Origin of the sequence: Caulobacter endophyticus (assembly GCF_029543245.1) — a bacterium.
Taxonomy (GTDB): domain Bacteria; phylum Pseudomonadota; class Alphaproteobacteria; order Caulobacterales; family Caulobacteraceae; genus Caulobacter; species Caulobacter endophyticus_A.
In genome coordinates, this window is sequence record NZ_JARQWV010000023.1 from 1 (window position 1) to 91074 (window position 91074).

Sequence of the window (91074 nt, forward strand, 5' to 3'; positions counted from 1 at the left end):
TTGGCGCCGATGCGGCCCACCGCGGCGGCGTCCTCCATGTGGGCGATGCCGGCCACCAGGGTGGTGAACACCAGCGGCGCGATGATCATCTTGATCAGGCGCAGGAAGATGTCGGTGATCAGAGAAAGACCCGAGGCGGCCGACTTGGCGCCCTCGGCGTCCAGGAACTGGTTGCAACCCCAGCCGACGAGGATCCCCAGCACCATCGCGCCGACGATCAGATAGGCGAAGCGTTTGTTCATAGGGTCTTCCGTTCCCCCCCGACCGCATGGCGACCGGGCCTGCTGAAGCGCCCTCCCAGCAGGCGCATTCGTTTCGTGGACGCCCCGAGAGGGGGCATGTGGCGCCCCTTTTGGCCGAGCAGGGCGGCTTCGTCCATGCCTGCGGCGTCACAAAGGCGCAGGCTGGCGGGTCTATGCTCGCCCCAGCGCCGGGCCGCGCCCCGGTCTGGTCAGGCTGCGGCAAGGCTGATATAGGACGCCATGTCTAACCAAGAAAAAGCGATCGCCGTCGTCGAACGGCTCAACTCCGAATACGAACGCGCCGTCGAGGCGCTGCGCACCGCCCTCCGGGCCTATCTCGAAAATGGAACCCGACCCGACCCGCAGATGCGGTTCGACGGCTCGTTCACCTATCCCGAGCTGCGCCTCACCTACGATCCCGAAGCCCTGCCGCCGAAGCTGGCGCGCGCCTTCGCCCGGGTCAGCCGTCCCGGCGTCTACTCGACCACGGTCACCAAGCCGGCCCAGTTCAAGGACTATCTGGTCGAGCAGCTGACCCTCTTGATGGACGACTTCGACGTCGAGATCGAGATCGCCCGGTCGAACCAGGAAATCCCCTATCCCTACGTGCTGGACGCCAGCATCGACCTGAACCAGGCCGATGTGCGCAGCGAGGATATCGCCCGCTTCTTCCCGACCACGGACCTGGCCTTCATCGGCGACGAGATCGCCGACGGCGTCTGGAGCCCGGTGCTGGAAGACACCCGGCCGCTGGCCCTGTTCGACGGCCTGCGCACCGACTTCTCGCTGGCCCGCCTGCGCCACTACACCGGCGCCCCGGCCGAGCACGTGCAGCCGTTCATCCTGTTCACCAACTACCACCGCTACGTGGACGAGTTCGTCCGCTGGGGCGTGGAGCAGCTGAAGAAGCCCGACAGCCCCTACACGGCGCTGTCATGCTCGGGCGGCGTGGTGGTCACGGCCGACACGCCCAACGCCGAGCAGGCCATTTCCGACGGCGCCTGGCGCAAGCACCAGATGCCGGCCTACCACCTGATCGCCCCGAACGGTCAGGGCGTCAGCCTGGTCAATATCGGCGTCGGCCCGTCCAACGCCAAGACCATCTGCGACCACCTGGCGGTGCTGCGTCCGCAGGCCTGGCTGATGATCGGCCACTGCGGCGGCCTGCGCGACACCCAGACCATCGGCGACTACGTGCTGGCCCACGCCTATCTGCGCGACGACCACGTGCTGGACGTGGTGCTGCCGCCGGAGATCCCGGTGCCGTCGATCGCCGAGGTGCAGCGCGCCCTCTACGACGCGGCCAAGGCGATCAGCGGCGACACCGGCCAGGAGCTGAAGAAGCGCCTGCGCACCGGCACCGTGGTCACCACCGACGACCGCAACTGGGAACTGCGCCACAGCCTGTCGGCCCTGCGCTTCAACCAGAGCCGTGCGGTCGCCATCGACATGGAAAGCGCCACCATCGCCGCCCAGGGCTACCGCTTCCGGGTGCCGTACGGGACGCTGCTGTGCGTGTCGGACAAGCCGCTGCACGGCGAGATCAAGCTGCCGGGCCAGGCCAACGCCTTCTACGAGCGGGCGATCAGCCAGCACCTGCAGATCGGCATTCTCACCTGCAAGCTGCTGCACGAGGAAGGTCCCAACCTGCACTCGCGCAAGCTGCGCGCCTTCGACGAGCCGCCTTTCCGCTAAGGAATTGGCCGCTGAGGATTGGCGTCAGTCTGAAAACGACGAAGGGGCGGTGGTCATCCACCGCCCCTTTTTCCTGGACTCCGTTCCGGCTTAGCGCGGCGGCTGGAAGTTGATGGGGATGTTGACCCAGCCGTTTCCGGCCGGCTTGCCGTCGGGCAGGGTGGGGTCCATTCGGAAATGCTGGCTCAGTTGCAGGGCCGCTTCGCCGAAGCCCGCGCCCGCCGGCAGCTCGCTTGCGACCTTGCAGCGGTGCAGTTCGCCTTGGGGCGTCACGTCGCAGCCGATCACCGCGCGGCCCGCCAGCTTCTCCGCCTTGGCCTGGGCCGGGTAGTAGCGGTCGAGGTCGGCGATATCGGGCTTCTGCACCCAGACCGGCCGCGAAACGATCGGCTTGGGGGTGACCTCGGGATTGGCGGCCCAGACCGCGCCGGCGGCCGTGGAGGCCAGCAGGGCGACGAGGGCCAGGCCGGCCTTGCGGCGCAGCGGGGTGAGGGAGGCGGCGTTCAGCATGGTCAGTCTCTCCTTCAGGGGATGGGGCCCCGCCGCCGGCCAATGGCAGCCGAGCGGGGCGGTCTTGGCCGTCAGCACGGTGCTGAGCAGCGTTTGCGCGTAGAGGCGGCGGGCGTCTGGATGGCGCGCGATCACCGCCGCGTCGCAGGCGATCTCCTGGTCGACGCGCATGGCGCGGGCGGCCAGATGGACCAGCGGGTTGAACCAGCACAGGCATTGCAGCGCCACGACCAGGCCGTTGATGGTCGCGTCGCCCCGGCGCAGGTGGACGTCCTCGTGCGCCAGCACCAGGGCGCGGGCCTGGCCCTGGAAGCGGGTCTCGAAATCGGCGGGTACGACGATGCGCGGACGCAGGGCGCCCAGCACCAGCGGGCCGGCGTCGACATGCTCGCCGCGCAGCACGCCGGGGGCGCCGTCCAGCGGCGTCAGCCGGCCGGCGGCGCGCACGAAGCGAAGCTGACGCAAGACGAAGAGGCCGACGGCCAGCGCCGCGCCGATCGCCCAGGAGAGAACAAGGCCGTCGGCGAGATCGAACGGGCGGCTGGAGGCGGCCGCCGCGGCCGCTAGGCCCCTGGGCGAGATCTCGATCGTCTGGTGAAAGGTCATGGCGGTCGGCGCGCGGACCGGGATCAGGCTGACCAGGGCGCACAGCGGCGCGGCCAGCCACAGGGCGTAGGCGGCCAGCGGGCCGAACCGGAGTCGCACCGGCTTGCGCAGCAGCATCACGGCGACGATGGCGGCGGCCAGGGCCAGGTTGGCGCGGACCAGCGCCTCGACGAGATCCCCGCTCATTTGGAGATCCTCTCGACCAGGGCCTTCAGCTCGGCGATGTCCTGGTCGCTCAGCTTGCCGGCGTCGGAGAACTGGGTGACCAGCGGCGCCAGGCGGCCGTCGAACAGGCGGTCGAGCAGGCCCTGGCTCTCGGCGGCCACATAGTCGCCCCGGGCGACCAGCGGGGCGTACTGGTAGCGGCGGCCATCGGGCGTGGCGCCCACGGCCTTCTTCTTCACCAGCCGGCTGAGCAACTGCTTGACCGTGCCCTCGGTCCAGCCGTTGGGCTCGCCGACCTCGGCGATGATCGCCTCGGAGGTCAGGGGCTGCTTCCGCCACAGCGCCTCCATGATGACACTCTCGGCCGAACTGATCTTCATGGCGTCGCCTCCATCGATGACGTTTGTCAACGATGTGAGCGTTGACATCTGTCATCGACGACGTCAACCGGCGTTATGCGATAAGGTCTGAACTATCCGGCGGCGGGATCAGGGCGCGGCGGCGCCCGAAGGCTGGTGGGTGCGCCAGAAGTCCCAGGCGCGGATCACCTCGGCCAGGAAGACGCCGACGGCCTGGGCCTCGTCGCCGGTCCGGACCAGTTCGTCGCCCTGGCCGCGTTCGCAGTAGGAGACGGTCCAGGCCTCGCCTTCACGGGCGATGCGGATGGTGTCGTGCCCGCAGGCGCCGCCCACCTGGTAAAAGCGCTCGGCAACGCCGTCGGCGGCGAGCTTTGCGAGGGCCTGGTCCAAGGTCATCACTTCACCTCCCGCAGATAGCCCTGGTCCAGCAACTGCCGGACGGTGAGCTCTGTCTTGTACTGGGTAGCACCCCCCGGCTCGCCGAACCAGGGAAGCGCCTCGCCCGACTGCACCGGCAGGGGCTTGACCACCTCGTAGCGGGCATAGGGGGTCTGGGCCGGGTCGTTGGGCAGGGCGCGGGTCTCGAACGGCGCGCCTTCGGGCGAGAAGAAGCGGCCGCGCTCGCCGCCATAGCGGTCGATCACCGTGCCGACATCCAGGGTCCTGGCCACGGGCGGGGAAGCGAAGCCGTCGGGCAGAGTGCCTGGGTGGGTCCCGTCGGGCCAGGACAGCTTGCCGTCCTCGCCGAACCAGCGGGCGTCGATGTCCTGCCGCTGCCAGGCCTCGCGGATCGGCTCGGCGGCCGTGGCCGAGCGCGGCGTCGGGCCGATCTCGGCCAGGCGATCGACCGTGCGGGCCGCGTCGGCCAGGTCGCCGGCGGCGTCGACGCCCCGGGCCGTCTCAGCCGCCTTGCCGACGGTCCCGATCTTGGTGGCGGGGATCAGCAGGCTGGCCACCTCGGTGATCCCGCGGGTGACGGCCTCGACCTTGTCGCCGCGCTCCCAGGCCTCGGTGACCGGGGCTGCCACGGCGCCGGGCACGGCCTTGATCGTTTCCCAGGCCTTGCCGGCCACCTCGCCTGGCGTGGTGCGGCCCTCGGCCAGGGCCGCGCCGGTCTCCGCCAGGCCCACGGTCGAGCGCGCGGCTAGGCCCGGCAGCGAGACGACGCCCACGCCGATGTCCTTGACGAAGCCCAGCACGCCGCGACCGACACTGGCCGCCTGGCTGAGCCCGGGGATGTCGGTGCGCAGGCCGCCGATCTTGTCGGTCGCCCAGGCGTTGGCGCGGTCGATGAAGTCCGAGCCGTCGTGGGCGTCGACCCATTCGCCGACCGTGCCGAGTTGCTCGGACACCGCCGGCTGGGGCTCGGCGGTGATGACGATGGGGTCGAGGACCGTGGGAACCTCGAACAGGGTGGCCGGGCTGACCTTGGCCAGTTCGCTGTAGAGGGCGTCGGCCAGGTGCGGGTTCTGGCCGACGAAGGCGGTGATCTCGGCGACGTCGGCCCGTGCGGCCATCGCCTGAAGACTTTGGGACGCCGAGGCGTTGGCGGCAGACGCCAGGGAAGCGCCGCCACCCGCGCCCACCGAAGAGGTCGTGTCGGTCATGTCCGCGGCTCCCGTGCGATCGAGGATCGACAGACTGCGGATCCACGCCATGGGCGCCAGTTGGGGAAAACCCTAGCGGCCGTTCAGCGCGAGACGCGATCAAGGAAGCCGACGATGCCGGCCGCCAGGCTCGGCTCCATCACCGCGCTCATGTGGTCTCCGGGCACGCGCTGGGCGCGGCCGTTCGGGAGCATGCCGGCCAGGGCCTCGGCCGAGCCGTTGTCGTCGTCGCGCTGGCCGGCGATGACCAGGGTCGGGACGTCGATACGGGCGATGTCTTCCGCCGAGGTCGGGACGAAGGCGTTGAGCACGCCCAGCATGGCCTCGGGCTTGAGGTCGCCGGCGGCCATCATCGCCCGCACCCGGCGGCCGGCGCGGGGGTCCTTGGCCTGGTCGCCGTTGCGGATGGCGTCCTCGAACATCGCCGCCCGCTCGCCCGCGCCCATCAGGCCGGAGGCGCCCATGCCGGCCAGCACCAGCCGCTCGGGCCGCGCGCCGCGCACCATCATCCGCACCGCCGTGCGCGCGCCCAGCGAATAGCCGACGAGGTCATAGTCGGTGAGATGCAGGTGGGCGACCAGGGCCTGCTGGTCCATGGCCAGCACGTCGGCGGGCCAGGCGGCCGGATCGGTGGGGGCGTCCGAGCGACCATGTCCACGCAGGTCGGGGGCGATCACCTTGCGGCCGGCGCTCGCCAGGGCGTCGGCGATCCCCGGCAGGAACCAGTTGCTCTCGGCGCTGGCCAGGAAGCCGTGCAGCAGCAGGGTCGGCCAGCCCTCGCCCAGGGTGCGGTAGGCGATGGAGACGCCGTCGAAGCTCTGGAATCGCTGGACCGGAAGCATGGCGACACAATCCGCGCGGACGCACCATTCGTCCAGACTCTCGATTTCGTCGCTCGGTGCGACTACATCGGCGCCATGACCCGTCACATCCCCCTGCAAGGCGTCGAGAACTTCCGCGATTACGGCGACTACGCCGCCGGGGCGGGCCGGTTGAAGCGAGGTTTGCTGTTCCGCGCCGCCCACCAGGCCGACGCCACGGATGCCGACCTCGAAGCCATGGGGGCCTTGGGTCTCGTCACCATCGTCGACCTGCGCCGCGCGCCCGAGCGTGCGCGCGAGCCGTCGCGCCGCTGGACCGGCTTTTCGGCCCAGGTGATCGACAACGACCTGGGCGGCGAGGGCGATGATCCCTGGCAGACCTTCCTGCGCGGCTGGGACCATTCGGAAGCTCCGCTGCGCGGCTACATGGTCGAGTCCTATCGCAGGAAGCCGTTCACCCCGCGTCACGTCGACCTCTTCAAGCGCTACTTCGCGACGCTGGCGGAGGCGAAGGGGCCGGTGCTGATCCACTGCGCCGCCGGCAAGGACCGCACGGGCCTGCTGGCCGCCCTGACCCACCACCTGGCCGGCGTGTCGCGCGACGACCTGGTCGAGGACTACCTGGCCACCAACGATCCCGAGCGCTACGCCCGCATCGGCGAGCGGATCGGCCGCTACCTGGCCGACTACACCGGCTCGGTCCCGCCCGAGGCGGCGATCCGCGCGGCCCTGGCGGTGGAGGCCGAATACATCCTGGCCTCGATCGAGGCCATCGAGGCCGCCCACGGCACCGTCGACGCCTATCTGGAGGCGGTGCTGGGCGTCGATGGCAAGGCGCGCGAAGCGATCCTGGCGCATATCCTGGCCTGACGGGGCAATTCCCCAAGCTTCCTCCCATCCGTCATCCCGGAAAGCCCGCAGGGCTTATCCGGGACCCAGGGGACTGGGCTCCGAAGTTGGATCAGCCGCCCAGCAGAGGCCAGCGCATTGCGGTCGCCCCTGGGTCCCGGGTCTGCGGCCCGCTTCGCGGTCCTTCGCCCGGGATGACGACTGAAGGGGTGGCGGAGCGCATCGCTACGCTTCCCTGGCGATTTTCCCGTCTTGGTGAAGAAGGCGTGACAAACCGGCGTTCGCGGGCGAGGCTCCGCTTCAGGGCTGCGTCAGACGGCCCGCAGCAGGGCGGATATCATGAGCGAGGTCTTGGACGGCGCGCCCGCGCGCCTGGGCGTCGAACAGGCGGCTGCGCGAAAGCCGCTGACCCGGGGCGGCTGGTCCTGGGTGCTGCACCAGGGCTCGCGCGACGTCTATGTGGTGCTGGTCACCATCTACATCTTCGCTCCCTATTTCTCGGGCGTGCTGGTCGGCGACCCGGTGCGGGGCCAGGCCATGATGGCCCAGATCGCCACCACCTACGGCCTGATCGTCGCCCTGACCGCCCCGATCCTGGGCGCGGCGGTCGAGAAGTACGGGCCGCGCAAGCCGCTGGCCGCCACCTTGCTGACCCTCATGCTGCCCGCGCTGATCGTGCTGTGGTGGGCGACGCCGGTCGGCGGCCTGCCGCTGGCGGCGACGGCGGGAGCGCTGATCGTGCTGGGCGTAGCCTATAACTGGGGCGACGTGGCCGCCAATTCCCTGCTGCCGCGCGCCGCCGCCGAGCCCGGCCAGGCCTCTCTGCTGTCGGGCCTGGGCTATGTGTTCTCCAACGGCCTGTCGGTGCTGATGCTGATCCTGATGCTGTGGGGCTTCGTGCTGCCGGGCCAGGTCGATTGGCCGGGGATCCCCAAGACGCCCTTGCTGGGCCTGTCGACCGGCCATCATGAGCCCAGCCGCCTGTCGGGACCGCTGTCGGCCCTGATCATGGCGCTGGGCGCGATCCCGTTCCTGCTGTGGACGCCCGATGCGCCGCGCACCGGCCTTGGTATCGGCGGAGCGCTGAAGGCGGGCCTGGCCCTGCTGCGCGACACCTTCGCCAACCTGCGCGGCCACCGCGACGTCGCCACCTTCCTGGCCGCGCGGATGCTTTATTGCGACGGCATGACCGCGCTCCTGGTGTTCGGCGGGCTGTTCGCGGCCGGGGTGATGGGCTGGGGCGCGCTGGAGATGCTGGTCTATGGCGTGTCGCTGAGCCTGGTCGGCGCCCTGGGCGGCTTCCTGGCCCCCAAGCTCGACCGCGTGCTGGGTCCCAAGCGGGCCGTGCAGATCGAGATCGCCGGCTGCCTGGCCGCCCTGATCTGTCTTCTGGGCATGCGGCCCGACCGCATTCTCTACGTCTTCGCCTACGACCCGGCCGGACCGGCGGCGTGGGACGGGCCGATCTATCGCACCCTGCCCGAGCTCTTCTATGTGGGCCTGGGCCTGGTCATCGCCATCTGCGTCACCGCCCAGTACGCCTCGAGCCGCACTCTGCTGGTGCGTCTGGCGCCGGCCGACCGCACGGCGGCGTTCTTCGGCCTCTACGCCCTTTCGGGCACGGCGACGGTGTGGCTGGGCTCGGCCCTGGTGGCGGCGGCCACGACCCTGTTCCACAGCCAGGTGGCCGGCTTCGTGCCGATCGTCGCCCTGATGGCCCTGGGGGCGCTGGGCCTGTTCGCCGTGCGCGGCGGCGGGCGCGAGGCTTGAGGCGGTAGCCGTCGGCTGCGAGCGGCGCTATCACCCGCCGATGCGCGACGTCGCCCTCATCGCCGCTCCATGGCGGGACCCCCTCTGGGCCGCGGCTCCCTTCAGGGACGAGCCTTTCGCCTGCGCCCTGCTGTCGGGCGGTCCGGGCGAGCGGTGGTCGTACCTGCTGCGCGCGCCCGACCAGACCCTGATCCTCGAACCCGAAGATCGCCGCGACCCGTTCGCGGCCCTGGCGTCCATGGTTGGCCCGGCCCTGCCCAGCGATCCCGAAGGCCCGCCGTTCCAGGGCGGGGTCGTGGGCCTGGCCGCCTACGAGCTGGGCGATCGCATCGAGGCCCTGCACCTGGCGCGCGGCGGCTGGCCCGACCTGGTCTGCGCCCGCTATCCGGCCCTGCTGGCTTTCGACCACCTGCAGCGCACGGTCGTCGCCGTCGGGCGCGGCGAGGGGCGTGCGCAGGCGGAAAGCCGCGCCCGCGCCGCCCTGGCCTGGCTGGACGCCCCGGCTCGCGACCCCTTCGAGGGCCGGCTTTGCGAGGCGCTGGAGGCCGAGCCGCCCGAGGCCTACGAGGCCGCCGTCGCCGACGTGGTCGAGCGCATCCTCTCGGGCGAGATCTTCCAGGCCAATATCGCCCGTGCGTGGCGGGGGCGGCTGGCGCCGGGCGCGGATCCCTTCGACCTTTTCACCCGCCTGCGCGGCGCCAGCCCCGCGCCGTTCGCCGCCTGGCTGCGGCTGGAGGGGCGGGCGATGGTGTCCAACTCGCCCGAGCGGTTCCTCAAGGTGCGCGGCGGCGAGATCGAGACCCGGCCGATCAAGGGCACGCGTCCGCGCGGCGCCGATCCCGCCAGCGACCGCGCCCTGGCCTTCGAGCTGTCGGCCAGCGCCAAGGATCGGGCCGAGAACCTGATGATCGTCGACCTGATGCGCAACGACCTGGCCCGGGTCAGCCCGCCGGGCGGCGTGCGCACGCCCGAGCTCTTCAAGGTCGAGACCTTCGCCAACGTCCATCACCTGGTCTCGACGGTCGAGGGGCGGCTGCGGCCGGGCCTCGGGGTCGCCGACCTGCTGCGCGCCACCTTCCCGCCGGGCTCGATCACCGGCGCGCCCAAGGTGCAGGCCATGAAGGTGATTGCCGGCCTCGAAGGGCCGCGTGGACCCTACTGCGGCTCGCTTTTCTGGGCCGGCTTCGACGGGGCCTTCGAGTCCAGCGTGCTGATCCGCACCGTCGGCCTCGTCGAGGACGCGGACGGCTGGGCGCTGGAGGCCAAGGCCGGGGCGGGCATCGTCGCCGACAGCGATCCCTTGTCCGAGCGGCTGGAAACCGAGGCCAAGATCGACGCCCTGCGCCGGGCGCTGACCGGAGAGGGGGCATGATCCCGCCCAATGATCGCGGCCTGCTGCTGGGCGACGGTTTGTTCGAGACCCTGCTGGCGCTCGACGGCCAGGTCCGTCACGTCGAGGCCCACCTCGACCGCATGGCGGCAGGTTGCCTGGCGCTGGGCCTGCCGCCGCTGGATCGCGAGCGGGCGCGCGGCTTGATCCTGGCCGCACCCGGCGAGGCGGGGCTGACGTCCGGCCGCGCCGCCGTGCGCCTGACCCTGACCGCCGGTTCGGGCGGGCGGGGCCTGGATCGGCCGGAGGCGCCGGTTCCCGTGCTGCTGGCCTCCTGCGCCGCCGCTCCGCCGGCCGGGGCGCCGGCGACGGCGGTGGTCGCGACGGTTCGCCGCAACGAAGGCTCGCCCGCCTCGCGGCTGAAGACCCTGGCCTATCTCGACAACGTGCTGGCCCGCGCGGAGGCCCGGGCGGCCGGGGCCGACGAGGCGCTGATGCTGAACAATCGCGGCCACCTGGCCTGCGCCTCGGCCGGCAATCTGTTCTGGCTGGAGGGCGACGTGCTGGCGACGCCAGCGCTGGGCTGCGGCGTGCTGGCCGGGCTGGCGCGGGGACGGATCATGGCGGCGGCCGGGGGGCTGGGCCTGACCGTGCGCGAGGTCCATGCCGGGCCCGAGGCGCTGCCGGCAGCCTCGGCGGCGTTCCTGACCAACAGCCTGACCGGCGTTCGGCCCCTGGTGTCTCTGGATGGCCGGATCCTGGGCGCGGACCCGCGCGTGGCGGCCCTGGCCGCCGTGGCCGGCTAGGCTACTTCGGCCACTCGACGGTCTCGGTGCGGCGCGGGCGCAGGTAGTAGGTGCGCTTGAAGTTGAAGGCGGCCTTCTTGACGCTGATCGTGGGCGTGTAGTCGTAGCTGGTCGTGCTGATGATCACGCTGCTGCTGGCCGGGAGCACGCTGTCGGGGACGTCGGTCCTGACGGTGTTGGCGGCCGGGCAGTTGACCGGGCTGTTCTTGGGCGCCGACCAGGCCACGGTGTCCTTGCCGGTGGCGTCGGACACCACGCTGTATAGGCACAGGCGCAGCGGCGCCGAGGGGAACGGCTTCATCACCGCCTCGGCGATGCCGTAGATGGCGTCGACGCGGGCCTGGTCGATCTGACCGCTCTGGGCGGCCATGTCGCCGATCAGCGAAGTGGTGTGGAACAGGCGGCGCTGGGCCATCATGGCCTGGGTCAGCTCGGCCAGGCCGAAATAGAAAAGCAGCAGCAGCGGCGCCAGCAGGGCGAACTCGACGGCCACGGCGCCGGCGGCGTCGCGCAGGAAGCGGCGGGGCTGGGGGTGGCGCTGGCTCATTCGGGGCACGTCACGCTCTTGGCGGCGTCGGTGTTGTAGGGTTCGTTGGCGAAGGCGGTGGTGAAGGTCAGGGTGCGCTTGCCGTTGGCGGTCTGCATCACCGCCTGCAGCAGCGGGGTGATCAGCGGCCAGTCATAGTAGGCGCGGACCAGCACCAGCGACTCCGCGCCGCCCGGATCCCAGCAGGGCGACTTCGGCGTGGCCAGGCCGCTGCTCGCGTTGAAGGTGGCGACCGTGCGCACGTCGACGCGCAGCGCCGCGGGGCAGCCGCTTTCCAGCCAGTTCATGCGTGAACAGACCGAGGTCTTGAAGCTGCCGGCGTCGCCGCCGCCGGTCTGGACCTGGCCGGTGCGGATCTCGCGTCCGGCGTCGACGACGGCGTTTTCCAGGGTCATCGAGGCGAAATAGACCAGAGCCAGCTCGATGATGCCGAAGAACAGCAGCAGGAACGGCAGCAGCACCAGGCCGAACTCCACGGCGGTCGCGCCGCCCTCGGCGCGCGCGAAGCGGTCCAGCCGGCGGCGCGCCGCCAGTTTCATGCGGGCTGTGAGCAGGAGGGACGGCGTCCGCATGCGAAGGTCCGTGGATTGCGACGGTGGCGACCATAAGGGCCGCTCCCTAACCGCGCCCTAATCGGCCTCGCGGGCGCGCGCCCGGAAGATCAGGGCTGGCCGGCGACGGACGGCTGGTTGGACGCCGGCTCGACCGGGGTCAGGGCGGTGCAGCGGCCGTCGCAGGCGTAGGCCGAGGCGCTGGCGCCGCGCTGAACCGTCACGGTGTCGGCGGCGACGTCGGTCACCAGCACCTGGCCGCCCGCCAGGGGGCGGCCCTGGGCGTCGAAGGCGAACACGGTGGTCACGCCCACGCGCTTGCCCAGGATCACCAGGGTGCGGTCGTTGACGACGCTGACGTCGGCGATCTGCGGGTCGCCGACGACGATCTCGCGGGCCGAGCCGCCCAGGGGAAGAGTGGTCGCCTGGCCGGCCGCCACGCTCATGGTGCGCGGGGCGGGGGCGGTCGGGACGGCCGCCTGGGCCGCCACGGCGGCGCCGCAGAGGCTGAAAAAGGCGATGATGGCGAGCGAGAGGCGGCGCATGGCGGTCCTGTCGGAGCGAAATCTGTGACCTCACCCTGACGAAGAATGGTCAATAAAAACCTAAGGCATGCCCAGCTGCGACAAGCTGTACAATCTCAAATCCCTTGAGAAATAACGGAATTTCGCTCTCAAATTACCGCTTGGTTAAGCGTTGATAATGGTAAATCCAAATAAACCAAAAGAAAAATCTCACATAAGTTCCGATGTTTACTGGCGATTAATCGAGGTGGGCGAAATTGATCGTGTTTTCGGGGGTGAACAAGTCGCCATGGCTTGCCGGCCCAGCCAAGTTTTTCTCAGCAGGAGATCAAGTCATGTCGAAGTTTGTCACGCGCTTCCTGAAGGACGAGTCGGGCGCCACGGCCATCGAGTACGGCCTCATCATCGCCCTGATCGCCGTCGTCATCGTCGCTGCTTTCGCCACCCTGAAGCCCGCCCTGAGCGGCGCCTTCGGCAAGGCCACCACCTCGCTGCAAGACGCGGTGAAGTAAGAAGCGGAAGCTGAAGGAGCCCTCCAGATGGCGATGTTCCTCGAACGTTTCCTGAAGGACGAAAGCGGAGCTTCCGCGATCGAGTACGGCCTCATCGCCGCACTGATCAGCGTGGTGGTTCTGGGCTCCGTACAGCTTCTGGGCCCGGCCATCGCCGGGGCCTTCGGCAAGGCCGAAGCGCAGCTAGTCACGGTCGCCAAGTAAAGGCGTCCTGACGGATCAAGAGTTGGGGTCGCGACCTGCCGGTCGCGGCCCTTTCTTTTTGTCCGCTGCTGAACACCCGGCGGCGAGATCATGCTCGTGCTCGGAAACCATTGCTTCACGGGCCCGGGTGTAGATTGCTGCATCCGAGCCGCGAGAGTCCCGATGCAAACGCTGCAGATCCTTCCCCTGATCGTCTTCGCCGGCCTCGTCGTCGTCGGCGGGCTGAAGGACGCCACCAGCTACACCATCCCCAACTGGATCTCGCTGGCGCTGATCGCCGCCTTCCCGGTAGCCGCCGTCGTCGGCGGCGTCGGCTGGGCCGGGGCCGGGCTTTCGCTTCTGGTGGGCGTGGGCCTGCTGGTGGTGGGCATGGCGATGTTCGCCCTGCGCTGGGTCGGGGGCGGCGACGCCAAGCTGCTGGCCGCCTGCGCGCTGTGGATGGGCGTTCCGGGGATCGCGCCGTTCCTGCTGGCGACCGCCCTGGCCGGCGGCGCCCTGACCCTGGGCCTGATGAGCTTCCGCTCGGGCTGGCTGGCCCCGATGATCGCCGGCGGTCCCGCCTGGGTGCGCCGCCTGGGCGACAAGAAGGGCGACATCCCCTACGGCGTGGCTATCGCCGCCGGGGCCCTGGCCGCCTTGCCCCAGAGCATCATCGGCCAGGCCCTGCTCAACTGATCCGTCGCACTCCCCATTTTGGGGAGTCCGCGTCAGGCTGTCGCGGCCTTAAGGCCCCGGAAACGCTGCTTCCTTTAGCGGCTGTTAACCATGGGCGCCGCAGTCTGCGATGCGGCCAGAACGGCTGTTCGATCCCTGCGTCCGGCCGAGTGAAGCTCTCCAGGCGCGCCGAACCCGTCCTGCCGACGTCAGAGCCCCGCCGCGCATGAATCCTGTCAGAGTCATCATCGTCCTGGTCGCCGCCGTTTCGGCGATCGGCCTGGCCGTGCTGATGCAGAAAGCCATGGGCGGCAAGTCCGCCAAGTCGGAGGCCGTCGCCGTCGCGCCCAGCGCGCCGTCCCTGGACGCCAAGCCGATGACCCTGGTGCTCGTCGCTCGTCGCGACCTGGCGATCGGCACGCGCCTGACCAAGGACGACGTCGAGTGGAAGGCCTGGCCTGCCGACGCCGTCAGCCCCGTCTATCTCACCAACGGCGCAGCCCCGGTCGAGCCCTCGAACGGCGCCGCCAAGGCGGTCAAGACCGTCGGCGAGGCGACCGGCGTCCTGGGCGGCGCGCCGCCCGAAGCCAGTGTCGAGGGCGCGATCGTCCGCGACCCGCTGCTGGCCGGCGAACCCATCGTGGCCCGCAAGATCGTGCGCGGCGGCGAAGGCGGCTACCTGTCCGTCGTACTGTCGCCCGGCGCCCGCGCCATGGCCGTGCCCGTGACCTCCGAGACCGCCGCCGGCGGCTTCATCCTGCCCGGCGACCGTGTCGACGTGCTGATGAGCCGCGACGAGCCCGGCAGCGACGCCAACGGCGCCAGCGGCGGCAAGCGGGTGATCGCCGAGACCGTGCTGCAGAACATCCGCGTCCTCGCCCTCGATCAGGCCACCGCCGCCGAGAAGGACGCCAAGACCATCGTCGCGGCCACCGCCACCCTCGAGGTGCGCCCGGCCGAGGCAGAGGCCCTGACCCGCGCCAAGGCGTCGGGCCCCGTCACCCTGGCGCTGCGCGCCTATACCGACCTGGGCGGCCCGTCCGGCGTCGCCGCCCCGACCCAGGACTCCACGGTCATCCGCATCAATCGCGGCGGGCAGACCTCCAGCATCGCGGTGCGCCAATGATCCGCCGGTTCGCCAGCCTTTCCCTTTCGGCCTCCATCGCGGCCCTGACCGCCCTGGCTCCGACCGCCTCGGCCCTGGCCGACGGCTATGCGGGCGACCGGGTCTATCGTCCCGCCCGCGCCGCGACGCGCGCGCCGGCGCCTGCGCCGATCGTCACCTATGCGCCGCCGCCGGTCGCCGACCAGGTGCTGCGCGTCGACCTGACCGCCGGTCCCGACGCCCGGACGCTGAACCTGCCGCGCGGCAAGTCGGCGATCATCGAACTGCCCGTCGACGTGCGCGACATGCTGGTGACCAATCCGAAGGTGGCCGACGCCGTGCTGCGCAATCCGCGCCGCATCTACGTGCTGGGCGTGGGCAAGGGGTCGACCGACGCGGTGTTCTTCGACGCTGCGGGCCGTCGCCTTCTGTCGCTGGCCATCCGGGTCGAAGAGGACTCGGACATGCTGCAGGACACCCTGCGCAAGGTGCTGCCCGACTCCCGCATCGAGGTTCAGCCGGTGCGCGACAGCGTGATCCTGACCGGCACGGTCGCCAACGCGTCCGATTCCAGCAAGGCGGCCCTGGTCGCGGCCCAGTTCGTCGCCAAGCCCGAGCAGGTGGTCAACATGCTGACCATCGCCGGCAAGGACCAGGTGATGCTCAAGGTGCGGATCGTCGAGGTCCAGCGCAACATCATCAAGCAACTGGGCGTCTCGACCAGCAACCTGCTCAACGACGGCTTCAAGACCTACAGCCTGGGCCGCGAGAACACCTTCGCGGTGAACGGCGGCATGCTGGGCGGGGCGAGCGCCTGCTACGGCCGCAACAACGTGCGCACGACGAACTACACGAACGGCGCCTCGATCAACAATCAGGGCGTCGTCACGACGGGGGATTCCAACGCCGGGTCGACGACGATCCAGCGCGTGGAAACCAACGGCAACGTGACCACGACCACCACGACCACCAACGGGGCGGATTCCGGCAGCGTCACCAACACGCTGACGGGCGTGCTCTCCAGCGCGGCCAGCACCGCCTACAGCATGGCCACCGGCAACAACCTCAACGCCTGTCTTCAGGCTTTCGAGCGCGTGGGCCTGATCCGCACCCTGGCCGAACCGAACCTGACCGTCGTGTCGGGCGAGGCGGGCAAGTTCCTGGCCGGCGGCGAGTTCCCGGTCCCCACCGGTTCCGACGAGGACGGCCGGGTGACCATCGAGTTCAAGCCCTACGGCGTGGGCCTGGGCTACACCCCGGTGGTGATGTCTGGCGGCCGCATCTCGCTGAAACTGTCGACCGAGGTGTCGGAGCTGTCGAGCCTGGGCGCCTTCACGGTCGGTTCCGGCACCAGCTCGACCCTGGTCATTCCGGGCCTGTCGGTGCGCCGGGCCGAGACCACGGTGGAACTGCCCTCGGGCGGCGCCCTGATGATCGCGGGCCTGCTGCACCAGCAGACCAAGGAAAATATCGACTCCCTGCCGGGCATGACCTCGCTGCCGATCCTGGGCTCGCTGTTCCGCTCGCGCGACTACCTGAACGGCGAGACCGAACTGGTGGTGATCATCACCCCCTACATCGTCGACCCCAGCCGCCCGCAGGACATGCAGACCCCGGCCGACGGCCTGCAGATCGCCGGCGACATGAGCACCGTGCTGCTGGGCCGCCTGAACAAGGTGGTCAAGGCCCCGGCGGGCGCCAACACCGAGCGGACCTACCAGGGTCCGGTCGGCTACGTGATCGAATGAGGACGCGGACCATGACGCGAGCCAAGACCTTCCGCGCGATCCTCGCCGGCGCCGGCCTTCTGGCCCTGGCCGCCTGCGCCTCGACCCCTCTCGTCCAGGCGGGTTCGGGCGCCCCGGCCATCACCCCTACCGAGCAATGGACCGACAAGGTCCGGGTCAGCAACGCGCCCGACGAGGTGCTGCTGGCGGTTCACGCCGAGGGGCTGTCGCCCCGCCAGATCGACGCCCTCAACGGCCTGCTGGCCCGGTTCACCGAGGCCGAGGCCAAGGAACTGGTGGTGCTGGCCCCGGTCGGCGGGCCCGAGGCGACGGCCGCCGGCCGCATGGCCGCCGCCGCCCGCGCCTATCTGATCGACGCCGGCGCGCCGCGCTTTTCCGTCCGCATCGACTCCTACCCGGCCGACGGCGACAAGGCCCCGCCGCTGCGGGTGGGCTACCTGCGCCACGAGGTCGAGGTTCCGCGCTGCGGTTCCTGGGGCAACCTGACCGCCACGGGCAACAACGACGCCTACGGCAACTTCGGCTGCGCGGTGACCGCCAACATCGCCTCGCAGGTGGCCAACCCCGCTGACCTGCAAGGGCCGCGCCGGGAAGATCCGGCCGACGCCATGCGCCGCGGCGTGGTGATGGGCAAGTACCGCGCTGGCGAGCCGACCGCGTCGCAGAAGGACGCGCAGTCCGACGGCGCCGTTTCTCGGGTGGTGAAATGACGACCTTCCGGACGACCGATTCCGATCCTTTCGACCTGGGCTTCGAGGCCGACGACGAGTTCGCCGCCCCGTCCGGCGCCGATCCCTGGCGCACGGCGCCGGCGCCTGCCCCAGCCCCCTCGGCTGCCGGCGACCCCTTTGCCGACTTCCCGCCCGCCCGGCCTCGGCCGGAGGCTCGACCCGACCCCGCGCCGGGCTTGGCCAGTCTGGCCTCCAACCCGTTCGCCGAGCTGGTCGCGCCGGTGCTCGATGCGCCGCGCGCTGCGCCGGCGGCCGCGCTTGCCGCGCCCGAGCCTGCGCCTCCCGCCATGGACTGGGGCGTGTCGGCCCATGACGACGTCCTGCCGGGCGTCGACGCCGGGGTCGGCGAGGCCAGCGTGCCGCGCATCGCCATCCACGCCTTCGGCGTCCACGCCGAGACCCTGGCGGTCATCGAGGCCGCGGCGGCCGACCGCCGCATGGCCCGCGCCTCGGTCATCACCCGTCACGGCGGGCTGGAGGCGGCCGTCGACTTCTACCAGAACCAGCCGACTCCCTCGCTGGTGCTGGTCGAGACCATGGACTCGGCCCAGCGCATGCTGGCCATGCTGGACGGCCTGGCCCAGGTCTGCGACCCCGGCACCAAGGTCGTGGTCATCGGCCAGACCAACGACATCGCCCTCTATCGCGAGCTGATGCGCCGCGGGGTCAGCGAATATCTGACCCAGCCCAAGAGCCCGTTGCAGGTGATCCGCGCGGTCACCGCGCTCTATTCGGATCCGTCGGCGCCCTTCGTCGGCCGCCAGGTCGCCTTTGTCGGCGCCAAGGGCGGCGTCGGCGCCTCGACCCTGGCCCACAACTTCGCCTGGTCGATGGCCGAGCGGATGGAGGCGGCCACCGTCATCGTCGACCTCGATCTGCCGTTCGGCACGGCCGGCCTCGACTTCAACCAGGATCCGCTGCAAGGCGTGCTCGACGCGCTGAGCCAGCCCGAGCGCCTGGACCCGGTGCTGATGGACCGCATGATGGTCCGCTGCGGCGACCGCCTGTCGCTGCTGGCCGCGCCGGCCACGCTGGAGCAGGACTACGACATCGGCGCCGACGCCTACGAGGAGGTGACGCAGAAGATGCGCGGCGCCGCCCCGTTCGTGGTGCTGGACCTGCCGCATAGCTGGGCGTCGTGGACCCGCCGGGTGCTGATCGGCAGCGACGAGCTGGTGATCGTCGCCACGCCGGACCTGGCCTCGCTGCGCAACGCCAAGAACATCGTCGACCTGGTGCGCCAGGCGCGTCCCAACGACGTGCCGCCGCGCCTGGTCCTGAACCAGGTGGGCGTGCCCGGTCGTCCCGAGATCCCGGTCAAGGACTTCGGCGAGGCCCTGGGCGTGGCGCCGTCCCTGGTGCTGCCGTTCGATCCCAAGCTGTTCGGCCAGGCCGCCAACAACGGCCAGATGGTCGCCGAGGTGGCTCCGAAGTCGAAGGCGGCCGAGGGCATCGATCACCTGGCGCGGCTGATCAGCCGCCGCGAGGCGCCGTCGGCGGCCAAGTCGGCCTCGATCCTGTCGGGCCTGTTCAAGAAGAAGTAGGGGCGAATGTTCGGCAAGCGCGATCAGGCCACCGTCACCGAGCGTCAGGCGCCGCCGCCCGCCCCCACGGGCGGGACGGCCATCGCCACGCGCCCGCAGCGCGTCGATCCCGCCGCCGCGCCGCCGGCCGCTCCGGCCAAGCCGGCGGCCGCGCCCAAGGCCACGCAGGGGCTCGAGCAGCTGCGCGCGGCCCAGGGCCAGCCGCAGACCGCCACGATCGTCCGTGAACAGAGCGACTACTATCACGCCACGAAGACGACGATCTTCAACGCCCTGCTCAACACCATCGACCTGTCGCAGCTGGCCCAGCTGGACCAGAAGGCCGCCGCCGAGGAAATCCGCGACATCGTCGCCGAGCTGGTGGCGATCAAGAACGTCTCGATGTCGGTGGCCGAGCAGGAGCACCTGGTCCAGGACATCATCAACGACGTCCTCGGCTACGGCCCGCTGGAGCCGCTGCTGGCCCGCGACGATATCGCCGACATCATGGTCAACGGCGCGCACCGGGTGTTCATCGAAGTCGCCGGCAAGGTGCAGCTGACCAACGTCCGCTTCCGCGACAATCTCCAGCTGATGAACATCTGCCAGCGGATCGTCAGCCAGGTCGGCCGCCGGGTCGATGAAAGCTCGCCGATCTGCGACGCCCGCCTTCCCGACGGCAGCCGCGTCAACGTCATCGCGCCCCCCTTGGCGCTGGATGGTCCCACCCTGACCATCCGGAAGTTCAAGAAGGACAAGCTGACGATGAAGAACCTGGTGGAGTACCTCTCCATCAGCCCCGAGGGCGCGCGCGTTCTCGGCGTCATCGGCGCCTGCCGCTGCAACGTCATCATCTCGGGCGGCACGGGCTCGGGCAAGACCACCCTGCTCAACACCATGACCGCCTTCATCGACCCCACCGAGCGGGTCGTGACCTGCGAGGACGCGGCCGAACTGCAACTGCAGCAGCCGCACGTGGTGCGCCTGGAAACCCGTCCGCCCAACCTGGAAGGCCAGGGCGCAGTGTCGATGCGCGACCTCGTCAAGAACTGCCTGCGGATGCGTCCCGAGCGGATCATCGTCGGCGAAGTCCGCGGCCCTGAAGCCTTCGACCTGCTCCAGGCCATGAACACCGGCCACGACGGCTCGATGGGCACGCTGCACGCCAACAGCCCGCGCGAGGCCATCAGCCGCGTCGAGAGCATGATCACCATGGGCGGCTACGGCCTGCCCTCCAAGACCATCAAGGAAATGATCGTCGGCTCGGTCGACGTCATCATCCAGGCTGCGCGCCTGCGCGACGGCAGCCGCCGCATCACCCACGTCACCGAGGTGGTCGGCCTGGAAGGCGACGTGATCGTCACCCAGGACCTGTTCGTCTACGAAATCACCGGCGAGGACGAGAACGGCAAGGTGCTGGGCAAGCACCGCTCGACCGGCATCGCCCGTCCCCGGTTCTGGGATCGCGCCCGCTACTACGGCCTCGAGCGCGAGCTGGCCGAGGCGCTGGACGCGGCGGAATAGGCCCGGCCATGTTCATCCTGATCGCGGTCCTCGGCTTCATCACCATCGCCGGCCTCGGCTTCGTCCTGACGGGCGGCGGCGAGAGCGCGGGCGCCAAGGCGACCAAGCGCGCCCAGGTGATCGTCGGCGGCGGCGAGCGCCAGGCCGCCGCGCGGGCCAAGGTCGCGGCCAATTCGCCCGACGCCCGCCGCAAGCAGATCCTCAAGACGCTCAAGGAACAGGACCGCAAGCAGAAGAAGGCCACCCTGACGGTCGCCGCCCGCCTGCGCGCCGCGGGCCTGGGCGAGAATGTCCGGATGTTCTGGATCATCAGCGGCGTGCTCGGCGTGCTGGTCACCCTGATCCTGCTGGTCGTGCAGCAGATCCCGCTGGTGGCGCTGGGCGGCGGCTTCGCGGCCGGCTTCGGCGTGCCCCGCTGGGTGGTCGGCTTCATGGCCAAGCAGCGCACCAAGAAGTTCATCGACGCCTTCGCCGACGCCATCGACATCATCGTGCGCGGCATCAAGTCGGGCCTGCCGGTGCACGACTGCCTGAAGATCATCGGCAAGGAGAGCCCCGAGCCCCTGGCCGGCGAGTTCCGCACCCTGACCGAGAACATCGCCATGGGCATGCCCATCGACGCGGCGCTGGAGCGCCTCTACGAGCGCATGCCGACCTCCGAGGTTCGGTTCTTCTCGATCGTGCTGAACATCCAGCAGAAGACCGGCGGCAACCTGGCCGAGGCGCTGGGCAACCTGTCGACCGTGCTGCGCTCGCGCAAGCTGATGGCCGAGAAGATCAAGGCCCTGTCGGCCGAAGCCGTGGCCTCGGCCTTTATCATCGGCTGCCTGCCGCCCGGCGTGATGATCCTGATCACCGTCATCGCCCCCGACTACATGATGACCCTGTTCACCGACCTGCGCGGCCGGCTGATGCTGCTGGTGGCGGCGTTCTGGATGGCCACGGGCATCTTCATCATGCGCCGCATGATCAACTTCAAGTTCTAGGGGGAGGCGCGCATGGTCCAGATGCTGACGGATCCCTCGAACCTGCTGACCGGCTTCGTCGCGCTGGTGGTGTTCGCCACCATCATCACCCTGGCCGCGCCGGTGATGAACAGCAACGGGCTGGAAAGCCGCCTGAAGTCGGTGGCCAACCGCCGCGAGGAACTGCGCCGACGCTCGCGCGCGGCCCTGGCCCAGAAGGGCGGCTCGGGCTCCAGCCTGCGCCACACCGACGAGGGCATGTACAAGACCATCGTCGACCGCCTGCAGCTGTCGCGGCTGCTGGAAGACCCCAAGGTCGTCGACAAGCTGGCCCAGGCCGGCTTCCGCGGCCCCAAGCCGGTGTCGACCTTCTATTTCTTCCGCTTCGTGATGCCCTTCGCCTTCGCCGTGCTGGCGGGGCTCTATCTGTTCGGCATCAACGGTTTCGGCCTGCAGATGACCCAGAAGCTGGCGATCTGCGTCGGCGCCCTGACCGTCGGCTACTACGCGCCCAACCTCTACATCCAGAACGCCGCCCAGAAGCGCCGCGAGTCGATCGTCGCGGCCTTCCCCGACGCGCTCGACCTGCTGCTGATCTGCGTCGAGAGCGGCATGTCGATCGAGGCGGCCATCCAGAAGGTCAGCAACGAGGTCGGCGCCAGCTCGATGGAGCTGGCCGAGGAGCTTTCCCTGCTCACCGCCGAGCTGTCCTACCTGCCCGACCGGCGCCTGGCCTATGAGGGCCTTGCCCGCCGCACCAACCATCCGGGCATCAAGTCGGTGGCCACGGCCATGATCCAGGCCGAACGCTACGGTACGCCCCTGGGCGCGGCCCTGCGGGTGATGGCCAAGGAAAACCGCGAGCTGCGCCTGTCGGCCGCCGAGAAGAAGGCCGCCAGCCTGCCGCCCAAGCTGACCGTGCCGATGATCGTGTTCTTCCTGCCGGTGCTGTTCATCGTCATCCTGGGCCCGGCGATCATCAAGATCGTCGACATGATGGGCAAGAAGCCGGTCGACTGAGGCGTCCCGAAAAGTCGACCCCCGCCGGCGCAGGTTCCGGCGAGGGTCAGTCAGGGGAAGGGGTCAGCCCGCCAGGCGCGCCTCCGGGCGGCCGAGGAAGGCCGCGTGGCTGGGCAGGGAGGCGGCCGTGCGGGCGGCGATGCGGGCCAGGTCGTCCAGCCAGCCGTCGACCTGATCGTCGGCGACTACGGCGGTCATCGGGTGGGCGGCGCGCGGGATCACGCCCTGGCCCAGCAGCACCTGCACCCAGCTGCTTTCCTTGAAGAGGTCCTCGTCGGGGCTGAAGACCCGGCCGGTGGCGGCGAACAGCGCGATGCGCGCGGCCAGGGTTTCGGGAACCTCCATCGCCTTGCGGCTGGCCCAGAACGGCGTGTCCTCCCGCTGCGTGGCCTTGTAGTGCAGCACCAGAAAGTCGCGGATGCGGACGTATTCCTCTTCGGTCTGGCGATTGAACTCGTCGGCCAGGACGGGATCGAAGCCCTTGTCGGGAAACAGCGCCAAGAGGCGCGCCAGGCCCGACTGCACCAGGTGGATGCTGGTCGACTCCAGCGGCTCCATGAAGCCGGAAGCCAGGCCCAGGGCGACGACGTTGCGGTTCCAGCTCTTCCGGCGGCGGCCGGTGACGAAGGTCAGCAGGCGCGGCTCGGCAAGGGCCTCGCCCTCCAGGTTGGCCATCAGGGTGCGGACGGCGGCGTCCTTGTCGGTCCAGGCGCTTGAGAACACATGGCCGTTGCCGGTGCGGTGCTGCAGCGGGATGCGCCACTGCCAGCCGGCGTCGCGGGCCCAGGCGCGGGTGTAGGGAACCGGCGCGGCGGCGTCGCGGCTGGGCACGGCCCAGGCGCTGTCCATCGGCAGCCATTTGCGCCAGTCCTCGTAGCCGCTCTTCAGCGCCTCCTCGATCAGCAGGCCCCTGAAGCCCGAGCAATCGATGAAGAGATCGCCTTCGACCCGGCGGTCGCCCTCGAGGGTCACGGCGCGCAGGAAGCCCGTCTCGCCGTTCTGGTCGACGCCGACGATGCGGCCCTCGACGCGGGCGACGCCCCGCGCCTGCGCATAGGTCCGCAGGTGGCGGGCATAGAGGGCGGCGTCGAAGTGGAAGGCCCAGGTCAGGGGCTCGGCGACGCCGCCTTGGGCCTGCGGGGGCGGCGTGCGGCCGAAGCGGCCGGCGCGAGCGGCCAGGGCGTTGGCCGACCAGGCCCAGAAGTCCTCGCTCGCCGTGCCGCGCCGGCGGGCGTCCAGCCAGTAGTGGTGGAAGGCGGTGGTGCCCAGCGGCCGGCCCACGGGGCCGAAGGCGTGCATGTAGCGGTGGCCGGGAGCCAGCCAGTCGACGAACTCGATGCCCAGCTTGATCGTGCCCTCGGTGGCGCGGAGGAAGGCGTCCTCGTCCAGGCCCAGGAAGGCGTTGAAGTTGCGCAGCTGCGGGATCGAGGCCTCGCCGACCCCCACCGTGCCGATCGCCTCGGACTCCACCAGGCTGATCGCGGCGGCGGGGCCGAGGGCCCGGGCCAGCAGCGCCGCGCTCATCCAGCCGGCCGTGCCGCCGCCGACGATGATGATCCGTTCGATGCGGTTGTCTGTCATGGTCGCCTCCGCGACTCCGGTCTCCCACAGAAAGCAAGAAGCCCCGCCGGCGGACCGGCGGGGCTTTTCGAAGCGGGCCTTAGAACTTGTAGGCCAGGCCGACCATGTAGGTGGTGCCGTACTTCTGGTAGTCGATGGTCCGGCGGGGGTCGCCGTTTTCGTAGGTCTTGAACGGCTCGTCGGTGATGTTGTTGGCCTGCAGCATCAGCGACAGCCCCTCGAAGCGGCCCTCGCGGAACTCGTAGCCGATCTGGGCGTCGAGCACCGACTCGGCGTCCACCGTGCGGTAGATGCGCGAGGCCGACAGGCCCGAGACCTCACCCAGGAACTTGCCGCGGTAGCGGTTGCTGATCCGGGCGTTGAAGCCGTTGTTCTCGTAGTAGAACGTGGTGTTGACCACCTTCTTCGACAGGCCGGGCATGTCGATCGGATCCTGGCCGTCCTCGAGCTTCACTTCGCTGTCGGTCAGCGAGGCGCTGAACTGCAGGCCGAAGTGGCGCAGGGGCTCCCAGATGATGTCGCCCTGGATCGAGGTCGAGAACTCGACGCCGCGGATGTAGCCGCCCTTGCCGTTGTCGGGACCGGTGACCAGGCCGACGGTGGTGCCCAGCTGCTGCTGCTGGGTGGGGGTCAGCAGATAGGTGAAGGCCGCGAAGTCCTTGTAGCTCGAGGAGTTCGAGTTCACGTAGTTCGACAGCTTCTTGTAGTAGGCGGCCACCGAGACGTAGGCCGATCGGCCGAAGTACTTCTCCAGCGACACGTCCACGCCGTCGGCGATGTAGGGACGCAGCTTGGGATTGCCGCCGTTGGCGCTGAAGTACGACTGGTTGGGGTTGGTCGAGGTCAGGTAGGCCGGGTTGGTGGTGAACGACTGGCTGGCGCGCAGCTCGTCCATCCGGGCCCGGGCCAGGGTGCGGGCCGCGCCGACCCGCAGCAGGGTCTCGTTGCTGAGGTCGAAGGTCAGGTTGATGCTGGGCAGGACGTAGGTGAACTTGTCGCCGTCGTCGGTCGACATCGGGTTGGCCACGTCGTTCGGATTGACGGCCACGCCGGTCGAGAACTGGTCGGTGTGGACGACCTGAACGCCGGCGTTGCCCTTGACCGGGATCGAGCCGACCGTGCTGTCGATGCCGAACTTCACATAGCCCAGGTGCACCTCTTCGCGGACCGACCAGTTGCGGGTCTGCACCGCCGGGTTCTGGTCGGCGATCAGGGTGTAGACGCCGTTGTTCAGCAGGTAGGTGGGATCGTAGGCCAGCATGCCCTCGATGCCGATCAGGCCCAGGCTGACGTCGCCGATCAGGGCCGCGCTCGGGATGGCGCGGCTGGTCGGGGCGCCCTGGGCGATGCGGCCGCCGAAGGTCAGGAAGCTTTCATGCACTTCCTTTTCCTTCTCGCGCAGGCTGCCGTTGTAGGCGAACTCGACGCTGTCGATCGGGCCCCAGGACAGGTCGCGCTTGGCTGAAAGCTTGATGGCCTTCAGCTCGTCCTCGATGCGGGGCGTGTTGTAGAAGCCGGCCTGGGTCAGGCCGCCGCCGGCCGCGCCCGCGCCCCAGCCTTGCGGGTCGGTCAGCACGATCTGGGCGGGGTTGGTGTAGTCGAGCGTCGAGCGGAACAGCGTGCCGCCGCCGGGCGTGGTGGTGAAGCCCATGGTGTCGGTGGCGCCGACGCCCTGCGGGCCGGTGCCCGAATAGGACTCGAAGATCACGTCCTTGCGCTTGGCGTGCGAATACGAGAGGTCGGCGGCGACCGACCAGCCGTTGTCGAAGTCGTAGCTGGTGTTCCAGCCTACCGAGGCCAGCTTGGCGTTGCGGGTGTTGAGGTCGTTGCGCATCACACCCTTCACGTTGCTGTACGTGCCGCTGGTGATGATGCCGTCGGTGACCTTGTAGTCCGTGCCCAGCACGGCCCCGCCCCAGAACAGCGGGATCTCGATGCCGCGCAGGATCTGCTTCTCCTTGAAGTCGGAGTAGTAGAGGTCGAGCGCGGTGTGGAACTTGTCGGTCGGCTTGTACTCGAGCACGCCGATCACGCCGGTGCGCTTGAGGTTGTTGGACTGGTTGTAGGGCTTGGCGCCGCCGATGATCAGAGCGCCGTCGGCGGCGGCGTAGGCCGGGTTGCCGGCATAGGGCGCGGCGTCGGCGTCAAAGGTGGCGTAGCCCCAGGCGTTGAAGCGGCGGCTCTGGGTCGGCGAGGAGATGTGCGAGACCGACAGCGCCACGCCGACGGTGTCGTTAGCGAACTGGTCGACGAAGGTGGCGCTGATCCGGCGGCCGGTGTCCTTAGCGTCGGGGTTCAGCTTCTTCTCGCCGTTCATCTCGTAGCGGGCGTTGGCCGAGATGACCGTCTTGCCGTAGTCGAGCGGGCGGATGGTGCGCAGGTCGACCGTGGCGGCCAGGCCCTGGCCCACCAGGCTGGCGTCGGGGGTCTTGTAGACCACCACGCCGCTGAGGATTTCAGACGGATACTGGTCGAACTCGACGCCGCGGTTGTCGCTGGTCGAGACCTGCTCGCGGCCGTTCAGCAGCACGGTGTTGAAGTCGGGGCCCAGGCCGCGGACCGAGATCGACTGGGCGCGGCCGTCGAGGCGCTGGGCGGTCAGGCCGGGCAGGCGGGCCAGGGATTCGGCGATCGAGGTGTCGGGCAGCTTGCCGATGTCTTCGGCCGAGACCGTCTCGACGATCGAGCTGGAGGCCTTCTTCAGGGCGATCGAGTTCTCGATCGAGGCCCGGATGCCCGTGACGGTGATTTCCTCGACGGCGTTGTCTTCGGTGGTCTGGCCGGCGGCCGGGGTCTGCGCCTGGGCCGCTCCGGCGGCGAGCAGCAGCGCCAGGCCAGTGGCGGCCCCGCCCATCAGCGCCGCGCGACGCGGCTTGAATCGGATGTCCATGTGTTCCCTCCCGCAAGTTGGTCCGCGCGGTTCTCCCGCGCCGTGTTGCGCAAATTACTGCAAATGACCGGCGGTATTTGCAACCGAAAAATGGACGGATTGTCATCTTCCGTGACGTCAGTCCGCCGCGAGGCCGTGATTCATTGGGTTTTTGCGGCTTTCTCGCCACAGTGCGGCAAGGCTGCTGGGTCTGATCGCGGGGTGAATGGATTGACAGCCTGCAAACGGCTTTGCAAATCTATGCAAAATTGACCTGAGCGAAGCATCGTTCAGGATCGCGACGCTAGGGATGGAGGGGCAGGGGATGAACACCCGCAATCGGTGGGGGCGGCTGGCGGCCGCGCTCGGCTGCGCCGGCATGACCCTGACCGCCGTTCCGGCCTTGTCGGCCCCGGCTCCGGAAGCGTTCCGCGCGCGGCCCGCGCAGGACGAGGTGATCTATTTCGTCCTGGCCGACCGCTTCGCCAACGGCGACCCGTCCAATGATCGCGGCGGCCTGAAGGGCGACCGCCTGGCCACGGGCTATGATCCCACCGACAAGGGCTTCTTCCACGGCGGCGACTTCAAGGGTCTGGCCGGAAAGCTCGACTACATCCAGGGCCTGGGCGCGACGGCGATCTGGCTGGCGCCGATCTTCGTCAACAAGCCGGTGCAGGGCCCCAAGGGCCAGGAAAGCGCCGCCTATCACGGCTACTGGATCACCGACTTCACCGACGTCGACCCGCATCTGGGAACCAAGGCCGATTTCAAGGCCCTGGTCGACGCCGCGCATGCGCGGGGGATGAAGGTCTATCTCGACATCGTCATCAACCACACGGCCGACGTCATCAAGCTGAAGGAATGCGAGGGCCGCCGCTGCGAGTACCGCAGCAAGGCCGACTATCCGGTCAGCCGCCGCGGCGGGGTTGCGGGGGCTGCGATCAACGCCGGTTTCGCCGGCGACGCCGACGGCTCGGCCGAAAACTTTGCAAAGCTGACCCGGCCCGACTTCGCCTATACGCCTTACGTCCCGGCGGCCGAGGCCAGGGTCAAGAAGCCCGACTGGCTGAACGACCCGATCTGGTACCATAACCGCGGCGAAAGCGACTTCGTCGGCGAGAGCTCGCTCTATGGCGATTTCGCGGGGCTCGACGATCTCTACACCGAGAACCCGCGGGTCGTGGCCGGCTTCATCGAGATCTACGGCCAGTGGATCGACGAGTTCGGCATCGACGGCTTCCGCGTCGACACCGCCCGGCACGTCAATCCGCAGTTCTGGCAGGCCTTCGTGCCGGCCATGCAGGACCGGGCGGCCAGGCGCGGCATCCCCAACTTCCACATCTTCGCCGAGGTGGCCGACCCCGATCCGGTGGCCCTGGCCCGCTCGACCGTGGTCGACGGCTTTCCGGCCCCGCTGGACTTCGCCTTCCAGAAGGCCGCCGCCGAGACGGTCTCGGGCAAGGCCGGAACCGAGGCGCTGGCCAAGGTCTACGTCGCCGACGCCCTCTATCGCGGCGGCGAGGCGGCGGGGCCGCAGATCCCCACCTTCCTGGGCAATCACGACATGGGGCGCTTTGGCCGCCGGCTGCTGAAGGACAATCCGGACGCGCCCGACGCCGAGCTGGTGCAGCGCGCGACGCTGGCCCACGCCATGCTGATGTTCCTGCGCGGCGCTCCGACCCTCTATTACGGCGACGAGCAGGGCTTCACCGGCGACGGCGACGACAAGGACGCCCGCGAAGACATGTTCGCCAGCCAGGTCGCCGTCTACAACGACAACCGCCTGATCGGCGGCAAGGGCGGCTCGGCCGATCGCTACGACGCGACCGCGCCGCTCTATCGCGCCATCTCCGGCATGGCCAAGGTCCGCGCCGCCGAGCCCGCCCTGCGTTCCGGCCGGCAGGTGATCCGCGCGGCCGGCGACAAGCCCGGCCTGTTGGCCGTCTCCCGCATCCTCCAGGGCCGCGAGGTCCTGGTCCTGTTCAACACCGGCGCGGCGCCGGTGGACGCCCATGTCGAGGTCGAGACGACCTCGGCGGCCTGGCGCTCGGCGGTCGGGGCCTGCGCCCCGGCGGCCGCCGCGCCCGGCAGCTATCGCGTGACCATCGCGCCGCTCGACTACAAGATCTGCGTCTCGGAGGGCGCGCACCAGTGACCATCGACAGTCTGGCCAAGTCCGCGTTCCCCGTTTCCACCCCGGCCGCCGAATGGTGGCGCGGCGCCGTGATCTATCAGGTCTATCCGCGCAGCTACGCCGACTCCAACGACGACGGGGTGGGCGACCTGCCGGGGATCACCGCGCGTCTGGAGCACATCGCCTCGCTGGGCGTGCAGGCGATCTGGCTGTCGCCGTTCTTCGCCTCGCCGATGAAGGACTTCGGCTACGACGTTTCCGACTACCGCGACGTCGACCCGATCTTCGGAACCCTGGCCGACTTCGACGCCCTGATCGAAAAGGCCCATCGCCTGGGCGTGAAGATCATCATCGATCTCGTCTTCTCGCACACCAGCGACGAGCACGCCTGGTTCGCCCAGAGCCGCGAAAGCCGAGATAATCCGTATACGGATTGGTACGTCTGGGCCGACGCCAAGGCCGACGGCTCGCCGCCGTCCAACTGGCAGTCGGTGTTCGGCGGTCCCGCCTGGACCTGGGACGCCCGGCGCGGCCAGTACTACATGCACAACTTCCTGGCCTCGCAGCCGCAGCTGAACCTGCACAATCCGAAAGTGCAGGAGGCCCTGCTCGACATCACCCGCTTCTGGCTGGAGCGCGGGGTCGACGGTTTCCGCTTCGACGCCATCAATTTCTCGATGCACGACCCGGCCTTGCGGGACAATCCGCCCCTGCCGCCGGGCGGCAAGCGCACGCGGCCGTTCGACTTCCAGGACAAGGTCTTCAACCAGGGCCACCCGGACATCCCGAAGTTCCTGTCCCGCCTGCGGGCCCTGACCGACCAGTACCAGGGCCGCTTCTCGGTGGCCGAGATCGGCGGTGATAGGGCCGACGAGGAGATGAAGCTGTTCACGGCCGGCGAGGACCGGCTGAACAGCGCCTACAGCTTCCTCTACCTCTATGCCGACGAGCTGAAGGACGAGCTGGTGCGTTTCGGCGCGACCTCGTGGCCGGGCGCGGCCGGCGAGGGCTGGCCGTCCTGGACCTTCTCCAACCACGACGCCCCGCGCGCGGTGTCGCGCTGGGCCCGCGGCCGCGACCGCAAGGCCTTCGCCGAGATGGGCCTGCTGCTGCTGATGACCCTGCGCGGCAACGTCTTCGTCTATCAGGGCGAGGAGCTGGGCCTGCCCCAGGCCCATGTGCCGTTCGAGCGGCTTGTCGATCCCGAGGCCATCGCCAACTGGCCCCAGACCCTGGGCCGCGACGGCGCCCGCACGCCGATGCCGTGGACGGCCGGGGCGGTGAACGCCGGCTTCTCCACCGTCGAGCCCTGGCTGCCGGTCGATCCGGCGCACCTACCCCTGTCGGTGGACGCCCAGGAAGCCGACCCCGCCGCCACCCTGCATGTCGCCCGCCGCCTGATCGGCCTGCGCGCGCAATGGCCGGCGCTGCGGATCGGCGGCATGCACCTCGTCGACACCAACACCCCGCTGCTGGTGTTCGAGCGCGGCGAGGGCGAGGCGGCGATGCTGTGCGTGTTCAACCTCGGCTTCGAGGCCGTGGCCTGGGACCTGCCGCAGGGCTGGAGCGTGGTCGACAGCGTCAATCTCGACGCGCCGGGCACGGTGCCGCCGCTGGGCGGTCTGTTGGCGAAGCGGGGGTGAGTGTTCCCTGCAAAGCCCTCCCCCTTGATGGGGGAGGGTTGGGTGGGGGTGGCCTGCCGCCTTGCCGGCTGAACCGCCGCGTCACCCCCATCCCCGACCCTTCCCCCATCAAGGGGGAAGGGGGATTTCTACCCCCCGCAGCTCTCGCGGATGATCAGATCCGTCGGCACCCGCTCGCTGCGGCTCGAGCCCTGGCCGCTGGCGTCCAGCAGCTTGGACACCATCAGCCGGCCCGCCTTGGCGGTGTCCTGCGAGATCGTCGACAGGGCCGGGCTGGAATAACGGGCGAAGGGCACGTCGTCGTAGCCGATCACCGAGACGTCGCCGGGCACGGAAAGTCCCGCGTGCTGCAAGGCGCGGATGGCGCCCAGGGCGATCAGGTCGGAGGCGGCCACCACCCCGTCGAACTTCACCCCGCGCTGGATCAAGGAGTCGATGCTGGCCTCGGCCGACTCGACCTCGAAGTGGGCCGGCACGATCAGGTCGGGATCCACGCCCAGGCCGAACTGCTCGACCGCGTCGAGATAGCCGCGGTGGCGCTGCATGGCCTCGGGGGCCTCGGTGTCGCCCAGGAAGACGATGCGTTTGCGGCCCAGACGCGCCAGATGCAGTGTCGCGCGCCGGGCGCCCAGTGGGTTGTCGGACCCCACCGAGCAATAGGCCTGGTCGGGCAGTTGCGCGCCCCAGACCACGAAGCGGGCCTCGGTCTCGGCCAGACGGTTGAAGGCGGTGTGCAGCCAGGATTGGCCCAGGAAGATCACCCCGTCGGCGCGGCTGGTGGTCATGGCCGCCGACAGGTCTTCGAAGCTGCCCGGGGCCACGTGGCTGACCAGGATATCGCAGCCGCGCTCGCGGGCGGCCTCGCCGACGCCGGCGAACAGCTCGAGGAAGAACGGGTCCGAGAGGCGCCCCTCGCGGTGCTGCGGACGCGGCACGACGATGGCGATCGTGCCCTCGGCGCCGATGGGGCCGGCGGGCATGTAGCGGCGGAACGGATAGTCCATCTCGCGCGCCAGCTTCCAGATCAGCTGCTTGGTGCGCTGGTTGACGGCGGGGCTGTCGTTCAGCGCCCGCGAGGCGGTGGAGATCGAGACGCCGGCCATCCTGGCCAGGTCTTCCAGACGCGTCGCCCCCTTGCTCACCGTATCCCGTCCCCGTCGTCCGTAGCGGCTGCAAAACTTGCCGCAAAATTTTTCAATGACCTGTTTAACGCATCGCCCGCCGTGCTTGGCAAGTGCGGCGAGGCGGAGAATTAGGGAGTAGAAGCATGATCCTGCGCCTTCTGGCTGCGGCCGTAATGGCCCTGGCGGCGTCGCCTTCGCTGGCGGCGGTGACCGCCACCGCGACCTCGCCCGACAAGGTGCTGAGCGTGACGGTGACCACCGACAACGACGGCCAGCCGACCTATTCGGTCAGCCGCCTGGGCCGGCCGGTGGTGGCGCCGTCGAAACTGGGCTTCATCCTGGTCGACGCGCCCAAGTTGCAACGCAATTTCGAGGTGGCCGACCAGCAGACCCGCAGCGTCGACGAGACCTGGGACCTGCCCTGGGGCGAGCGCAAGAGCGTGCGCAATCGCTTCAACGAGCTGCGCGTGACCCTGGTCGAGAAGACGCCGCTGCACCGGCGCCTGGACGTGGTGTTCCGCCTCTATGACGACGGCCTGGGCTTCCGCTACGAGTTTCCCGAGCAACCCAACCTGAAGACCGCCCGCATCGGAGAGGAGCTGACCGAGTTCAGCCTGGTCGACGAGGCCACCGCCTGGTGGATCCCGGCCTATGAGTGGAACCGCGAGGAATATCTCTACAACACCACGCCGGTCGAAGAGGTCAGCGTCGCCCAGACGCCGATGACCCTGCGCACCAAGGATGGTTTGCACGTCTCGATCCACGAGGCCTCGCTCGTGGACTATGCCGGCATGAACCTGGCCCGCGCCCAGGATCGTCGCTTCCGCGCCAGCCTGACGCCGGGCGTCAGCGAGGCCAAGGTCGAGCGCGCCCTGCCGTTCCCTACGCCCTGGCGCACCCTGCAGATCGCCGACAGCGCCGGCGGCCTCGTCACCTCCAGCCTGATCCTGAACCTCAACGACCCCAACAAGCTGGGCGACGTCTCGTGGATCAAGCCGATGAAATATGTCGGCGTCTGGTGGGAGATGCACCTCGACCACAAGACCTGGGGCTCGGGCCCCAAGCACGGCGCCACCAATGAGAACGTGATGCGCCACATCGATTTCGCGGCGAAGCACGGCCTGGGCGGCGTGCTGGTCGAGGGCTGGAACAAGGGCTGGGACGGCGCCTGGTTCGCCGACGGTTCGGAGTTCAGCTTCACCGAATCCTATCCCGACTTCGACCTGAAGAAGCTGACCGACTACGCCCGCAAGAAGGGCGTGGTGCTGATCGGCCACCACGAGACGGCCGGCAACACCGTCGTCTACGAGCGCCAGATGGACGCCGCCTTCGACCTCTATAAATCGGTGGGCGTACCGGCCGTGAAGACCGGCTATGTCGCCGACGCCGGCGGCGCCCAGGTGAGCGGGCCGGACGGCAAGACCCACTTCGCCTGGCATGAAAGCCAGCCGATGGCGCAGCACCACGTGCGCGTGCTGGAGGCCGCCGCCAAGCGCCAGATCGCCATCAACGCCCACGAGCCGATCAAGGACACCGGCCTTCGCCGCACCTATCCCAACTGGATCAGCCGCGAGGGCGCGCGGGGCATGGAGTTCAGCGCCTGGGGCCAGCCGGGCAACCCGCCCGAACACGAGGCCAACCTCGTCTTCACCCGCCTGCTGGCCGGGCCGATGGACTACACGCCGGGCATCTTCGGCATGAAGACCAAGGCCCCCGACGGCGTCGCCACCACCTGGGCCAAGCAGCTGGCGCTGTATGTCGTGATCTACAGCCCGATCCAGATGGCCGCCGACCTGCTCGAGAACTACGAGGCCAATCCGAAACCCTTCAAGTTCATCGAGGACGTGCCGGTCGACTGGGCCGACACCAGGGTGATCAACGGCGAGATCGGCGACTTCGTCACCATCGCCCGCAAGGACCGCAAGAGCGATGACTGGTACCTGGGCGCGATCAGCGACGAGCAGGGCCGGGTGCTTTCCGCGCCGCTGTCGTTCCTGGATCCGGGCCGCAAGTATCGCGCCGAGATTTATCGCGACGGCGAGAAGGCCGATTGGAAGGCCGCCCCGCAGGACATCGTCATCGAGACCCGCGAGGTGACGGCGGCCGACGTCCTGGAGCTGAAGCTGGCCCCCGGCGGCGGTCAGGCGATCCGGTTCGTGGCGCTGAAGCGGTAGGTCCGCCCCTTTAATCCGAGCATCCCCGCGAAGGCGGGGATCCAAGCGGCGGCGGGTTCCCGCCGCCGCTGACCGTTCTGGGACTCAGCTTGGACCCCCGCCTTCGCGGGGGACTTTCGGCTGAGTGAGACAAGCCCTACCCGAACACCAGCGACCGGTGCGCGCCCACCCCGGCCAGAACGCCGTCGGCCGAGGCCAGGGTGGCGTTGTGGTTGGCCCTCGCCGCGTCGCCGGCGGCGAAGACGCCCGGCACGCTGGTGGCTTTCCAGTCGTCGACGCGGATCAGCGGCCCCAGCGGGCCGTCATCCAGCGTGCAGCCAAGACGCTGCGCCAACGGGCTGGCCATGCGCACGGTCGGCGAGGCGAAGATTGCCTCGATGGCGACGATGCGGCCGTCGGCCAGGCGCGCGCCGGACAGCGCCGGCTCGTCGCCCAGCAGCTCGACCACCGGAGCCTCCTCGATCGCCACGCCGCGCGCGGCGAGTTGCTCGCGGGTCGCCGCGTCGATCGGCAGGCCCTGGCTGAATAGCGTGGTGGGACCCCAGTCGGGGATCATCTGGGCCTTGTGCAGGTCCATCGGGCCGCTGGCCAGCACGCCCAGCCTGCGGTCGCGCGCCTCATAGCCGTGGCAGTAGGGGCAGTGCAGCACGGTGGCGCCCCAGCGGGGCTTGAGGCCCGGAATGTCGGGCAGCTGGTCGGCGACGCCGGTGGCCAGCAGCAGGCGCTTGCCGCGCACGGTGCGGCCGTCGTTCAGCGCCAGCGCAAAGCCGCCTTCCTCCATCGCCGCGTCGCGGGCCTCCGCGGCAGCGAACCGCACGGTGGGATAGGCTGCGAGCTGGCAGCGGGCCTCGCGCAGGATGTCGAACGGCGCCTTGCCGTCCTGGCCGAGGAAGCCGTGCGAGGCGTCGGCGAAGCGGTTGCGCGGCAGGCCGGCGTCGACGACCAGCACGTCGCGGCGGGCGCGGGCCAGCTGCATGGCGGCGGACAGGCCGGCGAAGCTGCCGCCGACGACGATGACGTCATGACTCATGATGAGGACCCTTGCAGCCCGCCGCCGCCAGCACGACGCGGCGCGGGCCGATCTGGGCGGCCAGGTCCGCCAGGGTGATCCTGGAAAGCCGCTCGTCCAGCAGGCGGCGGGCTTCGGCTACGGCTTCGTCCAGCGCGGCGTTGACCGCCTGCTCGACCAGGCAGCCGGGGCTTTCCTCGGCCTTGCCCAGCGCCAGCAGCGGCTCGTCCAGCGCCGCCTGGATGTCGGCCAGGGTCACGGCGTCCAGCGGCTTCAGCAGCGTCCAGCCGCCGCCATGGCCCTTGGCCGAGCCGACGATGCCGGCGTCGCGCAGCCCCGCGAAGGTGCGGCGGATGACCACCGGATTGGTCGCGGCCCACGAGGCCAGGACGTCCGAGGTCAGGGCCTTGTCGGCCTGTTCGGCCATGTGCAGCAGCACGTGCAGGGCGACGGAGAGGCGGCTGTTCCGTTTCATGTAATTATATATGTTACGTGATGGGGCGGGGCGCAAGGGGGGCGATTGTTCCCTCCAAGGCTCTCTTGATCGCCTTCCTGGGCCTTGTGCCCAGGATCCATCGCGCCGCCGCTCAGTTCGCGGGTTGCCTGCCTGGATCTTTGCGGCTGAACCATGGGCCCTGGGCACGAGGCTCAGGGAAGCGTTTTGGTGATGCAAATTTATGAGAATTATTGCTGATGCCTGAGATGTGGGGCAGGGGGCATTTTCGGAGAAGGGATCGAGGGACGTCCGATCTGTCGTCCATTTCATCGATAATGCCTGACAAAAACCCACTTCCTCATTGCATCCCTGCGCACCCCATGCGCAAATGCGCGCCGCAAAGCGCATTGCAAATATTTGCGCAAACGGCCGGGTCAACCGGCGGCGTCAAGGCGGGGAAGCGATGACCAAGGCCAGGCTGAGCCTCTTCCAGATCTGGAACATGTGCTTCGGGTTCTTCGGGATCCAGATCGGCTTTGGCCTGCAGAACGCCAATACCAGCCGCATCTTCCAGACCCTCGGCGTCGAGATCGACCACCTGGCCATCCTGTGGATCGCCGCGCCGGCCACGGGCCTCCTGGTGCAGCCGATCATCGGCCACCTGTCCGACAAGACCTGGGGCAAGCTGGGGCGCCGGCGGCCCTACTTCTTCTGGGGCGCGATCCTGACCACGGCCGCCCTGGTCCTGATGCCCAACTCGCCCACGCTCTGGATCGCGGCCTCGGCGCTGTGGATCATGGACGCCTCGATCAACATCACCATGGAGCCGTTCCGGGCCTTCGTCGGCGACAACCTGCCCGACGAGCAGTGCTCGACCGGCTACGCCATGCAGAGCTTCTTCATCGGGATCGGCGCGGTGCTGGCCTCGTGCCTGCCGTGGATCCTGACCAACTGGCTGGACGTGGCCAACACCGCCCCGGCCGGCCAGATCCCGCCGTCGGTGCGCATCGCCTTCTATGTCGGCGGGGCGGCGCTGCTGGCTTCGGTGCTGTGGACGGTGTTTTCCACCCGCGAATACTCGCCCGAGCAGATGGCCGCCTTCGAGGCCGCCGAAGCCGCCGCCAAGGGCGAGGCGGTCACGGCCGAAGCCGGTTTGGGCCGCGCCGTTTCCGCCTTCCTGACCGGTGGCGCGATCTGGACGATCGCCGGCCTGGCGGTCGCGGCGGGCGTCTATGCCGCCAGGCTGGAGAAAGAGCTCTACGTCCTGGCCGCCCTGATCGGCGGCTTCGGCCTGGCGCAGCTGGTCGCCGGCCAGCTGAAGCGGGCAGGGCGCACGGCCAACGGCTTCTCCGAAGTGGTCGAGGACCTCTTCGCCATGCCCGCCACCATGAAGCAACTGGCGGTGGTGCAGTTCTTCTCGTGGTTTGGCCTCTTCGCCATGTGGATCTACACGACCCCTGCGGTGGCCGCCTTCCACTACGGCGCGTCCGACGCGACCTCGGCCGCCTACAACGCCGGGGCCGACTGGGTGGGGGTGCTGTTCGGCGTCTACAACGGCGTGGCGGCCCTGGCGGCCCTGCTGATCCCCGTGATCGCGCGCCTCTTCAGCCGCCGCGTCGCCCACGCCCTGTGCCTGGTGCTGGGCGGGCTTGGCCTCTTGTCGTTCCTCGTGATCCGTGACCCGAAGCTCCTGGTGATCGGCATGGTCGGGGTGGGCTTCGCCTGGAGCTCGATCCTGTCGTCGCCCTATTCGATCCTGTCGGGCTCGGTGCCGGGGCGGAAGATGGGCGTCTACATGGGCATCTTCAATTTCTTCATCGTCATCCCGCAGCTGCTGGCCGCCACGGTGCTGGGCCTGCTGCTCAAGACCTTCTTCGGCGGCCAGGCGATCTACGCTCTGGTCCTGGGCGCGGCCTCGTTCCTGATCGCCGCCGTCTCCGTCTTCGCCGTCAACGACCCGGGCGAGCCCAAGCGGCTGGCCAAGTCTCTTTCGTGAGGCCCCTCATGCGTACCCTCAAGACACTGATCCTGGCCGCCTCGGCCCTCACTGTCGCCGGCGCCGCCCAGGCCGCCGAACCGGCCACCACCTGGGCCTATTCGGCCAAGACCGCCGTCGGCGCCTCGTACGAGGCCTATGTCGACGGCGCCTACAAGGACGGCGGCCCCACCGGCGCGGTGTCGAAGGTGTGGTTCTCGGTCGCCGACGGCGTGCTGACCGAAACCATGTACGGCCTGATCCACGAGGCCCAGATCAAGCAGATGCGGATCGCCGTGAAGACCGCCGACGGCGTCGCCGTCGAGGGTCGCGACACGACCGCCAGGACAGAATATCTGTATACGGATAAAAAGGGCCGCCCGCTGTCGCCGGCCTACAAGATCACCACCACCGACAAGGCCGGCCGCTTCGTCATCGAGAAGCGGATCTTCACCGATCCCGACCGCAACGCCCTGTTCCTGCGGGTGACGGTCAAGGCGCTGAAGGGTTCGGTGACGCCGTTCCTGGTGCTGGAGCCGCACATGGCCAACACCGGCGGCAATGACGTCGGCTCGGCCGGCGCCCAGGCCCTGACGGCCGGCGAGGGCAAGGTCTATCTGACCCTGCGCGGCGATCGCCCCTTCGCCAAGGCCGCCGCCGCCAAGCTCGAAGGCAATGACGCCCTGAAGATCCTCGGCGACGACGGCGTGCTGGCCGGCGGCTCGGAGGCCAAGGGGGCGATCGTGCTGGCCGCCCAGCTGCCGACCCAGGCCTCGGGCTCTGCGACCTACGACTTCGCCATCGGCTTCGGCGCCGATCCTGGGGGCTCGGCCCAGACGGCCATGGCCAGCCTGAAGACCGGCTATGACGAGGTGCTGGCCCGCTACAACGGCGAGGGCGCCCATGTGGGCTGGAGCGACTATATCGCCTCGCTGACCGAGCTGCCGCGCGTGGCCAAGGAAAGCGCCGACGGCGGCAAGCTGGCCTATGCCAGCGCCCTGATGTTGAAGGTGCAGGAAGACCGCACCTATGCCGGCGCCCTGATCGCCTCGCTGTCCAACCCCTGGGGCGACACGGTGGACGCTTCCAAGCCCTCGACCGGCTACAAGGCCGTCTGGCCGCGCGACTTCTACCAGTGCGCCATGGCCCTGGCGGCCCTGGGCGACAAGGAGACGCCCCTGGCCGCTTTCCACTACCTGCCCACCGTGCAGGTCGGCGAGAAGACCCCTGGCAACAAGGACGCCGGCGGCTGGTTCCTGCAGAAGACCGAGGTCGACGGCACGCCCGAATGGGTCGGCGTCCAGCTGGACCAGACGGCCATGCCGATCATGCTGGGCTGGAAGCTGTGGAAGCTGGGCTGGCTGTCGGAGCCCGACCTTGCGGCCTATTACGCCCGCATGATCAAGCCGGCCGCCGACTTCCTGGTCGACGGCGGCAAGGTCGGCATCGGCTGGAACAAGGCTACGATCGTCCCGCCCTACAGCCAGCAGGAGCGCTGGGAGGAGCAGGACGGCCACTCGCCCTCGACCACGGCCGCGGTGATCGCCGGCCTCGTGACCGCCGGCGAGATCGCCGACCTGGCCGGCGACGCCAAGTCGGGCGACCGCTATCGCGAAACCGCCGACGCCTACTCGGCCAAGGTCGAGGCGCGGATGTTCACCACCAGCGGCAAGTTCGGCGACGGCAGCTACTTCATGCGCCTGAACAAGAACGAGGACCCCAACGACAAGGCCCCGATCGGCGCGGCCAACGGCCAGATCGCCCCGCCCGAGGACGAGGTGGTCGACGGCGGGTTCCTGGAACTCGTCCGCTACGGCGTGCGCCGGGCCGACGACAGCCACATCGTCGGCAGCCTGCCCGAGCTGGACGACACGGCCCGCGAGGACATGTACCGCGTGCGCTACGACTTCAGCTTCCCGGGCGTGAAAGGCGAGTTCCCGGGCTGGCGGCGCTATGACGTCGACGGCTATGGCGAGGACGCCAAGACCGGCGGCAACTATGGTGAGGGCGGGGAGATGAGCCTGGGCCAGCGCGGCCGCGTGTGGCCGATCTTCACCGGTGAGCGGGGCCATTACGAGCTGGCCCTTGCGGCCGAGAAGGGCAAGCCGAGCAAGGCCCAGATCGCCGCCATCCGCGCCCGCTATGTGAAAGGCATCGAGCTCTTCGCCAATGACGGCCTGCTGATCCCCGAGCAGGTGTGGGACGGCGTCGGCGCCAAGACCCGCCATCCGTACGTGACCGGCGAGGGCACGGATTCGGCCACGCCCCTGGCCTGGTCGCACGCCGAGTATCTCAAGCTGCTGCGCTCGCTGGCCGACGGCCAGGTCTGGGACCGCTACGAGCCGGTGGCGGCGCGGTACGCGAAGTAGGGGGGCGAGGAACCCGCCCGGGATCCGGGGCGTACTCCCTGCCGAGCGCAAGGAGCACCGCCATGCCCCGGTTCCGATCCCGGACCCTTTCTCTCCTCGGCCTGGCCGCCCTGGCGACGCTGGCCCTTGGCGCCTGTTCGGATCCCAAGGGCAAGAACGCCTCGCCGCAGGCCGCCTCCGCGCCGTCGCCCGATGCGCCCACCACCCTGACCCCGCCGCCCGAGGTCGGCCCGCCGGTCGAGCCGCACACGGTGGGCGGCGATGGTTCTGAGATCCGGCTTTCGCCCCTGTCGGAGGGTGACCTGAAGGCCCAGGCTCTGGCGGGCGAACTGGCTTGCGCGTTCTCGGCCGAGCAGGGCTCGCTGCTGCTGGCCAAGGGAAACGTCGGCTCGCGCGATCCTGCCCAGGGCCTGGTCAAGGTCGGCGACTATGTGGAGCGGATCGGCGCGCCGGGCGGCTTCGACGGCATGGCCGGGGGCGCGACCTTCAGCGGCCAGGGCAAGACCATCCGCATCGCCCTGACCGGCCCCGCCATCGGCGGCGGAGAGTCTCCGCCGCGCCCGGCGACCCTGACCTATCTGCGCGCCGACGGGGCCAGCCTGACCCTGCCGGGCCGCTGGAGCTGCGGGCCGTAGGCGTCTTGCCGGATGTTTCGCCAGGGCGCGAGGTCGGCTACGACTTCGTGCCGGGAGGGGCGCCATGACCGGTCAGCCGATCACGCTGAGGCTGCGTATCCAGGACCCGGTTCCTGGCGCCGCCTACAGCCTGCAGGACAAGAAGAACCACCCCGTGGGGCCGGTGGTCGCCGGCGACGCCTCCCTGGCCTTTGACGTTTCAGTGCGCGTCGCGCCGGGGCCGCGGTTCCTGGGCGAGTTCGTGCGCAGCGAGGGGCCCGTCCGGCGCTTCGTCTATATCGCCATCGGAACCTCGGCCGGCCAGCACGGCTCGCTCTGGAGCCGTCGCGCCAAAATCGACATCCACACGATCCCGGCCGACCTGCTGGCCAAGGCTCTGGACGGTGCGGTGCTCGAGGTCCTGCTGCCCGGCCGCGCCAAGGATGGCGGCCCGGCCTGCGCCACCGTGGTTCCGCTGGAGGCCTGGCGCGTCGCGGACTGACGCGGCGGCGCGGCCCGCCTTCCTCTGGCCGTCGACTCCGGCTAAGAACGGAGCATGAACGACGCCGTCGACCCCTACCTGATCCTCGCCCTCGTGTTCCTGCTCGCCGCCGCCGGCGCGGTGGTGTGGGCGATCATGGCCCAGCGCAAGGCGGCCGGCGCCGAGCAGGAGGTCTGGCGGCTCTCGGCCCAGCTGGAGCAGGCGCTGGAAAAGCACCGACACCTGGAAGACCAGTCGGCGACCCAGATCGAGCTGATCCGCGCCCAGGCCGAGAAGAGCGCCCACGCCGTGGCCGAGCAACTGATCAAGCGGGCCGACGAGAACGCCAAGAGCCGCGACCAGCTGACCCACGCCCGCCTGGAGGCCCAGCTCAAGCCGGTGGCCGAGACCCTGGCCAAGTTCGAGGCCCAGGTCACCGCCGTCGAGAAGACCCGCGCCGAGGAGACCGGCGGCCTGAAAGCCCAGATCGCCGCCCTGATGGAGGCCTCGACCGCCACCCAGGCCGAGGCCCGCAAGCTGTCGGCCGCCCTGCGCCGCGGCGCCGGCGTGCAGGGCCGCTGGGGCGAGCAGATGCTGCGCAACGTGCTGGAGATGGCCGGCCTGAAGCACGGCGTCGACTTCACCGAGCAGGTCCAACTGGACGGCGGCCGCGTCCGCCCCGACGTGGTGGTGCGCATGCCGCGCAACGCCGCCTTCGTCATCGACGCCAAGTGCTCGCTGACCGCCTATCTGGAAGCCCAGGACGCGCCCGACGACGTCACCCGCGAGGCCGCCTATCTGCGCCACGCCGCATCTTTGCGCGCCCACATCCAGTCGCTGTCGGCCAAGGCCTATTGGGACGCCCTGGAGGTCTCGCCCGACTTCGTGGCCATGTTCGTGCCCGGCGACGGCATTCTGGCCGCCGCCCTGGAACGCGCGCCCGAGCTGATGACCGAGGCGATGGAAAAGCGGGTGATCATCGCCACGCCCTCGACCCTGTTCGCCCTGTGCAAGGCGGTGTCCTACGGCTGGCGGGTCGAGGAGCAGGCCAAGAACGCCGTCGAGGTCGCCGCCCTGGGCCGCGAGCTCTACAAGCGCGTCGCCGACATGGGCGGCCACGTGGCCGGCATGGGCCGCTCGCTGTCGGCCGCCGTCGACAAGTACAACGCCTTCGTCGGCTCGCTGGAGAGCCGGGTGCTGCCCAAGGCCCGCGAGTTCGAGAAGCTGAAGGTCGAGCACGGAGGCAAGGGCATCGAGGAACTGGCGGGCGTCGACACCGCCGTGCGGCCGGTCACCAAGCTGGAAATTACGGCTCCCGGGGCGCAAACTGATGGCGAGGTGGGACAAAACCCCGCCTTGACCCTCGGAAACGGGACGCCTACCTGAGTTTCGTTATGGCCATCCGTCGCATCCTCACCATCGATAACGCCGCCGACCTGGCGACGCTGAAGAAGATCTCCACGCCCGTCGAGGCCGTCACCGACGAGGTGCGCGCCCTGATGGACGACATGCTGGAGACCATGTACGACGCGCCCGGCATTGGCCTGGCCGCCGTGCAGATCGGCGAGCCCGTGCGCATCATCGTCATGGACCTGGCCCGCGAGGGCGAGGAGCCGGCCCCGCGCTACTTCGTCAATCCCGAGCTGTTCGACCCGTCCGAAGAGCTGTTCGTCTACGAGGAAGGCTGCCTGTCGGTGCCGGAATATTTCGACGCCGTCGAGCGTCCGGCCCGCATCAAGGTGCGCTACCTGAACTACCAGGGCGAGCCCGTCGTCGAGGAGGCCGAGGGCCTGTTCGCCGTCTGCATCCAGCACGAGATGGACCACCTGGAAGGCGTGCTGTTCATCGACCACCTGTCGCGCCTGCGCCGCGACCGGGCGATGGCCAAGGCCAAGAAGGTCCGCCGCGTGGCGTGATCGCCTCCACATCGTGTTTCAGAAGAGCCCCGGCCCGAAAGGCCGGGGCTTTTTCTTTATCCCTCTCCCCTTGCGGGAGAGGGTGGCCTCCCTGAGGGAGGTCGGGTGAGGGGTCTCTCAGAACTTAAAGCCTCGCGTGGCGGTCAGGCAGGGTGGGGCGTCTCAAATCTGAGAGACCCCTCATCCGTCGGCTTCGCCGCCACCTTCTCCCGCAAGGGGAGAAGGATCGGGGTTTCACAATGCGCCGCGCCGCGCTAACCCGCATCCCGATGCCCCAGTCCGTAAGCACCGCCTATCGTGAGCGCCTCGCCGCCGGCGAGATCCGCCCCGACGTCGCCCAGGCCGCCGCCATCGACGCCCTGGCCCGCCTGGAGTCCGACCTCGACAGCGCCGGCGAGCCCAGCTTCTCGTTCTTCGGCCGCAAGCCCAAGAGCCAGCGCGGGCTCTACATCTGGGGACCGGTGGGGCGCGGCAAGTCGATGGTCATGGACCTGTTCTTCGACAGCGCCCCGGTGCACCGCAAGCGCCGCGTCCACTTCCACGTCTTCATGGCCGAGGTGCACGCTCACATCGACGCCTGGCGCAAGGGCGACGCCGCCGAGCGGAAAGCTCGCTTTGGCCGCCACAAGGGCGACGACCCGATCGCGCCGACCGCCGAGCTGATCGCCGGCGAGGCGAGGCTGCTGTGCTTCGACGAGCTGCAGGTCACCGACATCGCCGACGCCATGATCCTGGGGCGGCTGTTCGAGGCGCTGTTCGCAGAAGGGGTCACGCTGGTGGCCACCTCCAACCGTCCGCCCGACGACCTCTACAAGGACGGCCTCAACCGCCAGCTCTTCACCCCCTTCATCGCCATGCTGAAGGAGAAGATGGAGGTGGTGGCCGTGCGCGGGCCGGTCGACTTCCGCCTCGACCGCCTGCGGGCCGGCCGCACCTGGCTGTCGCCGGTCGACAAGACCACCGAGGCCGAGTTCGACAAGCTCTGGCTCGACATGCTGGACGGCGCCGAGGAAACCGGCGCGACGCTGGAGGTGATGGGCCGCAAGCTGCGCCTGCCGCGCGCCGCCGGCGGCCTGGTGCGCAGCTCGTTCGCCAGCCTGTGCCAGCAGGCGCTGGGCCCGCAGGACTACCTGGCCCTGGCCGAGCGCTTCCACACCATCTTCCTGGAAGACATTCCACTGCTGGTCCCCGAGAAGCGCGACGCGGCCAAGCGCTTCAACACCCTGATCGACGCTCTCTACGAGGCCGACGCCAAGCTGGTGGCCCTGGCCGCCGGCGAGCCCGAGGCGCTGTACCCGGCCGGCGACGGCGCGTTCGAGTTCGAGCGCACGGTGTCGCGCCTGCAGGAAATGCGCTCGGCGGACTATGTGGGCCGGGTGCGGGACTAGACCCGGCGGGGGGCTCGACCGCATGTTCCGTCCGCGCCAAGATCGTGGCGACATGGAGGGGGCAATGCGGGTTTCGGCAATCGCGGGGGCGGTCGCTGCGCTGATCGCGATGGGGTCTACGGGGGCGACGGCGGCGACGCCGCGCGCGTCGGGCTACGGCCTCGTCTACGACCGTTGCGTCGCGTCCGAGGCGGCCCAGGGCTCCGACGCCGCGCTGGGGGCATGCCTAGTAGCGGAGGGGCGTCGCCAGGACGCCCGCCTCAACGAGGCCTATCGCGCGACCATGGCCAGACTGGATTTCCCACGACAGAAGGACGCGCTGCGCAAAGCCCAGAGGGCCTGGCTGACCTTTCGCGACGCCAGCTGCGCCAGCGTGGCGGACGCCGACTGGGGCCGCGCCTCCAATCTCGACGCCGAGCGTTGTCGGCTGAGGCGCACGGCGGAGCGCGCCGACGAGTTGGAAAACCACCCCTACGCGGAAAGCCGGCCTAGAAAACTCTATCCATCGACACCGTGAACCGGCAGATCAGCCCGCCCTGCGCGTAGTCGATCGCCACCTGCCCGCGCAGTTCGGCGCCGATGCTGCGTTCGATCAGGCGCGAGCCGAAGCCGTGGCGGGTCGGGGCCGTCACCGGCGGACCGCCTTCCTCGCGCCATTCGAAGCCGAGGGCGTCGTTCACGACCGACCAAGTCAGGCGCAACCGGCCCGCCTCGGTGCTCAGCGCCCCGTACTTGGCGGCGTTGGTGGCCAGTTCGTGGAACACCATGCCCAGCGACAGGGCGATCCGGGCGGGCAGGTTGACGTCCGGTCCTTCCATGGCGATGCGGGCCGGATCATAGGGCGCCAGTTCCTGGGACAGGATCTGGCGCAGGCCCGCGCCGGCCCACTGGCTGTCGGTCAGGGCGTTGTGGGTCTGGGACAGGGCCAGCAGCCGCGCCTCGAAGGCGCGGGCGAAGGCCTCCGGCGTCAGGGCGCCGCGCAGGGTCTGGCGGGCGATGGCCTGCACCGTGGCCAGGGTGTTCTTGACGCGATGGTTCAACTCGTCGAGCAGCAGCCGCTGCTGCTCGCCGGCCAGAACCTTGTCCGTGACGTCCGATCCCTCGACCAGCACGCCCGAGACCGAGCCGTCCGGCTCGATGATCGGCTGGTAGATGAAGTCGAGGAAGCGGTCCTCCAGCGGCCCGTCGGGCGTGCGCTGCAACGCGACCTTGATCTCGCGGCCGATGAAGGCCTCGGCCGTGGCGGTCACCCGGTCGAGCAGGGTCACGAAGCCCTGTTCCACTACCTCCGGCAGGGCCTCGCGCAGCGGCAGGCCGACCACGTCGCGCCAGCCGATCAGCTGGGTGTAGGCGTTGTTGACCAGGTCGAAGCGGTGCTCGGGCCCGCGCAGCACGGCCATGAAGCTGGGGGCCTGCATGAACAGGCGCCGCAGGTCGTCGTTCTGGGCGCCCGCCGCCCCGGCCCGCAGCAGCACGTCGTCCTGCAGCATGGCCATCTCGCCCCGTCCGAAGGCGACCTCCTTCAGGCGCTGGATGGCGGTGACGTCCTGGGTGTGCTGGACGATGTAGGCGGTCCTGCCGTCGGGACCGGGGATCGGGGTGTGGGTGGCGCTCCAGATCCGGTCCTCGAAGCCGCCGCCCAGATGGGCCGGGCGCTCGATGGCGTAGGGAATCAGCGGCAGGTGATCGACCTTGCCGCTGTCGCGCGCCCGCAGCAGCGAGCTTTCCAGTCGCTCGCGCGACTCGCCATCGCTGGGAAAGGCCTCGAACAGGAAGGCGCCGTCGAGCTCGGCCCAGGTGCGGCCCAGGGTGTCGAGATAGGCCTGGTTGGCGGCCACGTACCGCAGGTCGCGGTCCAGCATCATGTACGGGGTGGGCAGACGATCGAACACCGCCGCGAAGTCGATCGGTCCGGTCATCGTCGCGGTATCATCCCCCCACCACTGGCCAGCGATAACGCAAGCTTGGCTTGAGAGGTTCCGCCTTTCTCCCGACGGCTGAATTGCGAACGTATCTCAAGTAATGGCCGTTTCGTTGACACCCCGGCGCTCGCGCTTAAAAGCGTCCCGCAACGCACAAATCCACAGGTTGGACGTAAAAATGACCGAGACGAGCCGGGGGCTCCCTGAGCGTCCGCTGTCGCCGCACCTCCAGGTCTGGCGGCCGCACCTCACCATGATCTGCTCGATCACGCACCGCTTCAGCCTGTTCGGGCTGTATCTGGGCGTGCTGCTGCTGGCGGGCTGGGGCGTGGCGCTGGCTTCGGGCCCGGATCATTTCGCCTGCTACCAGAGCGCGCTCGGCTCGCTGCTCGGCAAGATCGCCCTGTTCGGCGTCACCTGCGCGATCTTTTACAACGTCGCCTACATCATCCGGCAGACCTTCTGGGACCTGGGCAAGGGCTTTGCGCCCAAGACCGCCGACCTGACGGCCGTCGTCGTCTTCGCCTTCACGATCGTCGCCAGCGTGGTCACCTGGGCCATCGCCGCCGCCACGGGGGTGTTCTGATCATGAGCAGCAAGACCAACAGCTTCCGCACGCCGCTGTCGCGGGCGCGCGGCCTGGGCGCGGCCCACCACGGCGTCAGCCACTTCATAGCCGAGCGCGTCTCGGGCCTGGCGCTCGTGCCGCTGCTCCTGTGGGGCGTGTTCGCCGCCATCCGCCTGGCCGGCGCCGACTTCGACACCGTCGTCGTCTGGGTGGCGCTCCCGATGAACGCCGTCCTGCTGTCGCTGCTCTTCATCGCCCTGCTGGTGCACCTGAAGAACGCCATCCAGGTGGTCATCGAGGACTATGTCGAGGCGTTCGCCCCGAAGGCCGCCCTCATCATCGGCAACCTGTTTCTCTGCATGCTCGCCGGCGTCGCCGGGATCGTCTCGATCCTGAAGATCGCCTTCACCGGAGCCCTTTGATGTCGGCCTATACGTTCATCGACCACAAGTTCGACGTCGTCGTCGTGGGCGCCGGCGGCTCGGGCCTCCGCGCCGCGCTCGGCGCCGCGCAAGCCGGCCTCAAGACCGCCTGCATCACCAAGGTGTTCCCGACCCGCAGCCACACCGTGGCGGCCCAGGGCGGCATCTCGGCCAGCCTCGGCAACATGGGCCAGGACGACTGGCGCTGGCACATGTTCGACACCGTCAAGGGTTCGGACTGGCTGGGCGACCAGGACGCCATCGAGTACCTGACCCGCAACGCTCCGGCGGCGGTCTATGAGCTCGAGCACTGGGGCGTGCCGTTCTCGCGCACGGCCGAGGGCAAGATCTACCAGCGCGCCTTCGGCGGCATGACCAAGAACTTCGGCGAAGGCCCGATCCAGCGCACCTGCGCGGCGGCCGACCGCACCGGTCACGCCATGCTGCACACGATGTACGGCCAGTCGCTGGCCCACGACACCGAGTTCTTCATCGAGTACTTCGCCCTCGACCTGATCATGGAAGACGGCGCCTGCCGCGGCGTGACCGCGTGGAAGCTCGACGACGGCACCCTGCACCGCTTCCAGGCCCAGACGGTGATCCTGGCCACCGGCGGCTACGGTCGGGCCTACTTCTCGGCCACCTCGGCCCACACCTGCACGGGCGACGGCAACGCCATGGCGCTGCGCGCCGGCCTGCCGCTGCAGGACATGGAATTCGTGCAGTTCCACCCCACCGGCATCTACGGCGCCGGCTGCCTGATCACCGAAGGCGCCCGCGGCGAAGGCGGCTACCTGACCAACTCGGAAGGCGAGCGCTTCATGGAGCGCTACGCCCCGTCGGTTAAGGACCTGGCGCCCCGCGACATGGTCAGCCGCGCGATGACCATCGAGATCCGCGAAGGCCGCGGCGTGGGCCCCAACAAGGACCACATCTTCCTGCACCTCGACCACCTGGATCCGAAGATCCTGGCCGAGCGCCTGCCGGGCATCTCGGAAACGGCGAAGGTGTTCGCCGGCGTCGACGTGACCAAGGCCCCGATCCCGGTGCTGCCGACCGTCCACTACAACATGGGCGGCATCCCGACGAACTATCACGGCGAAGTCGTCACCAAGTCGGGCGACAACCCCGACCAGGTGATCCCCGGCCTGATGGCCGTGGGCGAAGCCGCCTGCGTGTCGGTGCACGGCGCCAACCGCCTGGGCTCGAACTCGCTGATCGACCTGGTGGTGTTCGGCCGCGCGGCCGGCCTGCGCTGCGCCGAGGTCCTGACCCCCGGCGCCAAGCAGCCGGAACTGAAGGCCAGCCAGACCGAAGCCCACATCGAGCGCTTCGACCGCATGCGCAACGCCAATGGCTCGACCCCGACCGCCGAACTGCGCCTCGAAATGCAGAAGGCGATGCAGGAAGACGCCGCCGTGTTCCGCACCGGCGAGAGCCTGGACAGCGGCGTGGCCCGCCTCCAGGCCGTCTGGGACAAGAAGGGCGACGTGAAGGTCTCCGACCGCGGTCTGGTGTGGAACACCGACCTGATGGAGACCCTCGAGTTCGACAACCTCATCGGCCAGGCGGTCGTGACGGTGAACGGCGCGGCCAACCGCACCGAGAGCCGCGGCGCCCACGCCCGCGAGGACTTCTCCGAGCGTAACGACACCGAGTGGATGAAGCACACCCTGGCCTGGCTCGACAACGAGACCGGCAAGGTCAGCATCGATTTCCGTCCGGTGCACAACTACACGATGTCGACCGACATCGACTACATCCCGCCGAAGCAACGGGTTTACTAGGGGAACGCAGATGGTCCAGCTCTCTCTTCCCAAGAACTCCCGCGTTCAGAGCGGCAAGCACTGGCCCGCTCCGGCCGGCGCCAAGAACGTGCGCTCGTTCAAGATCTACCGCTACGATCCCGAAACCGGGATGAACCCGCGGTGGGACACCTATGACGTCGACGTCGACGCCTGCGGTCCCATGGTCCTGGACGCGCTGCTCTACATCAAGAACACCATCGACCCGACCCTGGCCTTCCGCCGGTCGTGCCGCGAAGGTGTCTGCGGCTCCTGCGCGATGAACATCGGCGGCCGCAACACCCTGGCCTGCACGCACGGCCACGGCGAGGTGCCCGGCAAGGCGGTCACGATCAGCCCGCTGCCGCACGCGCCGGTGGTCAAGGACCTGATCCCCGACCTGACGCTGTTCTACGCCCAGTACGCCTCGATCGAGCCGTGGCTGCACACCACGACCCCCGAGCCGCAGAAGGAATGGCGCCAGGCCCCGGAAGACCGCGAGAAGCTCGATGGTCTCTACGAGTGCATCCTGTGCGCCTGCTGCTCGACCTCGTGCCCCAGCTACTGGTGGAACGGCGACAAGTACCTGGGCCCGGCGGCCCTGCTGCACGCCTACCGCTGGCTGATCGACAGCCGCGACGAAGCCACGGGCGACCGCCTCGACGACCTCGAGGACCCGTTCAAGCTCTATCGCTGCCACACGATCATGAACTGCGCCCAGGTCTGCCCGAAGGGTCTGAACCCGGCCAAGGCCATCGCCTCGATCAAGAAGATGCTGGTGGAGCGGGTGGTCTGACGACTGCTCGCGCCTTCGGTCTCGCCGCATTCCTGTGGGGCGCGGCCGAGGGCTTCCTGTTCTTCGTCGTTCCGGACGTGCTCATAAGCCTCGTCGCTCTGCGGCGAGGCTTTCGCATGGGGGCCTTGACGAGCCTGCTGGCCGCCCTGGGGGCGATGGTCGGCGGGGCGGCCATGTGGCTGTGGAGCGCCAATGCGCCGGATGCAGCGCTGAAGGCGGTGGCGGCGGTGCCGTCGGTCTCCGACGCCATGATCGACAAGGCCCGGGACGACATGGCTCGCGAGGGCTGGATCCTGGCCAGCCTGAAGGGGCCGCTGACCTCGACGCCCTACAAGGTCTATGCGGCCCTGGCCCCGCAGGCGGGCGCGGGCCTGCCGGTCTTCGCCGCCGCGGCCCTGCCTGTTCGCCTGCCGCGCTTTCTGCTCGTGGCGGCGGCGTTTTCGCTGATCGGCGCCATCATGCGTGGACGGGTCGGGCCAAGGACGCTGCTGGCCGTCTTCACGGCGGGATGGGTGTTGTTCTATGGCTGGTTCTGGATGACCCGTCCCGGCTAGCGTCGACTTGCAAAAGATGACGGGGTCGTCAATTTTGTTTCGTGCGGGAGGCAAGCGCGTTGAGTGAAGCGGTCGTGAGCGATCCGAAGGCCAAGGTGGTGATCGTCGGTGCGGGCCATGCGGGCGGCTCGGCCGCCGCCTTCCTGCGCCAGTACGGCCACGAGGGCCCGATCGTGCTGATCGGCGAAGAGCCGCTGCTGCCCTACCAGCGCCCGCCGCTCAGCAAGGCCTGGCTGAAGGGCGAGGCCGACGCCGAGAGCCTCGCTCTCAAGCCGCAGGACTGGTACGCCGAGGCCAATGTCGCCCTGCGCCTGCAGGGCGTGGCGACCAGCCTCAACCGCGGCGACCGCACCGTCAGCCTCGCCTCGGGCGAGGTGATCACCTACGACTTTCTCATCCTGGCCACCGGCGCCCGCGCCCGCGAACTGCCGATCCCCGGCGCGGATCTGGCCGGCGTGCTGGCCCTGCGCACGGCGGCCGACGCCGAGGCCCTGAAGGCCGCGCTGGGCGAGGGCAAGCGCCTGGCCGTGGTCGGCGGCGGCTATGTCGGCCTGGAAGCGGCCGCCTCGGCCCGCGCCCTGGGCGCGGAGGCCACCGTCATCGAGCGCGAGAGCCGGGTGCTGGCCCGCGTCGCCTGCGAGACCCTGTCGACCTTCTTCCAGGACTATCACGGCGCGCGCGGCGTGACGTTCGAGCTGAACGCCAATGTCGAGGCCTTCGAGGGCGAGAACGGCCACGTCACCGGCGTGCGCCTGAAGGGCGGCGAGGTCGTGCCTTGCGACGCGGCCCTGGTGGGCGTCGGCGCCCATCCCAATGTCGAGCTGGCCCAGGACGCGGGCCTGGAGTGCACGGGCGGCATCGTCGTCGATCTGGAAGCCCGCACCAGCGATCCGCGCGTCTTCGCCATCGGCGACGTCGCCCACCGGCCGCTGCCGCTGTACGAGCGCCAGTTCCGTCTCGAAAGCGTGCCCAACGCCCTGGAGCAGGCCAAGCAGGCCGCCGCCGCCATCGTCGGCCGCGCCGGGCCCTCGCCGGAAGTGCCGTGGTTCTGGTCGGATCAGTACGACCTGAAGCTCCAGATCGCCGGCCTGCCGTTCGACGCCGACAGCACCATCGTGCGCGGCGACGTGGCCGCCGCCAAGTTCGCCGTCTTCCACCTCAAGGGCGACCTCGTCCAGGCTGTGGAAGCCGTCAACGCGCCGCCCGAGTTCATGGCCGGCAAACAATTGATCGCCAAGCGGACGCCCGTGTCTAAGACAAGGCTGGCGGATCCGGCGATATCCATGAAGGAAGTGGCGGCTTAGATCCGCCCCAAAGAGCTACGCAGGGGAACCATGGCCAAGATCACCTACATCGAATTCGACGGGACCGAGCACGTCCTCGACGTCAAGCCGGGCCTGACGGTCATGGAAGGCGCCGTGAAGAACAACGTCCCGGGCATCGACGCCGACTGCGGCGGCGCCTGCGCCTGCGCGACCTGCCACGTCTATGTGGACGACGCCTGGACCGATAAGACCGGCGACAAGTCGGCCATGGAGGAGTCGATGCTCGACTTCGCCGAGAACGTCGAGCCCAACAGCCGCCTGTCGTGCCAGATCAAGGTCAGCGACGCCTTGGACGGCCTGGTCGTGCGCCTGCCGGAAAGCCAGCACTGACCTTGCAGGCGAGGGGGTTTCAGCGGCTCGGGACGAGGCGCCGGATCCCCTCCTGCATTTCCACAAGCGCCTCCAGGATGTGCTCGTCGCGGACCGTCGCGCGGGCGTAGGCCTCCACGCGCGGCAGCGCCTCGATCGGATCGATCCCGAGGCGGCGGCCCGTGATCCGGGCGGCCAGCAGCACCGGCGCGATCGCGCAGTCGGCATGCGACAGGGATCCGCCGACGGCGTAGGGGCCGTCTTCCAAGAGGTCGCCGAGCACGGCCAGGGCGTCGGCCAGCTGCTCGAACAGCCGGCGGTTCTCGGCCGGGTCATGGGGCGTAGCCAGGGCGACCATCGGCGGCATCAGGTAGAGATCGGCCACGCGCACCAGCTGCCGCGCCCGCGCGCGTTCCAGAACGCCGGCGGGGGAAGAGCTCCTCCAGCAGCTCCAGGATGACAGCCGACTCCCACACCGCCTCGCCGTCGTCGAGGATCAGCACCGGCACGCGGCCTGTCGGGCTGATGTCGCGAAAGCCCCGATCGTTCGGCCAGCCTGACGGCGGCGGGACGATCTCGACGTCCAGGCCCTTGGCCCGCAGCGCGATCCTGACCCGGGTCGCGAACGGCGAGGCCGGAAGGCTGATCAGCTGCATGGAAGGCCCCCTCTTAAGCGAGGGCGCGACCTTCGCGCGGGCCGGTGCGGCTTGCAATCGAGGCGATCAGGCGCCCTTGGCGCTTGCCGCCGCGGGGGCTGCGGCGATCGGGCCCTGGCTCAGGGTCGGATCCTGGGCGATGACCCGCCTGGCCAGGATCTCCGAGCCGCTGCCGGTCAGGTGGCCGTAGTCGAACTGCACCGGATAGCCCTTGGGATCGATCTCCAGGCAATGGCCGCCGGGGCACATGGCCGAAGCCAGCGACACGTAGCGGGCGCCCTTCCTGCGGGCCAGCTTGCCGATCTCGCGGTCGACGCCGCTGACGTCGATGCGCTGCCCGTCGACGAAGTCGGGATCATGCAGGCGGTCGGAGACGGCCAGCAGGCGGGGCAGGGGCGAGCGGTACTCGATGATCGGGCCGAACACGATGACGTCCAGCCCCTGGCCGCGCAGCTTGGTCAGGGTGGACTCCAGGCGGGGCAGGTCGTCGCGCTTCCAGCGGGCGGCCAGCACCACGGTGTCGACCTTGTGGGCCGGCAGGTAGTCGTCGAACATCCGGTCCATCAGCGCCACGCAGCGCTCCTCGGCCGAGCCGGGATGGGTCAGGGTCGGCTTGCAGCCCGAGGCGGTGGCCTGCATCACGTTTACCGTCGGCATGGCCTTGGCCAGGCCGTACCACAGGTGGGCGGCGTGGCTGTCGCCGATCAGCAGGTAGTCGCGGCGCCTGGGGTCCTGGCGCACGCAGGCCATGTCGAAGTCGTCGACGGTCGAGCCTGACGGCAGGAAGCAGGTGCCCTCGCGCATCTGGCGGTGGCTCTTGTCGGTCAGGAGGTCGGCGATCTGCTGGACGCGCGGCGAGTAGCGGTAGGACAGGCCGTGGTCGACCTGGCCGGCCACGCCGACGGCCACCAGCACGGCCGCCGCCACGCCGGCCAGCTGGAACAGCGGCTTGCGCGGCAGCTTCAGCGGACCGACCCGGAACGGCCGCTCGATCAGCCACCACGAGATCGTCGCCAGGACCAGCGAGACCAGCACGGTGCCGACCTTGATCGCCATGGCCGGGGCGCCGCCGAACAGGAAGCTGTTCATCTGGGCCCCGACCATCACCGGCCAGTGCCACAGGTACAGCGAGTAGGAGATCAGGCCGATGAACACGACCGGCCGCCACGACAGCAGACGGCCCATCAGCGTCGGCCCCGTCTCGCCGGCGGCGATGACCAAGGCCGCGCCCAGGCAGGGCAGGATGGCGGCGGCGCCGGGGAACGGCATCTGCTCGCGATACAGCAGCACCGCCGCCCCGATCATGGCCAGGCCCGCAACCGCGGCCGCCTCGCGCAGCCAGGCGCTGCGGATCTTGGGAACCATGCCCAGGGCCAGCACCGAGCCGACCATCAGCTCCCAGGCGCGGTTGTGCGGCAGGTAGAAGGCCGCGCTGGGGGCCAGGGCCACGCTGGCCACGGCGCCGGCGAACGAGGCGGCCATCAGGCCCCAGACGATCGGCTTCAGCCGCGTGGGAAAAACCCGCAGCAGGAACGACAGCAACAGCGGGAAGACGATGTAGAACTGCTCCTCCACCGACAGCGACCAGGTGTGCAGCAGGAGCTTGGTCGAGGAGTCGGAGTCGAAATAGCCGGCCTGGGTCCAGAAGAAGATGTTCGAGGCCGAGAACACCGCCGCGATCAGGCTGCGGGCGTATTCCAGCATCTCGCCGGGCAGCAGGGTGAAATAGGCCAGGGCCGTGGTCACCGCCAGAACCGCCAGCAGCGCCGGCCCGATCCGCCGCACCCGCCGCTCATAGAACCGCAGCAGCGAGAACTCGCCCTTGTTCAGCTCGGCGAAGATGTTGGCGGTGATCAGGTAGCCGGAGATGACGAAGAACACGTCCACCCCGACGAAGCCGCCGGGCAGCTGGTTGAAGCCGGCGTGGAAGGCCACCACCGGCAGCACGGCCACGGCGCGCAGGCCGTCGATGTCCTTGCGGTACTGCATCTCTATCCCCGAAGTCGGACCTAGCCGATCGCGCGCGCCCCGCCCCGGCGCGTCAACGTCAACCCTGGAAGGGGACCGATAGGGAGGGCTTGTGACCGTTGCGTGTTCGTCTTCGCATCAAATGTGCGAAAAGGTTGCGCAGGAAAGCTTGACTATTAGGGGTGGCAATTGTCGCGTGTGCAAGCGTGCATGACGCCCGCCATGCGGTTGTGAAGACGCGCGCCCGTGCGGCCAGGCGCGCAACGAGTTCACGGCCTGGCCTTCCCGATCAGGTCGCCTGGCGGCGGGGCCATGGCCGCCTCAGCCCTCGGGCGTCACCACGCGCGTCGCCTTGCCGTTCTCGTCCTTGAAGGTGATGCGCGCGCCGCCGTCAGCCGCCACGCTCAACACCAGGCGCGCCCGGCCCGCGCCGTCGCGCAGAACCAGTTCGGACGCGCCCGAACCCTGACGGCCCAGGAAGGCGCGGGGCTGACCATCCATGTTGGCCGCCAGCATCGCCGCCTGCTGTTGCTCCGGAGTCATGCCCGCGAGCCGCGTCAGCACGTCATAGTCGATCGACTCCTCGGGCCGGTCGTTGACGAAGACGCCCGAAACCCGTCGCTTACCGTGTTGGAAGCCCATGATCTGAACCGTCTGATCCTGCTCGTACCCGTCGAAGGTCAGGCTGCCGCCCGAAGTCTTGACGCCGTCGGCGTTCTTGCCGCCGAACACCAGGCCGCCGACCTCGGTGCCTTCCTCGTTCATGAACAGCAGGCCCGCGGAATCACGGCCGGGATGGGGAACTTCGCGGCCGCGATAGGGGATTTCCGGAAAGGCGGTCTGGTTCGAGATCACCATCCGCAGGGCGCCGTCCGGCTCGCGCACATTGATGCGGTGGACGTCGATCTCGGTGAAACTGGCCGGGCCTACGGCTTTCGCCGCGCCTGACACCATCACCCCCACGAAGACGGCGGTCAGAACGCCAGCATAGGCGATAAGCGCCTTTTGCGCGTCGAACTTCATGATGATCATCCCCATTTGAACCGAGCCCGGCCGTCGATCAGGCCGACGCCACCCCGTGCTCAGTTGCTGCAAGCGCGTTGTTGCGAAGGCCGGTGAATAGCGCGGACCTTGTCGCCCTAAAGGTCGTGCGGCTTGGCCGGATGCAACTTGCGGAAGGGGGTGTAGCGCGGACCCTCCGGCTCTTCAATCGCCGTGCCCGCAGAGACTGGATGCGGTTTGCAGGTGCCTAGCATGTGCTTAGCGGGCTGACGGAGAACGCCGCAACTTAGCGCCCGCCTTGAGTAGGATGCCGGACGGACGTCATGCCGAGCCCGGCGGGGCTTAAGGCCTTCCCGAAGCCCCGAAATCGTTGTCCTGCTGGAAGTGGTGGTGCCGCCTAGGTGACTCGAACACCTGACCTACGCATTACGAATCCGTGCACTATGTATACGGTCGACTACGGTGGAAGTCGATAGAGATCTGAAATGGTTATGGAAAGTGGTTTTCTTTCTACGGTGACCTACGGTCTCGGCGCGGCTTTTTCGATTTCCTATGCTTCCATCTTGCTTCCACGACGGCTTCGCTGTACCTCGCGCTCCGTTTTCCTGGGGGCAGCATGCCAAAGAAATCGAGTGTGAGGCTGACGAAGCGGCTGGTCGAAAAGGTCCAGCCCGGCGAAACCGTGTTCGACGCGGAAGTTCCTGGTTTCGGCCTGCGCTGCACGCCGGCGGGGACAAAGTCCTTCATCGTCCAGTTCCGCATGCCGCACGGAAAGCAAGGGAAGGTGACCTTGGGCGGCTTCCCGACGCTGACGGTCGACCAAGCGCGGGAAAGGGCTCGTGAGGTACTGGCCAAGGTCAGGGCCGGCGTCAATCCGAGCGCTGACCGTGCGCGCGAGCGGGGCGTAGAGACCTTTGCCGATCGTGCCGCCCATTACTGCGAGGTCTACGGGGCTCAGCTAAAGGGGCGGACGGTCAAGGACGCCAAGTATCTGTTGGACAAGTACGCGATCCCGGTCTGGGCAGGTCACAAGATGGCCGATGTCACGCAGGACGACGTTCTCAAGTTAATCACCGGTGTGCGCGAGAAGGCCGGGCCGTTCCAGGCAAACCGGCTCAGGGCGACGCTCAGCAAGATCTTCAACCTCGCCATGGGAGCGCGTCTATGCACGAGCAATCCGTGTCTGGGGGTGAAGAAGTACCCGGAGGACCCACGGACACGCTTCTACTCGAACGATGAACTCGCGGCGATCCTGTCGGCCTGTGACAGCTACCCGCTGCAGAACCCGGCCTGCGCAGTGCGTCTTCTCGTGTTCACGGGGGCGCGCCTCCAGGAGGTCCTGCGTGCCGAGTGGGAGCAGTTCGACCTTCAGCAAGGGAAGTGGCGGAAGCCGTCGTCCCATACGAAGGCCAAGCGCTTGCACAATCTTGGCCTGCCGACACGCGCGGTCGTGATGCTGCGTGAAATGCGGGCCCTGGATCCCGACGGGAAGTACGTGTTCCCCGGACGTGATGCGAAATTCGATCCTCAGCATCCTGACCAGGATCTGCGCCGCCCCCGGACGCACCTGGACAACATCTGGAAGTGGATCGAGGAGCAGACCGGGATCGTTGACGCCAATCGCCACGACTTCCGCCGGACCAAGGCGACGGCCATGCTGGAAGACGCCCAGCCCCTGCCGATCATCGCCAGCGCGCTCGGACACTCGACGCTGCAGACGACTATGAAGTACACGCAGCTCGACACCACCACGCAGCAATCCGCGTCTAACCGCGCCGTGGACCGGATGCTCATCAAGGTCGGTCAGAAGGTGGTTGAGAGCGAGAAGTCCTAGACGGGGGAGGTCTATATTGACCCGGGTCGGCTGCGTCAGGCCCCTCCGGAATCCTGTTCCCTTATGGGTAAGGTCAACGACCTGGATCCGGAAATCCGCGCGCGCACCAACCTGACGCTTCTGTGCGCGTGGCGGGCGTTTTCACTTTCCTTATGCCCTGTGCGGCCGAAAACGCCTTTAGGCACAGGGCGTTCGAGCATTCGGGCAGCGATCGCGGACCTGACATTGGTCGCCCTTCCCCGAAATGGCTCAGGGCGAATGCCTTTAGAGGAGGGCTAGCTCGTCCCCGTCGGCGGCGGCAAGCCGGGCTTGGTAGCTGGCCCGCTGATGCTCGATCTTGGAATTGCGGGCGGCGAGAAACCTGCGAGTGGGGTCCCTCGCTGCTGAGCGAGCGGGCTTCAGCCTTGCAAATTTCCGAAGCCGGTCGGCCAAGAGGATGGCTTCGTGACCGATTTCCACTGCCGCATCTGAGGCGATCGGGCCCATGGATGGGCCGCTGTTGCCATACCAGTCGCCGTTCAGGCTCTCGGCATACTGATCGCGCCTGGCTCGGAACTCCTGCGCTTCCTCATATGCGTCGATCTTCAGGTTCTTGACCGCGGCGTCGGGAAACTCGGCCAGATGGGGGATGTGGGTCACGAAGTTGTCGTAGGCCTTCCGGTCATAAGCCTCGTCGTTGTGGCTGCAGACGGCCGCGCACTGACTTGCGAATTCCTCGACCAAGTGAGCGAGCTGGAGGGCGGCCCGGCGTGCTTCTAGTCGCTTCGTCCGGTGTTCGCGCCACCAGGGGGTTCCCTGCGCGATAACCCCGCTGACGACAGCTGAGGCCAGAGATGACCCTACGACGCTTGCTATAACGGTCTGTAGGTCCATGGCGTCCCTGGCGGTTGAGGTCCGCATAATCTGGTCGAGCGCTCGCGGCCTCGCAAGGTTCGCGTTGCCTGCGCGAGCGTGGCGTCTGTCACAACGACCGATGCGACAAACGCCAAGGCCTATTTCTTCATCTGACCGGCCCCTCGATCTCTACCAACGCCAGCGCAGTTGAAATATCACGTGCGCCTTGCCTGAGCGCGCTTGCTGCTATGCTATCGGGCGTTGTTCGAGGGGCGTTTCATGAACCACCAGTCGATGTCGGCCTTCATCTGGTCCGTCGCCGACCTGCTGCGCGGGGATTACAGGCAGTCGGACTACGGCAAGGTCATACTGCCGTTCACGGTGCTGCGGCGGCTGGACTGCGTGCTGGACGCCACAAAGCCGGCGGTGCTGGAAGAACTGACCAAGCGCGGCGACGTCGGCGTCGAGCCGTTCCTGGTGCGTGCCGCCAAACAGAACTTCTACAACACCTCGAAGCTGGACATGGGGCGCTTGGTCGGTGACCCCGATAACATCGCCGCCAACCTCTACGCCTACATCCAGGCGTTCTCGCCGGCGGTGCGAGACATCTTCGAGCGCTTCGAGTTCGCCGCCCAGGTCGAGAAGCTCGCCAAGGCCGGGCTGCTTTATCTCGTGACAGAGCGGTTCGCCCGTATCGACCTGCACCCTGAGAAGGTCGACAACCACCAGATGGGTCTGGCCTTCGAGGAGCTGATCCGCAAGTTCGCCGAGCTGTCCAACGAGACCGCCGGGGAGCACTTCACGCCCCGCGAGGTCATCACGCTGATGGTGCACCTGCTCTTCGTTGAGGACGACGCGATCCTGTCCAAGCCGGGTGTGGTTCGCACCATCTACGATCCGACAGCTGGCACGGGCGGCATGCTCTCGATTGCCGAGGAGTATCTGAGTGAGCATAGCCCCGGCGCACGCCCGAGCATGTTTGGCCAGGAGCTGAACCCCGAGTCTTACGCGATCTGCAAAGCTGACATGCTGATCAAGGGGCAGGACGTGACGAACATCGTGTTCGGCAACACCCTCTCCGACGACGGCCACCAGGGTCGCAAGTTCGACTACATGCTCTCCAACCCGCCGTTCGGCGTGGAGTGGAAGAAGGTCGAGAAGGTCGTCCGCGCCGAGCACGAGCAGCAGGGCTTCGCCGGCCGCTTCGGCCCCGGCCTGCCGCGCGTCTCGGACGGCTCCCTGCTCTTCCTGCTGCACCTGCTGTCAAAGATGCGCCCGGCCCAAGACGGCGGCAGCCGGTTCGGCATCGTGCTCAACGGCTCGCCCCTGTTCACTGGCGGGGCCGGCAGCGGCGAGAGCGAGATCCGCCGCTACCTGCTGGAGAACGACCTGGTCGAGGCCATCGTCGCCCTGCCGACCGACATGTTCTACAATACCGGCATCGCCACCTATGTCTGGATCGTCTCCAACCGCAAACCGGCGGCGCGCAGGGGCCAACTGCAACTGATCGACGCCAGCGGCTTCTGGAAGAAGATGCGCAAGTCCCTGGGCTCCAAGCGCAAGGAGATGGGCGAGGACGACATCGCCCTGGTCACCCAGCTGTTCGGCGACTTCGTGGAGGCCCAGATCGCCACGGTGATCGACGCGGCCGGCAAGGAAACCGGCAAGGTCGTGGTGCGGGCCGGCGAGGCTGCGCCCGCCGCGCCCGAGGGCGGAAAGGTCAAGCTCGCGCCGCTGTCGCGGATCTTCGCCAACGAGACCTTCGGCTACCGCGCCATCACCGTCGAGCGTCCGCTGCTCGACGAGGCCGGCGCGCCTGTGGTGGGCCTGAAAGGTAAGAACAAGGGCAAGCCGGTCGCCGACAGCGCCCGCCGCGATACCGAGAACGTGCCGCTGACCGATGATGTCGACGCCTACTTCGCCCGCGAGGTGTTGCCGCACGCTCCCGACGCGTGGATCGACGAGGACAAGACCAAGACCGGCTACGAGATCCCGTTCAACCGCCATTTCTATGTGTTCGAGCCGCCGCGCGATCTCGCCGAGATCGATGCGGATCTGCGCGAGGTCACGGACCGGATCAAGGCGATGATCGAGAGGCTGGCGGCATGAGCTTTCCGGCTTACGAGTCCTACAAGGATAGCGGCCTGGACTGGCTGGGCGCGGTGCCGGACCATTGGCGGCTTGCGCCGTTCTGGAGCTTATTTCGGCGGACGAAGCGGACTGGGTTTCCTGACGCTGAGCTGCTCTCCGTCTATCGGGACTACGGCGTCATCCGAAAGGCTGACCGCGACGACAACTTCAATAACGCGTCAGAGGACCTGAGCACCTATCAGCTCGTCGAACCTGGCGACCTCGCCATGAACAAGATGAAGGCATGGCAGGGATCGCTGGGTGTGTCGGCGCATAAGGGCATTGTCAGCCCGGCGTATTTTGTCTTCCAGGCTCAACACGCAGAAGACCCGGCGTTTCTTCACTACCTACTCCGGTCGGGTGGATACGCGGTCGGCTTCATGACGATCTCCAAGGGGATCCGGATTGGTCAGTGGGACCTCGATCCCGACCACCTCGGCACTGTTCCGATCCCCCTTCCGCCCCTTGGGGAGCAACGCGCCATAGCCGCCTTCCTTGACCGAGAGACCGCCAAGATCGACGCGCTGGTAGGGGCGCAGCGGCAGCTGATCGAGCTGCTGAAGGAGAAGCGGCAGGCCGTCATCTCCCACGCCGTCACCAAGGGCCTCGATCCCTCCGTCCCGATGAAGGACTCCGGCATCGAGTGGCTCGGCCAGGTGCCGGCGCATTGGGAGGCGGTGCCCTTGAAGCGGTATCTCACCGTGCTGTCCGGCTATGCCTTTCCCTCGGCGGGGTTCGCCGACGATGCGGCGGAAGTGCCTCTCCTTCGCGGGGTCAACGTGGGCGTCGGGCGGGTTCGATGGGACGAGGTAGTCTACTGGCCGAAGAGCGAAACGGGGGAGCTTGCGGCTTGGCAGCTTGCCCTCGGCGACCTCGTCATCGGGATGGATCGCCCGTGGATCGCTGAAGGCTTGCGCCTAGCCGAGGTGGCAGAGCAAGACTTGCCGTGTCTGCTTCTCCAACGTGTGGCCGCTCTACGGACCTTACCAGGGCTCACCAGGGACTATCTGAAGCTCACCCTGCAGGGAGAAGCCTTCTATCACCACTGCGTGCCCGAAATGACCGGGGTCAGTGTGCCGCACATTAGCCCGGGGCAGATCTACGAGTTCGTCGTCGCCGTTCCTCCGCACGACGAGCAGGAGCAGATTTCAAAACTGGTGAAATCTGTCTCGGGAGATGCTGAACAGCTGGTGGCTGCGGGCGAGGAGGCCATCGCCCTTCTCCAAGAACGCCGCGCCGCCCTGATCTCCGCCGCCGTCACTGGCAAGATCGACGTGCGCGGTCTCGTCGTTGACGCTGAAAGCGCCGAGGCCGCATGAGCGACACCGTGATCGGCCGACTGGAGCGTGTGGCGCTGCGCGAGGTGTGGCGGCACGAGGCCTATGACTTCACGCGCTGGCTGCAGGAGAACATCGACGTTCTGAACGTGGCGGTCGGTCTGGATCTCGTCAACGTCAATCGCGAGCAGGCCGCCGGAGCCTTCAGCATCGACCTCGTCGCCGAGGATCAGGGCGGTGGCAAGGTGATCATCGAGAACCAGCTGGAGAAGAGCAACCACGACCACCTGGGCAAGCTGCTGACCTACCTCGTGGCCATGGAGGCGCGGGCGGCGGTGTGGATCGTTTCTGAGCCCAGGCCCGAGCACGTTTCAGCCGTGGCCTGGCTCAATGAGTCGAGCAGCGCCGACTTCTACCTGCTGAAGGTCGAGGCCGTGCGGATCGGTGATTCGCCGCCCGCGCCGCTGCTGACCCTGATCGTCGGGCCCTCGGCCGAGACCGAAGCCGTCTCGCGCAGCAAGCGGGAGTTCTCCGAGCGGCACAACATCTTCCAGAACTGGTGGGCGCAACTCATCGCCCATCCCGAAGCGCACCTTCACAAGCACATCACGCCCAGCCGCGTGCAGTGGATGGGCACCGCCACCGGCGTGCGGGGTCTGGGTCTGAACTACACCGTTCTGCAGGACGACTGCGGGGCCGAACTCTACATCGACCGAGGGCAGCGGGAGGAGAACAAGTCGCTCTTCGACCAGTTGCTCGCCCATCAGCAGGCCATCGAAACTACCTTCGGCGGACCACTTCGCTGGGAGCGCCTGGACGCCAAGCGCGCAAGCCGGATCAGCGTCCGCTTCCCCGGCGGCTACCGCTCGTCGCCGGAAGCCCAGGCGGGGGCCATTGAGCAGCAGATCGGCGCGATGAACCGCCTGCACGCCGCCATCTCACCCTTCCTGAAGACCCTGCGCCTGGGCGCTGTGGTTCCCGAGATCGAACCCGAGGTCTGATGAGCCTGCACAAGGAAATCCATTTCGAAGACGACGTCGTCGACCATCTCGGCGCGCACGGCTGGATCTACGAGCCCGGCTCGGGCTCGCAGCATGACCGCTCGCGGGCGCTGTTCGTCGAGGATCTGGTCGCCTGGGTGCAGGACAGCCAGCCAGAGGCCTGGGAAGCCCTGAGCAAGACCCACGGACCGGCCGCCGCCGAGGTGCTGGCCGACCGGGTGCGCAAGTCGCTGGACGACCGGGGCGTGCTGGACGTGCTGCGCGGTGGGCTCGACATGGTGGGGCTGCGTCGGCGGTTGGACCTGGCGCAGTTCAAGCCGGCCATGGGCATGAACCCGGAGATCACCCGCCGCTACCAGGCCAACCGCCTGCGCGTGGCGCGGCAGGTGCGCTACTCGACCGCCAACGAGAACTGCTTCGACCTGGTGCTCTATCTGAACGGCGTGCCGGTCGCGACCGTCGAGCTGAAGACCGACTTCACCCAGAGCCTGCAGGACGCCACCGACCAATACCGCTTCGACCGTGATCCCCGGCCCAAGGGCGGCAAGGTCGAGCCGCTGCTGAACTTCCCCGGCGGGGCGCTGGTGCATTTCGCCGTCAGCAACGCCGAAGTGGCCATGACCACCAAGCTGCAGGGGCGCGACACCTTCTTCCTGCCGTTCAACAAGGGCGACCACGGCGGCAAGGGCAACCCGATCAATCCCAACGGCCACCGTACGGCCTATCTCTGGGAAGAGGTCTGGCAGCGCGACAGCTGGCTGGAGATCCTGGGCCGCTACATGGTGACCCGGCGCGACGCCAAGAAGCAGATCACCGGCGTGATCTTCCCGCGCTACCACCAGCTGGACGCCACGCGGAAACTGGCCGCCCAGGTGCTGGAGGAGGGACCGGGCGGGCGCTTCCTGATCCAGCACTCGGCCGGGTCGGGCAAGACCAACTCCATCGCCTGGGCCGCGCACCTGTTGTCGGAGCTGCACGACGCCAATGACGACAAGCTGTTCTCCAGCGTGATCGTGGTGTCGGACCGCAACGTCATCGACACCCAGTTGCAGGAGGCCCTGTTCGACTTCCAGCGCATCGCCGGCGTGGTGGCGACGATCAAGAACGAGGGCGGCTCCAAGAGCGGTCAGTTGGCCGAGGCCCTGGCGGCGGGCAAGAAGGTGATCGTCTGCACGATCCAGACCTTCCCCTTCGCCATCGAGGCCGTGCGCGAGCTGGCGGCCACCGAGGGCAAGGCCTTCGCCGTGATCGCCGACGAGGCCCACTCCAGCCAGACCGGCGAGGCCGCCGCCAAGCTCAAGCAGATGCTCTCGGCCGAGGAGGCGGCGGAACTGGCCGACGGCGGCGAGGTCAGCAACGAGGACATCCTGGCCGCCCAGATGGCCGGACGCGCCGCCAGCGACAAGGGCATCACCTACGTCGCCTTCACCGCCACGCCCAAGGGCAAGACGATGGAGCTGTTTGGCCGACCGCCGCATCCCGACCGGCCCATCGGCGACGGCAACCTGCCCGGCCCGTTCCACGTCTATTCGATGCGCCAGGCCATCGAAGAGGGCTTCATCCTCGATGTGCTGCGCAACTACACCCCCTACAAGCTGGCGTTCCGCTTGGCCCACGAGGGACGCGACCTCGACGACAAGGAGGTCGAGCGCAGCAAGGCCCAGAAGGAAATCATGCGCTGGGTGCGCCTGCACCCGCACAACATCAGCCAGAAGGTCCAGATCGTCGTCGAGCACTACCGCGAGAACGTGCAACCCCTGCTTGGCGGCAAGGCCAAGGCCATGGTGGTGCTGGGCAGCCGCGCCGAGGCGGTGCGTTGGCAGGTGGCGATCCAGCGCTACATCAAGGACCAGGGCTACCCGCTGGGCACGCTGGCGGCCTTCTCCGGCGAGGTGACCGATAAGGACCTGGGCGAGGTCAGCGAGACCAGCCACGCGCTCAATCCCGGTCTGACCGGCCGCGACATCCGCGACGCCTTCAAGGGCGAGACTTTCCATCTGTTGCTGGTGGCGAACAAGTTCCAGACCGGCTTCGACCAGCCCCTGCTGTGCGGAATGTATGTGGACCGGCGGCTGGCGGGCATCCAGGCGGTGCAGACCCTCTCGCGCCTGAACCGCGCCCATCCGGACAAGGACACCACCTACGTCCTCGACTTCGTCAACAGCTCCGACGAGATCCTGGCGGCGTTCCGCACCTACTACGAGACGGCGGAACTGGAGAGCGCGACCAATCCGGACCTGATCTACGACCTGCGCGCCAAGCTGGACGGCAGCGGACACTACGACGACTTCGAGGTCGAGCGGGTGGTGAAGGTCGAGCTGAACCCGGTGGCCCGCCAGTCCGACCTGATCGCCGCTATCGAGCCGGTGGCTAGCCGCATCGTCCACGCCTTCAACGCCGCCAAGCAGGCCTGGACGCTCGCTGACGCCCAGGGCGACGAACGCGCCAAGGGTGACGCCAAGGACCACATGGACGCCCTGGCGCTGTTCAAGGGCGACATGGGCACGTTCGTGCGGCTCTACAGCTTCCTCAGCCAGATCCTCGACTACGGGAACACCGAGATCGAGAAGAGGGCGATCTTCTATCGCCGCCTGCTGCCGCTGCTGGAGTTCGGCCGCGAGCGGGCGGAGATCGACCTGTCGAGCGTGAAGCTGACGCACCATAGCCTGAAGGCCGAGGCCAAGCGCGATCTGCTCTACGGGGGCGACGCGCCCAAATTGCCGGGCATGACCGATACAGGCTCGGGCAGCCTGCAGGAAAAGGATAAGGCGCTGCTCGACGAGATCATCGCCAGGGTGAACGACCTCTTCGAGGGGCAGCTCTCCGACGACGACCAGCTGCACTACGTTAATGGCTTCTTGAAGAGCCACATGCTGGCCTCGCAAGAGCTGCAAGAGCAGGCGTTGGCCAACACGCGGGCGCAGTTCAGCAACTCGCCCACGCTGCAAAGCCAGTTGCTCGATGCGGCCATGGACAGCGACGATGCGTTTACGTCGATGAGCCGGCAGGTGCTCGCATCGGAACGCATCCGCGAGGAGCTACTGAAGATCCTGCTGGGACCGGGCGACCTCTACGGGGCATTGCGGCGCGCCGCTGGAGCAAATGAGGCGGAACGTTAGAAGGGGGGCTGGACGCCCCAGAACGCCACCAGCACACCCTTGGCCCCGTGAATCTCGTGCCCTAGATGGTCGCGCTCCATCGTCCAGGAGCGTCACAATGCAGCGGTTCGTCGCCTACTATCGGGTCTCTACCAAGCGGCAGGGCGACAGCGGTCTCGGACTGGACGCCCAGCGTGACGCTGTCCGGGGCTTCGTCGCTGGTAGGGCGGTAGTCGCCGAGTTCGAGGAGGTCGAGAGCGGCAAGAAGGCTGATCGCCCTGCCCTGGAAGCCGCTCTACGGGCCTGTCGGCTGCACGGGGCGACCCTGGTCATCGCCAAGCTCGACCGCCTCTCCCGCAGCGTGACCTTCATCTCCAAACTCATGGATGAAGGCGTCCAGTTCGTCGCCTGCGACTTGCCGCACGCCAATGCCCTGACGGTCGGCATCATGGCCAGCGTCGCGCAGTTCGAGCGGGAGATGATCTCGACCCGGACCCGCCAGGCGCTCGCCGCCGCCAGGGCTCGCGGTGTCGTTCTCGGCGGTCGTCGTGGCGACCACCGGATCGAGGACTACGGTGAAGCTGGTCGACAGCGCTCTGCACGCGTTCGGCGAGTTGCCGCCGACGCCACCGCCGGAGACTGCTTGATCGCGATCGAGGATGTCAGGAAAGAGGGCGCTCAGTCGCTTCGGGGTGTCGCCGCCGCGCTGAACGCCCGCAGGATACCAGCTCCGCGTGGCGGCGAGTGGTCGGCTGGTCAGGTGCGTAGAGTGATTATGCGAACGTCTGGAGGCGGGCTTGGCTGACGACCTCCTCGTCAAAGCCCGGAATGCCCGGCGCGACCTCAATGGCGAACTCGCTCGCGATCAACGTGAAGCGAACGAAGTTCGGCAGAAGGCGGATGACCTAAAGCGAGCCATGAAAAAGGCGGCTGATCGGGCGCGCGCCGGAGTGGTGGTCAGGTCAAAAAAGCCGAAGCGGCTAAGGCGCTGGTCAATGCAGCAGGACGCCAAAACCTTCCGGTCAATCAAGGCCGCGCTAGCCGACGACGACCGGGTCGTGCTCACCTCCCGGTCGGGGGATCTAGTGACAGATATGCGCTCAGACGGAAAGCGCATCAGGACGGACATCGAAGAGAGCAAGGCGACGTTCAAGGGCCAGAAGCAGACGACCTTCTACGTCCCCATCTGGGACCACTCCGGCGACTATATGAAGGCCCTGGCGTTCGGGCAGGTCGTCTATGAGGCTCAAGGCATGGCCATGTCGGTGAACCTGGGGGACGAGGTGATCAACGCGGCGATGAAGTCCTCGAAGTCCTTCGCTGCTCACATGCGGGACCGGATCACCAGCTATCTCAGGACGGCCATGACTGAGCTCGGTCAGCCGGTGCCGGATTACTTTTTCATGGTCGAGTCCGGTTACGGAGGGCAGCCGCACCTGCATGGCGCGATCGTCATCCATGATGAGCCGGAGATCCGCGCTGCCGTTCTGGAGGCTCTAAGGAAGGCTGGCGGGGACTGGAAGCCGCGCGCCAAGCAGGTTCAGGTGGATCTTCAGCCGCTCGTCACGCCCGCGAAGTGGATCGGCTACATCAGCAAGTGGTCCGCGCTCTCGAAGGGCCGACTTGGTGACGCATCGATTGTCGCCGCCAGCAACGGTCTCAGGGCGAAGGCCAAGGCCTGGTACCAGGCGGCTCGTCGATCAGGCGTGCCGATCGCCAATTGAAGCCGCTGGGCGTTCCGAGACCACGAACTCGACTGTATCGGCGGTGGCTGGCTGGTCTCTAAGGCCGTATAGGCCCCAGAGCTGCTGCCGGATCAGCCGCTGGTTCTTGATGAGCAAGCTGATCGCTGCGGCCTCGGAAAGCAGGCTGCTTAGCGGCCGGTCGTCACGGACTGCGTCGGCCATCGCCTTCATCTGCAGCCGGTGGAGAAGCTCCGTGGCCTTCAGCTGCTTCTCCCGCAGGGCGACGATCTCCTCGGCGCGGCGGGCTGCGTCGTCCTTCAGGCCCTCGATGCAGGCTTCTTCGACGACGTGACAGCGGGAGCCGTAGATCGCTCCGCGCTTGTTCATGCCCTCGCTCATCGACTGCCGGGAGATCCCGAACTTCCTGGCAAGGCCGGCCTTGGTCATCTGGCCGGTCTCTAGCAGGGCCTTGGCCTGCGCCCACTGGGCCGGCGTGAGGCGCGTCTGTCGCGCAGGTGCTGGTTCAGATTTCATCGTCTCGTTCGCGGTCACGGGAAATCATTATAACGAAAAGGCGAATTATTGCCACGCGCAGAGCGATGTTTGCCGAACTAATGATCTCTCGTGTTGGTGTAAAACATAGAGATCGTCCAAAAGGAGACTTGACGGTGTTGAAGATCTTTTCTGTGTGTCGCGGGGGCTCGCTAGCCGATCGTCGCGTCGGAGGTGGTCGATGACCAACGCCTTCGCCAGCTATATCGCCTCTCAACTCGTCCTCCAGGACCGCACTGCCGACCAGCTTGCAGAAGCTGCCGGCTACAAGCGCTCGACCATCATCGGCATGTGGGTCCGGGGCGAGTTCATCCCCGACCAGTCGCTCCTGCCCAAGCTCGCTGAGGTTCTCGGCGTGGACATCGTCACGCTGGCGCTCAACTGGCTCGCGGCGGCCCTGCCCAACCAGGAGGAGGCCTTCCTGTCCGCGATCGTAACCCGGGCTCAGCAGATCGAGCTGGGCGAGGACGGCCAATGAGCTGCTTCCGGGGTCCTATCGACTGGGTGCTGGCGGCTTGGTTCTTCGGCTGGCCGATCATCGCCCTCATCCGCTTCGAGATCCGGATGCGACAGGGGCGGTACGACTCCGAGAAGCAGGATGGTCCGTCCTGAGTCCTGGGGGCCGCTCAGGGGCTCGAAGCTGGGCTGTACGCTACCCTGGTAGCTGACGACGACTTCGAGTCCTCCTGGGCGATTTTCTGGGCAGGTCAGAAGTCGAGGTCGTCGGGGAGCACTGAGGCCAGCGTTGCCATCAGCGCGCCAGGGTCGGCGTCGAGCGCGCGGGCAAGGGCGATGAACTCGACGACATCGAGGCGGCGTTCTCGGCCTTCGATCTTTGAGACGAACGACCGGGGCTTGCCCAGGCGATCAGCGAGTTCGCGCTGGCTGAGTCCGACCGTCTTCCGGGTCTCGATCAGAAAGCTCACCGCGGCCTCGTAGGCCTTCGACGAGACCCAAGGCCTTTGCATGTGCGCCGCCTGTTGCTCCAGCGGCGGTTCTGCTATGCGCGACGCACGCACCCATCATGGGTGCAGAGTGTGAGTTTGGGGGCGTACATGCGTAACGTGAAGGGTCTGTCGGTCGGGGTGGCGCTCCTATCCCTGGCTGGATGTGGAGAGGTTCAGGACCCCTATCCGCTGGCGCTTGCCGAGGATGCTCACCGGGCATTGGCCGAGGCGTTGAAGGACCCCGATAGCGCCAAGTTCCAGGGCGTGACGTGGTCGACGACGGTCGAAGGGCCAGCCGTGTGCGGCCTGGTAAACGCCAGGAACGGGTTCGGCGCGTATGGCGGCGCTCAACGCTTCATCCGGACTTTCTCTACAGCCGACGCCGCCATCATTGAGCGCCTGAGCCACGAGAGCGGTCAGCTTCGTGAAGCCGATCTCGACACTCTGAAATCGCAACGGGTGGTCGCTGAGATCCACGAGCGCTATCCCGACCAGGGTGACGCGCCCGTCTCGACGTCGCGGCTCTACATGGCCGGCATGGTCGGCGACAGCGACATGGATCACCTGTGGGCGCGGTGGTGCGGCTTTCCGGACCCGATCCCTTCGCCTAATGCGTTCTCCGCACCTGCGAGCGAGTGAATTGCGGTCGTCGTCCTGACCTTCGTACTTGAGTTGGGTCCGTCCCGACTCCTGGGCGGTGCTGCGGGGTGTGAAGCGCTGCCTTGGGCTGCTGGGTAGCGCGCGACCGTTTGATGGTCTCCTGGGGCAAAAATTAAGAGCGACCCGGTGGGACAACCTGGGCGGACTCGACTCGTCGGCCGGACGGTGTCATAAAAGTTCATCTTTTGTTCCAATTGAACGGCTTGGCGCTCCTTTCGGGCGAACGAGAACTCATGTCCAAAATCCTGGCCCGACTGACCGTGAAGCTGACCCGCGTAACTCATGCCTACGGCGGCCACCGGGGGCGTGAGACGCTGCATTTCACCTTCGAGGGCGGCCAGCCGCGGCGGGCCAGAGCCGCACGTAGCTTCGTGGCACCCCAGGATGTGCCGATCTTCGAGGGTGACGAGGCCTGGTTTGAAGTGGAGCAGGTCGCGTCGAGACCCTGGTCATACTGGCGGGCCGTAAGGCGGGTGGATCCGCCCAATGCCTGAGCCAAGCCCGAGCGAGAGACGCAAGGCCGCCCAGCTGGCGGACGATTTCGCCGGCGTCCGTCTCGTCGAGGCCCTGGAGCGGGGATGGGAGATCTCGTTCCGGTGCCAGTTCTGCGGAACCCAGAAGTCGTGGCGGCGGGACGTCATGCTTGGGCGTGCCCGGCCCTTCCTGAACTGCACGATGACCCAGCTCCAGACGAAAGCCCGGTGCCCAAGGTGCCCCGGGCGGATGCCCATCATGACCTTCCACGGTCTGGTGCAGCCTGCTGACCCCGCCCGGTCGCGCTGGGAGGTGATGAACGCTCTCATGGGCGTCGGCTTGATCCCGGCAGACTATGGCTACGGCCAGGAATGGCGAGGCTGATCGATGGCTGCGATCTGGCCGACGCTGCGGCGGATCAAGTCGTCGCTGACCATTACCTGCCTCAGGTGCGGCCACCGCGTGGTCTGGTCGCGCGAGAAGGCGGTGATGAACCTGGGTGGGCACACCATGCCGCACGAGCTTCGAGGAAAGCTCCGCTGCAGCCGCTGCGCCGCGCGGGGGCGAGACGGGCTGGTCGATACCGACGCTGCGATATAGCGTGAGAACCATGTTCGATGACCCTCGGGATAATCCGGTAAATCGACCGCCCCGATCGGCGGACGTGGAGGTCATGGGCGATGGCGCACCGCCAGATGATCTGGCCGTCCTGGATGACCCTGCCGTCGTCTATCGCGAGCTGTTTTTCGAGACTGACCCAGGCCCCGGCCATCCGCTCGGCTGGTGGGTGATGAAGCTTTGGTGCAGGGAGGCCGCCGATGTGCAACATCTACGAGCTCGAGTTCGACATCTTTGGCTGGGCGCAGGCGCATGAAGACCTTCTTGGCAGGCACCTGACGCTCCCCGGCGGGGTGTCGTTCGCCGACGCGAACATCGACCTGACCTTCTCGCAATTCATTTACCCCGACTATCGCGCGCCGATCGTCCGTCGCGGCGCTGCTGGGGCTGATGAGGTCCATTTCGCCCGCTGGGGCATGCCCTCTCCGATTTTCGTCCAGAAGGAAGCTGCTAAGAAGCGCGCCGCTGGCCTGGAAAAGAAGGGCGTCGCCTACGACTTCGACGAATTGCTGCGGATGGAGCCCGACAAGGGGATCACCAACCTGCGGAACCTGGAGAGCCCGCATTGGCGTCGTTGGCATGCCGTGGATAACCGCTGCGTGGTGCCGATAACGTCGTTCAGCGAGCCGGATCAGGTCGGAGGGTCCCTCAAGCCAGTCTGGTTTGCCCGAACAGAAGAGCGCCCGTTCGCCTATTTCGCCGGCGTCTGGACCGAGTGGGCCTGCGTCCGAAAGATCAAGACGGGCTGGGAGGGCTGCGACCTGTTCGGCTTCCTGACGACCGAGGCGAATGAGGTCGTCTCGCCGTTTCACAGCAAGGCCATGCCGGTCTTCCTGACGACGCCGGAGGAGGTCGATACCTGGCTGACTGCGCCCTGGGAGGAGGCGGTGCAGCTACAGCGACCGCTGTCAGCCGGTGGGCTGCGGGTCATTGATCCGCCGATGAAGCGCGCGGCCTGAACCAAAACGGGGTTGCTTTCGTCTGGGGAGGCGACTATCCGACCGCCCTCGCGCTTCGGCGCGACGCTCACGGCCTTCTTGGTCGGCTACGTCCACCCATCCGGCGCAACCCAATCGGCCGGCCCTGGGATCGCAATGAACCTCTCTAAATCGACGGCCGAAGTCCGTCCGTTCGCCCTGTCGGGCAACCTCCTCACGACGGCTCAGGCCGCCGAGTTCCTCTCGATGTCGCAAAGGACGCTGGAAGACTGGCGTTTGCGCGGTGGTGGTCCGCGCTTCCGTAAGCTGGGGCGGTCGGTTCGCTATGCGCCGGTCGACTTGCAGGACTTCCTGGACCGCGCTGTCTATTCCAACACCGGTGAAGCCGGGCAGCTGAGGGCCGCGTGAGGAACGAGATCCGCATGCTTCCACCTTGCTTCCACGAGCAGCGAATGCCCCGTGGAAGCAACCGCCTCCGGAGAAAAAGTTGTTTATCTTCAAGGGGTTGGGTGGTGCCGCCTAGGTGACTCGAACACCTGACCTACGCATTACGAATGCGCCGCTCTACCGGCTGAGCTAAGGCGGCCCACGGCGCGCCGGCGAGATTCGCCGGGCGGAGGGAGCGCCTATTTAGCGGGGCGCGAGCCGCTTGCCAAGCGCCGTCGTGCGCCCGTGTTGCGACGGGGCGCCGGAGCAGGGCCGGGGGCGTCGGGCGAGGGCGGGTCGTCGAGTTCGCCGGGGTCGTCGGGAAACGGGATCAGGGCCCCGCCGGTCTCGGCCGCGTGCACGAAGGCGGTGGATTCGGCCAGGGTCGACTGGGCGTAGGCCGAGGGCAGCTGCGGCAGGTCGCTCATGGTGCGCTCGCGGCGCTCGAAGCGCGGGTGGATCAGCTCGCCGGTCTCGGCGTAGCCGGCGGCCAGGCGGGCCCAGTCCTCGCGGCCGTAGGCGAAGGCCTGGCCCTCGGGGTCGAGATCGCTCCAGTCGGGCTCCTGCGGGGCGGCGACGCCCCGGGCGACCCAGGCGCGGGCTTCGTCGGGCTCGGCGCAGGCGAAGGCGACGCGGGCCATCAGGCCGGCGATGCGGGCCGAGGGGGCGGTCTCTTCCGGCAGCAGGCGGGCCGCGGCGCGGGCGGCGACCGGGTCGCCGCCGATCAGGGCGCTCTCGACCTTGAGGATGCGGCTCTCGCGGGCCTCGGGCTTGAGCTGGGCCAGGGCCGAGAGGCGCGCGGCGCGGACCTTGGGGGTCTCGCTGGTCTTGAGGTCGCGATAGGCCAGCCACAGGGCCGGGTGGGGCGCGCCCTTCCAGGCGGCCTCGATCAGGGTCGCGGCCTTGGCGGCCTTGCCGTCGGCGGCCAGCAGGCGGGCGGCCATGACCACGCCGGGGGCGAAGTCGGACTTCAGCTTCACCGACTGAAGGGCGAAGTCGAGGGCCTGGTCGAGGGCCTTGGGATCGTCGCTGTCCTCGAGGCTCGCCGCCGAGGCGGCAAGGAGTGCGGCGCGGGCGCGTTCGGCCACCAGCGGCGAGACGATCTTGCGCTCCTGTCCGCCCTGGACGAGTTGCAGGGCCGCGGCCCAGTCGCCGGCCTCCAGCCGGGCTTCCAGGAGGGCGCGCCAGGCCCACAGGGCCGAGCGGGCGAGGCCATAGGCGGTTTCGGCGTGCCGCAGGGCCAGAGCGCGGTCGCCCTCGGCCAGGGCCAGTTGCATCAGCCCGCGCAGGCCGGCCAGGCGCATTTCGGGAAAGCCCAGCATCGCGTTCCAGGCCTGGCGGGCGGCGGTGGTGTCGCCGGCGGCTTCTGCGGCCTGGGCGGCCAGCACGCGCACCAGGGCCGGGGCGTCGTCATTGAGGTCGGCGGCCTTCTGGGCCAGGCGGCGGGCCTCGGAGCCGTCGCCGGCGGCCACCGCGAGGAAGCCGCGCGACAGAGCTTCGGTCGCCTGCTTGCGGCGGGCCTCGGCGCGGGCGCGGGCCGCGCGTCTGGGCGCCTCGATGATCCACAGCAGGCCCCGCCACAGGGCGGCGGCGAGCAGGGCGACCAGCAGGGTCAGCAGGGCGGCGGCGGCGGCCGTCATCTCGATCCGCCAGCCCAGCCATTCCAGGCTGGCCGCGCCCGGCTCGCCGGTCAGCGAGACCACGATTACGGCGATGACCGCGATCAGGACGAGGGCGAGGAGGGCGCGGATCATCGGGAGACCTCAGGGGAGGTCGCGGGCGGCGCTCCGGCCAGGCGGGCGTTCTGCTGGGCGCGCGAGACCTGCGTCAGGCCGGCCAGGGCGTCGTCGCGGACGGCGGCGACCAGGCGGTCGATCTCGGCCCGGCGCTCGGCCTCGGCCCGCCAGGCGGCCAGCACCGGGCGCGTGCTGGGCGGCAGGGTGTCGAGGGCGCGCAGGGCGCCGGTCAGGTCGCCGCCGTCGAGGCGGGCCTGGGCGCGGGCCAGCACGGCGTCGGGGCCGTTTCCGACCGTAGAGCCGACCTGACGGATGGTGACCACGCGCGACAGGGCGTGCTGCAGCTTGGCCAGGGCTCCGGCGTCGGGGCCCGGCTCGCGGGCGGCGACCGAGGCGCGGCCGGCCAGGGCGTCGAAGCCGGCGGCCAGGCCCGCGACCGTGGGGGCCCCCTGGCGGGCCAGGCGTTCGAGGGCGCGCACCTCCGACGACGGCGGCAGCACGCGTTCGAGGCCGGCGACGGCGTCGGCGAAGGGCTCGCCGCCTTGGGCGGCCTGGGCCAGGCCGGCCGCGGCCAGGGCCGCGCCGGCGGCGTCCAGCGTGTGCTGCTGGCCCGACTCGAGCAGGGCGATGCGGGCCTCCAGCCGGTCGACCTCGGCCGACGGCGAGGGCGCGGGCGGGGCGGCGACCACCGGGATGTCGGCGGCGGGGGCGGCGAAACCGGCGGCGACGGGCTGCTGGGCCGGCGGCGGAGCCTGCGGCGCGGCGTCGTTCTTCATGAACCAGGTCGGGCCGAAGCGGGCGATGGCGATCCCTGCGCCGACGCAGGCGATGCACACCACGATCATCACCCAGAACATCGGGCCCAGCAGGGGCTTTTTGGCATACAGGGCCGGGTCGCTGGGGGCGGCGATTTCGGCGGGGTCGGGGGCGGCGCTCATGATCCCCATTCGTGCCCCACGCGCGATTTGGGTGCAACTTCGCCTTAAGGCGAGATGAGGTCGAACAACGCTGTTTCGCGGGGGCGCGGCGCGGCGGCCACAGGCCCCAGCCGTCCGTCGACGGAGAGAGCGACAAGCGGCGCGGCCACGGCGGGCGACAGGCAGAAGGCCTTCAGGCCGGGCGCGGGGTGCTTGGCCAGCACGGCCGCCAGCGCCCGGGCGGCCTTGGGCGAGTGCAGCAGCACGGCGTGAAGACTTTCCAGCGCCGCCAGGGTCTCGGCGGACGGGGCGCGGACGACGCTTTCGTAGACGGCGATCGTGCGGGTCTCGATCCCGGCGCCGGCCAGGGGCGAGGCGAGGTCGCCGGCCGGTTCGGCGGCGGCGGGATGCAGCACCGCGCCTTCGAAACCCGTGCGGTGGGCGGCGATCAGGGCGGCCAGGGCGGCGACGTCGCCGTCCGCCGATTCGATGCGCGAGAAGCCGGCCTCGGCGGCGAGGTCGGCGGTTGCCGCCCCGACCGCGAACACCGGCAGGCCCCGTTCGGGCCTAGTTCGAGCGAAGGCGGCCACGCCGTTGCGGCTGGTGAAGGCCAGGGCCCCGATCCCGGCCAGGTCGACCGTCCACGGCAGGTCGCGGACCTCCAGCAGCGGGTCGACCAGGGGCGAAAGGCCCAGAGCCGAAAGGCGCGCGGCGGTGGCCTCGGCGCCCGGGCTGGCGCGGGTGATCCAGACGCGGGGCGCGTCCTTCGTCATTCCGTCGGCGCGATGATGGCGTCGCCGCCCTCGGCCTTGACCTCGGCCCCGAGCGACAGGCCCAGGGCCAGCGCCTGGCCGGCGTCGTCGCCACCGGTCAGCACGACTTCGCCTTCGCGACGGACGCGAATGACGCCGTCGGGGCTCAGCGCCTCGACCAGCAGCGACAGGCGCGAACCGTCCAGGCGGCCATAGGCGCCGACGGCCGTGCGGCACGAGCCTTCCAAGGCGTAGAGCGCGCCGCGTTCGGCGGCCACGGCGATGGTGGTCGGGCGGCAGCGGATGGCGGCCAGCCAGGGGGCGTCGACGTCCTCGGCCCGGCTCTCGATGGCCAGGGCGCCCTGGCCCGGAGCGGGCGGGGCGGCCAGCGGGTCGAGCCAGCTCTGCGGAATGTGGCCCATGCCCAGGCGGTTGAGGCCCGACTGGGCCAGCAGGATGGCGTCGGCCTCGCCGCGCTCGAGCTTGGCGAGGCGGGTGTCGACATTGCCGCGCAGCATGACGACGTCGAGGTCGGGGCGCACGTGCAGGGCCTGGGCCTGGCGGCGCAAGGACGCGGTGCCCAGGCGCGCGCCGTGGGGCAGGTCTTCCAGCCGCTGGGCGACCTTGCTGATGAAGGCGTCGCGGGGATCTTCGCGTTCGGGCGTGGCGGCCAGCACCAGGCCCGGCGGCAGCTCGGCCGGCATGTCCTTCAGCGAATGCACCGCGCAGTCGATGCGGCCGTCGAGCAGGGCCTCCTCGATCTCCTTGGTGAACAGGCCCTTGCCGCCGATCTCCATCAGCCGGCGGTCCTGGATGCGGTCGCCGCTGGTGACGATCGGGATCAGCTGGGCGTAAGCCGCGATCTCTTCCGGGCCGGCGTCCAGCGGCGCGCCGAGGGCGTGGGCGATCCGCGCCTGCATGTGGCCGGACTGGGCGAGCGAGAGCTTGGAGCCGCGCGCGCCGATGCGGATGGGTTGCCGGGACACGGTCGGGACGTTACCTGCATGCGAAAGACAAGCCTTCGCTGCTACAGGAGCGGCGGGAACCCCGCAACCGAATGACAACCCTTACGGATTCTGGCCTTACGATCCTTGGTCTGGAGACCAGCTGCGACGAGACCGCCGCCTCGGTGGTGCGCCGCAGCGCGGACGGCCGCGTCGAGGTGCTGTCGTCGATCGTCGGCACCCAGTTCGAGCAGCACGCCCCGTTCGGCGGGGTGGTGCCCGAGATCGCCGCCCGCGCCCATGTCGAGGTGATCGACAGTGTCGCCGCCCAGGCGATGCGCGCGGCCGGTATCGGCTATGATGCGCTGGACGGCGTGGCGGCTACTGCTGGCCCCGGCCTGGTCGGCGGGGTGATGGTCGGCCTGGCCTTCGGCAAGGCGGTGGCCCTGGCCCGCGACCTGCCGCTGGTGGCGGTCAACCACCTGGAAGGCCACGCGGTCTCGGCCCGCCTGGGGGCGGAGATCGCCTATCCCTTCCTGCTGCTGCTGGTTTCCGGCGGGCACTGCCAGCTCCTGGAAGTCGGCGGGGTGGGGGCCTGCAAGCGCCTGGGCACCACCATCGACGACGCGGCTGGCGAGGCCTTCGACAAGATCGCCAAGAGCCTTGGTCTGCCCTATCCGGGCGGTCCGGCGCTGGAGAAGCTGGCCAAGTCCGGCGACGCCAGCAAGTACGAACTGCCGCGCGCCCTCTTGGGCCGCAAGGATTGCGACTTCTCGTTCTCGGGCCTGAAGACCGCCGCCGCCCGCATCGCCGCGACGCTGACGACGGACCAGGAGCGCGCGGATCTGGCCGCCGCCGTGCAGTTCGCCATCGCCCGCCAGCTCTCCGAACGCACCGACCGGGCCATGAAGCTCTATGCCGCCGGACACGCGGCCGGCGAGCGCCGCTTCGTCGTCGCCGGCGGGGTGGCGGCCAACGGCGCGGTGCGCGCGGCGCTGCTGAAGGTCTGCGAGGACAACGGCTTTAGCTTCGACGCCCCGCCGCTGGCCTACTGCACCGACAACGCCGCCATGATCGCCCTGGCCGGGGCCGAGCGCCTGGCGGCGGGCATTTCCGACGATCTGGACGCCGTGGCGCGTCCCCGCTGGCCCCTCGACGAGGCCGCGGCGTTATCCAATCCGAGCAACAGTTTCGGTCGAAAGGGAGCCAAGGCATGAGCTTCACGCACGCGGGCGTCGTCGGCGCCGGCGCCTGGGGCACCGCCCTGGCCCAGGTGGCCGCGCGGGCCGGCCTCAAGGTCACCCTGCAAGCGCGCGAGCCGGAGGTCGTCGCCTCGATCGCCGCCCAGCGCGAGAACACGATGTTCCTGCCGGGCGTGACGCTGGAGCCGGCGATCACCGCCGTGTCCGACATGGCGGGCCTGGCGCCTTGCGATCTGATCCTGGCCGTGCCGCCGGCCCAGCACCTGCGCTCGGCCATGGCGGCCTTGGCGCCGCACCTGAAGCCCGGCGTTCCGGTGGTGCTGTGCTCCAAGGGCGTGGAGCAGGGCTCGCTGAAGCTGATGACCGAGGTCGCGGCCGAGACCCTGCCGGGCGTCGATATCGCCGTGCTGTCGGGCCCCAGCTTCGCCGGCGAGGTCGCCCGCGGCCTGCCCGCCGCCGCCACCCTGGCCTGCGAAGACGAGGCGCTGGGCAAGGCCATCGTCGAAGCCATCGCCATCCCGACCTTCCGTCCCTACTGGGCCGCCGATGTGATCGGGGCCGAGGCCGGCGGGGCGGTCAAGAACGTCCTGGCCATCGCCTGCGGCATCTCGGAGGGCAAGGGCCTGGGCCGCAACGCCCACGCCGCCCTGATCACCCGCGGCTTTGCCGAGCTGACCCGCCTGGCCGTGGCGGCCGGCGGCAAGGCCGAGACCGTGGCGGGCCTGTGCGGCCTGGGGGACCTGGTGCTCACCTGCTCGTCCAGCCAGTCGCGCAACATGAGCGTCGGCCTAGCCTTGGGCGCGGGCCAGACTCTGGAACAGGCCCTGGCCGGCAAGGTCAGCGTCGCCGAAGGCGTGGCCTCGGCCCCGGCCGTGCGCGCCCTGGCCCGCAAGCTGGGTGTCGAGACGCCGATCTGCGAAGCCGTCGCCGCCATCCTGGCCGGCGAGGTCGACGTCGACAGCGCCATCCTGGGCCTGCTCTCCCGCCCGCTGAAGGCGGAGTAAGCGAACCAAGATCCTCCCCCTCTGGGGGAGGTGTCGGCCCCCGGGTCCGGCCCAAGGGCCGGCCCGAGGATAAACTCCGCCGACGGAGGGGGGCCGTTTTCAGCTTCCGTCGCGTCGGCCGCCCTCGCAGCCACACCCCCCCTCCGGCCCTTCGGGCCACCTCCCCCAGAGGGGGAGGATCTTCAGGAAGGAACGCCCATGCCGCTCTACGCCATCGTCTGCAAGGACAAGCCCGGCGCGCTCGAAACCCGCCTGGCCGTGCGCCCCAAGCACCTGGAATACCTGGCCCAGTCGACCAATCTGAAGCTGGCCGGCGCCCTGCTGGACGACGCCGGCAGCCCGATCGGCTCGATCCTGGTGGTCGAGGCCGACGATGTGTCGGTGGCTCAGGCCCAGGCAGACAACGACCCCTACACCGCCGCCGGCATCTTCGAGAGCGTCGAGATCAATCCCTGGCGCCTGGCCGTCGGTTCGGTCTGACGCCCCTGATGGACGACAATCCCGCCCGCCCCGCGCCCGGCCAGGCGATCTGCGCCCTGGCCGATATTCCCGAGCCGGGCGCGGCGGGTTTCCGTTACCGTGAGGGGGAGGCGATGTTCGCCGGCTTCGTCGTCCGCAAGGACGGCGGGGTGTTCGGCTATGTCGACAGCTGCCCCCACGCCGGCTGGCCCCTGGCCGGGTTCAACGGCCGCTTCCTCACCCGCGAGAACGACCTGATCCTGTGCGCCGGCCACGCGGCCCTGTTCCGCATCGCCGACGGCGCCTGCGTGGCGGGGCCGTGCGGCGGCAAGTTCCTGACCGTCTGGCCGATCACGGTCGAGGACGGCCAGGTCCTGGCGGCCTGACCCTTCCTTAACCGATGGTCGGCTAACGTCTCTCGACCTTGAGAGGAGCGCGCCGCCATGGCCGACGGGACGACCCCCGCTTTCGACGCCGAACTGACCGACGCCGTCGACGCGCGCGGCGCGGGCGCCAAGCTGCGCTCGCTGGGCAAGATCAATCCGCGCCTGGCCCCGCAGCTGGCCCGCACCATGCTGGGCAAGGCGCGCGACAACGACAGCGCGCCGGCCTTTTCCGCCTATTGCGAGACCAAGGGCTTCGAGTTCACCTCGGCCTGGGCCGCCAACAACATTCCCTTCGTGGCCCCGCTGCTGCGCGACTTCATGGCCAGGCGTCCGGCCGGCGGCCCCAAGACCCGCTACATGGAGATCGGCGCCTATGAGGGCCGAAACCTCGCCTTCATGGACTGGATGTTCCCCGACCGCCTAGACGTGACGGTGATCGATCCCTGGTTCGACGAGGGCCTGAACCCGGAAGAGAAGTATCTGGCGGTGGAGCCGCGCTTCCACCGCAACATGGCTCGCACCACCTTCGGCAAGGTGGCGACCCACAAGGGCTTCTCGACCTACGAGCTGCCCAAGATGCTCGAGGCGGGCGACAAGTTCGACCTGATCTATGTCGACGGCAGCCACACCGCCCTGGCGGTGATGATTGACCTGTGCTGCTGCGCCAGCCTGCTGGAGGTGGGCGGCATGATGGTGCTCGACGACTACTGGCACGACATCAGCGAGATCGGCGGCCCGGGCGTTAAGCAGGCGGTCGACCACTTCCACGCCGCCTTCGGCCGCTATTTCGAGGTGGCCGCCGTCTATCGCCAGGTGGCCCTGGTCAAGACGGCGGAGATCCCGCGCTAGGGTCAAGCCTCGGGGTCGATCAACCGCGCGGGGCCTGATATGGGCTGCGCACGGAGTTTCTGACCACATGACCGATACGATTTCCGACGCCGTGGCCGTGGGCCGCCGGGTGCTGAGCATCGAGGCTCAGGCCCTGACCCAGATGGCCGACGAGCTGGGCGAGGCCTTCGCCCGCGCCGTCCAGGTGATGCACGACGCCAAGGGCCGCATCGTCTGCACGGGCATGGGCAAGTCGGGCCACGTGGCGCGCAAGATCGCCGCCACCCTGGCCTCGACCGGCAGCCAGGCGATGTTCGTCCACCCGGCCGAGGCCAGCCACGGCGACCTCGGCATGATCGGTCCCGACGACGTGGTGCTGGCCCTGTCGAAGTCGGGCGAAGCGCGCGAGCTGGCCGACACCCTGGCCTACTGCAAGCGCTTCTCGATCCCGCTGATCGCCATCACGGCGGTGGCCGCCAGCCAGCTGGGCCAGGCCGGCGACGTGCTGCTGCTGCTGCCCGACGCGCCCGAGGCGACGGCGGAAGTCAATGCGCCCACCACCTCGACGACCCTGCAGATCGCGCTTGGCGATGCGTTGGCCGTGGCGCTGCTGGAAAGCCGCGGCTTCACCGCCAGCGACTTCCGCGTCTTCCACCCGGGCGGCAAGCTGGGCGCGGTGCTGCGCACGGTGGCCGACCTGATGCATGGGCAGGACGAGCTGCCGCTGATCGGGGAGGGCGCGCCGATGAGCGAGGCCCTGCTGGTCATGAGCCAGAAGCGCTTCGGTGCGGTCGGCGTGATCGACGCCGCCGGCGCGCTGGTCGGCCTGATCACCGACGGCGACCTTCGCCGCCACATGGACGGCCTGATGACCCACGCCGCCGGCGAGGTGATGACCAAGGGACCGCTGGTCATCGGCCCCCACGCCCTGGCCGCCGAAGCCCTCAAGGTGATGAACGAGCGCCGGATCACCGTGCTGTTCGTCGTCGAGGCCGGCCAGCCGGTGGGCGTGCTGCACGTGCACGACCTGCTGCGGGCGGGGGTGATCTAAAACCCCTCTCTCTGTGAGAGAGGGAGGGGCCCGCCGCCGGAGGCGGTGGGAGGGTGAGAGGTTACACGCTCACCGGATAGGGCGAGGGCCTAACCAACCCCGCCTCCCTAGGCCTTGTGCCTAGGGCCCAGGCTTCAGCCGCTCAGACTGTGCGGGGCTGGGCGACTGCATCGGCGGCGTCCCGTTCGAAAAAGCCGAGCCTGGCCCGACCATGGATCCTCGCCACGAGGGCGAGGAAGGCGAGAGCTTTTTGGGCGAAAGCAATCGCCCTTCACCGGCCGACGGTGAAACCTCTCACCCTCCCACCGCTTCGCGGCGGGCCCCGCCCTCTCTCAAAGAGAGAGGGACTTGGTTCTAAGGCCGCTGTTCCGCCCCGAACGCCGCCAGGTCCTTGATCAGCGACACCACGGCCTGCTCCACCAACTCGCCGCCCTTCTCGGGCGTGGCCAGGGCCGGATCCGAGCCCATGCGGCCGTCGGCGTAGCGGGCGCGGAAGTCGAGCGCCTCGCGGATCGGGCCGGTGGGGGCGATCTTGGGCTCGTACTCGGCGGTCTTGATGCTGTCGGGATAGCCCCACTGGGTGACGGCGATCTCCGACGGGGTGGCGTGGCTGCCGTGGCCGACCGGGAATTGGCGCATGGCCAGGGCGTTGACGCCGTCCAGGTCCCACCAGTTCTTCAGCTTCATGGCGAAGGGGCAGCGCTCCTTGCGGAAGCTGTACTCGGCGTAGATTTCCGAGAAGGCCGCCTCGATGGTGGCGACGTTGCCGCCGTGGCCGTTGAGGAAATATATTTTCTCGAAGCCGTGGGCGCCCAGCGAGCGGGTCCAGTCGCCGATGGCGGCCATGAAGGTCGACGGACGCAGGAAGATGGTGCCCGGGAAGGCCAGGTGGTGCTGGGCCATGCCGACATTGAAGGTCGGCGCCACCAGCACCTCGTCCGAGCGCTTGGAGGCCTCGTGGGCGATGATCTCGGGGCACAGCCAGTCGGTGCCCAGGAGGCCCGTCGGCCCGTGCTGCTCGTTGGAGCCGATCGGCACGATCACCGTCTTCGAGCGCTGGAGGAAGGCTTCGATCTCGGGCCAGGTCGAGAGGGCGAGCAGCATGGCGGGGTACTCCGAAAAGGCGTCGGCGGCCGGGTTGCGACCGGCTTTTCAAGCGCTTTACGCCCGAAGTCGGGCTTAGCCGACCCCCAATCTGGCGAAACGGCGTGCGGCCGGGCGGCGGCGCGCTCGACCTGCGCGTGCTTGCCCCGGGCCGCCTACCGCGCGCAAGGTGCCGGCCCGGCGTCACGCAGAGCGCCGGGGAGGAGACCGCTGATGGCCCAAGCCCACGCCCGGGACGTGCTGGCCGTGCTCGACGGCGCGGGACCCGCCCTGTCGCCGGTGGCGGCCTCGTGGCGGCGCAGCCTGGTGCTGCACGGCCTGGATCCAGAGAACCGCAAGGCCCCCGACACCCTCACCGAACGCGAACTGCGCGAGGCTCAGGAACGCATGGGCGCCCTGCGCGCGGCGGCCTCCGATACGCTGGACGCCCTGTTCCAGGCGGTCGGGGCGCAGGGGTCCTGCGTGCTGCTGACCGACAGCGCCGGCGTGCCGGTCGACCGTCGGGGCGCGGCGGCCGACGACCCGGTGTTCCACCGCTGGGGCCTGTGGACCGGGGCGGTGTGGAGCGAGGCGCGCGAGGGCACCAACGGCATCGGCACCTGCATCGCCGAGCAGCGCACCCTGACCATCCACCGCGACCAGCACTTCCACACCCGCAACATCGGCCTTAGCTGCACCGTCGCGCCGCTGTTCGACCCGCAAGGCAGGCTGGCCGGCGCGCTGGACGTCTCGTCCTGCCGGCCGGGGCTGGACGGCATGACCGGACTGATGGAAGCGGTGGTCAACGACGCCGCGCGCCGCATCGAGTCCAAGGCCTTTCGCGAGGCCTTCCCCGGCGCGCGCATCGTGCTGCTGGCCGACGGCCGCGCCGACCGCGCCTCGACCCCGATGCTGGCCGTCGACGCCGACGACGTGGTCATCGGCGCCACCCGCGCCGCCCGCCAGGCCCTGGAGCTCACCGACGACAAGCTGCGGCGCGGCCTGCCGTCTCCCGACCGCGGCGCCGATCTCGAAGACGCCGAACGCGCCGCCGTGCGCCGGGCCCTGGGGGCGGCAGGCGGTAACGTGTCTGCGGCGGCGACCGCGCTGGGGGTGAGCCGCGCGACCCTGCACCGCAAGATCAACCGGCTGGGGTTGGGGCGCAGCTAGCGGGGCCCCCCACGCCTCCCCAATAATCCCGTCATTCCCGCCCTTGTGGCGGGAACCTCTGGTTCCGCTCGCAAGTGAGGCGCAAGCGGACTGCTGAGCAGTCCGCCCCTCTCGCCCGTGCGGCTGATAGAGGGGTTCCCGCCACAAGGGCGGGAATGACGGGAGGTGAAAGGGGGAGCTCCTCTCCCTCTGGGAGAGGTTGTCTTGATACCTGTCGCAAACCTGAGACACCCCGCACCCATCTCCGCCTCAGCCCCGCTCCACATCAAAAATCCGGGCGCAACCTGCCTCCAGACGCCGAACACGGCGCGACGGAGGAAACCATGACCAAGCCCGAGTTCATCGACTCGCTGTCCCGCCCGCCGTTCAAGGCGCGCTACGACAACTTCATCGGCGGCCAGTGGGTCGCCCCCGCCGACGGCCGCTATTTCGACAACGCCTCGCCGATCACCGGCCGCAAGATCTGCGAGATCGCCCGCTCGCAGGCGGTCGACGTCGAGCGCGCCCTGGACGCCGCCCACGCCGCCAAGGACGCCTGGGGCAAGACGAGCGTCGCCGAGCGCTCGCGCATCCTGCTGAAGATCGCCGACCGCATGGAGGAGAACCTCGCCGTCCTGGCCAACGCCGAGACCTGGGACAACGGCAAGCCGATCCGCGAGACCACGGCCGCCGACCTGCCGTTGGCCATCGACCACTTCCGCTATTTCGCCGGCTGCCTGCGCAGCCAGGAAGGCGCGATCTCCGAGATCGACCACGACACCATCGCCTATCACTTCCACGAACCGCTGGGCGTGGTCGGCCAGATCATCCCGTGGAACTTCCCGCTGCTGATGGCCTGCTGGAAGCTGGCCCCGGCCATCGCCGCCGGCAACTGCGTGGTGCTGAAGCCCGCCGAGCAGACCCCGGCCTCGATCATGGTGCTGTTCGAGCTGATCGGCGACCTCCTGCCGCCCGGCGTGGTCAATGTGGTCAACGGCTTTGGCCTGGAGGCCGGCAAGCCGCTGGCGTCCAGCCCGCGCATCGCCAAGATCGCCTTCACCGGCGAGACGTCCACCGGGCGTCTCATCATGCAGTACGCCAGCCAGAACCTGATCCCGGTGACGCTGGAGCTGGGCGGCAAGTCGCCCAACATCTTCTTCGCCGACGTGGCGGCCGAGGACGACGACTTCCTCGACAAGGCGCTGGAGGGCTTTGCGATGTTCGCCCTCAATCAGGGCGAGGTCTGCACCTGCCCCAGCCGCGCCCTGGTGCAGAAGTCGGTCTACGACAGGTTCATGGAGAAGGCCCTCAAGCGCGTGCAGGCGGTGGTGCAGGGCAATCCGCTGGACCCCTCGACCATGATCGGCGCCCAGGCGTCCGAGGAGCAGCTGAACAAGATCCTCGGCTACATGGACGTGGGTCGCAACGAGGGCGCCAAGCTCCTGACCGGCGGCTCGCGCACCGTGCTGCCGGGCCAGCTGGCCGACGGCTTCTATGTCGAGCCGACGGTGTTCGAGGGCCACAATAAGATGCGGATCTTCCAGGAGGAGATCTTCGGCCCCGTCCTGGCGGTGACCACCTTCGAGACCGAGGAAGAGGCGCTGGAGATCGCCAACGACACCGCCTTCGGTCTCGGGGCCGGGGTGTGGACCCGCGACGGCTCGCGCGCCTACCGCTTCGGGCGCGGCATCCAGGCCGGCCGGGTGTGGACCAACTGCTACCACGCCTATCCGGCCCATGCGGCCTTCGGAGGCTACAAGCAGTCGGGCGTAGGCCGCGAGACCCACAAGATGATGCTCGACCACTACCAGCAGACCAAGAACCTGCTGGTCAGCTACAGCCCCAAGGCGCTGGGCTTCTTCTAGGCCCCGATCGGTTCCTCGCCCTGGGCCCTCGCCGACGCGGCGGGGGCTCCTTTTCTTCCGCCGGGCGACGGCGGAAACGGGAGCGGCGGCGGCCTCAAAACCGACAAATCGAACAAGACCAAGTTTCTGTCGTCAGAAACAGAAATGGTCTTCTTGCGCAGGGAGCGGCGCTTCGCATACTCCCGCTCGCAAGACGACGACTGACGCAGCGGCAACATCGCTGACGACGACAAGATCGACTGTAGAGACGTTAGGGAGATGCGTGGTGAGCGACGGACAGCTGTTTCCGGTTCCGGAAGACTGGGCGGGTAAGGCCCATATCGACGCCGCCGCCTATGAGGCCGCCGTGGCCCGCGTCGAGAGCGATCCCGAGGGCTACTGGCGCGATCTGGCCGCCCGTCTCGACTGGATCAAGGCCCCCACGAAGATCAAGGACGTCTCCTACGCCAAGGACGACTTCCGCATCCGCTGGTACGAGGACGGGGTGCTGAACGTCAGCGCCAACTGCATCGACCGGCATCTGCCGCACCGCAAGGACGACGTCGCCCTGATCTTCGAGGGCGACGAGCCGGGCGTCTCCGACAAGATCACCTACGGCCAGCTGCACGACCAGGTCTGCCGCATGGCCAATGTGCTGAAAGACCTGGGCGCCAGGAAGGGCGACCGGATCACCATCTATCTGCCGATGACGCCCGTGGCCGCCGTGGCGATGCTGGCCTGCGCCCGCATCGGCGCCATTCACTCGGTCGTGTTCGGCGGCTTCTCGCCCGACAGCATCGCCGGCCGCATCCAGGACTGCGACTCGCGCCTGGTGATCACCGCCGACCAGGGCCGTCGGGGCGGCAAGACGGTGCCTCTGAAGGCCAATATCGACGAGGCCCTGACCCACTGCCCGCAGGTCGAGAAGGTGCTGATGGTCCGCTGGACCGGCGCCGACGTGCCGGTGGTCGAAGGCCGCGACGTGATCTGGAACGACGTGGCGGACGCCGCCTCGCCGGTGTGCGAACCCGAGCCGATGAACGCCGAGGACCCGCTGTTCATCCTCTACACCTCCGGCTCGACGGGTAAGCCCAAGGGCGTGCTGCACACCACCGGCGGCTATCTGGCCTGGGCCAGCTGGACCTTCGAATCCGTCTTCGACTACCGGCCCGGCGAAGTCTTCTGGTGCACCGCCGACGTGGGCTGGGTCACCGGCCACAGCTACGTGGTCTACGGCCCGCTGGCCAACGGCGGGACCAGCCTGATCTTCGAAGGCGTGCCCAACTACCCCACGCCCAGCCGGTTCTGGGAGGTGGTCGACAAGCACAAGGTCGAGATCTTCTACACCGCCCCCACGGCCCTGCGCGCCCTGATGCGCGAGGGCGACGAGCACGTCCTGAAGAACGACCTGTCGTCGCTGCGCCTGCTGGGCAGCGTCGGCGAGCCGATCAATCCGGAAGCCTGGCTCTGGTATCACCGCGTGGTCGGCAAGGATCGCCTGCCGATCGTCGACACCTGGTGGCAGACCGAAACCGGCGGGATCCTCGTCTCGCCGCTGCCGGGCGCCACGGCCCTGAAGCCGGGCTCGGCCACCAAGCCGCTGCCGGGCGTCAAGCTGCAGCTCGTGGACGCCGAGGGCCAGGTGCTGGAGGGGGCGACAGAGGGCAACCTCGTGATCACCGACAGCTGGCCGGGCCAGATGCGCACGGTCTATGGCGACCACCAGCGCTTCTTCGAGACCTATTTCTCGACCTATCCCGGCAAGTACTTCACCGGCGACGGCTGCAAGCGCGACGCCGACGGCTACTACTGGATCACCGGCCGGGTGGACGACGTCATCAACGTCTCGGGCCACCGCCTGGGCACCGCCGAGATCGAGAGCGCCCTGGTCGCCCACGAGGCCGTCGCCGAGGCGGCGGTGGTCGGCTATCCGCACGACATCAAGGGCCAGGGCGTCTACGCCTATGTCACCCTGAAGGCCGACGCGGTCGCCACCGAGGAACTGCGCAAGCAGCTCGTCCTCTGGGTCCGCCACGAGATCGGCCCCTTCGCCGCGCCCGACGTCCTGCAATGGGCCCCCGGCCTGCCCAAGACCCGGTCCGGCAAGATCATGCGCCGCATCCTGCGCAAGATCGCCGAGAACGCGGTCGACGCCCTGGGCGACACCTCGACGCTCGCCGATCCGTCGGTGGTGGATGATCTGGTGCGTAACCGGGCGGGCGCGAAGGCGGCGTAGGGCCTCCTGCGCGTCCGGCGCGAAGAAATATCTCTTCGCGCCCCTGGCGGGAGTTGTGGCGATCACGATAGCTTGCCGCCGTTCAAGCGGGGGCTTGCTGTTCATGCGTTTTCTTTGCCTGGCGACCGTGCTCGCCGCTACGGCCGTCTGCGGCGCGGCGACCGCTGCGCCGAGTCTCTGGGTGCAATGCGACGGGCTGCCCAAGCCCGAGAGCCTGGCCAAGCAGACGGCCAAGGCCGGCCTGACCATCCTGACCGGCGGCTTCTACGGCCTGACCATCGAAGGCGGCGGCGAGCCGGCGGGCGGCGAGGAGGGCGTCACGGCCTGCAAGCAGGCCCTGGTCGATCCGGTGCTGGAGCCCTTCTGGGAGCGGCGCGTCAGCCTGCTGCGGTCCAAGGCCCTGCACGAGGTCGAGGCCGGTCGGCCCGACGTGGGCCTGAAGGACCTGGAAGCCACCCGCGCGGCCGCCGCCGGCCATGTCGACGCCGTGGCCTTCAACCGTTCGCTGGGGGTCTCGACCAAGCTGTTCGAGGCCTCGCTGCTGGCCAAGCAGGGGCGGACCGCCGAGGCCGAACGCCTGGCGGTCGAGGCCGCGGACGCCCGGCCCTGGTCGGCCCGCATCCAGCGGCTGGCGTCGGCGATCTTGGCCATCGATCCCGCCTATAGCGCCGACGAGGAGCGCGTGCTGACGCGCCTGGCCAGGCTCGATCCCGACGGCCTGGCGACCCGGGCCGCCGCGCGCGAATGGGGCGACCCGACCGGCGCCGCCGACGACTGGGCGGCCGAGGCCCAGGCCATGCGGCGCCTGGAACCCAATGGCGAATTCGTCCCGGAGACATTCGAGTACACCCTGGGCTCGGCCGTGCGCCTGCCGTACCCACTGGCCAAGGCGGCGCTTGCCGCCGCGTGGGCGGGCCGGGCCGACCAGGCCAAGGCCTTGCTGGCGGAGCTGGACGGGCTGAAGCCCTGGGCGCCCGAGGTCATGCCCAAGAACAAGTTCCAGGCCGCCCGGGCGACCAGCACCATGAAGGTGTCGGCGCTGATGATCGAGCGCGCGGCGCCCTATAGGAAGGCGACCCAGGCCTGGCTGCTGGCCAACGAGGGCAAGTTCCAGGAGGCGCAGGACATGATCGACGGCCTGCCCGCCGAGCCGGCCACCTTCGAACTGGCTCGCGCGACCGCCAAGGGGTTGGGTCGGCCCGAGGCGCCGGCGCTGGCCGGCCGCGACGACCTGATCAAGTCGCTGCGCGAGGGCCGGGCCGAGCGGCTGGTGGTCTTGGACTACGCCCGGTCGCTGCCGCTGCTGGAGGAGACCGAACCGTCCAGGCAACGGGCCGGCAAGCCGATGAGCGGCCTGCCGGGGCGCGACAACAAGCTGAAGACCGGCGAGATCAGCGTGCGGGTGGAGGGCTATCGCGGCATGGCCGCCGCCGAGGAGCAGGCGCTGCTGCGCGCCGCCCAGGTGGCCCGCACGGCCGGCGCCAAGGGCTTCGTGCTGACCGAGCGCCGCGACTTCGAGAAGTTCTATGTCAGCGCCTATTCGCCGCGCCCGACCGGAAACTCGCCCAATCCGCAGATGGTCGAGACGGTCACCGAGCTGGTGCTGCTGAACCCCGATCCGCCGCCGGCCTATGCCGAGCGCGCGGGGCTGGCGATCGACCCCGAGAAGGTCTGGGCCGAACTGTCGCCGTTCTACGTGCTGCCGGCGGAGGTGAAGTAGGCGAGGGGAGGTCTGTGCTCGCCACGCCCTAGCCTCCATCCCCGCCAGGGTTTATACGCGCGGCCATGTTTGAAGGCCTTTCCCCCCTCGCCCGTGAAGCCCGCTCCTGGCCGTTCGAGCAGGCGCGCGCCACCATCGCCCGCGTCCTGCGCGTGCGTCTCCCCGACCGCGCCGACCAGGAGGCCGCCAAGGCCCTGATCGACGCCGGCAAGACCGACGAGGCGGTGAAAGCCTATCCGGCCCTGAGCAAGGCCGTGATCTTCGAGACCGGCTATGGTCCGTCGGGCCTGCCGCACCTGGGCACCTTCGGCGAAGTGGCGCGCACGACCATGGTGCGCCAGGCCTTCCGCGCGCTCACCGACGACCACATCCCCACGCGCCTGATCGCCTTCAGCGACGACATGGACGGCCTGCGCAAGGTTCCCGACAACATCGAGAACAAGCAGCCGCTGATCGAGGACCTGGGCAAGCCGCTGACGGTCGTCCGCGACCCCTTCGGCACCCACGACAGCTTCGGCGCCCACAACAACGCCCGCCTGCGCGCCTTCCTCGACAGCTTCGGCTTCGAGTACGAGTTCGTGTCCTCGACCGAATGCTACAAGGGCGGGCTGTTCGACGAGACCCTGCTGACGGCCCTGGCTCGCTTCGACGCCATCCAGAAGGTGATGCTGCCGACCTTGGGCGAAGAGCGCCGCGCCACCTATTCGCCGTTCCTGCCCGTCAGCCCCAGCACCGGCAAGGTGCTGCAGGTTCCGACCCTGGAGCGCAACGTCGAGAAGGGCACGATCGTCTTCGAGGACGAGGACGGCTCACGCGTCGAGGTTCCGGTCACCGGCGGCCACGTGAAGATGCAGTGGAAGCCCGACTGGGCCATGCGCTGGACAGCCCTGGGCGTCGACTACGAGATGTCGGGCAAGGACCTGATCGACTCGGTCAAGGCCTCGGGCGCGATCTGCAAGGCCCTGGGCGGGGTTCCGCCGGAAGGCTTCAACTACGAGCTCTTCCTGGACGAGAACAACCAGAAGATCTCCAAGTCCAAGGGCAACGGCCTGTCGATGGAGGACTGGCTGCGCTACGGCGCGCCGGAAAGCCTGTCGTACTACATGTTCCAGAGCCCCAAGTCGGCCAAGAAGCTCTATTTCGACGTCATCCCCAAGGCGACGGACGAGTACCTGCAGCAGCTGGACGCCTTTGGTCGCCAGGAGCCCGCCAAGCAGCTCGACAACCCGGTCTGGCACATCCACGCCGGCAAGCCGCCGCAGCAGGGCTCGCCGGTGTCGTTCAGCCTGATGCTGAACCTCGTCTCGGCCGCCGACGCCTCGACCAAGGAGATCCTCTGGGGCTTCCTGTCGCGCTACATCCCGGGCGCGTCGGCGGAAACCCAGCCGCTGCTGGACCGCCTGGCCGGCTATGCGATCAACTACTACGAGGACTTCGTCAAACCGACGAAGACCTTCCGCGCCCCCACCGACGTGGAACGCGCGGCGATCCTCGACCTGCTGGCCAAGCTGAAGGCCATGCCGGCCGGCACGCAGGACGCCGAGCTGATCCAGAACGAGGTGTTCGAGGTCGGCAAGACCCACGGCTTCGACCCGCTGCGCGCCTGGTTCCAGGCCCTGTACGAGGTTCTCCTCGGCCAGAGCCAGGGCCCGCGCTTCGGCTCGTTCGCGGCGATCTTCGGGATCGACCGCACGATCGCCCTGATCGAAGAGAAGCTGGGCTGAGGTCTTAACTCCTCCCCCGCAAAGCGGGGGAGGGGGACCACGAAGTGGTGGAGGGGGCGAGACTGGGCTCCGTGCCGGCGGTGGGCCCCCCCCGCCCCCCGCCGCACCCCCCCCCCCCCCCCCCCCCCCCCCAACCACGGGGGGGGGAAGTAAGACCAGGCGGGAAAAAGAGGGGGGG

General features: G+C 68.9%; 85 protein-coding genes, 1 tRNA gene and 1 pseudogene. 59 read left to right on the forward strand and 28 right to left on the reverse strand.

The features are described 5' to 3' along the window. Positions 1-242, reverse strand: a 242-nt coding sequence (locus P7A99_RS19715; RefSeq protein ID WP_277795461.1) for a cation:dicarboxylate symporter family transporter, incomplete at its 3' end; no start/stop codon positions are given. Positions 243-482: 240 nt separating this feature from the next. Between P7A99_RS19715 and P7A99_RS19720 the strand changes: the two genes are divergently transcribed. Beyond that, positions 483-1937 carry an AMP nucleosidase gene (locus P7A99_RS19720; protein ID WP_277795462.1) on the forward strand — a complete coding sequence of 485 codons (1455 nt, stop codon included), beginning with the start codon at positions 483-485 and terminating at the stop codon, positions 1935-1937. Between the two features lie 90 nt (positions 1938-2027). On the opposite strand, the gene P7A99_RS19725 is transcribed toward P7A99_RS19720, so the two are convergent. The 5 genes from P7A99_RS19725 to P7A99_RS19745 form a co-directional block, all read right to left on the reverse strand. Further along, entirely contained in the window at positions 2028-3239 is a 1212-nt protein-coding gene (locus tag P7A99_RS19725; protein WP_277795463.1) for a TonB family protein, read from the reverse strand. After that, entirely contained in the window at positions 3236-3598 is a 363-nt protein-coding gene (locus P7A99_RS19730; protein ID WP_277795464.1) for a BlaI/MecI/CopY family transcriptional regulator, read from the reverse strand. Before P7A99_RS19730 ends, P7A99_RS19725 begins: the two co-directional genes overlap by 4 nt. Before the next feature lie 108 nt (positions 3599-3706). Further along, positions 3707-3973 carry a hypothetical protein gene (locus P7A99_RS19735; protein ID WP_277795465.1) on the reverse strand — a complete coding sequence of 89 codons (267 nt, stop codon included), beginning with the start codon at positions 3971-3973 and terminating at the stop codon, positions 3707-3709. Beyond that, on the reverse strand, positions 3973-5184 hold the full coding sequence (locus tag P7A99_RS19740) for a TNT domain-containing protein (RefSeq protein WP_277795466.1): 1212 nt from the start codon (positions 5182-5184) through the stop codon (positions 3973-3975). Before P7A99_RS19740 ends, P7A99_RS19735 begins: the two co-directional genes overlap by 1 nt. 83 nt (positions 5185-5267) lie before the next feature. Then, complete coding sequence (locus tag P7A99_RS19745) at positions 5268-6026, reverse strand: alpha/beta fold hydrolase (protein WP_277795467.1); 759 nt, start codon at positions 6024-6026, stop codon at positions 5268-5270. Between the two features lie 75 nt (positions 6027-6101). Between P7A99_RS19745 and P7A99_RS19750 the strand changes: the two genes are divergently transcribed. The 4 genes from P7A99_RS19750 (at position 6102) to P7A99_RS19765 (ending at position 10760) form a co-directional block, all read left to right on the forward strand. Next, positions 6102-6875: a tyrosine-protein phosphatase gene (locus P7A99_RS19750; protein WP_277795468.1), complete on the forward strand. Its 774-nt coding sequence runs from the start codon at positions 6102-6104 to the stop codon at positions 6873-6875. Between the two features lie 318 nt (positions 6876-7193). After that, complete coding sequence (locus P7A99_RS19755) at positions 7194-8624, forward strand: MFS transporter (protein WP_277795469.1); 1431 nt, start codon at positions 7194-7196, stop codon at positions 8622-8624. A gap of 40 nt (positions 8625-8664) precedes the next feature. Next, a complete protein-coding gene (gene pabB, locus P7A99_RS19760; protein ID WP_277795470.1) occupies positions 8665-9996 on the forward strand; it encodes an aminodeoxychorismate synthase, component I in 1332 nt (443 codons plus the stop codon). Continuing rightward, positions 9993-10760, forward strand: coding sequence for an aminotransferase class IV (locus P7A99_RS19765; protein WP_277795471.1), 768 nt, complete (start codon positions 9993-9995; stop codon positions 10758-10760). Before pabB ends, P7A99_RS19765 begins: the two co-directional genes overlap by 4 nt. 1 nt (position 10761) lies before the next feature. Here P7A99_RS19765 and P7A99_RS19770 read toward each other — a convergent pair whose 3' ends face one another. The 3 genes from P7A99_RS19770 to P7A99_RS19780 all read right to left on the reverse strand — a co-directional run bounded on the left by P7A99_RS19770 (position 10762) and on the right by P7A99_RS19780 (position 12403). Next, positions 10762-11307, reverse strand: a complete 546-nt coding sequence (locus P7A99_RS19770) for a TadE/TadG family type IV pilus assembly protein (RefSeq protein ID WP_277795472.1) — start codon at positions 11305-11307, stop codon at positions 10762-10764. Next, positions 11304-11879 (reverse strand): TadE/TadG family type IV pilus assembly protein, encoded by a 576-nt coding sequence (locus P7A99_RS19775; RefSeq protein ID WP_277795473.1) that lies wholly within the window; start codon positions 11877-11879, stop codon positions 11304-11306. The genes P7A99_RS19770 and P7A99_RS19775 overlap by 4 nt, the downstream gene beginning before the upstream one ends. Positions 11880-11968: 89 nt before the next feature. Then, positions 11969-12403 (reverse strand): pilus assembly protein N-terminal domain-containing protein, encoded by a 435-nt coding sequence (locus tag P7A99_RS19780; RefSeq protein WP_277795474.1) that lies wholly within the window; start codon positions 12401-12403, stop codon positions 11969-11971. A gap of 314 nt (positions 12404-12717) precedes the next feature. Here P7A99_RS19780 and P7A99_RS19785 point away from each other — a divergent pair, with 314 nt between their 5' ends. The 10 genes from P7A99_RS19785 (at position 12718) to P7A99_RS19830 (ending at position 22368) form a co-directional block, all read left to right on the forward strand. Next, positions 12718-12894 (forward strand): Flp family type IVb pilin, encoded by a 177-nt coding sequence (locus tag P7A99_RS19785; RefSeq protein ID WP_277795475.1) that lies wholly within the window; start codon positions 12718-12720, stop codon positions 12892-12894. 27 nt (positions 12895-12921) lie between these two features. Continuing rightward, positions 12922-13098 (forward strand): Flp family type IVb pilin, encoded by a 177-nt coding sequence (locus P7A99_RS19790; protein WP_277795476.1) that lies wholly within the window; start codon positions 12922-12924, stop codon positions 13096-13098. A 162-nt stretch (positions 13099-13260) separates the two neighbouring features. Then, positions 13261-13773 carry an A24 family peptidase gene (locus tag P7A99_RS19795; protein WP_277795477.1) on the forward strand — a complete coding sequence of 171 codons (513 nt, stop codon included), beginning with the start codon at positions 13261-13263 and terminating at the stop codon, positions 13771-13773. Between the two features lie 205 nt (positions 13774-13978). Beyond that, positions 13979-14878, forward strand: coding sequence for a Flp pilus assembly protein CpaB (gene cpaB / locus P7A99_RS19800; RefSeq protein ID WP_277795478.1), 900 nt, complete (start codon positions 13979-13981; stop codon positions 14876-14878). After that, entirely contained in the window at positions 14875-16605 is a 1731-nt protein-coding gene (locus tag P7A99_RS19805) for a type II and III secretion system protein family protein (protein ID WP_277795479.1), read from the forward strand. The genes cpaB and P7A99_RS19805 overlap by 4 nt, the downstream gene beginning before the upstream one ends. A gap of 11 nt (positions 16606-16616) precedes the next feature. Further along, positions 16617-17315, forward strand: a complete 699-nt coding sequence (locus tag P7A99_RS19810) for a CpaD family pilus assembly protein (RefSeq protein WP_277795480.1) — start codon at positions 16617-16619, stop codon at positions 17313-17315. Continuing rightward, on the forward strand, positions 17312-18880 hold the full coding sequence (locus P7A99_RS19815; protein ID WP_277795481.1) for an AAA family ATPase: 1569 nt from the start codon (positions 17312-17314) through the stop codon (positions 18878-18880). Before P7A99_RS19810 ends, P7A99_RS19815 begins: the two co-directional genes overlap by 4 nt. A gap of 6 nt (positions 18881-18886) precedes the next feature. After that, positions 18887-20383, forward strand: coding sequence for a CpaF family protein (locus tag P7A99_RS19820; RefSeq protein WP_277795482.1), 1497 nt, complete (start codon positions 18887-18889; stop codon positions 20381-20383). 8 nt (positions 20384-20391) lie between these two features. Beyond that, on the forward strand, positions 20392-21369 hold the full coding sequence (locus P7A99_RS19825; protein ID WP_277795483.1) for a type II secretion system F family protein: 978 nt from the start codon (positions 20392-20394) through the stop codon (positions 21367-21369). Between the two features lie 12 nt (positions 21370-21381). Further along, a complete protein-coding gene (locus P7A99_RS19830; RefSeq protein ID WP_277795484.1) occupies positions 21382-22368 on the forward strand; it encodes a type II secretion system F family protein in 987 nt (328 codons plus the stop codon). A gap of 63 nt (positions 22369-22431) precedes the next feature. Here the strand turns inward: P7A99_RS19830 and P7A99_RS19835 are convergent, their stop codons facing one another. Next, on the reverse strand, positions 22432-23949 hold the full coding sequence (locus P7A99_RS19835; protein WP_277795485.1) for a tryptophan halogenase family protein: 1518 nt from the start codon (positions 23947-23949) through the stop codon (positions 22432-22434). Positions 23950-24028: 79 nt separating this feature from the next. Then, the gene (locus P7A99_RS19840; RefSeq protein WP_277795486.1) at positions 24029-26839 is read right to left on the reverse strand and encodes a TonB-dependent receptor; all 2811 of its coding nucleotides are present in this window, start codon (positions 26837-26839) and stop codon (positions 24029-24031) included. Between the two features lie 304 nt (positions 26840-27143). On the opposite strand from P7A99_RS19840, the gene P7A99_RS19845 reads away from it, so the two are divergent. Together P7A99_RS19845 and P7A99_RS19850 are read left to right on the forward strand one after the other, a co-directional pair. Further along, on the forward strand, positions 27144-28973 hold the full coding sequence (locus tag P7A99_RS19845) for an alpha-amylase family glycosyl hydrolase (RefSeq protein ID WP_431307693.1): 1830 nt from the start codon (positions 27144-27146) through the stop codon (positions 28971-28973). Further along, positions 28970-30595 carry an alpha-amylase family glycosyl hydrolase gene (locus P7A99_RS19850; RefSeq protein ID WP_277795487.1) on the forward strand — a complete coding sequence of 542 codons (1626 nt, stop codon included), beginning with the start codon at positions 28970-28972 and terminating at the stop codon, positions 30593-30595. The genes P7A99_RS19845 and P7A99_RS19850 overlap by 4 nt, the downstream gene beginning before the upstream one ends. Positions 30596-30723: 128 nt before the next feature. Here P7A99_RS19850 and P7A99_RS19855 read toward each other — a convergent pair whose 3' ends face one another. Beyond that, the gene (locus P7A99_RS19855; RefSeq protein ID WP_431307694.1) at positions 30724-31794 is read right to left on the reverse strand and encodes a LacI family DNA-binding transcriptional regulator; all 1071 of its coding nucleotides are present in this window, start codon (positions 31792-31794) and stop codon (positions 30724-30726) included. 68 nt (positions 31795-31862) lie between these two features. Between P7A99_RS19855 and P7A99_RS19860 the strand changes: the two genes are divergently transcribed. Further along, positions 31863-33893 carry a glycoside hydrolase family 97 protein gene (locus P7A99_RS19860; RefSeq protein ID WP_277795489.1) on the forward strand — a complete coding sequence of 677 codons (2031 nt, stop codon included), beginning with the start codon at positions 31863-31865 and terminating at the stop codon, positions 33891-33893. A gap of 136 nt (positions 33894-34029) precedes the next feature. Here the strand turns inward: P7A99_RS19860 and P7A99_RS19865 are convergent, their stop codons facing one another. Then, entirely contained in the window at positions 34030-34923 is an 894-nt protein-coding gene (locus P7A99_RS19865) for an NAD(P)/FAD-dependent oxidoreductase (RefSeq protein ID WP_277795490.1), read from the reverse strand. After that, positions 34913-35377 (reverse strand): RrF2 family transcriptional regulator, encoded by a 465-nt coding sequence (locus tag P7A99_RS19870; protein WP_277795491.1) that lies wholly within the window; start codon positions 35375-35377, stop codon positions 34913-34915. The genes P7A99_RS19865 and P7A99_RS19870 overlap by 11 nt, the downstream gene beginning before the upstream one ends. Positions 35378-35801: 424 nt before the next feature. Here P7A99_RS19870 and P7A99_RS19875 point away from each other — a divergent pair, with 424 nt between their 5' ends. From P7A99_RS19875 to P7A99_RS19910, 8 genes are all read left to right on the forward strand, one after another. Then, on the forward strand, positions 35802-37334 hold the full coding sequence (locus tag P7A99_RS19875; protein ID WP_277795492.1) for an MFS transporter: 1533 nt from the start codon (positions 35802-35804) through the stop codon (positions 37332-37334). A gap of 8 nt (positions 37335-37342) precedes the next feature. Continuing rightward, on the forward strand, positions 37343-39682 hold the full coding sequence (locus P7A99_RS19880; RefSeq protein ID WP_277795493.1) for a glucan 1,4-alpha-glucosidase: 2340 nt from the start codon (positions 37343-37345) through the stop codon (positions 39680-39682). 62 nt (positions 39683-39744) lie between these two features. After that, a complete protein-coding gene (locus P7A99_RS19885) occupies positions 39745-40317 on the forward strand; it encodes a hypothetical protein (RefSeq protein WP_277795494.1) in 573 nt (190 codons plus the stop codon). A 64-nt stretch (positions 40318-40381) separates the two neighbouring features. Next, positions 40382-40798: a DUF5990 family protein gene (locus P7A99_RS19890; protein ID WP_277795495.1), complete on the forward strand. Its 417-nt coding sequence runs from the start codon at positions 40382-40384 to the stop codon at positions 40796-40798. Between the two features lie 54 nt (positions 40799-40852). Next, positions 40853-42163, forward strand: coding sequence for a DNA recombination protein RmuC (rmuC, locus tag P7A99_RS19895; RefSeq protein ID WP_277795496.1), 1311 nt, complete (start codon positions 40853-40855; stop codon positions 42161-42163). An 8-nt stretch (positions 42164-42171) separates the two neighbouring features. Continuing rightward, positions 42172-42693, forward strand: a complete 522-nt coding sequence (gene def / locus P7A99_RS19900) for a peptide deformylase (protein WP_277795497.1) — start codon at positions 42172-42174, stop codon at positions 42691-42693. A gap of 269 nt (positions 42694-42962) precedes the next feature. Then, positions 42963-44081, forward strand: a complete 1119-nt coding sequence (zapE, locus tag P7A99_RS19905; RefSeq protein ID WP_277795543.1) for a cell division protein ZapE — start codon at positions 42963-42965, stop codon at positions 44079-44081. Between the two features lie 22 nt (positions 44082-44103). After that, on the forward strand, positions 44104-44598 hold the full coding sequence (locus tag P7A99_RS19910; RefSeq protein WP_277795498.1) for a lysozyme inhibitor LprI family protein: 495 nt from the start codon (positions 44104-44106) through the stop codon (positions 44596-44598). On the opposite strand, the gene P7A99_RS19915 is transcribed toward P7A99_RS19910, so the two are convergent. Next, positions 44570-46000, reverse strand: coding sequence for a sensor histidine kinase (locus P7A99_RS19915; RefSeq protein ID WP_277795499.1), 1431 nt, complete (start codon positions 45998-46000; stop codon positions 44570-44572). The genes P7A99_RS19910 and P7A99_RS19915 overlap by 29 nt on opposite strands. 181 nt (positions 46001-46181) lie before the next feature. On the opposite strand from P7A99_RS19915, the gene sdhC reads away from it, so the two are divergent. From sdhC to P7A99_RS19950, 7 genes are all read left to right on the forward strand, one after another. Beyond that, positions 46182-46589: a succinate dehydrogenase, cytochrome b556 subunit gene (gene sdhC / locus P7A99_RS19920; RefSeq protein ID WP_277795500.1), complete on the forward strand. Its 408-nt coding sequence runs from the start codon at positions 46182-46184 to the stop codon at positions 46587-46589. Positions 46590-46591: 2 nt separating this feature from the next. After that, positions 46592-46993: a succinate dehydrogenase, hydrophobic membrane anchor protein gene (gene sdhD, locus P7A99_RS19925; RefSeq protein WP_277795501.1), complete on the forward strand. Its 402-nt coding sequence runs from the start codon at positions 46592-46594 to the stop codon at positions 46991-46993. Then, the gene (sdhA, locus tag P7A99_RS19930; RefSeq protein WP_165261834.1) at positions 46993-48780 is read left to right on the forward strand and encodes a succinate dehydrogenase flavoprotein subunit; all 1788 of its coding nucleotides are present in this window, start codon (positions 46993-46995) and stop codon (positions 48778-48780) included. The genes sdhD and sdhA overlap by 1 nt, the downstream gene beginning before the upstream one ends. 10 nt (positions 48781-48790) lie before the next feature. After that, positions 48791-49573 carry a succinate dehydrogenase iron-sulfur subunit gene (locus P7A99_RS19935; protein WP_277795502.1) on the forward strand — a complete coding sequence of 261 codons (783 nt, stop codon included), beginning with the start codon at positions 48791-48793 and terminating at the stop codon, positions 49571-49573. Positions 49574-49689: 116 nt separating this feature from the next. Continuing rightward, positions 49690-50127 (forward strand): hypothetical protein, encoded by a 438-nt coding sequence (locus P7A99_RS19940; RefSeq protein ID WP_277795503.1) that lies wholly within the window; start codon positions 49690-49692, stop codon positions 50125-50127. A gap of 74 nt (positions 50128-50201) precedes the next feature. Beyond that, on the forward strand, positions 50202-51431 hold the full coding sequence (locus P7A99_RS19945; RefSeq protein WP_277795504.1) for an NAD(P)/FAD-dependent oxidoreductase: 1230 nt from the start codon (positions 50202-50204) through the stop codon (positions 51429-51431). A 30-nt stretch (positions 51432-51461) separates the two neighbouring features. Beyond that, positions 51462-51782, forward strand: coding sequence for a 2Fe-2S iron-sulfur cluster-binding protein (locus P7A99_RS19950; RefSeq protein ID WP_101713977.1), 321 nt, complete (start codon positions 51462-51464; stop codon positions 51780-51782). Positions 51783-51801: 19 nt separating this feature from the next. Here P7A99_RS19950 and P7A99_RS19955 read toward each other — a convergent pair whose 3' ends face one another. The 4 genes from P7A99_RS19955 to P7A99_RS19970 all read right to left on the reverse strand — a co-directional run bounded on the left by P7A99_RS19955 (position 51802) and on the right by P7A99_RS19970 (position 55408). Then, complete coding sequence (locus P7A99_RS19955) at positions 51802-52146, reverse strand: glutathione S-transferase C-terminal domain-containing protein (protein WP_277795505.1); 345 nt, start codon at positions 52144-52146, stop codon at positions 51802-51804. Further along, complete coding sequence (locus tag P7A99_RS19960) at positions 52094-52417, reverse strand: glutathione S-transferase family protein (RefSeq protein ID WP_277795506.1); 324 nt, start codon at positions 52415-52417, stop codon at positions 52094-52096. The genes P7A99_RS19955 and P7A99_RS19960 overlap by 53 nt, the downstream gene beginning before the upstream one ends. A gap of 66 nt (positions 52418-52483) precedes the next feature. After that, a complete protein-coding gene (locus P7A99_RS19965; protein ID WP_277795507.1) occupies positions 52484-54406 on the reverse strand; it encodes an acyltransferase family protein in 1923 nt (640 codons plus the stop codon). 300 nt (positions 54407-54706) lie between these two features. After that, positions 54707-55408, reverse strand: coding sequence for a hypothetical protein (locus P7A99_RS19970; protein WP_277795508.1), 702 nt, complete (start codon positions 55406-55408; stop codon positions 54707-54709). Between the two features lie 613 nt (positions 55409-56021). On the opposite strand from P7A99_RS19970, the gene P7A99_RS19975 reads away from it, so the two are divergent. Further along, positions 56022-57221, forward strand: a complete 1200-nt coding sequence (locus tag P7A99_RS19975; RefSeq protein WP_277795509.1) for a tyrosine-type recombinase/integrase — start codon at positions 56022-56024, stop codon at positions 57219-57221. A gap of 264 nt (positions 57222-57485) precedes the next feature. On the opposite strand, the gene P7A99_RS19980 is transcribed toward P7A99_RS19975, so the two are convergent. Next, positions 57486-57944 (reverse strand): hypothetical protein, encoded by a 459-nt coding sequence (locus tag P7A99_RS19980; protein WP_277795510.1) that lies wholly within the window; start codon positions 57942-57944, stop codon positions 57486-57488. Positions 57945-58334: 390 nt separating this feature from the next. Between P7A99_RS19980 and P7A99_RS19985 the strand changes: the two genes are divergently transcribed. The 6 genes and pseudogenes from P7A99_RS19985 to P7A99_RS20010 all read left to right on the forward strand — a co-directional run bounded on the left by P7A99_RS19985 (position 58335) and on the right by P7A99_RS20010 (position 67285). Further along, entirely contained in the window at positions 58335-60164 is a 1830-nt protein-coding gene (locus P7A99_RS19985; protein WP_277795511.1) for a type I restriction-modification system subunit M, read from the forward strand. Continuing rightward, positions 60161-61504 (forward strand): hypothetical protein, encoded by a 1344-nt coding sequence (locus tag P7A99_RS19990; protein WP_277795512.1) that lies wholly within the window; start codon positions 60161-60163, stop codon positions 61502-61504. The genes P7A99_RS19985 and P7A99_RS19990 overlap by 4 nt, the downstream gene beginning before the upstream one ends. Beyond that, positions 61501-62463 carry a DUF4268 domain-containing protein gene (locus P7A99_RS19995; protein ID WP_277795513.1) on the forward strand — a complete coding sequence of 321 codons (963 nt, stop codon included), beginning with the start codon at positions 61501-61503 and terminating at the stop codon, positions 62461-62463. The genes P7A99_RS19990 and P7A99_RS19995 overlap by 4 nt, the downstream gene beginning before the upstream one ends. Beyond that, positions 62463-65297, forward strand: a pseudogene (locus tag P7A99_RS20000) (type I restriction endonuclease subunit R); the annotation flags it as partial. The gene P7A99_RS19995 and the pseudogene P7A99_RS20000, both read left to right, overlap by 1 nt. Before the next feature lie 382 nt (positions 65298-65679). After that, positions 65680-66366, forward strand: a complete 687-nt coding sequence (locus P7A99_RS20005; RefSeq protein WP_277795514.1) for a recombinase family protein — start codon at positions 65680-65682, stop codon at positions 66364-66366. Further along, positions 66359-67285: a hypothetical protein gene (locus P7A99_RS20010; protein WP_277795515.1), complete on the forward strand. Its 927-nt coding sequence runs from the start codon at positions 66359-66361 to the stop codon at positions 67283-67285. Before P7A99_RS20005 ends, P7A99_RS20010 begins: the two co-directional genes overlap by 8 nt. Here the strand turns inward: P7A99_RS20010 and P7A99_RS20015 are convergent. After that, positions 67262-67798 (reverse strand): hypothetical protein, encoded by a 537-nt coding sequence (locus P7A99_RS20015; protein WP_277795516.1) that lies wholly within the window; start codon positions 67796-67798, stop codon positions 67262-67264. The two genes, P7A99_RS20010 and P7A99_RS20015, sit on opposite strands and share 24 nt — an antisense overlap. Before the next feature lie 181 nt (positions 67799-67979). Here P7A99_RS20015 and P7A99_RS20020 point away from each other — a divergent pair, with 181 nt between their 5' ends. Then, entirely contained in the window at positions 67980-68276 is a 297-nt protein-coding gene (locus P7A99_RS20020; RefSeq protein WP_277795517.1) for a helix-turn-helix domain-containing protein, read from the forward strand. Beyond that, positions 68273-68410 (forward strand): hypothetical protein, encoded by a 138-nt coding sequence (locus P7A99_RS20025; protein ID WP_277795518.1) that lies wholly within the window; start codon positions 68273-68275, stop codon positions 68408-68410. The genes P7A99_RS20020 and P7A99_RS20025 overlap by 4 nt, the downstream gene beginning before the upstream one ends. Before the next feature lie 95 nt (positions 68411-68505). Here the strand turns inward: P7A99_RS20025 and P7A99_RS20030 are convergent, their stop codons facing one another. Further along, positions 68506-68724: a helix-turn-helix domain-containing protein gene (locus tag P7A99_RS20030; protein WP_277795519.1), complete on the reverse strand. Its 219-nt coding sequence runs from the start codon at positions 68722-68724 to the stop codon at positions 68506-68508. A 129-nt stretch (positions 68725-68853) separates the two neighbouring features. Between P7A99_RS20030 and P7A99_RS20035 the strand changes: the two genes are divergently transcribed. The 6 genes from P7A99_RS20035 (at position 68854) to P7A99_RS20060 (ending at position 71843) form a co-directional block, all read left to right on the forward strand. Then, positions 68854-69384 carry a hypothetical protein gene (locus tag P7A99_RS20035; RefSeq protein WP_277795520.1) on the forward strand — a complete coding sequence of 177 codons (531 nt, stop codon included), beginning with the start codon at positions 68854-68856 and terminating at the stop codon, positions 69382-69384. A 254-nt stretch (positions 69385-69638) separates the two neighbouring features. Beyond that, positions 69639-69899 (forward strand): hypothetical protein, encoded by a 261-nt coding sequence (locus P7A99_RS20040; protein ID WP_277795521.1) that lies wholly within the window; start codon positions 69639-69641, stop codon positions 69897-69899. Between the two features lie 238 nt (positions 69900-70137). Next, entirely contained in the window at positions 70138-70263 is a 126-nt protein-coding gene (locus P7A99_RS20045; RefSeq protein WP_277795522.1) for a hypothetical protein, read from the forward strand. 3 nt (positions 70264-70266) lie between these two features. Next, entirely contained in the window at positions 70267-70479 is a 213-nt protein-coding gene (locus tag P7A99_RS20050) for a hypothetical protein (protein WP_277795523.1), read from the forward strand. Positions 70480-70697: 218 nt separating this feature from the next. Further along, positions 70698-71456, forward strand: coding sequence for an SOS response-associated peptidase (locus tag P7A99_RS20055; RefSeq protein WP_277795524.1), 759 nt, complete (start codon positions 70698-70700; stop codon positions 71454-71456). 135 nt (positions 71457-71591) lie between these two features. Then, positions 71592-71843 carry a helix-turn-helix domain-containing protein gene (locus tag P7A99_RS20060; protein ID WP_277795525.1) on the forward strand — a complete coding sequence of 84 codons (252 nt, stop codon included), beginning with the start codon at positions 71592-71594 and terminating at the stop codon, positions 71841-71843. Between the two features lie 102 nt (positions 71844-71945). Here P7A99_RS20060 and P7A99_RS20065 read toward each other — a convergent pair. From P7A99_RS20065 to hemC, 5 genes are all read right to left on the reverse strand, one after another. Next, positions 71946-72021 (reverse strand) — tRNA-Thr (locus tag P7A99_RS20065). 40 nt (positions 72022-72061) lie between these two features. Beyond that, on the reverse strand, positions 72062-73615 hold the full coding sequence (locus tag P7A99_RS20070) for a heme biosynthesis HemY N-terminal domain-containing protein (RefSeq protein ID WP_277795526.1): 1554 nt from the start codon (positions 73613-73615) through the stop codon (positions 72062-72064). Next, positions 73612-74535 (reverse strand): COG4223 family protein, encoded by a 924-nt coding sequence (locus tag P7A99_RS20075; RefSeq protein ID WP_277795527.1) that lies wholly within the window; start codon positions 74533-74535, stop codon positions 73612-73614. The genes P7A99_RS20070 and P7A99_RS20075 overlap by 4 nt, the downstream gene beginning before the upstream one ends. A gap of 44 nt (positions 74536-74579) precedes the next feature. Continuing rightward, entirely contained in the window at positions 74580-75287 is a 708-nt protein-coding gene (locus P7A99_RS20080; protein WP_277795528.1) for a uroporphyrinogen-III synthase, read from the reverse strand. After that, positions 75284-76252 (reverse strand): hydroxymethylbilane synthase, encoded by a 969-nt coding sequence (gene hemC / locus P7A99_RS20085; RefSeq protein ID WP_277795529.1) that lies wholly within the window; start codon positions 76250-76252, stop codon positions 75284-75286. The genes P7A99_RS20080 and hemC overlap by 4 nt, the downstream gene beginning before the upstream one ends. Positions 76253-76323: 71 nt before the next feature. Here hemC and tsaD point away from each other — a divergent pair, with 71 nt between their 5' ends. From tsaD to P7A99_RS20115, 6 genes are all read left to right on the forward strand, one after another. Then, entirely contained in the window at positions 76324-77427 is a 1104-nt protein-coding gene (gene tsaD / locus P7A99_RS20090) for a tRNA (adenosine(37)-N6)-threonylcarbamoyltransferase complex transferase subunit TsaD (protein WP_277795530.1), read from the forward strand. Beyond that, positions 77424-78416 (forward strand): NAD(P)H-dependent glycerol-3-phosphate dehydrogenase, encoded by a 993-nt coding sequence (locus P7A99_RS20095; RefSeq protein ID WP_277795531.1) that lies wholly within the window; start codon positions 77424-77426, stop codon positions 78414-78416. The genes tsaD and P7A99_RS20095 overlap by 4 nt, the downstream gene beginning before the upstream one ends. Positions 78417-78614: 198 nt before the next feature. Beyond that, on the forward strand, positions 78615-78896 hold the full coding sequence (locus tag P7A99_RS20100) for a YciI family protein (RefSeq protein WP_277795532.1): 282 nt from the start codon (positions 78615-78617) through the stop codon (positions 78894-78896). Between the two features lie 8 nt (positions 78897-78904). After that, positions 78905-79261 (forward strand): Rieske (2Fe-2S) protein, encoded by a 357-nt coding sequence (locus tag P7A99_RS20105; protein ID WP_277795533.1) that lies wholly within the window; start codon positions 78905-78907, stop codon positions 79259-79261. Between the two features lie 57 nt (positions 79262-79318). After that, the gene (locus P7A99_RS20110; protein WP_277795534.1) at positions 79319-80110 is read left to right on the forward strand and encodes a class I SAM-dependent methyltransferase; all 792 of its coding nucleotides are present in this window, start codon (positions 79319-79321) and stop codon (positions 80108-80110) included. 67 nt (positions 80111-80177) lie between these two features. Next, a complete protein-coding gene (locus tag P7A99_RS20115) occupies positions 80178-81140 on the forward strand; it encodes a KpsF/GutQ family sugar-phosphate isomerase (RefSeq protein ID WP_277795535.1) in 963 nt (320 codons plus the stop codon). Positions 81141-81494: 354 nt separating this feature from the next. Here P7A99_RS20115 and P7A99_RS20120 read toward each other — a convergent pair whose 3' ends face one another. After that, positions 81495-82244 (reverse strand): creatininase family protein, encoded by a 750-nt coding sequence (locus P7A99_RS20120; protein ID WP_277795536.1) that lies wholly within the window; start codon positions 82242-82244, stop codon positions 81495-81497. A 213-nt stretch (positions 82245-82457) separates the two neighbouring features. Here P7A99_RS20120 and P7A99_RS20125 point away from each other — a divergent pair, with 213 nt between their 5' ends. The 5 genes from P7A99_RS20125 (at position 82458) to P7A99_RS20145 (ending at position 90896) form a co-directional block, all read left to right on the forward strand. After that, entirely contained in the window at positions 82458-83393 is a 936-nt protein-coding gene (locus P7A99_RS20125; RefSeq protein ID WP_277795537.1) for a GAF domain-containing protein, read from the forward strand. A gap of 323 nt (positions 83394-83716) precedes the next feature. Further along, positions 83717-85237, forward strand: a complete 1521-nt coding sequence (adh, locus tag P7A99_RS20130) for an aldehyde dehydrogenase (protein ID WP_277795538.1) — start codon at positions 83717-83719, stop codon at positions 85235-85237. A 262-nt stretch (positions 85238-85499) separates the two neighbouring features. Beyond that, positions 85500-87452, forward strand: a complete 1953-nt coding sequence (gene acs, locus P7A99_RS20135; RefSeq protein ID WP_277795539.1) for an acetate--CoA ligase — start codon at positions 85500-85502, stop codon at positions 87450-87452. Positions 87453-87555: 103 nt separating this feature from the next. Then, positions 87556-89172 (forward strand): hypothetical protein, encoded by a 1617-nt coding sequence (locus tag P7A99_RS20140; RefSeq protein ID WP_277795540.1) that lies wholly within the window; start codon positions 87556-87558, stop codon positions 89170-89172. A gap of 65 nt (positions 89173-89237) precedes the next feature. Continuing rightward, positions 89238-90896: a lysine--tRNA ligase gene (locus P7A99_RS20145; RefSeq protein WP_277795541.1), complete on the forward strand. Its 1659-nt coding sequence runs from the start codon at positions 89238-89240 to the stop codon at positions 90894-90896. Positions 90897-91074: the final 178 nt, after the last annotated feature.

Bases quoted from the DNA above. Each gene is read 5' to 3' on its own strand.
- P7A99_RS19720 (WP_277795462.1), top strand. From the start codon at position 483: ATGTCTAACCAAGAAAAAGCGATCGCCGTCGTCGAACGGCTCAACTCC.
- P7A99_RS19725 (WP_277795463.1), bottom strand. From the start codon at position 3,239: ATGAGCGGGGATCTCGTCGAGGCGCTGGTCCGCGCCAACCTGGCCCTG.
- P7A99_RS19730 (WP_277795464.1), bottom strand. From the start codon at position 3,598: ATGAAGATCAGTTCGGCCGAGAGTGTCATCATGGAGGCGCTGTGGCGG.
- P7A99_RS19735 (WP_277795465.1), bottom strand. From the start codon at position 3,973: ATGACCTTGGACCAGGCCCTCGCAAAGCTCGCCGCCGACGGCGTTGCC.
- P7A99_RS19740 (WP_277795466.1), bottom strand. From the start codon at position 5,184: ATGACCGACACGACCTCTTCGGTGGGCGCGGGTGGCGGCGCTTCCCTG.
- P7A99_RS19745 (WP_277795467.1), bottom strand. From the start codon at position 6,026: ATGCTTCCGGTCCAGCGATTCCAGAGCTTCGACGGCGTCTCCATCGCC.
- P7A99_RS19750 (WP_277795468.1), top strand. From the start codon at position 6,102: ATGACCCGTCACATCCCCCTGCAAGGCGTCGAGAACTTCCGCGATTAC.
- P7A99_RS19755 (WP_277795469.1), top strand. From the start codon at position 7,194: ATGAGCGAGGTCTTGGACGGCGCGCCCGCGCGCCTGGGCGTCGAACAG.
- pabB (WP_277795470.1), top strand. From the start codon at position 8,665: ATGCGCGACGTCGCCCTCATCGCCGCTCCATGGCGGGACCCCCTCTGG.
- P7A99_RS19765 (WP_277795471.1), top strand. From the start codon at position 9,993: ATGATCCCGCCCAATGATCGCGGCCTGCTGCTGGGCGACGGTTTGTTC.
- P7A99_RS19770 (WP_277795472.1), bottom strand. From the start codon at position 11,307: ATGAGCCAGCGCCACCCCCAGCCCCGCCGCTTCCTGCGCGACGCCGCC.
- P7A99_RS19775 (WP_277795473.1), bottom strand. From the start codon at position 11,879: ATGCGGACGCCGTCCCTCCTGCTCACAGCCCGCATGAAACTGGCGGCG.
- P7A99_RS19780 (WP_277795474.1), bottom strand. From the start codon at position 12,403: ATGCGCCGCCTCTCGCTCGCCATCATCGCCTTTTTCAGCCTCTGCGGC.
- P7A99_RS19785 (WP_277795475.1), top strand. From the start codon at position 12,718: ATGTCGAAGTTTGTCACGCGCTTCCTGAAGGACGAGTCGGGCGCCACG.
- P7A99_RS19790 (WP_277795476.1), top strand. From the start codon at position 12,922: ATGGCGATGTTCCTCGAACGTTTCCTGAAGGACGAAAGCGGAGCTTCC.
- P7A99_RS19795 (WP_277795477.1), top strand. From the start codon at position 13,261: ATGCAAACGCTGCAGATCCTTCCCCTGATCGTCTTCGCCGGCCTCGTC.
- cpaB (WP_277795478.1), top strand. From the start codon at position 13,979: ATGAATCCTGTCAGAGTCATCATCGTCCTGGTCGCCGCCGTTTCGGCG.
- P7A99_RS19805 (WP_277795479.1), top strand. From the start codon at position 14,875: ATGATCCGCCGGTTCGCCAGCCTTTCCCTTTCGGCCTCCATCGCGGCC.
- P7A99_RS19810 (WP_277795480.1), top strand. From the start codon at position 16,617: ATGACGCGAGCCAAGACCTTCCGCGCGATCCTCGCCGGCGCCGGCCTT.
- P7A99_RS19815 (WP_277795481.1), top strand. From the start codon at position 17,312: ATGACGACCTTCCGGACGACCGATTCCGATCCTTTCGACCTGGGCTTC.
- P7A99_RS19820 (WP_277795482.1), top strand. From the start codon at position 18,887: ATGTTCGGCAAGCGCGATCAGGCCACCGTCACCGAGCGTCAGGCGCCG.
- P7A99_RS19825 (WP_277795483.1), top strand. From the start codon at position 20,392: ATGTTCATCCTGATCGCGGTCCTCGGCTTCATCACCATCGCCGGCCTC.
- P7A99_RS19830 (WP_277795484.1), top strand. From the start codon at position 21,382: ATGGTCCAGATGCTGACGGATCCCTCGAACCTGCTGACCGGCTTCGTC.
- P7A99_RS19835 (WP_277795485.1), bottom strand. From the start codon at position 23,949: ATGACAGACAACCGCATCGAACGGATCATCATCGTCGGCGGCGGCACG.
- P7A99_RS19840 (WP_277795486.1), bottom strand. From the start codon at position 26,839: ATGGACATCCGATTCAAGCCGCGTCGCGCGGCGCTGATGGGCGGGGCC.
- P7A99_RS19845 (WP_431307693.1), top strand. From the start codon at position 27,144: ATGAACACCCGCAATCGGTGGGGGCGGCTGGCGGCCGCGCTCGGCTGC.
- P7A99_RS19860 (WP_277795489.1), top strand. From the start codon at position 31,863: ATGATCCTGCGCCTTCTGGCTGCGGCCGTAATGGCCCTGGCGGCGTCG.
- P7A99_RS19865 (WP_277795490.1), bottom strand. From the start codon at position 34,923: ATGAGTCATGACGTCATCGTCGTCGGCGGCAGCTTCGCCGGCCTGTCC.
- P7A99_RS19870 (WP_277795491.1), bottom strand. From the start codon at position 35,377: ATGAAACGGAACAGCCGCCTCTCCGTCGCCCTGCACGTGCTGCTGCAC.
- P7A99_RS19875 (WP_277795492.1), top strand. From the start codon at position 35,802: ATGACCAAGGCCAGGCTGAGCCTCTTCCAGATCTGGAACATGTGCTTC.
- P7A99_RS19880 (WP_277795493.1), top strand. From the start codon at position 37,343: ATGCGTACCCTCAAGACACTGATCCTGGCCGCCTCGGCCCTCACTGTC.
- P7A99_RS19885 (WP_277795494.1), top strand. From the start codon at position 39,745: ATGCCCCGGTTCCGATCCCGGACCCTTTCTCTCCTCGGCCTGGCCGCC.
- P7A99_RS19890 (WP_277795495.1), top strand. From the start codon at position 40,382: ATGACCGGTCAGCCGATCACGCTGAGGCTGCGTATCCAGGACCCGGTT.
- rmuC (WP_277795496.1), top strand. From the start codon at position 40,853: ATGAACGACGCCGTCGACCCCTACCTGATCCTCGCCCTCGTGTTCCTG.
- def (WP_277795497.1), top strand. From the start codon at position 42,172: ATGGCCATCCGTCGCATCCTCACCATCGATAACGCCGCCGACCTGGCG.
- zapE (WP_277795543.1), top strand. From the start codon at position 42,963: ATGCCCCAGTCCGTAAGCACCGCCTATCGTGAGCGCCTCGCCGCCGGC.
- P7A99_RS19910 (WP_277795498.1), top strand. From the start codon at position 44,104: ATGTTCCGTCCGCGCCAAGATCGTGGCGACATGGAGGGGGCAATGCGG.
- P7A99_RS19915 (WP_277795499.1), bottom strand. From the start codon at position 46,000: ATGACCGGACCGATCGACTTCGCGGCGGTGTTCGATCGTCTGCCCACC.
- sdhC (WP_277795500.1), top strand. From the start codon at position 46,182: ATGACCGAGACGAGCCGGGGGCTCCCTGAGCGTCCGCTGTCGCCGCAC.
- sdhD (WP_277795501.1), top strand. From the start codon at position 46,592: ATGAGCAGCAAGACCAACAGCTTCCGCACGCCGCTGTCGCGGGCGCGC.
- sdhA (WP_165261834.1), top strand. From the start codon at position 46,993: ATGTCGGCCTATACGTTCATCGACCACAAGTTCGACGTCGTCGTCGTG.
- P7A99_RS19935 (WP_277795502.1), top strand. From the start codon at position 48,791: ATGGTCCAGCTCTCTCTTCCCAAGAACTCCCGCGTTCAGAGCGGCAAG.
- P7A99_RS19940 (WP_277795503.1), top strand. From the start codon at position 49,690: ATGGGGGCCTTGACGAGCCTGCTGGCCGCCCTGGGGGCGATGGTCGGC.
- P7A99_RS19950 (WP_101713977.1), top strand. From the start codon at position 51,462: ATGGCCAAGATCACCTACATCGAATTCGACGGGACCGAGCACGTCCTC.
- P7A99_RS19960 (WP_277795506.1), bottom strand. From the start codon at position 52,417: ATGCAGCTGATCAGCCTTCCGGCCTCGCCGTTCGCGACCCGGGTCAGG.
- P7A99_RS19965 (WP_277795507.1), bottom strand. From the start codon at position 54,406: ATGCAGTACCGCAAGGACATCGACGGCCTGCGCGCCGTGGCCGTGCTG.
- P7A99_RS19970 (WP_277795508.1), bottom strand. From the start codon at position 55,408: ATGAAGTTCGACGCGCAAAAGGCGCTTATCGCCTATGCTGGCGTTCTG.
- P7A99_RS19985 (WP_277795511.1), top strand. From the start codon at position 58,335: ATGAACCACCAGTCGATGTCGGCCTTCATCTGGTCCGTCGCCGACCTG.
- P7A99_RS19990 (WP_277795512.1), top strand. From the start codon at position 60,161: ATGAGCTTTCCGGCTTACGAGTCCTACAAGGATAGCGGCCTGGACTGG.
- P7A99_RS19995 (WP_277795513.1), top strand. From the start codon at position 61,501: ATGAGCGACACCGTGATCGGCCGACTGGAGCGTGTGGCGCTGCGCGAG.
- P7A99_RS20005 (WP_277795514.1), top strand. From the start codon at position 65,680: ATGCAGCGGTTCGTCGCCTACTATCGGGTCTCTACCAAGCGGCAGGGC.
- P7A99_RS20020 (WP_277795517.1), top strand. From the start codon at position 67,980: ATGACCAACGCCTTCGCCAGCTATATCGCCTCTCAACTCGTCCTCCAG.
- P7A99_RS20025 (WP_277795518.1), top strand. From the start codon at position 68,273: ATGAGCTGCTTCCGGGGTCCTATCGACTGGGTGCTGGCGGCTTGGTTC.
- P7A99_RS20035 (WP_277795520.1), top strand. From the start codon at position 68,854: ATGCGTAACGTGAAGGGTCTGTCGGTCGGGGTGGCGCTCCTATCCCTG.
- P7A99_RS20040 (WP_277795521.1), top strand. From the start codon at position 69,639: ATGTCCAAAATCCTGGCCCGACTGACCGTGAAGCTGACCCGCGTAACT.
- P7A99_RS20045 (WP_277795522.1), top strand. From the start codon at position 70,138: ATGACCTTCCACGGTCTGGTGCAGCCTGCTGACCCCGCCCGGTCGCGC.
- P7A99_RS20050 (WP_277795523.1), top strand. From the start codon at position 70,267: ATGGCTGCGATCTGGCCGACGCTGCGGCGGATCAAGTCGTCGCTGACC.
- P7A99_RS20055 (WP_277795524.1), top strand. From the start codon at position 70,698: ATGTGCAACATCTACGAGCTCGAGTTCGACATCTTTGGCTGGGCGCAG.
- P7A99_RS20060 (WP_277795525.1), top strand. From the start codon at position 71,592: ATGAACCTCTCTAAATCGACGGCCGAAGTCCGTCCGTTCGCCCTGTCG.
- P7A99_RS20070 (WP_277795526.1), bottom strand. From the start codon at position 73,615: ATGATCCGCGCCCTCCTCGCCCTCGTCCTGATCGCGGTCATCGCCGTA.
- P7A99_RS20075 (WP_277795527.1), bottom strand. From the start codon at position 74,535: ATGAGCGCCGCCCCCGACCCCGCCGAAATCGCCGCCCCCAGCGACCCG.
- P7A99_RS20080 (WP_277795528.1), bottom strand. From the start codon at position 75,287: ATGACGAAGGACGCGCCCCGCGTCTGGATCACCCGCGCCAGCCCGGGC.
- tsaD (WP_277795530.1), top strand. From the start codon at position 76,324: ATGACAACCCTTACGGATTCTGGCCTTACGATCCTTGGTCTGGAGACC.
- P7A99_RS20095 (WP_277795531.1), top strand. From the start codon at position 77,424: ATGAGCTTCACGCACGCGGGCGTCGTCGGCGCCGGCGCCTGGGGCACC.
- P7A99_RS20100 (WP_277795532.1), top strand. From the start codon at position 78,615: ATGCCGCTCTACGCCATCGTCTGCAAGGACAAGCCCGGCGCGCTCGAA.
- P7A99_RS20105 (WP_277795533.1), top strand. From the start codon at position 78,905: ATGGACGACAATCCCGCCCGCCCCGCGCCCGGCCAGGCGATCTGCGCC.
- P7A99_RS20110 (WP_277795534.1), top strand. From the start codon at position 79,319: ATGGCCGACGGGACGACCCCCGCTTTCGACGCCGAACTGACCGACGCC.
- P7A99_RS20115 (WP_277795535.1), top strand. From the start codon at position 80,178: ATGACCGATACGATTTCCGACGCCGTGGCCGTGGGCCGCCGGGTGCTG.
- P7A99_RS20120 (WP_277795536.1), bottom strand. From the start codon at position 82,244: ATGCTGCTCGCCCTCTCGACCTGGCCCGAGATCGAAGCCTTCCTCCAG.
- P7A99_RS20125 (WP_277795537.1), top strand. From the start codon at position 82,458: ATGGCCCAAGCCCACGCCCGGGACGTGCTGGCCGTGCTCGACGGCGCG.
- adh (WP_277795538.1), top strand. From the start codon at position 83,717: ATGACCAAGCCCGAGTTCATCGACTCGCTGTCCCGCCCGCCGTTCAAG.
- P7A99_RS20140 (WP_277795540.1), top strand. From the start codon at position 87,556: ATGCGTTTTCTTTGCCTGGCGACCGTGCTCGCCGCTACGGCCGTCTGC.
- P7A99_RS20145 (WP_277795541.1), top strand. From the start codon at position 89,238: ATGTTTGAAGGCCTTTCCCCCCTCGCCCGTGAAGCCCGCTCCTGGCCG.